This is a genomic window from Salmonella sp. 32010601201800023SM (assembly GCF_017572235.1).
GTDB lineage: Bacteria > Pseudomonadota > Gammaproteobacteria > Enterobacterales > Enterobacteriaceae > Salmonella > Salmonella enterica.
Window position 1 is genome coordinate 115,344 of record NZ_JAGEQS010000003.1, and the last position, 115,343, is coordinate 230,686.

At 51.4% G+C, this 115,343-nt stretch carries 106 protein-coding genes, 1 tRNA gene and 4 pseudogenes (2 of these 111 cut by a window edge); 58 read left to right on the top strand and 53 right to left on the bottom strand.

Features of this window, described 5'->3' with window-relative positions; all coding sequences use genetic code 11:
- On the bottom strand, window positions 1-223 hold the 5' end (the start) of the coding sequence (locus tag J4617_RS11375; protein WP_000936657.1) for a response regulator transcription factor. 503 nt of this gene lie to the left of the window's left edge; only the first 223 of its 726 coding nucleotides appear in the window; the start codon lies at window positions 221-223; its stop codon lies off the left edge, out of view.
- A gap of 712 nt (window positions 224-935) precedes the next feature.
- Between J4617_RS11375 and J4617_RS11380 the strand changes: the two genes are divergently transcribed.
- The 6 genes and pseudogenes from J4617_RS11380 (at window position 936) to opgB (ending at window position 6,641) form a co-directional block, all read left to right on the top strand.
- Window positions 936-1,712 (top strand): threonine/serine exporter ThrE family protein, encoded by a 777-nt coding sequence (locus J4617_RS11380; RefSeq protein ID WP_001727653.1) that lies wholly within the window; start codon window positions 936-938, stop codon window positions 1,710-1,712.
- Window positions 1,703-2,176, top strand: coding sequence for a threonine/serine exporter (locus tag J4617_RS11385; protein ID WP_000511329.1), 474 nt, complete (start codon window positions 1,703-1,705; stop codon window positions 2,174-2,176). The genes J4617_RS11380 and J4617_RS11385 overlap by 10 nt, the downstream gene beginning before the upstream one ends.
- Before the next feature lie 92 nt (window positions 2,177-2,268).
- A complete protein-coding gene (dnaT, locus tag J4617_RS11390; protein WP_000098578.1) occupies window positions 2,269-2,808 on the top strand; it encodes a primosomal protein DnaT in 540 nt (179 codons plus the stop codon).
- Between the two features lie 2 nt (window positions 2,809-2,810).
- Complete coding sequence (gene dnaC, locus J4617_RS11395; protein WP_000799924.1) at window positions 2,811-3,548, top strand: DNA replication protein DnaC; 738 nt, start codon at window positions 2,811-2,813, stop codon at window positions 3,546-3,548.
- Window positions 3,549-3,605: 57 nt separating this feature from the next.
- Window positions 3,606-4,067, top strand: a complete 462-nt coding sequence (locus J4617_RS11400) for a DUF2501 domain-containing protein (protein ID WP_001090314.1) — start codon at window positions 3,606-3,608, stop codon at window positions 4,065-4,067.
- Between the two features lie 282 nt (window positions 4,068-4,349).
- A pseudogene (opgB, locus tag J4617_RS11405) lies at window positions 4,350-6,641 on the top strand (phosphatidylglycerol--membrane-oligosaccharide glycerophosphotransferase).
- A 133-nt stretch (window positions 6,642-6,774) separates the two neighbouring features.
- On the opposite strand, the gene J4617_RS11410 reads toward opgB, so the two are convergent.
- From J4617_RS11410 to J4617_RS11440, 7 genes are all read right to left on the bottom strand, one after another.
- Window positions 6,775-7,785, bottom strand: coding sequence for an SIS domain-containing protein (locus J4617_RS11410; RefSeq protein WP_000900307.1), 1,011 nt, complete (start codon window positions 7,783-7,785; stop codon window positions 6,775-6,777).
- Window positions 7,786-7,802: 17 nt separating this feature from the next.
- Entirely contained in the window at window positions 7,803-8,864 is a 1,062-nt protein-coding gene (locus tag J4617_RS11415) for an SIS domain-containing protein (RefSeq protein WP_000075421.1), read from the bottom strand.
- Between the two features lie 12 nt (window positions 8,865-8,876).
- Window positions 8,877-9,725 (bottom strand): PTS system mannose/fructose/sorbose family transporter subunit IID, encoded by an 849-nt coding sequence (locus J4617_RS11420; protein ID WP_000178067.1) that lies wholly within the window; start codon window positions 9,723-9,725, stop codon window positions 8,877-8,879.
- Window positions 9,703-10,482 (bottom strand): PTS mannose/fructose/sorbose/N-acetylgalactosamine transporter subunit IIC, encoded by a 780-nt coding sequence (locus tag J4617_RS11425; protein ID WP_000228863.1) that lies wholly within the window; start codon window positions 10,480-10,482, stop codon window positions 9,703-9,705. The genes J4617_RS11420 and J4617_RS11425 overlap by 23 nt, the downstream gene beginning before the upstream one ends.
- A 25-nt stretch (window positions 10,483-10,507) precedes the next feature.
- The gene (locus J4617_RS11430) at window positions 10,508-10,969 is read right to left on the bottom strand and encodes a PTS system mannose/fructose/N-acetylgalactosamine-transporter subunit IIB (protein WP_000634727.1); all 462 of its coding nucleotides are present in this window, start codon (window positions 10,967-10,969) and stop codon (window positions 10,508-10,510) included.
- 14 nt (window positions 10,970-10,983) lie between these two features.
- Complete coding sequence (locus tag J4617_RS11435) at window positions 10,984-11,406, bottom strand: PTS sugar transporter subunit IIA (RefSeq protein ID WP_000820693.1); 423 nt, start codon at window positions 11,404-11,406, stop codon at window positions 10,984-10,986.
- Window positions 11,407-11,507: 101 nt separating this feature from the next.
- Window positions 11,508-14,273 (bottom strand): sigma-54-dependent transcriptional regulator, encoded by a 2,766-nt coding sequence (locus J4617_RS11440; RefSeq protein ID WP_001224204.1) that lies wholly within the window; start codon window positions 14,271-14,273, stop codon window positions 11,508-11,510.
- Window positions 14,274-14,409: 136 nt separating this feature from the next.
- Between J4617_RS11440 and J4617_RS22990 the strand changes: the two are divergent.
- Window positions 14,410-14,484: pseudogene (locus J4617_RS22990) on the top strand (GNAT family N-acetyltransferase); the annotation flags it as partial.
- 112 nt (window positions 14,485-14,596) lie between these two features.
- Here J4617_RS22990 and tsr read toward each other — a convergent pair.
- Window positions 14,597-16,258 carry a methyl-accepting chemotaxis protein gene (gene tsr / locus J4617_RS11445; protein WP_017465681.1) on the bottom strand — a complete coding sequence of 554 codons (1,662 nt, stop codon included), beginning with the start codon at window positions 16,256-16,258 and terminating at the stop codon, window positions 14,597-14,599.
- A 366-nt stretch (window positions 16,259-16,624) separates the two neighbouring features.
- Here tsr and btsT point away from each other — a divergent pair, with 366 nt between their 5' ends.
- From btsT to yjiA, 3 genes are all read left to right on the top strand, one after another.
- The gene (gene btsT, locus J4617_RS11450) at window positions 16,625-18,775 is read left to right on the top strand and encodes a pyruvate/proton symporter BtsT (protein ID WP_000379929.1); all 2,151 of its coding nucleotides are present in this window, start codon (window positions 16,625-16,627) and stop codon (window positions 18,773-18,775) included.
- Between the two features lie 94 nt (window positions 18,776-18,869).
- Window positions 18,870-19,073 (top strand): YbdD/YjiX family protein, encoded by a 204-nt coding sequence (locus tag J4617_RS11455; RefSeq protein WP_000460616.1) that lies wholly within the window; start codon window positions 18,870-18,872, stop codon window positions 19,071-19,073.
- A gap of 10 nt (window positions 19,074-19,083) precedes the next feature.
- A complete protein-coding gene (gene yjiA, locus J4617_RS11460) occupies window positions 19,084-20,040 on the top strand; it encodes a GTPase (protein WP_000187838.1) in 957 nt (318 codons plus the stop codon).
- A 115-nt stretch (window positions 20,041-20,155) separates the two neighbouring features.
- Here the strand turns inward: yjiA and J4617_RS11465 are convergent, their stop codons facing one another.
- Window positions 20,156-21,124 carry a hypothetical protein gene (locus tag J4617_RS11465; protein ID WP_000452025.1) on the bottom strand — a complete coding sequence of 323 codons (969 nt, stop codon included), beginning with the start codon at window positions 21,122-21,124 and terminating at the stop codon, window positions 20,156-20,158.
- A gap of 141 nt (window positions 21,125-21,265) precedes the next feature.
- On the opposite strand from J4617_RS11465, the gene J4617_RS11470 reads away from it, so the two are divergent.
- From J4617_RS11470 to symE, 4 genes are all read left to right on the top strand, one after another.
- Window positions 21,266-23,695, top strand: a complete 2,430-nt coding sequence (locus J4617_RS11470; protein WP_000774451.1) for a DEAD/DEAH box helicase family protein — start codon at window positions 21,266-21,268, stop codon at window positions 23,693-23,695.
- A gap of 70 nt (window positions 23,696-23,765) precedes the next feature.
- Window positions 23,766-25,235 (top strand): N-6 DNA methylase, encoded by a 1,470-nt coding sequence (locus J4617_RS11475; RefSeq protein WP_017465682.1) that lies wholly within the window; start codon window positions 23,766-23,768, stop codon window positions 25,233-25,235.
- A complete protein-coding gene (locus J4617_RS11480) occupies window positions 25,235-27,013 on the top strand; it encodes a restriction endonuclease subunit S (protein ID WP_017465683.1) in 1,779 nt (592 codons plus the stop codon). The genes J4617_RS11475 and J4617_RS11480 overlap by 1 nt, the downstream gene beginning before the upstream one ends.
- Window positions 27,014-27,229: 216 nt before the next feature.
- The gene (gene symE / locus J4617_RS11485) at window positions 27,230-27,550 is read left to right on the top strand and encodes an endoribonuclease SymE (protein WP_017465684.1); all 321 of its coding nucleotides are present in this window, start codon (window positions 27,230-27,232) and stop codon (window positions 27,548-27,550) included.
- A gap of 44 nt (window positions 27,551-27,594) precedes the next feature.
- Here symE and J4617_RS11490 read toward each other — a convergent pair whose 3' ends face one another.
- A complete protein-coding gene (locus tag J4617_RS11490) occupies window positions 27,595-29,448 on the bottom strand; it encodes a DUF262 domain-containing protein (RefSeq protein WP_017465685.1) in 1,854 nt (617 codons plus the stop codon).
- 135 nt (window positions 29,449-29,583) lie between these two features.
- Here J4617_RS11490 and J4617_RS11495 point away from each other — a divergent pair, with 135 nt between their 5' ends.
- Window positions 29,584-30,504 (top strand): DUF5655 domain-containing protein, encoded by a 921-nt coding sequence (locus J4617_RS11495; RefSeq protein ID WP_017465686.1) that lies wholly within the window; start codon window positions 29,584-29,586, stop codon window positions 30,502-30,504.
- 76 nt (window positions 30,505-30,580) lie between these two features.
- Here the strand turns inward: J4617_RS11495 and yjiS are convergent, their stop codons facing one another.
- Window positions 30,581-30,745, bottom strand: a complete 165-nt coding sequence (yjiS, locus tag J4617_RS11500) for a DUF1127 domain-containing protein YjiS (RefSeq protein ID WP_000397917.1) — start codon at window positions 30,743-30,745, stop codon at window positions 30,581-30,583.
- On the opposite strand from yjiS, the gene J4617_RS11505 reads away from it, so the two are divergent.
- Window positions 30,712-30,855, top strand: a complete 144-nt coding sequence (locus J4617_RS11505) for a hypothetical protein (RefSeq protein WP_001541460.1) — start codon at window positions 30,712-30,714, stop codon at window positions 30,853-30,855. The two genes, yjiS and J4617_RS11505, sit on opposite strands and share 34 nt — an antisense overlap.
- A gap of 94 nt (window positions 30,856-30,949) precedes the next feature.
- Here the strand turns inward: J4617_RS11505 and J4617_RS11510 are convergent, their stop codons facing one another.
- Both J4617_RS11510 and J4617_RS11515 read right to left on the bottom strand, forming a co-directional pair.
- A complete protein-coding gene (locus J4617_RS11510) occupies window positions 30,950-32,320 on the bottom strand; it encodes an NAD-dependent succinate-semialdehyde dehydrogenase (protein ID WP_017465687.1) in 1,371 nt (456 codons plus the stop codon).
- A gap of 180 nt (window positions 32,321-32,500) precedes the next feature.
- Window positions 32,501-33,466, bottom strand: coding sequence for an Rpn family recombination-promoting nuclease/putative transposase (locus J4617_RS11515; RefSeq protein ID WP_017465689.1), 966 nt, complete (start codon window positions 33,464-33,466; stop codon window positions 32,501-32,503).
- A gap of 478 nt (window positions 33,467-33,944) precedes the next feature.
- Between J4617_RS11515 and mdtM the strand changes: the two genes are divergently transcribed.
- From mdtM to hypT, 7 genes are all read left to right on the top strand, one after another.
- On the top strand, window positions 33,945-35,186 hold the full coding sequence (mdtM, locus tag J4617_RS11520) for a multidrug efflux MFS transporter MdtM (protein WP_001188918.1): 1,242 nt from the start codon (window positions 33,945-33,947) through the stop codon (window positions 35,184-35,186).
- Window positions 35,187-35,272: 86 nt separating this feature from the next.
- A complete protein-coding gene (locus tag J4617_RS11525; protein ID WP_001033033.1) occupies window positions 35,273-36,544 on the top strand; it encodes a DUF445 domain-containing protein in 1,272 nt (423 codons plus the stop codon).
- A 219-nt stretch (window positions 36,545-36,763) separates the two neighbouring features.
- Window positions 36,764-37,948 carry an MFS transporter gene (locus J4617_RS11530; protein ID WP_017465690.1) on the top strand — a complete coding sequence of 395 codons (1,185 nt, stop codon included), beginning with the start codon at window positions 36,764-36,766 and terminating at the stop codon, window positions 37,946-37,948.
- 872 nt (window positions 37,949-38,820) lie between these two features.
- Window positions 38,821-39,492 (top strand): nucleoside recognition domain-containing protein, encoded by a 672-nt coding sequence (locus J4617_RS11535; protein ID WP_000068750.1) that lies wholly within the window; start codon window positions 38,821-38,823, stop codon window positions 39,490-39,492.
- Window positions 39,489-39,950, top strand: a complete 462-nt coding sequence (locus tag J4617_RS11540; RefSeq protein WP_000211979.1) for a YjiG family protein — start codon at window positions 39,489-39,491, stop codon at window positions 39,948-39,950. The genes J4617_RS11535 and J4617_RS11540 overlap by 4 nt, the downstream gene beginning before the upstream one ends.
- Window positions 39,951-39,962: 12 nt before the next feature.
- Window positions 39,963-41,135: a beta-aspartyl-peptidase gene (gene iadA, locus J4617_RS11545; protein WP_001821328.1), complete on the top strand. Its 1,173-nt coding sequence runs from the start codon at window positions 39,963-39,965 to the stop codon at window positions 41,133-41,135.
- A gap of 118 nt (window positions 41,136-41,253) precedes the next feature.
- Window positions 41,254-42,162 carry a hypochlorite stress DNA-binding transcriptional regulator HypT gene (gene hypT, locus J4617_RS11550; protein ID WP_000383509.1) on the top strand — a complete coding sequence of 303 codons (909 nt, stop codon included), beginning with the start codon at window positions 41,254-41,256 and terminating at the stop codon, window positions 42,160-42,162.
- 5 nt (window positions 42,163-42,167) lie between these two features.
- Here hypT and J4617_RS11555 read toward each other — a convergent pair whose 3' ends face one another.
- On the bottom strand, window positions 42,168-42,902 hold the full coding sequence (locus J4617_RS11555) for an aspartate/glutamate racemase family protein (RefSeq protein WP_017465691.1): 735 nt from the start codon (window positions 42,900-42,902) through the stop codon (window positions 42,168-42,170).
- A gap of 238 nt (window positions 42,903-43,140) precedes the next feature.
- Window positions 43,141-43,671: an Hcp family type VI secretion system effector gene (locus J4617_RS11560; RefSeq protein ID WP_000907671.1), complete on the bottom strand. Its 531-nt coding sequence runs from the start codon at window positions 43,669-43,671 to the stop codon at window positions 43,141-43,143.
- A gap of 716 nt (window positions 43,672-44,387) precedes the next feature.
- Here J4617_RS11560 and trpS point away from each other — a divergent pair.
- Window positions 44,388-45,401 carry a tryptophan--tRNA ligase gene (trpS, locus tag J4617_RS11565; protein WP_001094611.1) on the top strand — a complete coding sequence of 338 codons (1,014 nt, stop codon included), beginning with the start codon at window positions 44,388-44,390 and terminating at the stop codon, window positions 45,399-45,401.
- On the opposite strand, the gene uxuR is transcribed toward trpS, so the two are convergent.
- A complete protein-coding gene (gene uxuR / locus J4617_RS11570) occupies window positions 45,402-46,175 on the bottom strand; it encodes a Uxu operon transcriptional regulator (RefSeq protein ID WP_000841654.1) in 774 nt (257 codons plus the stop codon).
- A 349-nt stretch (window positions 46,176-46,524) separates the two neighbouring features.
- Here uxuR and J4617_RS11575 point away from each other — a divergent pair, with 349 nt between their 5' ends.
- Window positions 46,525-47,199: a dienelactone hydrolase family protein gene (locus tag J4617_RS11575; protein ID WP_024137254.1), complete on the top strand. Its 675-nt coding sequence runs from the start codon at window positions 46,525-46,527 to the stop codon at window positions 47,197-47,199.
- On the opposite strand, the gene J4617_RS11580 is transcribed toward J4617_RS11575, so the two are convergent.
- The 3 genes from J4617_RS11580 to J4617_RS11590 form a co-directional block, all read right to left on the bottom strand.
- Window positions 47,196-47,657 carry a DUF302 domain-containing protein gene (locus J4617_RS11580; protein ID WP_001642121.1) on the bottom strand — a complete coding sequence of 154 codons (462 nt, stop codon included), beginning with the start codon at window positions 47,655-47,657 and terminating at the stop codon, window positions 47,196-47,198. The genes J4617_RS11575 and J4617_RS11580 overlap by 4 nt on opposite strands.
- A gap of 204 nt (window positions 47,658-47,861) precedes the next feature.
- Complete coding sequence (locus J4617_RS11585) at window positions 47,862-48,773, bottom strand: hypothetical protein (RefSeq protein WP_000556768.1); 912 nt, start codon at window positions 48,771-48,773, stop codon at window positions 47,862-47,864.
- A 351-nt stretch (window positions 48,774-49,124) separates the two neighbouring features.
- Window positions 49,125-49,733, bottom strand: a complete 609-nt coding sequence (locus J4617_RS11590; protein ID WP_000864858.1) for a DUF1062 domain-containing protein — start codon at window positions 49,731-49,733, stop codon at window positions 49,125-49,127.
- Window positions 49,734-50,220: 487 nt separating this feature from the next.
- Here J4617_RS11590 and J4617_RS11595 point away from each other — a divergent pair, with 487 nt between their 5' ends.
- From J4617_RS11595 to J4617_RS11605, 3 genes are all read left to right on the top strand, one after another.
- The gene (locus J4617_RS11595) at window positions 50,221-50,478 is read left to right on the top strand and encodes a YjhX family toxin (protein WP_001054381.1); all 258 of its coding nucleotides are present in this window, start codon (window positions 50,221-50,223) and stop codon (window positions 50,476-50,478) included.
- 4 nt (window positions 50,479-50,482) lie between these two features.
- A complete protein-coding gene (locus tag J4617_RS11600; protein ID WP_077951391.1) occupies window positions 50,483-52,114 on the top strand; it encodes a class I SAM-dependent methyltransferase in 1,632 nt (543 codons plus the stop codon).
- A 558-nt stretch (window positions 52,115-52,672) separates the two neighbouring features.
- A complete protein-coding gene (locus tag J4617_RS11605; RefSeq protein ID WP_000532937.1) occupies window positions 52,673-53,389 on the top strand; it encodes a YebC/PmpR family DNA-binding transcriptional regulator in 717 nt (238 codons plus the stop codon).
- A 478-nt stretch (window positions 53,390-53,867) separates the two neighbouring features.
- Here the strand turns inward: J4617_RS11605 and J4617_RS11610 are convergent, their stop codons facing one another.
- The 8 genes from J4617_RS11610 to J4617_RS11645 all read right to left on the bottom strand — a co-directional run bounded on the left by J4617_RS11610 (window position 53,868) and on the right by J4617_RS11645 (window position 61,447).
- Window positions 53,868-54,743: a phosphorothioated DNA-binding restriction endonuclease gene (locus tag J4617_RS11610; RefSeq protein ID WP_017465694.1), complete on the bottom strand. Its 876-nt coding sequence runs from the start codon at window positions 54,741-54,743 to the stop codon at window positions 53,868-53,870.
- 980 nt (window positions 54,744-55,723) lie between these two features.
- The gene (locus J4617_RS11615; RefSeq protein WP_208290692.1) at window positions 55,724-56,635 is read right to left on the bottom strand and encodes a sce7725 family protein; all 912 of its coding nucleotides are present in this window, start codon (window positions 56,633-56,635) and stop codon (window positions 55,724-55,726) included.
- Entirely contained in the window at window positions 56,617-57,504 is an 888-nt protein-coding gene (locus tag J4617_RS11620) for a sce7726 family protein (RefSeq protein ID WP_001750172.1), read from the bottom strand. Before J4617_RS11620 ends, J4617_RS11615 begins: the two co-directional genes overlap by 19 nt.
- A gap of 239 nt (window positions 57,505-57,743) precedes the next feature.
- Window positions 57,744-60,077 carry a primase-helicase zinc-binding domain-containing protein gene (locus J4617_RS11625; protein ID WP_001750171.1) on the bottom strand — a complete coding sequence of 778 codons (2,334 nt, stop codon included), beginning with the start codon at window positions 60,075-60,077 and terminating at the stop codon, window positions 57,744-57,746.
- A 14-nt stretch (window positions 60,078-60,091) separates the two neighbouring features.
- Window positions 60,092-60,412 carry a DUF5375 domain-containing protein gene (locus J4617_RS11630; RefSeq protein ID WP_000743144.1) on the bottom strand — a complete coding sequence of 107 codons (321 nt, stop codon included), beginning with the start codon at window positions 60,410-60,412 and terminating at the stop codon, window positions 60,092-60,094.
- Window positions 60,409-60,636, bottom strand: coding sequence for a hypothetical protein (locus J4617_RS11635; RefSeq protein WP_001216597.1), 228 nt, complete (start codon window positions 60,634-60,636; stop codon window positions 60,409-60,411). Before J4617_RS11635 ends, J4617_RS11630 begins: the two co-directional genes overlap by 4 nt.
- Window positions 60,633-61,184 carry a host cell division inhibitor Icd-like protein gene (locus tag J4617_RS11640; RefSeq protein ID WP_065304736.1) on the bottom strand — a complete coding sequence of 184 codons (552 nt, stop codon included), beginning with the start codon at window positions 61,182-61,184 and terminating at the stop codon, window positions 60,633-60,635. Before J4617_RS11640 ends, J4617_RS11635 begins: the two co-directional genes overlap by 4 nt.
- Entirely contained in the window at window positions 61,181-61,447 is a 267-nt protein-coding gene (locus J4617_RS11645) for an AlpA family transcriptional regulator (protein ID WP_000556587.1), read from the bottom strand. Before J4617_RS11645 ends, J4617_RS11640 begins: the two co-directional genes overlap by 4 nt.
- Window positions 61,448-61,987: 540 nt before the next feature.
- Between J4617_RS11645 and J4617_RS11650 the strand changes: the two genes are divergently transcribed.
- The 5 genes from J4617_RS11650 to J4617_RS11670 all read left to right on the top strand — a co-directional run bounded on the left by J4617_RS11650 (window position 61,988) and on the right by J4617_RS11670 (window position 65,399).
- Window positions 61,988-62,731 carry a capsid protein gene (locus tag J4617_RS11650; protein ID WP_208290693.1) on the top strand — a complete coding sequence of 248 codons (744 nt, stop codon included), beginning with the start codon at window positions 61,988-61,990 and terminating at the stop codon, window positions 62,729-62,731.
- A gap of 3 nt (window positions 62,732-62,734) precedes the next feature.
- Window positions 62,735-62,974, top strand: coding sequence for an ogr/Delta-like zinc finger family protein (locus J4617_RS11655; RefSeq protein ID WP_000468231.1), 240 nt, complete (start codon window positions 62,735-62,737; stop codon window positions 62,972-62,974).
- Between the two features lie 15 nt (window positions 62,975-62,989).
- On the top strand, window positions 62,990-63,556 hold the full coding sequence (locus J4617_RS11660) for a phage polarity suppression protein (RefSeq protein WP_000214429.1): 567 nt from the start codon (window positions 62,990-62,992) through the stop codon (window positions 63,554-63,556).
- Window positions 63,557-64,488: 932 nt separating this feature from the next.
- Window positions 64,489-64,935 (top strand): hypothetical protein, encoded by a 447-nt coding sequence (locus tag J4617_RS22995; RefSeq protein ID WP_243770867.1) that lies wholly within the window; start codon window positions 64,489-64,491, stop codon window positions 64,933-64,935.
- An 8-nt stretch (window positions 64,936-64,943) separates the two neighbouring features.
- Window positions 64,944-65,399, top strand: a complete 456-nt coding sequence (locus J4617_RS11670; RefSeq protein WP_000957221.1) for a hypothetical protein — start codon at window positions 64,944-64,946, stop codon at window positions 65,397-65,399.
- Between the two features lie 22 nt (window positions 65,400-65,421).
- Here the strand turns inward: J4617_RS11670 and J4617_RS11675 are convergent, their stop codons facing one another.
- Window positions 65,422-66,690, bottom strand: coding sequence for an integrase arm-type DNA-binding domain-containing protein (locus J4617_RS11675; protein WP_001750170.1), 1,269 nt, complete (start codon window positions 66,688-66,690; stop codon window positions 65,422-65,424).
- A gap of 163 nt (window positions 66,691-66,853) precedes the next feature.
- Window positions 66,854-66,938: transfer RNA gene (locus J4617_RS11680), tRNA-Leu, on the bottom strand.
- A 222-nt stretch (window positions 66,939-67,160) separates the two neighbouring features.
- On the opposite strand from J4617_RS11680, the gene J4617_RS11685 reads away from it, so the two are divergent.
- The gene (locus J4617_RS11685; RefSeq protein ID WP_000152566.1) at window positions 67,161-68,180 is read left to right on the top strand and encodes an NAD(P)-dependent alcohol dehydrogenase; all 1,020 of its coding nucleotides are present in this window, start codon (window positions 67,161-67,163) and stop codon (window positions 68,178-68,180) included.
- 27 nt (window positions 68,181-68,207) lie between these two features.
- Here the strand turns inward: J4617_RS11685 and idnK are convergent, their stop codons facing one another.
- A complete protein-coding gene (idnK, locus tag J4617_RS11690; protein ID WP_000896756.1) occupies window positions 68,208-68,738 on the bottom strand; it encodes a gluconokinase in 531 nt (176 codons plus the stop codon).
- Window positions 68,739-68,954: 216 nt separating this feature from the next.
- On the opposite strand from idnK, the gene idnD reads away from it, so the two are divergent.
- The 4 genes from idnD (at window position 68,955) to J4617_RS11710 (ending at window position 73,218) form a co-directional block, all read left to right on the top strand.
- A complete protein-coding gene (idnD, locus tag J4617_RS11695) occupies window positions 68,955-69,986 on the top strand; it encodes an L-idonate 5-dehydrogenase (protein WP_017465847.1) in 1,032 nt (343 codons plus the stop codon).
- 24 nt (window positions 69,987-70,010) lie between these two features.
- Window positions 70,011-70,775 (top strand): gluconate 5-dehydrogenase, encoded by a 765-nt coding sequence (gene idnO, locus J4617_RS11700; RefSeq protein ID WP_000998688.1) that lies wholly within the window; start codon window positions 70,011-70,013, stop codon window positions 70,773-70,775.
- A gap of 61 nt (window positions 70,776-70,836) precedes the next feature.
- The gene (idnT, locus tag J4617_RS11705; RefSeq protein WP_001128356.1) at window positions 70,837-72,156 is read left to right on the top strand and encodes a gnt-II system L-idonate transporter; all 1,320 of its coding nucleotides are present in this window, start codon (window positions 70,837-70,839) and stop codon (window positions 72,154-72,156) included.
- Between the two features lie 63 nt (window positions 72,157-72,219).
- Window positions 72,220-73,218, top strand: a complete 999-nt coding sequence (locus tag J4617_RS11710; protein WP_001244061.1) for a LacI family DNA-binding transcriptional regulator — start codon at window positions 72,220-72,222, stop codon at window positions 73,216-73,218.
- Window positions 73,219-73,413: 195 nt separating this feature from the next.
- Here J4617_RS11710 and lptG read toward each other — a convergent pair whose 3' ends face one another.
- The 3 genes from lptG to J4617_RS23000 form a co-directional block, all read right to left on the bottom strand.
- On the bottom strand, window positions 73,414-74,496 hold the full coding sequence (gene lptG / locus J4617_RS11715) for an LPS export ABC transporter permease LptG (RefSeq protein ID WP_001182242.1): 1,083 nt from the start codon (window positions 74,494-74,496) through the stop codon (window positions 73,414-73,416).
- Window positions 74,496-75,596 carry an LPS export ABC transporter permease LptF gene (gene lptF, locus J4617_RS11720; protein WP_000584132.1) on the bottom strand — a complete coding sequence of 367 codons (1,101 nt, stop codon included), beginning with the start codon at window positions 75,594-75,596 and terminating at the stop codon, window positions 74,496-74,498. The genes lptG and lptF overlap by 1 nt, the downstream gene beginning before the upstream one ends.
- Window positions 75,597-75,659: 63 nt before the next feature.
- On the bottom strand, window positions 75,660-75,710 hold the full coding sequence (locus J4617_RS23000) for a hypothetical protein (RefSeq protein WP_212724070.1): 51 nt from the start codon (window positions 75,708-75,710) through the stop codon (window positions 75,660-75,662).
- Between the two features lie 280 nt (window positions 75,711-75,990).
- Between J4617_RS23000 and pepA the strand changes: the two genes are divergently transcribed.
- From pepA to J4617_RS11735, 3 genes are all read left to right on the top strand, one after another.
- Window positions 75,991-77,502, top strand: a complete 1,512-nt coding sequence (gene pepA / locus J4617_RS11725) for a leucyl aminopeptidase (protein WP_000397158.1) — start codon at window positions 75,991-75,993, stop codon at window positions 77,500-77,502.
- A gap of 136 nt (window positions 77,503-77,638) precedes the next feature.
- Window positions 77,639-78,082, top strand: coding sequence for a DNA polymerase III subunit chi (holC, locus tag J4617_RS11730; RefSeq protein WP_001523689.1), 444 nt, complete (start codon window positions 77,639-77,641; stop codon window positions 78,080-78,082).
- Complete coding sequence (locus J4617_RS11735; RefSeq protein ID WP_017465845.1) at window positions 78,082-80,937, top strand: valine--tRNA ligase; 2,856 nt, start codon at window positions 78,082-78,084, stop codon at window positions 80,935-80,937. Before holC ends, J4617_RS11735 begins: the two co-directional genes overlap by 1 nt.
- Before the next feature lie 141 nt (window positions 80,938-81,078).
- Here the strand turns inward: J4617_RS11735 and J4617_RS11740 are convergent, their stop codons facing one another.
- Window positions 81,079-82,266 (bottom strand): YjgN family protein, encoded by a 1,188-nt coding sequence (locus J4617_RS11740; protein WP_001066984.1) that lies wholly within the window; start codon window positions 82,264-82,266, stop codon window positions 81,079-81,081.
- A 194-nt stretch (window positions 82,267-82,460) separates the two neighbouring features.
- Here J4617_RS11740 and J4617_RS11745 point away from each other — a divergent pair, with 194 nt between their 5' ends.
- Window positions 82,461-82,964: a GNAT family N-acetyltransferase gene (locus tag J4617_RS11745; protein WP_001519079.1), complete on the top strand. Its 504-nt coding sequence runs from the start codon at window positions 82,461-82,463 to the stop codon at window positions 82,962-82,964.
- Between the two features lie 106 nt (window positions 82,965-83,070).
- Window positions 83,071-83,559, top strand: a complete 489-nt coding sequence (locus tag J4617_RS11750) for a DUF3617 domain-containing protein (RefSeq protein WP_000826193.1) — start codon at window positions 83,071-83,073, stop codon at window positions 83,557-83,559.
- A gap of 233 nt (window positions 83,560-83,792) precedes the next feature.
- On the opposite strand, the pseudogene miaE reads toward J4617_RS11750, so the two are convergent.
- Window positions 83,793-84,604 (bottom strand): annotated as a pseudogene (gene miaE, locus J4617_RS11755) (tRNA isopentenyl-2-thiomethyl-A-37 hydroxylase MiaE).
- Between the two features lie 11 nt (window positions 84,605-84,615).
- Entirely contained in the window at window positions 84,616-85,032 is a 417-nt protein-coding gene (gene rraB / locus J4617_RS11760) for a ribonuclease E inhibitor RraB (protein WP_000002940.1), read from the bottom strand.
- A gap of 165 nt (window positions 85,033-85,197) precedes the next feature.
- Here rraB and argF (J4617_RS11765) point away from each other — a divergent pair, with 165 nt between their 5' ends.
- The gene (argF, locus tag J4617_RS11765) at window positions 85,198-86,202 is read left to right on the top strand and encodes an ornithine carbamoyltransferase (protein WP_017465844.1); all 1,005 of its coding nucleotides are present in this window, start codon (window positions 85,198-85,200) and stop codon (window positions 86,200-86,202) included.
- A 73-nt stretch (window positions 86,203-86,275) separates the two neighbouring features.
- Here the strand turns inward: argF (J4617_RS11765) and J4617_RS11770 are convergent, their stop codons facing one another.
- Complete coding sequence (locus J4617_RS11770; protein WP_000583462.1) at window positions 86,276-86,728, bottom strand: YhcH/YjgK/YiaL family protein; 453 nt, start codon at window positions 86,726-86,728, stop codon at window positions 86,276-86,278.
- A 675-nt stretch (window positions 86,729-87,403) separates the two neighbouring features.
- On the opposite strand from J4617_RS11770, the gene arcA reads away from it, so the two are divergent.
- The 5 genes from arcA (at window position 87,404) to J4617_RS11795 (ending at window position 92,817) form a co-directional block, all read left to right on the top strand.
- Window positions 87,404-88,624, top strand: coding sequence for an arginine deiminase (arcA, locus tag J4617_RS11775; RefSeq protein WP_017465843.1), 1,221 nt, complete (start codon window positions 87,404-87,406; stop codon window positions 88,622-88,624).
- Between the two features lie 10 nt (window positions 88,625-88,634).
- Entirely contained in the window at window positions 88,635-89,567 is a 933-nt protein-coding gene (arcC, locus tag J4617_RS11780; RefSeq protein WP_000428751.1) for a carbamate kinase, read from the top strand.
- A 111-nt stretch (window positions 89,568-89,678) separates the two neighbouring features.
- Complete coding sequence (gene argF / locus J4617_RS11785) at window positions 89,679-90,683, top strand: ornithine carbamoyltransferase (protein WP_017465842.1); 1,005 nt, start codon at window positions 89,679-89,681, stop codon at window positions 90,681-90,683.
- A gap of 55 nt (window positions 90,684-90,738) precedes the next feature.
- Entirely contained in the window at window positions 90,739-92,142 is a 1,404-nt protein-coding gene (locus J4617_RS11790; RefSeq protein ID WP_001523599.1) for a YfcC family protein, read from the top strand.
- Window positions 92,143-92,328: 186 nt separating this feature from the next.
- On the top strand, window positions 92,329-92,817 hold the full coding sequence (locus tag J4617_RS11795) for an arginine repressor (RefSeq protein WP_000666051.1): 489 nt from the start codon (window positions 92,329-92,331) through the stop codon (window positions 92,815-92,817).
- Here the strand turns inward: J4617_RS11795 and J4617_RS11800 are convergent.
- Window positions 92,787-92,928: pseudogene (locus tag J4617_RS11800) on the bottom strand (hypothetical protein). The gene J4617_RS11795 and the pseudogene J4617_RS11800 overlap by 31 nt on opposite strands.
- Between J4617_RS11800 and pyrL the strand changes: the two are divergent.
- The 4 genes from pyrL to ridA all read left to right on the top strand — a co-directional run bounded on the left by pyrL (window position 92,908) and on the right by ridA (window position 94,917).
- Window positions 92,908-93,009 (top strand): pyr operon leader peptide, encoded by a 102-nt coding sequence (gene pyrL, locus J4617_RS11805; RefSeq protein WP_000249504.1) that lies wholly within the window; start codon window positions 92,908-92,910, stop codon window positions 93,007-93,009. The pseudogene J4617_RS11800 and the gene pyrL sit on opposite strands and share 21 nt — an antisense overlap.
- Before the next feature lie 35 nt (window positions 93,010-93,044).
- Window positions 93,045-93,980 carry an aspartate carbamoyltransferase gene (gene pyrB, locus J4617_RS11810; protein ID WP_000013055.1) on the top strand — a complete coding sequence of 312 codons (936 nt, stop codon included), beginning with the start codon at window positions 93,045-93,047 and terminating at the stop codon, window positions 93,978-93,980.
- 12 nt (window positions 93,981-93,992) lie between these two features.
- On the top strand, window positions 93,993-94,454 hold the full coding sequence (gene pyrI, locus J4617_RS11815) for an aspartate carbamoyltransferase regulatory subunit (protein WP_017465841.1): 462 nt from the start codon (window positions 93,993-93,995) through the stop codon (window positions 94,452-94,454).
- A gap of 76 nt (window positions 94,455-94,530) precedes the next feature.
- Window positions 94,531-94,917: a 2-iminobutanoate/2-iminopropanoate deaminase gene (ridA, locus tag J4617_RS11820; RefSeq protein ID WP_000047544.1), complete on the top strand. Its 387-nt coding sequence runs from the start codon at window positions 94,531-94,533 to the stop codon at window positions 94,915-94,917.
- A gap of 88 nt (window positions 94,918-95,005) precedes the next feature.
- Here the strand turns inward: ridA and mgtA are convergent, their stop codons facing one another.
- A complete protein-coding gene (gene mgtA / locus J4617_RS11825; protein WP_000920858.1) occupies window positions 95,006-97,714 on the bottom strand; it encodes a magnesium-translocating P-type ATPase in 2,709 nt (902 codons plus the stop codon).
- 383 nt (window positions 97,715-98,097) lie between these two features.
- Here mgtA and treR point away from each other — a divergent pair, with 383 nt between their 5' ends.
- From treR to nrdG, 5 genes are all read left to right on the top strand, one after another.
- Window positions 98,098-99,045: a trehalose operon repressor TreR gene (gene treR / locus J4617_RS11835; RefSeq protein WP_001181303.1), complete on the top strand. Its 948-nt coding sequence runs from the start codon at window positions 98,098-98,100 to the stop codon at window positions 99,043-99,045.
- 137 nt (window positions 99,046-99,182) lie between these two features.
- Window positions 99,183-100,601 (top strand): PTS trehalose transporter subunit IIBC, encoded by a 1,419-nt coding sequence (gene treB / locus J4617_RS11840; RefSeq protein WP_000048840.1) that lies wholly within the window; start codon window positions 99,183-99,185, stop codon window positions 100,599-100,601.
- Window positions 100,602-100,650: 49 nt separating this feature from the next.
- Window positions 100,651-102,303 carry an alpha,alpha-phosphotrehalase gene (gene treC, locus J4617_RS11845; RefSeq protein WP_000155049.1) on the top strand — a complete coding sequence of 551 codons (1,653 nt, stop codon included), beginning with the start codon at window positions 100,651-100,653 and terminating at the stop codon, window positions 102,301-102,303.
- A 408-nt stretch (window positions 102,304-102,711) separates the two neighbouring features.
- The gene (gene nrdD, locus J4617_RS11850; protein WP_000187821.1) at window positions 102,712-104,850 is read left to right on the top strand and encodes an anaerobic ribonucleoside-triphosphate reductase; all 2,139 of its coding nucleotides are present in this window, start codon (window positions 102,712-102,714) and stop codon (window positions 104,848-104,850) included.
- A gap of 216 nt (window positions 104,851-105,066) precedes the next feature.
- Window positions 105,067-105,531: an anaerobic ribonucleoside-triphosphate reductase-activating protein gene (nrdG, locus tag J4617_RS11855; protein ID WP_017465840.1), complete on the top strand. Its 465-nt coding sequence runs from the start codon at window positions 105,067-105,069 to the stop codon at window positions 105,529-105,531.
- A gap of 3 nt (window positions 105,532-105,534) precedes the next feature.
- On the opposite strand, the gene J4617_RS11860 is transcribed toward nrdG, so the two are convergent.
- The 13 genes from J4617_RS11860 to pmbA form a co-directional block, all read right to left on the bottom strand.
- Window positions 105,535-105,819, bottom strand: a complete 285-nt coding sequence (locus tag J4617_RS11860; protein ID WP_000220578.1) for a type II toxin-antitoxin system RelE/ParE family toxin — start codon at window positions 105,817-105,819, stop codon at window positions 105,535-105,537.
- A complete protein-coding gene (locus tag J4617_RS11865) occupies window positions 105,809-106,051 on the bottom strand; it encodes a type II toxin-antitoxin system RelB/DinJ family antitoxin (protein WP_000212724.1) in 243 nt (80 codons plus the stop codon). Before J4617_RS11865 ends, J4617_RS11860 begins: the two co-directional genes overlap by 11 nt.
- Window positions 106,052-106,128: 77 nt before the next feature.
- Window positions 106,129-108,042 carry a BglG family transcription antiterminator gene (locus tag J4617_RS11870; protein ID WP_001212135.1) on the bottom strand — a complete coding sequence of 638 codons (1,914 nt, stop codon included), beginning with the start codon at window positions 108,040-108,042 and terminating at the stop codon, window positions 106,129-106,131.
- 16 nt (window positions 108,043-108,058) lie between these two features.
- Window positions 108,059-108,799 (bottom strand): KDGP aldolase family protein, encoded by a 741-nt coding sequence (locus tag J4617_RS11875; protein ID WP_023193113.1) that lies wholly within the window; start codon window positions 108,797-108,799, stop codon window positions 108,059-108,061.
- Entirely contained in the window at window positions 108,796-109,914 is a 1,119-nt protein-coding gene (locus tag J4617_RS11880; protein WP_017465839.1) for a DgaE family pyridoxal phosphate-dependent ammonia lyase, read from the bottom strand. The genes J4617_RS11875 and J4617_RS11880 overlap by 4 nt, the downstream gene beginning before the upstream one ends.
- A complete protein-coding gene (locus J4617_RS11885; protein ID WP_017465838.1) occupies window positions 109,898-111,031 on the bottom strand; it encodes an amidohydrolase/deacetylase family metallohydrolase in 1,134 nt (377 codons plus the stop codon). Before J4617_RS11885 ends, J4617_RS11880 begins: the two co-directional genes overlap by 17 nt.
- 58 nt (window positions 111,032-111,089) lie before the next feature.
- Window positions 111,090-111,734 (bottom strand): DUF4310 family protein, encoded by a 645-nt coding sequence (locus J4617_RS11890; protein ID WP_000392128.1) that lies wholly within the window; start codon window positions 111,732-111,734, stop codon window positions 111,090-111,092.
- 11 nt (window positions 111,735-111,745) lie between these two features.
- A complete protein-coding gene (locus J4617_RS11895) occupies window positions 111,746-112,522 on the bottom strand; it encodes a DUF4311 domain-containing protein (RefSeq protein WP_000478578.1) in 777 nt (258 codons plus the stop codon).
- Between the two features lie 22 nt (window positions 112,523-112,544).
- A complete protein-coding gene (locus tag J4617_RS11900; protein ID WP_000975187.1) occupies window positions 112,545-112,847 on the bottom strand; it encodes a DUF4312 family protein in 303 nt (100 codons plus the stop codon).
- The gene (locus J4617_RS11905; RefSeq protein ID WP_000435389.1) at window positions 112,847-113,209 is read right to left on the bottom strand and encodes an SFCGS family glycine-rich protein; all 363 of its coding nucleotides are present in this window, start codon (window positions 113,207-113,209) and stop codon (window positions 112,847-112,849) included. The genes J4617_RS11900 and J4617_RS11905 overlap by 1 nt, the downstream gene beginning before the upstream one ends.
- Before the next feature lie 10 nt (window positions 113,210-113,219).
- Window positions 113,220-113,558, bottom strand: a complete 339-nt coding sequence (locus J4617_RS11910; RefSeq protein ID WP_001255104.1) for a glycine dehydrogenase — start codon at window positions 113,556-113,558, stop codon at window positions 113,220-113,222.
- Window positions 113,559-113,845: 287 nt separating this feature from the next.
- Window positions 113,846-114,232 carry a cytochrome b562 gene (gene cybC, locus J4617_RS11915; protein WP_001232231.1) on the bottom strand — a complete coding sequence of 129 codons (387 nt, stop codon included), beginning with the start codon at window positions 114,230-114,232 and terminating at the stop codon, window positions 113,846-113,848.
- A gap of 98 nt (window positions 114,233-114,330) precedes the next feature.
- Window positions 114,331-115,343 carry the 3' portion of a metalloprotease PmbA gene (gene pmbA, locus J4617_RS11920; RefSeq protein ID WP_000852994.1) on the bottom strand. It continues 340 nt past the right edge of the window, so 1,013 of the gene's 1,353 nt are visible here — the last part of the coding sequence; its start codon lies off the right edge, out of view; it ends in the stop codon at window positions 114,331-114,333.

Below are 115,343 nucleotides of genomic sequence, written 5' to 3' on the forward strand. Positions count from 1 at the left end.
TATAAAAATATTCGCAGATAGCGCGGGGAGAGGCATTGTTAACTGCTAAATCAGCAATAACTAAATTACTTCGGCGTAGCTGTAGCAGCGTTAGCTCTTCTATCGTACGACAATACGCCAGTTTATAATCGGGGAAATTACCTGTTATAGCCCCTTTAAGGCCTTCCTGTATAAGAGGGGTTTTACTGATAATAAGTCCATTTTTGCAGCATCCTGGCAGCATAATTCCTCCGCACCCACGCCGCCCCCTTTCATTGCCCCATTAATAAAAACACTATTAACAATGAGCGCAAAGAAATATAGGCCGAGTGGATTAATTATCCTTGTTTTATTTTTAAATATCTAACATTGATTGCGCTACAATCCACATAGCACAAAAACATGAAATCACTATCGCATAGTTACTCATAAAACCAGAAGCAAGACAATTAAATTAACTAAATTTGCACATTAGCAATTCTAACAAAAACGCATCATATTAATAAATTTAAAATATGAGTTCGCCCTTCATTCATATTGCTGAGTCCTAAAACAAAAGCCCAACAATACTGTCTACCATCCATAAAACCCATGTAATATCTGCGAATTACACTAAGTCATGCCTATTTTTACGCCTGCTGCTCATACCATTGTTGTTAAACGATCAATGCATATCGTTGATAAAATTCACCACATCATTGATTCAAAAATGAGCGGCCAGGCTGGCATAATGCCTCTATTCTGGAAACGGACATACGAGAACCGTCGCCCATAAGGATATCCTGCCTGTGACGAAGCGCACGTCTCAGGAAGCTTATGCGTTGCGTCTGGCGGCTGACGTTTTTATCAACAAGAAATTGATCTTAACCAACGCCATCATGCCTGCGCTTCGTGTTAAAAAGAAAGCCTCTGTCATAGTGGCGGCGCATAGAATGTCTTTTCGGACAGGACGAGTCATGCAAGAAGAGCAATCAATTCAACGAGCAGTAACACGGTTATGTATTCAATGCGGGCTGCTTTTATTGCAGCACGGGGCGGAAAGCGCACTGGTTGATGAGCTTTCCACCCGCCTCGGTTTGGCGCTCGGTATGGATAGCGTCGAAAGCGCGATCTCCTCTAACGCCATTGTCCTGACGACCATTAAAGACGGACAATGTCTGACATCGACACGTAAAAACCAGGATCGCGGCATTAATATGCACGTCGTCACGGAGGTTCAGCATATCGTTATCCTCGCGGAACATCGTCTGCTGGATTACAAAGGCGTGGAAAAACGCTTTAGCCAGCTCCGCCCGCTGCGTTATCCACGCTGGCTGGTGGCGTTTATGGTCGGTCTCTCCTGCTCCTGCTTTTGTAAGCTGAATAATGGCGGCTGGGATGGCGCGGTTATCACCTTTTTCGCCAGCATGATAGCCATGTATATCCGCCAGATGCTGGCGCAGCGGCATTTACATCCGCAGATCAATTTTTGCATCACCGCCTTTGTCGCTACCACGATCTCCGGGCTGATGCTCACCCTTCCCGCCTTTAGCCAGACGCCCACTATCGCCATGGCGGCGAGCGTACTGCTACTGGTGCCGGGCTTTCCGCTGATTAATTCCGTGGCAGATATGTTTAAAGGACATATTAATACCGGGCTGGCGCGCTGGGCTATCGCCAGCCTGTTGACACTGGCCACCTGTGTGGGCGTAGTGATGTCAATGACAGTATGGGGGCTACGAGGATGGGTATAATCGACTTTTTACTGGCGCTAATGCAGGACATGATCTTGTCTGCGATCCCCGCCGTCGGGTTTGCGATGGTCTTTAATGTTCCCCACCGGGCGCTTCCGTGGTGCGCGCTACTGGGGGCGCTGGGTCATGGCTCGCGTATGCTGATGATGAGCGCTGGCTTTAATATCGAATGGTCGACGTTTATGGCTTCGCTGCTGGTCGGCAGTATTGGTATTCAGTGGTCACGCTGGTATCTCGCTCACCCTAAAGTGTTTACCGTCGCGGCCGTGATCCCGATGTTTCCGGGGATTTCCGCCTATACCGCGATGATTTCCGCAGTAAAAATTAGCCATCTGGGCTATAGCGAACCGATGATGATCACGCTGCTGACCAATTTTCTGAAAGCCTCTTCCATTGTTGGCGCACTCTCAATTGGCCTCTCTGTACCGGGATTATGGCTGTACCGCAAACGCCCCCGCGTGTGATTGGTGGAACGCCTCCTGCTGTTCTTACAGGTCTGTGTGGTACTATAAAAACAGTCGCCCTTCTCGGTTGTTGTTCCATATTGAGAAACATTATGTCTTCCAGAATTTTAACGTCGGACGTCATCGGTATTGACGTCCTTTTACACGATCATCATGCTGTGCTGGCGAAGTCAACGGGCGGCGCAGTGGCGGTATTCGCTAATAATGCGCCTGCCTTTTATGCCGTGACGCCTGCACGCATGGCTGAACTGCTGGCGCTTGAAGAAAAGTTATCACGTCCGGGAAGCGATGTGGCGTTAGACGCGCAATTTTACGAAGAACCCGAAGCCGCCCCCGTTGCGATTCCCTGCGGAAAATTCGCCATGTATCCCGCCTGGCAACCGGATGCGGATTTTCAGCGTCAGGCTGCCCTTTGGGGCGTGGCGCTTCGGGAGCCGGTCACCGCAGAAGAGCTGGCGGCGTTTATCGCCTACTGGCAGGCGGAAGGTAAGGTTTTTCACCATATCCAGTGGCAGCAAAAGCTGGCGCGCAGCGTGCAAATCAGCCGTTCCAGCAATGGCGGAATGCCGCAGCGCGACATCAATAGCGTCAGCGAACCTGACAATCATATTCCACCAGGTTTTAGGGGGTAACGATGAAAAATGTTGGCGACCTGATGCAGCGTCTACAAAAAATGATGCCTGCGCATATTACGCCGGCGTTTAAAACGGGCGAAGAATTGCTGGCGTGGCAGAAAGAGCAAGGCGAGATCCGGGCGGCAGCGCTGGCGCGGGAAAACCGGGCGATGAAAATGCAGCGCACCTTTAACCGTTCCGGCATTCGACCGCTGCATCAGAACTGTTCGTTTGATAACTATCGGGTTGAGTGCGACGGACAAATGAACGCGTTAAGCAAAGCCCGACAGTACGTTGATGAATTTGACGGCAATATCGCCAGCTTTGTCTTTTCCGGCAAGCCGGGAACCGGTAAAAACCATCTCGCCGCGGCTATTTGTAACGAGCTGCTGCTGCGCGGAAAGTCGGTACTGATTATCACCGTAGCGGATATTATGTCAGCGATGAAAGACACGTTCAGCAATCGGGAAACCAGCGAAGAGCAGTTGCTTAACGATCTGAGTAACGTTGATCTGCTGGTGATCGACGAGATCGGCGTGCAGACCGAATCCCGCTATGAAAAAGTGATCATCAATCAAATTGTCGATCGTCGTTCCTCGTCAAAACGTCCCACCGGCATGTTGACGAACAGCAATATGGAAGAGATGACGAAAATGCTTGGCGAACGCGTCATGGACCGTATGCGTCTCGGCAACAGTTTATGGGTTAATTTTACCTGGGACAGTTACCGCAGCCGGGTGACAGGTAAAGAGTATTAAATTGCAACGTGCTCCAGGGCGATACTACGCCTGGCAGGCATAACACAGGTGATTACCATGAATACAGCGAAACATGTTCTGTGCTGCGCGGCGATCGCCAGCGTACTGATTTCCACCAGCGGTATTGCCGCCAGTCAGCTAAGCGCTCAGGGCGCGAACGCACAGCAGGGCGGGATGTCGCTTTCTGCGCTAACCGGTCTGCTCAGCAGAGGTGCCCAGTCGCTCAGCGCCGATAATATGAATAATGCCGCCGGTATTTTGCAGTACTGCGCCAAACAGAAACTGGCATCCGCTACCAACGTGGAAAACGTTAAAAATCAGATTCTGAACAAGTTGGGGTTGGATACCACACAGCAGGAGCAGGACACTAACTACCTGAACGGCCTGCAAGGGTTGCTCAAGACGAAGGACGGCCAGCAGTTGAACCTCAATAATATCGGCAGTACGCCGCTGGCGGAAAAGGTGAAAACCAAAGCTTGCGATCTGGTGTTGCAGCAAGGGCTGAATTTCCTCTCCTGACTGCGTTTTTCTGACCGTGCGCCACGCCGGGACGCCCTGATAAAAGCCGTGTTTTGGCCCTTTACCCGCCAACACGGCATTAACCCGATTTTTCTCTTCGTCTTTTCCTGTTATTAACCGCTATGGCAGGAAGTGATGCCGATCAAAAAACCAACTTTCTAAACTCATTCTAAATAACAGCGCCGTGTAAAGTTATTAGAATTGCAGCAATGTGACATCGCTATTACATTGTTAGAAATTTTTTCCTGCCAGCGATAAGCCTGGTTTATTGAGGATCGTCAGTTGTCCGAGTTGCTCTCTGTCGCTCTGTTTCTCGCCTCTGTGCTGATATATGCCTAGAAGGCGGGCCGTAACACCTGGTGGTTTGCCGCCACTCTCACGGTGCTGGGACTTTTTGTCATTCTGAATATTACCCTGTATGCCAGCGACTATTTTACCGGCGACGGGATCAACGACGCAGTGCTTTATACGCTCACGAATAGTCTGACGGGAGCGGGAGTCGGCAAATATATTCTGCCGGGAATCGGCATTGCCCTGGCGTTAGTGGCGGTATTCGGCGCGCTGGGATGGGTACTACGCCGCCGCCGTCACCATCCTCATCATGTCGGTTACAGCCTGCTGGCGTTACTGCTGGCGTTGGGTTCGGTCGACGCCAGCCCGGCGTTTCGCCAGATTACCGAACTGGTAAAATCACAAATGCGCGATGGCGATCCGGATTTTGCCGTTTATTATAAAGAACCAGCAAAAACCATTCCTAATCCGAAGCTCAATCTGGTCTATATCTACGGCGAGAGCCTGGAACGGACCTATTTTGATAATGACGCGTTCCCCAATCTCACGCCAGAGTTGGGCGCGCTGAAAAATGAGGGGCTGGATTTCAGCCATACCATGCAACTGCCGGGAACGGATTACACCATCGCCGGGATGGTGGCTTCCCAGTGTGGTATTCCGCTGTTTGCGCCGTTTGAGGGCAATGCCTCAGCGTCGGTTTCCAGCTTCTTCCCGCAAAATATTTGCCTCGGCGATATTCTGAAAAACTCCGGCTACCAGAACTATTTCGTGCAGGGCGCTAACCTGCGTTTTGCCGGGAAAGACGTGTTCCTGAAATCACACGGATTTGATCATCTGTACGGCGCTGAAGAGCTAAAAACGGTGGTGGCGGACCCGTCTTATCGTAACGACTGGGGCTTCTACGACGATACGGTGCTTGATGAGGCATGGAAGAAATTTGAAGCGCTTTCCCGCTCAGGCCAGCGCTTTTCGCTGTTTACTCTGACCGTAGATACCCATCACCCGGACGGTTTTATCTCGCGGACCTGCAACCGCAAACGCTACGATTACGACGGTAAGCCCAACCAGTCCTTTAGCGCCGTAAGTTGCAGCCAGGAAAACATCGCCGAGTTTATCAACAAAATCAAAGCGTCATCGTGGTTTAAAGATACCGTTATCGTCGTCTCTTCCGACCATCTGGCGATGAATAATACGGCCTGGAAATACCTGAATAAGCAAGATCGCAACAATCTGTTTTTCATTCTGCGCGGCGATAAACCACAGCAGGAGACTCTGGCGGTCAAACGCAACACGATGGACAACGGCGCAACGGTGCTGGATATTCTCGGCGGCGATAATTTTATCGGTCTGGGACGTAGCAGCCTTTCCGGGCAGTCGCTGTCGGAAGTGTTCCTGAATGTAAAAGAGAAAGTGCTGGCGATGAAGCCGGATATCATTCGCCTGTGGAATTTCCCGAAAGAGATAAAAGATTTTACCGTCGATCGGGACAAAAACATGATCGCGTTTTCCGGGAGCCACTTCCGCCTGCCGTTACTACTGCGCGTATCGGATAAGCGCGTCGAGCCGTTACCGGAAAGTGAATACTCCGCTCCGCTACGGTTCCAGTTGGCCGACTTCGCCCCGCGCGATAATTTCGTTTGGATCGATCGCTGCTACAAAATGGCGCAGCTATGGGCGCCGGCGCTGGCGCTCTCTACCGACTGGTGCGTCTCGCAGGGGCAGCTTGGCGGGCAGCAAACCGTACAGCATGTTGATAAAGCGCAGTGGCAGGGTAAGACGGCGTTTAAAGACACGATGATCGATATGGAGCGCTACAAAGGCAACGTCGATACCTTAAAGATTGTCGATAACGATATTCGTTATAAAGCCGATAGCTTTATCTTTAATGTGGCGGGCGCGCCGGAGGAGGTGAAGCAGTTTAGCGGCATTTCCCGGCCGGAGTCCTGGGGCCGCTGGTCAAATGCGCAGTTGGGCGATGAGGTTAAAATCGAATATAAAGCGCCGCTGCCGAAAAAGTTTGATCTGGTGATCACCGCCAAAGCCTTCGGCGACAACGCGAATCGGCCGATTCCGGTACGCGTAGGCAACGAAGAACAGACGCTGGTGCTGGGTCACGATGTGTCCACTATCACGCTGCATTTCAACAACCCGACGGACGCGAATACCTTAGTCATTGCGCCGCCCGCTCCCGTCTCCACCAACGAAGGTAATATTTTGGGCCATTCGCCGCGCAAATTGGGGATTGGCATGGTGGAGATCAAAGTGGTGAATGTTGAAAGTTAAAAGAGAAGGTCATATATGCCGGGTGGCGGCTGCGCCTTACCCGGCCTACACATCATCTTTATCCATAAACTGGCGCGTAGGCCTGATAAGCGAAGCGCCATCAGGCACTGTATATGCTACACGCCCCTTTCTGTTAATAATCGAACTGACGGTAGTAACGACGAATATCCAGACTGTGGCCGGTATATTTCTCAAAGTGCGCCGCCAGTCGGTCAACTAACAATGTCGAAACAACACACGGCGCCATGATCCAGCGGAACTCATCATCAATACCGTCCAGCGCATACGCTTTCGGATCAATCACCACCAGATTATCGGTAATTTTACTGGCAAAACGCTCAACGCGTTCATCCAGCGCGCGGCATTTCCCTTCCCCTTTCACCAGAATGAGCGGAACGTCTTTTTCCAGCAGCTCCAGAGCGCCGTGGAAAAATTCCGCAGAGCTGACGGGGCGCGTGCGCTTCCACTGCATCTCTTCCAGGATACACATGGAGAACAGATAGACCTCGCCCCACATCTCCGCGCCGCCGACCCACATCATATAATCGCTGTTATGATAACGGCTGGCGATAGCGTCCGCCTGCGGATCAAATTTTTGTTTCGCTTTCAGCAGATTCGCCGGCAGAATTTCCAGTTGGCTGGCGAAGCGATCGTAACTGGCGAATTCGTTATTGCGCGACAGCACGCGGAAAAACAGCCAGTACAGCAGCATATATTCATATTCCACGCCATTTTTGTGACGCATCGGAATATGCCATGTCGCCGCCTGCGCCAGCGGAGAGTCCGCATTTTTGGTAATAGCGACTACGCGTATTCCCTGCGCTTTACACCACTCGGCGATCGCCACCGATTCTTTGGTATCGCCGGATTTAGACAGCGTAATAACCACAGAGTCTTTATTCAGCCGCTTATTTCCTTTATGAATTAATTCTGCCGCCTGCTCAACATAAACCGGCAACGTTGTTAATTCTTTGGCAAATTCATTAATTGCCATCATTGGCGCCAATGAACCGCCAACAGAGGCGAAAAATAAAGAACTGAACCCGGCCTGATAAATCTCGTCAGCAACCTGTTCTGCCTTCTGGCGCGCAGCGATGATCTCACGAGCACTCGTCAGGTACTCGTCCTGATTAAAACCCAACATATTTTTCTCCTGATTGTTCAGATTTTACTTTTTAAAACGCGATCGAAATCGTCAAAAATGCGTACCGAAAGGTCGATGCCTTTCAGTGAGGCGATATGAAACGCCATGAGTTGTACCGGCACAATCAACAGCAATGGCGAGAAATGGTGATCAACCGCTACATCCAGCGCAAGCGTCTGGTCATCCTGCGCCGCCTTCGCCAGCGTGAGAGTAAAGGTTTTGGCGACCGCAGGCGTCATATACTCCCGTAGCGCCCTGGAGCGCGCGTCGGGCCGGTCCTCAAAGAAGAACATCACGTGTTCCGCATTGGCTTCCAGATACGGGCCATGCATATAGGCTTCCAGCTCAAACCCGCTTGAGGGAACACGCACCGTCTCGGTAAATTTAGTTTCCAACTCTTTTGCCACCCCAACCAGCGCGCCGTAGCCTGTCGCCACAAAACGCGTCCCGTTTCGTAAAACGGCCTGGTGCTGGTGAATAAACGCTTCCGTACGCACGATAACCAACGGCAGGGTTGCCGCGATGCGTTGAAGCTGCGCCACATACTCCTCGACCTGCGATTCCGTCAGTCGCTGCTGCTGACGGGCAACTAACAACGCGATAAGCAACAGATTCAGTACCGTCGCGCTAAATCCACGGGTAACAAAGCCGACGGACTCAATCCCGGTCAGAATATCCAGTGGATAATCACTGGCCTTGCCAAGAGGGCTTTGCGGATCGGCGGTCAGAGCGAATACCGGACGTCCCTGCGCCTGAACTTTACGCATCGCCTCCAGGGTAGAAGCGCTTTTCCCGCTCTGGGAAATAGCAATAACCATATCGGCTTGCGGATCGCTATTCTCATACTGGCTAAAGGTGTACGGCTCTTTAATATCGATAGAGATACCGCAGCGCTCAAAGAAATAACGGGCGCAAAAGGCGGCATTCAATGACGATCCGGTGGCTAATATCAGTATTCGTCGTAACGTTTTTTGGCTGGCGAACCGCGATACTTCTTCCAGCGACTGGCGATGGCAGCGAATAATATTCGCCAGGACGTCAGACTCTTCGTTAATATAGGTCAGCATGGTTGGTGACATTGTGTATCCCTCTTAAAATAACCCTATCCAGGAACCGAAAATTCCCACCAGCGCAATACCGCCAATGATGGTTAACGGTTTCACTTTTTTCCCTAACAGCCAGTACACAATGGCGAAGCTAATTAACGGCAGCAGACAAGGCATGATGTCGTTAATAATGTCCTGAACATGGGTTTTCGCTTCTCCCGTACCAAACGTAATGGGAATGGTGATATCAATCATGGAGGCCGTCATCGCGCCAACCACCATCAGACCGATAATCGAGGCGCCATAGGTTAGGCTTTCCATCATTCCGCTTTGCTGAATACGTTGCAGTACGCCGGTTCCCAGCACATAGCCCCAGCGGGTAAAGAACCAGCGGGCCAGAATATGCGGTACGTTAAACACCAGCAGAAATAAAATCGGCCCCAGAATATTGCCTTTCAGCGCCAGGCTGGTACCGATGCCAGTGGCGATAAGGCGCAATGTTCCCCAGAAAAAAGAGTCGCCAATACCCGCCAGCGGCCCCATTAACGACGCTTTGACGTTATCGATAGAACTGGCATCCATCTCTTTCTGCTGGCTATTTTTCTCCTCCATCGCCACGGTAATACCGAGGATCAACGTCACAATGTGCGGCGTGGTATTAAAGAAAGCCAGATGGCGTTTTAGCGCTTCGGAAAGATCTTCTTTTCGGCTATACAGTTTCTTTAATACCGGAATGAGCGTATAGACGAACGCCAGGTTCATTTGTCGTTCATAGTTCCAGGAAAACTCCATCTGGAATGACCGCCAGAAGACGCGGCGTAAATCACGCGCGGTGACCAGACCAGTGGTTTCCGCCTGCTGGCGGTCTTTATCAGAAATCATCTTCATCGTCATGAGACGCTCCTTGCGCAGGTGCCGGTTGCGAGGCCGCAAATTTCGGCATATTGACCATCACGACGGCGACGATCGCGCCGAGAATCGCAATACCCGTCACCGGAATTTTTAAATACGCCATTAAAACAAAACCGAGGAAAAAATAGGGGGCGACCTTTTTATTAATTAATAAGCGCGCCAGCATGGCAAAACCCAGCGCGGGAATAATACCGGTGGCAACGCTTAATCCATGTTTAATAAATTCTGGAATGGCATCCAGAAAACCTTTAACCATATTCACGCCCGCTAAATAAGAGACCGTGACGATAATCCCCAGCGTCAGCGACAGCCCAATGCCGGAGATTAAATGCATACGCTCAATGCCCCGGGTATCCCCCATCTCAGCGTAAGCATCGGCTTTATGACAGAGCAACGGAATAAACATTCCGTTATAGATATTTTTCACAATTAACGCCAGTGTCGCGATAGGCAAACCTAATAACAGCGCGGTTTCCGCCCCAGCGCCGGAATTAATCGCAAAGGCCACACCTAAAATACCGCCAGTGACCACATCCGGCGGCAGCGACGCGCCCACCGAAAAGGAACCGATAAACGCCAACTCCAGCGTCGCGCCCATCACAATTCCGGTTTCCATGTCGCCCAGCACCAGTCCGGTTAAAAGTCCGGTCACGATAGGTCTGGAAATCAGCGACGTCCCTAATGCATATTCAGACTGGGCGATAAACGCCACCAGTCCCAGTAAAAGCGCCTCTACCATAATATGTCCTCAGGAGGGTATCCGCTCAGGCAAAAAGTTGTTTACGATCGTTAGGCACCAGCCGAATTTCTATCTCTACTCCGTCAGCCGCCAGCTCCCGAAGTTGAGTCATTTCATCCGCTAACAGATTGATGGCTTTAGCAATATTCTGACTTCCTTCACGCACCTTCGTGCCGCCTAAATTAATACTTTTAATGTCGGGTAATTCGCGCGCCAGCCGGTACGCATCCGCCACGGATTCAACAACAATAAAAAGTTTATATTTATCGGTAACGCCGCTTTTTATCGCTTCAATTGAATCGGCAATATTTTTAATAACCAGCTTCACCGCGGGCGGCTTCGCCATTTTAATGGTGGTTTTACGCAGGTCATCATTAGGTACGCTGTCGTTGGCAATTAAAATACAGTCTGCGCCAACGTACTGCGTCCAGGAAAAGGCGACCTGTCCATGTAATAAACGATGATCCACCCGTAAAAAAACAATCATGACGCTTCCTCCCCTTAAAAATCTTTATCGCTTTGCATGGCGCTGGTGATAGTTTGATTGCAGTACTGAATATTTTCTTTTGAATCCGCTAACGCCGTCATTATGGTATGCGTGGTATTGCCATCGTTTTCCGACATAAAGAGATCGATAACCAGCGGCAGGTTAATCCCGGCCAGCAGATGAAAATTTTCCCGTGATAAATAACGGACAAATTCGTTATTCACGCTGCCGGCAAAAATATCGGTCAGCGCAATAATTTCATCTTCCGGCGGGATCCGGGCAATTAGCGTATCTACCTGCTGGCTTAAATCCACGCTCTCTTCAACGTAAGCGCACAGCGTCCAGACATTTGACCGTTTGCCTAAAATCAGCTCCACGGAGTTTAAAACTCCGCTGGCCAGCGTGCCGTGGCTGGCGAAAATATAATGTCTCTTCATCCTGACCTCTAAAACACATTCCACTGTGATAAAAGAGAGCAAGCGGCGTGCCAGAAAAAGTGGCGCGCCGAAAAAAGATGAGGGTTAACAGAGGGAAATCGTTAAAACTGTTGATCTTGCTCGATAAGTTCTGTTTCGAAGGTCAGGATATTATGAATATAGCCAAGCTCGGCGGTGGGGATTTTGACACTGTAGTTACTCTCAATGACACTAAACGCTTCCCGTAGCCGATTCAGTTCCTGTTCCGGACACTGTTGCCCACTCCAGGCAGTAATGCCCGCATGGCGGATCAGACGCTCAATCAGGCAACTAATATGCACATAGAGCGCCACCTTTCTTTCATTCGAGACGGTAACGCCCGCCAGATGCTCATAGCGCAGCAGAAACTGCTCAACGTGGTTGATGACTTTGCTGGTGTCGAGGATGGTGACGGATTCGATCACTCGTCGGAGCGAGAAGTTTTTCAGCAGCAGGTTGTTGATCTCCGCCACCTGCTCCGGCGTGGTCAGCGAACCAAACAGCCGCATCAGATAGTGATTCCCCTCGCCGGAGATCAGCGAGTCGAGCGAAATCCACGGCACGCTGGCGATGTGCGGGTCCAGCGTGCCGACTATCGCCAGTACGTCGTAGCGCATAAACACCGGCTCCTGGGTTTTATTGCTCGCCAGCATCGCATAATCGCAGGCGACGACGTCAATCTCCAGCGCCTGCGGAATACTGGCGCTCAGTAATGCGCAAAGATTCGTCGCCACACCGATACCGGTCGCGCAGGTGGTCAGTATGGCGCGCGGTTTGTTGCTTTTCGGCCAGTAGAGCTGATACTCGACCGGCACATCCCGGGCGATATCGCGGGCGATCTCTTCAATAAAATGCCCCTGTAAAATACGCTCCCCTACATACAGGGCCATGCTGGTCGAGACGTTGTTGATAATCGTCACCGGCGTGGAAAGCGCGCGATCAAAATGACGATGAATGGCCTTGAGCGATCCCATATCCACCAGAATCATCAGGCCGGAGGCGAGCGGATGCTCTTCCAGATAGCGCATCACCTGCTGCGCTATCGCCTCCGGCGTGACGTCCAGCGGCATATCGAACGATTCAAAAATCGTATTTTTCAATAACCGGTTGGCGACGTTGGCGATACTGCTGGCGGTGGCATAGCCATGCGCCAGAATCACCGCATGCGTCACCTGTTTTTGGTTGTTAGCCCCCTGTTTATGCAGCCAAAGCGCCAGCAGCAGCATATCAATGCGTCTCGGCTCCAGATCCAGCTTCTGGCCCAGCGTCTCCAGAATTTGTAAACAGAAGCTGTACAGCAGCGGATATTTCTGGGCGAGGAAGGCGTCCAGTTGGCGGATCTGCTCGCTGTTGAGACGAGAAGGCGCCAGTGCGGTACGATGGATTAAATAGTGGCTAAGCGCGTAAATACAGTTGCCGTTAAGCTGCATATTGAAACGCTTCTCCAGACGATAAAACTCTTCCCGCACCTGGCTTGTAATTAACAGCAACCTCTGGGAGTGCACATTATCGTCGCCGGTAAAAATCAGGCGATCGAAGAGGGTTTCAATTTCATCGCCCATTCTTTTTTGTACCGTCTCCCACTCCTCTTTCCCGCTACGTACCAGCTCGTACAGCGCCAGCACATGACACTGCGTATCATGGATCATGCCCTGCATCTCGTCGCGGGCGCGCAGCAGCCAGGTAAGGTTCGTGTCGGGCGAGATGCTCACCGGCGTGTCGTCCGCCAGCGGTTCATTCAGTGACGGCAATGCCGACAGCATGGCATCCGGCAGATCGTGCAGCGACACGGTAACGGTTTCCTGCCCAGGCTTTTTCGCCCATGCCGTCGCCACCGCATACTTCACCACATTTTTCAGCTCGCCGACGTTGCCGCGATAAACATATTGATTGAGGATCTGCAACAAACGCGGTTTGAGGATAAGCGTGGCCGAAAGTTTTTTCGCCTCCGTCCAGAAAAACAGTAAGATCAGCGCCTCTTTTTCCTGGCGGCTACGGTGCTGGAGATCCGGCAGGTTGACCTGAATCGGGATGCGTCGCAAAAATGTCGTCAGAAAGGTACTGTGTATCTCTTCGGTCGTCGCAAATACCAGACGTACCGAAACCGGATGCCCCTGCGCGGTGTCGCCTACCCGATAAATTTCACCACGATCGAGCCAGGTAAAGAGCTTCTCCTGCCCTTCGGCGCTCAGCCGGTGGACTTCATCCAGAAATAACATGCCGCCGTCAGCCGCCTCGAACGCGCCCGGTCTGTCGCTCTGCGCGCCGGTAAACGCGCCCTTCACATAGCCAAAAAGATTCGCCGCCAGCAGTTCGGGATTGCTCGCATACTGGGCGCAATTAAAACTGATAAATGGCGCATCCGGCGACAGAAGCGCCTGGGCGATGGCATATTCGTGCATGAGCTGCGCCAGATAACTTTTCCCGGTGCCGCTTTCGCCGGTCATCAGTAGCGGCAGTCCGCCGTCGGGATAAAACAGCGCGGTTTTCAGTTGCTCAATCGGGCGCTTCAGGCTTTCGTTATGACCAATCAACAGAGAAAAGTGATCGTCCGGCGCGCACTCCTGTTCCCCGTGCGCTAACAGCTCCGCGACGCTGGCGTATTCATTACGCGAAAGGGTAAAAAACTGTTGGCTAAATGCCTGCTTATGCAGGAAATAGACGGGACGGGTATTGATTTTGCAGAGCACGCCCTGCGCCACCAGTTGGTTCAGATAATGGCTGGCGGTATTGCGCTGCATATTAAAACGCTGCGCCAGATAGCGCGCGGTAAACACCTCACTGACATTTTCCGGATCAAAAAAATCCGTTTGGTTCATCAGGAAAGCAAGCAGGGCATCTTTGCGCATCGTATCCTCTCACGATTATCACATCAGCAATTATGATGCCGCGAAACAAGGCTCTCCTGCCGTGCGTTCTCTCGCTTTATTCATTTTTTGTGGATCACCGCACACCTTCACTCAACGTTGGATTAGCGCGCGATATCAGAAAAGAGAGGAGGAAGCGGCGCACGGTCTGGCGTATGAATCACGCTGCGCCATGCGCCTGATGCTGGTTTAAAATCGGCCTGCGCGGACTGCCAGGCCTGGTAAGCGCTACGCCATCAGGCAAAAGTGTGAACATCTCATCCGGCCTACGGTCGTCTGTAGGCCGACTGTTCACCACTACGCCCTTAAAATGTTTCCCAATTATCGCTGCCGTCGGCCACTGCGGCCTTTGGTGACGACACGGCTGCCGGGGTTTTTACCGCAGCCACTTCACGCGCACGCTGCTGTTGCTGTTGAATACGGAACACCGCGACGGCCTGGGTCAGACGGCTGGCTTGCTCTTCCAGCGCCGCAGCCGCGGCGGCGGACTCTTCCACCAGCGAGGCGTTCTGCTGCGTTACGCGATCCATCTCCGCTACCGCCAGGCCCACCTGGTCGATACCACGGCTTTGCTCGTCAGACGCCGAGGCAATCTCGCCCATGATATCGGTCACGCGGGTCACTGCATTGACGATCTCATCCATGGTTTCACCGGCGCTTTCGACCAGCGTCGACCCCACATCAACACGGCTCACGGAATCCTCAATCAGACTCTTGATCTCTCGTGCCGCCTGCGCGCTACGCTGGGCCAGATTACGGACTTCACCGGCTACCACCGCGAACCCGCGTCCCTGCTCGCCTGCGCGCGCCGCTTCTACCGCCGCATTCAGCGCCAGGATATTGGTCTGGAAAGCAATACCGTCGATTACGCTGATAATATCGGCGATTTTCTGCGAACTGGAGGCGATATCGCGCATTGTTTGTACGACGTTATCCACCACTTTGCCGCCTTTTTGCGCTGTTTCAGAGGCGCTCAATGCCAGGTGACTGGCCTGACGGGCGTTTTCGGCGTTCTGTTTCACGGTGGCGGTCAGTTGTTCCATACTGGCGGCGGTCTCTTCCAGAGACGCTGCCTGCTGCTCAGTACGGGAAGAGAGATCGTTGTTGCCCATCGCAATCTCGCTGGCACCGCTGTAAATGGCATTCGCGCCGTTACGTACATCGCCAACAGTACGCATCAGCTCACTTTGCATATGACGCAGGTTTTCAGCCAACTGCCCCATTTCGTTGGAGCCTTCCACGTCGATACGCTTCACCAGATCGCCGCTGGCGATATGACGAATGCTTTCAATCAGACGATTCATCGGGGCGATAAGCGACAGTTTGATGCCGAACCAGACGGCGATAATGACCACCAGAACGGCAATCAGCACACTGACCAGTACCCACATCGCCTGGTTGTAGGAACTGTTGTTATCCTCAACAGCAATATCGTACAGACGATCGTTTTGCTGCATATAGGCCATGTACTGTTTCTCAAAAGCGTCCTGATAGCTTTGAGTCGGTTGATCAAAAAACTCGTTAATCTTACCCGCGCCAAGAAGCTGAATAAGCTCCGCCAACGCGCCGTGGTAGATATCATAGGTTCGTTTGATCTCAAGGAAAGCCGCTTCACTCTGACGTGGATCGCGCGGTAACGCCTCATACTGCTCCCAGTTTTTTTCGGTCAGCTTCAGCGTATTGGTCGCCCCCTGCATCAGTTCAGCGACAGTTGCGCCGCTGCCAATATTGCTCTGGTCCATCATCCAGCGGATACCCGCGCGATTCAGGGTATTACGCGTTTGCAACAGCTCCACCCAGGTTGCATTCAGGGCAGACTGCTGCTGACGAATGGTTTGCAATACGGTGAAGTTTTCTTTGTCATTCTTCAGCGAGTTGAAGAACAGCCCGCCGGATGTCAGTTGTAAAAGGCCAAATAGCGCCAATACCAGCAGTAAGCTGGTAACAATTTTAATTCGCTTTAACATGTTTTCTCTTTCCGCTAGACAGATACAGAATTTTCGGCCTGGAAAGGGAAAACTTTATGGGATGCGCGCCATTAATATCACGATTAGCTCAGTGAAGTCGTTATGACGCCCCGCGCAACAAGGATCGTCCCATTTTATATCGTGATCTCAATCACATAAAATAGCCCACGCCCTCCTCCGCGAAACCGCTTACCGGTACGTCCGACCGCTTAAACCGCCATACAACCACTCACTGATTTACCTAACTTTACGCGCGCGATGATCTGGCAAGATCCTCTCAGCATAGCAGTCAATCTACCTCCTCAAACACGAACTCAATGTCCACCCAGCTTCGGCTGATAATTAAACTTACAACCAGGTTTTACTATGGATACGAAAAAGATATTCAAGCACATACCCTGGGTGATTCTCGGAATCATCGGTGCTTTCTGCCTCTCGGTCGTTGCCCTACGTCGGGGTGAACACGTGAGCGCCCTGTGGATCGTGGTCGCTTCCGTTTCCGTCTATCTGGTGGCTTACCGCTACTACAGCCTGTACATCGCCCAGAAGGTCATGAAACTCGACCCGACGCGCGCGACGCCGGCGGTTATCAATAACGACGGCCTGAACTACGTGCCGACTAACCGCTACGTGCTGTTTGGTCACCACTTCGCCGCCATCGCTGGCGCAGGTCCGCTGGTCGGGCCGGTATTGGCCGCGCAGATGGGCTATCTGCCGGGGACACTGTGGTTACTGGCGGGCGTGGTGCTCGCGGGCGCAGTGCAGGACTTTATGGTGCTGTTCATCTCTTCCCGCCGTAACGGCGCCTCTCTTGGCGAGATGATCAAAGAAGAGATGGGTACCGTTCCAGGCACCATCGCGCTGTTCGGCTGCTTCTTAATCATGATCATCATCCTCGCGGTGCTGGCATTAATCGTGGTTAAAGCGCTGGCCGAAAGCCCGTGGGGCGTCTTCACCGTCTGCTCAACGGTGCCGATTGCGCTGTTTATGGGCATCTACATGCGCTTCCTGCGTCCGGGACGCGTAGGCGAAGTCTCCGTTATTGGTATCGTGCTGCTGGTGGCGTCTATTTACTTCGGCGGCGTGATTGCCCACGACCCGTACTGGGGCCCGGCGCTGACCTTTAAAGACACCACCATTACCTTCGCGCTGATCGGCTACGCCTTTGTTTCCGCGCTGCTGCCGGTATGGCTGATCCTTGCCCCGCGCGACTATCTCGCTACCTTCCTGAAAATCGGCGTGATCGTCGGTCTGGCGCTGGGGATTGTGATCCTCAACCCGGAACTGAAAATGCCGGCATTGACGCAATATGTCGACGGTACTGGCCCGCTGTGGAAAGGCGCCCTGTTCCCGTTCCTGTTCATCACCATCGCCTGTGGCGCCGTCTCTGGCTTCCACGCGCTCATCTCTTCCGGCACCACACCGAAACTGCTGGCCTGTGAGACCGATGCGCGTTTTATCGGCTACGGCGCGATGCTGATGGAGTCCTTTGTTGCGGTGATGGCGCTGGTGGCGGCCTCGATCATTGAACCGGGTCTCTACTTCGCGATGAACACCCCGCCGGCAGGTCTGGGCATTACCATGCCAAACCTGCACGAGATGGGCGGCGAGAACGCGCCGCTGATTATGGCGCAGTTGAAAGACGTTACCGCACATGCAGCGGCGACCGTCAGCTCCTGGGGCTTTGTGATTTCCCCGGAACAAATCCTGCAAACTGCGAAAGATATCGGTGAACCGTCAGTATTGAACCGCGCAGGCGGCGCGCCAACGCTGGCAGTAGGTATCGCGCATGTGTTCCACAAAGTCCTGCCGATGGCGGATATGGGCTTCTGGTATCACTTCGGTATTCTGTTCGAAGCGCTGTTTATCCTGACCGCGCTGGATGCGGGTACCCGTTCCGGCCGCTTTATGTTGCAGGATTTGCTGGGTAACTTCGTCCCGTTCCTGAAAAAAACCGATTCTCTGGTCGCGGGTATCATCGGTACCGCAGGCTGCGTCGGTTTGTGGGGCTATCTGCTGTATCAGGGCGTGGTCGACCCACTGGGCGGCGTGAAGAGCCTGTGGCCGCTGTTCGGTATCTCTAACCAGATGCTGGCCGCCGTGGCGCTGGTGTTGAGCACCGTGGTACTGATCAAAATGCAGCGCACCAAGTACATCTGGGTGACGGTGATCCCGGCGGTATGGCTGCTGATCTGCACCACCTGGGCACTGGGCCTGAAACTGTTCAGCGCCAACCCACAGATGGAAGGTTTCTTCTACATGGCAAACCTGTATAAAGAGAAGATTGCCAACGGCACCAACCTGACCGAGCAGCAGATTGCCAACATGAACCATATCGTGGTGAACAACTACACTAACGCTGGTTTGAGTATTCTGTTCCTGGTGGTGGTGTACAGTATTATCTTCTACGGTTTCACCACCTGGATGAAGGTACGCAACAGCGATAAACGTACCGACAAAGAAACCCCGTATGTGCCCGTGCCGGAAGGCGGCGTGAAGATCTCTTCACACCACTAAAACTGATGCCGGGTAGCGCACAGCGATCCCGGCTAGTGTAGGCCGGATAAGGCGCAAGCCGCCATCCGGCTTTATTCATTAACAGGACGGCAGAATGTTTGATACTTTAGGTCAGGCAAAAAAATATCTCGGCCAGGCGGCAAAAATGTTGATTGGTATTCCGGACTACGACAACTATGTCGAGCACATGAAAACCAACCATCCCGACAAGCCGTACATGACCTATGAAGAGTTCTTCCGCGAACGTCAGCAAGCACGTTACGGCGGCGATGGCAAAGGCGGTATGCGCTGTTGTTAATGGAGAGACTATGACCCCGATTGCAGTTACCCTACTTACCGGTTTTCTTGGTGCCGGCAAAACCACCCTACTACGCCATATCCTCAACGAACAACATGGTTTTAAAATCGCCGTTATCGAAAACGAATTTGGCGAAGTCTCCGTTGACGATCAACTGATTGGCGATCGCGCCACACAGATCAAAACCCTGACCAACGGCTGCATCTGCTGTACCCGCTCCAACGAGCTGGAAGATGCGCTATTAGACCTGCTCGACAGCCGCGACCGCGGCGATATTGCTTTCGACCGCCTGGTGATTGAATGCACCGGCATGGCCGACCCCGGCCCGATTATTCAGACCTTTTTCTCCCATGACGTATTATGCGAACGCTACCTGTTAGACGGCGTGATTGCGCTGGTCGACGCGGTGCACGCTAACGAGCAGATGAATCAGTTCACCATAGCCCAGTCGCAGATAGGCTACGCCGACCGCATTCTGTTGACCAAAACCGACGTGGCAGGCGACAGCGAGAAACTGCGCGAGCGGCTGGCGCGTATCAACGCCCGCGCCCCGGTTTACACCGTGGTACACGGCGATATTGACCTGAGTCAGTTGTTTAATACCAGCGGCTTTATGCTGGAAGAGAACGTGCTGGCAAGCCAACCGCGTTTCCACTTTATTGCCGATAAACAGAACGATGTGTCGTCAATTGTGGTGGAACTGGATTACCCGGTGGATATCAGCGAGGTTTCGCGGGTGATGGAAAACCTGCTGCTGGAATCAGCGGATAAACTGCTGCGTTACAAAGGGATGCTGTGGATCGACGGCGAACCCAACCGCCTGCTGTTCCAGGGTGTGCAGCGCCTCTACAGCGCCGACTGGGACAGACCGTGGGGCGACGAAACGCCGCACAGCACGCTGGTATTTATCGGGATCCAGTTGCCGGAAGACGAGATCAGAGCGGCATTTGCGGGGTTAAGGAAGTAACCCGCATCAAGGCCATCACAGAATGATGGCCTTCAGAGCAGATATGGCACTCTCTATTCACCGTTAGCATATTATATCTTCCACCAGCGCACCACTACATAATGATAAATACAAACTACCTTAACCACGAGGGGATATTATACTCCGGCAAAGGCTCCACACTATAAGTATCTCTCCTGTCGCTCCCTTTTTTGCAGGTGATCTCATAGAAACCCCACTTATCATTTTTATCCGAATAAAACACAGTATATTTATCAGTATTAAAACCAAAATATTTTTCGTTTTTATTCTTCACTTCCAATTCACCGCACTTTGCTTCATTGCGCCATTCATGGTTGATGGTCTTTTTTAGCACAAAATAAGCGACATCACCAATCAACATAGGAACAAGCAGAAACAAAAACATAGACATAATAAAAGCACCTGTTAATGTAAAGATTCGATACCCTTTTGCTTTATCACCGTAACGCAGAAATAGCCCATAGCAAATAGGTTGTGATAACCACAGGAAAAACATAAGAAATGCGGTGGCTTTCCAACAATATTCTAACCATGGAGAAGAGGATAGCTCCAGATTACTGATTTGCCAGAAAATACTGGCAGAGTAACTACTAGTAAAAACAAAAACACCTGAAAATGCGGTAACCGCCAAGCCGATTACCTTAAAGGTTTTTACTGTATTATTTCTGGCAAAATCTAAAATAGTCAAAATACTACTAATGAGGATAGAGACTGAAAATAAAATAGCTAACCAATACGTTATGGTGTTGACAAACACATTAGCAGACAACAACAAAAGCAAAAAAATTGACCATGCAGTTAGCGATAGAATACCAGCAAACCGAGTCAATAAATGATCATTGTCTGTGCGTACAAAGAAACTGATATATTCCCTAATTCGATTTTCTTGAGTGCAAGAGAATATTAGAATAGATACAAAGAGAAATGCAACCAGGTAACTTTTTAAAGGAACTTTATAGGGGATTAAATAGATTGCGATCACGCCATAGACAATCACCGCAGAATCTAATTTTTTCTGTTTAAAATGTTTAAGAAAGGATCTCCAAATCTTAATAACTTCCATATTAAAACCTTATATGTTGGGTACAGAATTCACGAATTCATCTAAAACAGAGACTTAACACCAATAATGCACACAGAGTGTAATGATTTCATCTGATTTTGTGTGTAGAATTTGCGCATCGCTATTCGATGAGAATCCCCAATGGCTGACCTGAACCTGAGTACCCTGACGGAAGCAGACATCATCACCAAACGCGTTATGCCCGCCATCCTGAAAGCTGGCTGGGATAACACAACTCAAATCCGACAGGAAGTCAAACTCCGGGACGGTAAGGTCATCGTGCGCGGCAAAGTCGCGGCGCGTAGAACGGTGAAATCTGCCGATATCGTGCTGTACCACAAATTAAACATGCCGCTGGCGGTGATCGAAGCTAAAGCCAATAAACATGAAATCGGCAAAGGTATGCAGCAGGCGCTGGGTTATGCGCACCTGCTGGACGTTCCTTTCGTCTTCGCTACCAATGGCGATGGCTTTATCTTCCATGATAAAACGGCAACCGGCGCGATTGAGCGAGAAATTACCCTCGACGAATTCCCAACGCCTGATGAATTGTGGCAAAAATACTGCCAGTGGAAAGGGTACACCGCCGCGCAAATGCCGATCGTCACCCAGGATTATTACAACGACGGCAGCGAAAAGCGGCTGCGCTACTACCAGCTTCAGGCCATCAACAAAACGCTGGAGGCTGTGTCTAACGGGCAAAACAGATTATTACTGGTCATGGCGACAGGAACCGGTAAAACGCTGACGGCGTTTCACATCATCTGGCGTTTATGGCGGTCAGGCGTTAAAAAACGCATCCTGTTCCTGGCAGACCGAAACGTCCTTGTTGACCAGACCCGACTTGATGACTTTCAGCCTTTCGGCTCCGCAATGACCAAAATCACCGGGCGCACTCTCGACCCCGCTTTCGAAATCCATCTTGCGCTCTATCAGGCGTTAACCGGCAATGAAGAGCATCAAAAAGCGTTTAAGCAGGTTTCGCCGGATTTCTTTGATCTGATTATCATCGACGAATGCCACCGAGGCAGCGCCTCTGAAGACAGCGCCTGGCGTGAAATTCTGGATTATTTCAGCTCCGCCACACAGATTGGTATGACCGCCACGCCGAAGGAAACTCACGAGGTCTCCAATAGCGACTACTTTGGCGATCCTATTTACACTTATTCGTTGAAAGAAGGGATCGAGGACGGATTCCTCGCTCCTTACAAAGTGGTTCGTGTCGATATTGATGTTGATTTACAAGGCTGGCGACCCGTGCGCGGCCAGAGCGACCTCAACGGTGAACTGATCGATGACAGAATCTATAACCAGAAAGATTTCGACCGCACGATGGTCATCGACGAGCGGACTGAACTGGTGGCGAAAACCATTACCGATTACCTCAAACGCACCAATCCGATGGATAAAACCATCGTGTTTTGCGAAGACATTCCGCATGCTGAACGTATGCGCCGGGCGCTGATCAACCTCAACCCGGAGATGGTAAAACGTAACGATAAATATGTGATGAAAATCACCGGGGATGACGAAGAAGGGAAAGGCCAGCTGCAGAATTTCAGCGACAAGAAAAAAGAATGGCCGGTGATTGTGACCACCTCAGAACTCATGACTACTGGCGTAAACGTTAAGACCTGCAAACTGATCGTGCTGGACCAAACCATCCGCTCAATGACTAAATTTAAACAGATCATTGGCCGGGGTACCCGCATCGAACAAGACTACGGCAAACTGTGGTTCACCATTCTTGATTTCAAAAAGGCCACTGAACTGTTTGCCGACGAGCGCTTTGACGGTATCCCGGAAAAAGTGATGGAAGCCACGCCAGATGACATTTCGGACCCGGACTCCGGCTTCAACGAAACGCTGGAGGAAGAAACGCCTGACGTCTTTGCCGACGAGGATATCAACGGGGCAGACGAAGATCCGGCCACCTACACCACCAGCACGATGGGCGGCTCCGGCCCGTTACCGGAAGAGGAAGACAACCGGGTCCGTAAATTTCACATTAACGGCGTCACCGTTGGTGTGGTCTCGCAACGCGTCCAGTATTACGACGCCGACGGCAGGCTGGTCACCGAATCCTTCAAAGATTACACCCGCAAAACCGTGCTCAAAGAGTGCGCCTCACTGGATGATTTTGTCCGGAAATGGCAAGATGCTGACCGCAAAGCGGCGGTGATCAAAGAGCTCGAATTACAGGGCATCCTTTGGGATGTTCTGGCGGAAGAGGTGGGCAAAGATCTTGACCCGTTCGACATGCTCTGTCATGTGGTGTATGGTCAGCCGCCGCTCACGCGCAAAGAGCGCGCAGACAATGTTCGCAAGCGTAATTATTTCACCAAATATTCCGATGCCGCGCAGACTGTACTCAGCAATTTGCTGGACAAATATGCCGATGCGGGCGTGGAAGAAATCGAGAATATTCAGGTGCTGAAGCTCAAACCGTTCGACCAGATGGGCACTCTGCAGGAGATCATCACCGACGGCTTTGGTGACAAAGGCACCTATATGCAGGCAGTGAGTGACCTGGAAAGCGAAATTTACCAGCTTCCTCCCCGCTCCGCCTGAACATCCTGATTACGCCACCTGCGGCCCGTCTGCCGCAGGTGGCTTTGTTTTTTTATAAAGGGACGACCCCATGTCAATCAGCTCGGCTATCAAATCATTACAAGACATCATGCGCAAAGATGCAGGCGTCGATGGCGACGCACAGCGTCTGGGTCAGCTCTCCTGGTTACTGTTCCTGAAGATCTTCGACGCCCAGGAACAGGCGCTGGAAATCGAGCAGGAAAAATACAGGCTGCCGATGCCGGAGCGCTACCTGTGGCGCAACTGGGCGGCCGATAACGAAGGGATCACCGGCGATAAACTGCTGGCGTTCGTCAACGACGACCTGTTTCCGACGCTAAAAGATCTGCCCGCGCAGATCGATATCAACCCGCGCGGCTATGTGGTTAAGCAGGCATTCAGCGATGCCTATAACTACATGAAAAACGGTACCCTGCTGCGTCAGGTGATCAACAAGCTGAACGAGATCGATTTTACCCGCGCCAGCGAACGTCATCTGTTCGGCGATATCTACGAACAGATCCTCCGGGATTTACAGGCCGCAGGCAACGCGGGTGAATTCTACACCCCACGCGCCGTGACCCGTTTTATGGTCGAGCGCGTCGATCCGAAACTCGGCGAATCGATTATGGATCCGGCCTGCGGCACCGGCGGCTTCCTCGCCTGCGCGTTTGATCATGTTAAAAATCATTATGCGCACACGGTCACCGACCACCAGATCCTGCAAAAACAGATCCACGGCGTGGAGAAGAAACAGCTACCGCATCTGCTTTGCACCACCAATATGCTGCTGCACGGTATCGAAGTGCCAGTACAGATCCGCCACGATAACACGCTGAACAAACCGCTCTCCTCCTGGGACGAGCAGATGGATGTGATTATCACCAACCCGCCGTTCGGCGGCACCGAAGAAGACGGCATCGAGAAGAACTTCCCTTCCGATATGCAGACCCGCGAAACGGCGGATCTGTTCCTGCAACTGATCATTGAAGTGCTGGCGAAAAACGGCCGCGCGGCGGTGGTGCTGCCGGACGGCACGCTGTTTGGCGAAGGCGTGAAAACCAAGATCAAAAAGCTGCTCACCGAGGAGTGCAACCTGCACACCATCGTGCGTCTGCCGAACGGCGTGTTTAACCCGTACACCGGGATCAAAACTAACCTGCTGTTCTTTACCAAAGGTCAGCCGACCAAAGAGATCTGGTTCTACGAGCACCCGTACCCGGCGGGCGTGAAGAACTACAGCAAAACCAAACCAATGAAGTTTGAAGAATTCCAGGCCGAGATCGACTGGTGGGGCAACGAGGCCGACGGCTTCGCCAGCCGCGTCGAGAACGAGCAGGCGTGGAAGGTCAGCATCGACGAGGTGATTGCCCGCAACTTCAATCTCGATATCAAAAACCCGCACCAGGCGGAAACCGTCAGCCACGACCCGGACGAACTGCTGGCGCAGTACGCTAAGCAGCAGGAAGCAATCCAGACCCTGCGCCACCAGCTGCGCGATATTCTCGGCACAGCGCTCTCCGGTAAGGAGGCCAACTGATGGCGGTGGAAAAACTGATTGTCGACCATATCGATACCTGGACCACGGCGCTGCAAACCCGCTCCACGGCGGGGCGCGGCAGTTCGGGTAAGATTGACCTGTACGGCATTAAGAAGCTGCGCGAGCTGATTCTGGAGCTGGCGGTGCGCGGCAAGCTGGTGCCGCAGGATCCGAACGATAAACCGGCGTCGGTGCTGCTGGAGCGTATTGCGACGGAAAAGGCCGAGCTGGTGAAGCAGGGGAAAATTAAGAAGCAGAAGCCGCTGCCGGAGATTAGCGAGGAAGAGAAACCGTTTGAGCTGCCGGCGGGGTGGGAGTGGGCAAGGTTGAATGAACTAGCCCCTATGGGAATAATCGATGGTGATTGGATCGAAAGTAAAGATCAAGATCCATCGGGAGCTTATAGATTAATTCAACTTGCTGATGTCGGTGTTGGTGATTTTAAGGATAAGTCAGATCGTTATATTAATACGAGTACATTTCATCGTTTAAATTGCCATCAGTTAATGGAGGGTGACATACTCATTGCCCGACTACCCAATCCTATTGGAAGAGCATGTATTTTTCCTAAACTATCTCAATCTGCAATAACAGTTGTAGATATTGCAACAATGAGGCCCTCTGGAAACTATTCAGCCGAATATATAATTTCCGCGATTAACAGTCTGACTTTTAGGCAACAAGTAGAATCCTTTGGTAAAGGGGCGACACGGTTCAGAATCGCGACAGGTCATCTAAAGACTTTATTATTGCCTATACCACCAGTCCAAGAACAATACTCAATATTTAAAAAAATTAAAGAACTCATGTCCCTCTGCGACCAACTGGAACAGTACTCCCTGACCAGCCTGGACGCCCATCAACAGCTGGTTGAAACCCTGCTAACCACGCTAACCGACAGCCAGAACGCCGATGAATTGGCCGAAAACTGGGCGCGTATCAGCGAGCATTTCGACACGTTGTTTACCACCGAAGTCAGCATTGACGCCTTAAAACAAACAATTCTACAACTGGCGGTAATGGGCAAACTGGTGCCGCAGGATCCGAACGACGAACCAGCCTCTGAACTGCTTAAACGTATTGCGCAGGAAAAAGCACAACTGGTGAAAGACGGGAAAATGAAAAAGCAAAAACCGTTGCCACCGATTAGTGATGAGGAAAAACCATTTGAACTGCCGAGTGGGTGGGAATGGTGCCTATTCGAAGACGTCGTTGATATTCAAAGTGGTATAACTAAAGGAAGAAATTTAGCCAACCGAAAGCTGATTTCAATCCCTTATCTACGTGTGGCTAACGTTCAGCGTGGTTATCTTGACCTTTCAGAAGTTAAAGAGATTGATATCCCTGAGGAAGAGAAGGATAAATATCATGTTATTAAAGGAGACCTTTTAATAACAGAAGGTGGTGACTGGGATACTGTTGGTAGAACAACTGTGTGGTGCCATGATTGGTATATAGCAAATCAAAACCATGTTTTCAAAGGAAGAATTATAGGACAAGACATTGATCCTTACTGGCTTGAGACATACATGAACAGTCCTTATGCAAGAGATTATTTTGCTAGTGCAAGCAAGCAAACAACCAACTTAGCATCTATTAATAAGACTCAGTTAAGAGGTTGCCCTGTAGCAATCCCTCCAAGTAGTGAAGCAGAAAAAATCATGCTCAAATTGAATGATTTTAATGAATTATGTGAAAAACTTAAATTACAAATTCAATCCGCCCAACAAACCCAGCTCCACCTGGCCGACGCTCTCACCGACGCCGCCATCAATTAACTCGCCCCCAGAAATCAATAAAGCGGCTAAATAGCCGCTTTATTCCCATCACCAGAAATAATCCATCCCCATATCCACGCCGTTATTTTCATTCATTTTCAGCTGGACTTTCCTTCTATTCCCTGATGATATATACAGGTATTTAGCGCGATGCCGTCGTGTTGGCGCACGGCGACATCGCTAACCACAACCCCTATTGGAATAGGAATAGAGATCATGACTACCCCGCATTCTATTGCAGAATTCACCGATCCAGAAGTCTCCCCAACAAATAACCGCGCCGCCACCGTCAGTTATGCGAGCCGCTACCCGGAATACACCCGTATTCCCGCCATTACCCTGAAAGGCCAGTGGCTGGAAGCCGCCGGTTTTACCACCGGCAGTAAAATGGATATTAAGGTGATGGAAGGCTGCATCGTACTGACCGTGAAACCACCAGAGCCTGAGCTGGTTGAGTCTTTACGGCAAGTAAGCAAGCTGTCAGTACGTAAACAAAAGCAAGTTCAAACGCTTATCCGCGTGATTTCTTCTAAATAGGCAGGAAACCCAGGTGCGATTTAATTCGTACCTGGGTTGCAGTATCAGACATCAATCTCGTCTGTTGCTGTCTCTAATTCAGCAACATCATCCTGACTAATATTTTTCCCCATTGCCTCTTCGATCAATTTCAGCAATTGTTTTTTTCGATCGGCAAAAAATGCCTCGAAACTATCCTGCCGTAACAGCGAAGGCTCAATAAAGTGGCTGCGTAGGATCGCATCCATCTCGGCATTCTCCAGACCTACCTGCGGATGCGTCTGGATCTGCGACAGATACTCAGCCGGAGATCTCCCACCAATCATTCGATTGGCCTTATAGGAGATTGATGTTTTATTAATGATAGAGTTATACACTGCTGGACTAATATTATTAGTTTCGCACCATATCTTTGGGAAAATATGGTGAATATCGAGTGCAATCTCACCATAATCTAACTTTTGGATCGTCGACTTCCAGAAAAAGTCTTGAGCACCATTGCGTAGGATCAACACGCTTAGCGCTTTATACGCGGCGCTCAATCGGGAGCGTAACGTCAATAAACGCCCGGGCTGGAATGATGCTTCATAAATGGTACGCGGTTCTTCACCGTCCCTCTCAATCCAGTTTAGTAACTCTTCCACATCGTTTGCGATACGTGTTTCTACCGCGCCGCCGTACAGTTCCCCCAGGACACCGCACCAGAACCAGCGCGCCAGTTTGTCATAAATTTTGGGCTCCAGCCAATTGCCTTGTAATTGCGATAATACTGCCGCCAGCGGCACAAGCTGCGTACGATAAGGAAGATCCCATGAGTGCATAAAACATTCATGATGGAGAAATTTAGCGGCAAGTAAGAAGCCTTTTTCCACATCGTCGGCCCAGCAATGATAATCTTCAAGAGAAAGCGCTAATACTGAAACTCGTTTAGCACTTACTGCAGTAACTGATTTCCCTGTCTTCCCTTCGGCCAGATCGGCACGCCGTTTTTTTAGCGTATTCAATATGCTGATAGCCTGTAAAAAGTCAGTCGGCTCTACGCCCTGTAGGATAGCTTCTTTATTCAGTACATTTCGGCGGCCAAATTTTTGACGCAAATTACTGCCAAACCAGTCATCCCGAAGATTAAACCCATCAGCCGCAAAACTGGCGGTCACCAGTTCAAATACGGATAGTGGAACACCACCGGTATTAACCTTTTCAAACACCAGGCAAACGGCCTCTTTGCTAGTTGATTTACCCAATTTAATAACAGGCAGCAAATAGTTCCTAAAGGCATTCAGAATTTTTTCACGGAACTGCATATAAGTGAAAAACTTTTCTTGTGAACACTTATATAAATGACTTTCCCATGCATCAGAGTTGATAATTTGGTTACAAGGGAAAAATAATGCTTCGCACTCTTTTTGCACGGTAGAAAAATCCATTTCAACCGTTTCTCCAAAGGAGTTAACAAAAGTTTTTATATCACGACCAAAATTCATCGTTACTTTTTTAGACTTTTCAACAGAAATAAAAGCTTCATCAAGCCTATTGTCCAGAGCGGCCTCAATATCAATATAATAAAAACGGTCTATCTGCTTTCCTTTCTCGTTAAAAGTCTTAACGGGCGTATCCAGCATCAGGACTTGAGTCAAGGACGTTAAACGTTGCTGGCCATCCAGAATCAACATCTCAGGCTCGGTTTTCTGCAATTCTACATTTTCAACTGGACGCACCTGGAAGCGAACTTCTCCCCCAGTCTCCAGCAGCATAACCGCACCAACGGGAAAAGAACGGGCAATACTGACCAGCAAAGACCGGACATGCTCATCATCCCATACCCACCCTCTCTGGAAATCTGGCAACTGTACCCGTCCATCAGTAATCTGCCCCAGGATATCTTTTAAAGCAATTTTCGTCGTGTCAAACGTACTCATTCTGGCGCTCCTGCCATTTTCTCTTTTCAAATTAATAAATTACCACAAATAACATATCCTCAGACTCAATTTTATGCTTTCTGATTCTACTCTGTGCAGTATCATACCCGGTAATATGAAATTCAGGAGGGATCCATGAGCGATATCCAGCTTTTCCGCCTCGGTGGCGGGAAAGTACAAGAACTGCCGGGCAAAGCCGCAGCCATTGAAAAAGATCTGCAAATGCTGATCGAATCCCATATGGAAACGTTCCTTGGCGTCCGCTTTCTCGAGACCGAATACCGCACGGGTAAAACCCATCGTGGGCGAATTGATTCCCTCGGCCTCGATGAAAATAACTGCCCGGTGATTATTGAATATAAGCGCCACAGCAATGAAAACGTCATTAACCAGGGGCTGTTTTATCTCGACTGGCTGCTCGATCATAAAGCGGAATTTCAGTTGCTGGTGATGGAAAAAATAAGTAAAACCGCGGCCAAAGCCATTGACTGGTCCGGCACACGGTTAATCTGTATTGCCGCCGATTTTAATAAATACGACGAACATGCCGTTCAGCAAATCAACCGCAATATCAACCTGATTCGCTACAAGCTTTTTGCCGACGACCTGTTAATGCTGGAACTGGTTAACGCCGTGGTCGAAAATAGCCCTCAGCACATCATCGCGAACGGTTCCGTCAGCAGCGGTAAACGCCATACCCGCACGCAGCGCGAACAGCTCTCTTTGGCCTCTCCCGCGCTGCTTTCATTATATGAACAGCTAAAAAACTATGTGCTCTCACTCAGTGATGAGGTTCAGTTTAAAGAGCTTAAGCTCTATGACGCCTTCCACCTCATTCGTAACTTTCTGTGCGTGGCCGTTTATCCCGTGACCGACCCACACCTACGCCTGTGGCTGAAAATTAATCCACAGCATATCCAGCTTGAAGAAGGATTTAGCCGGGACGTCACAAACATTGGCCACTGGGGAACCGGCGACGTCGAATTGATTGTGCGTAATGAACACGATCTGGATAAAGCTAAACTGCTGATCGAGAAAGCCTGGCAGGAAAATTAGCGTTCCAGGATATCCGCCTACTGGAGAGGTTAAGATAAGATTATCCAGCCTTTCCAGTTTTACTGACTCTTATCTGTTATTCCACATCCTTCCTTTCCAACCCAATATCCCTTAACTGCTCGTCACTCATTCGTCGCAGCGCCTGACAGGCCCGCTTACGCAGCCACCACCTTTTTAGCGCCCGTCTGAGCTGCACAAAGCCAATGAATGGTTGTCTGGGGCGGTTCTCGTAAAATTCCATACCGGCCTCCGCATAGAACAGAAAATGCGGGCATCATGAATGTCTGTACAAACAATATCGGGATAAAAAGCACGGTTAGTGCAACGTGGATAAATAAGGAGGGCGATTGAAGGTGTTTTGTTCGCTTATTTCGTTCTGATTTAAGATCCGCGTCCTTCGCTGCAAAAAGCCAGGCCCCTCCCGTTTTCAGAGGGGCAACAGGGATTAGCGGCGCACCACTACCAGCTTCTGGTTCACAAACTCCTTAATCCCCAGATCCGATAGCTCGCGTCCGAAGCCCGAACGCTTAACGCCGCCGAACGGCAGCTCCGCTGCGGTGTCGGTCAGCCAGTTGATATAAACCATCCCGGTTTCAATCCGGGAGGCCATGCGTTTAGCACGCTCAATATCCTGACTAAACACCGCACCGCCCAGGCCGTAGTGGGAATCGTTGGCGAGTTTTACCGCCTCGTCATCGTCTTTCACCACATACATCTGCGCCACCGGGCCGAAGAACTCTTCAAAGTACGCCGGGTTGTCACGCGTAATGTGGGTCAGAATGGTCGGCTCAAAGAAGTTGCCTTTGCTTTCCAGCGGCTTGCCGCCAATGTGCAGCGTCGCGCCATTTTTTACCGCTTCCTCGACCTGTCTGGTCAATGTTTCCAGCGCATCTTTCGACGACAGCGGCCCCAGTTCAGTAGAAGCGTCCATCTGATCCCCCACCTTCACCTTCCTGAACGCCTCGGTGAACTGGCTGAGGAATTGATCGGCGATTTTCTCATGCAGGATAAAGCGCTTCGCCGCCGTACATACCTGCCCCGCATTAGTGAGCCGTGCCTGCACGCCAATTTTCACCGCTTTCTCAAGATCGGCATCGTCCAGCACGACGAACACATCGTTCCCGCCCAGTTCCAGCGTCGATTTTTTAATGTGCTTCGCCGCCTGTGCCGCCACGGCGCTCCCCGCTTTTTCAGATCCGGTCAGCGCCGCGCCCTGCACGCGCGGGTCGGCGATGATATTCGCCACCTGATCGGAGGAAATAAACAGGTTGGTCCATGCGCCTTCCGGCGCGCCGGCTTCACGCACCAGATGGGCAAATGTCTCGGCGCAGTGCGGTACGATGCTGGCATGTTTCGCCAGCACCGGGTTACCAGCGGCCAGGTTCGGCGCCAGCACACGCATCAACTGATAGTACGGGAAGTTCCACGGCTCAACAGCCATGATGACGCCAATCGGATGATGTTCTACCCACGCGTCGCCAAACTCGGTTTTATAAGGCACCGGGGCAAGAAACTGCTTCGCGTTATCCGCATAATAGCGAGCGATCTGCGCACACAGTTTGACTTCGCCACGGCTCTGCTCGATGAGCTTGCCCATCTCCTGGCTGGCGATTTTTGCCAGTTCTTCAACACGGCTGTCGATCAAGTCAGCCAGCTTATGCAGTACCGGCAGACGTTGGTCAATCTCTCCTTTGGACCAGTCGGAGTGATAGAGCGCGTCAGCTTTTTGCAGCGCGGCTTCAATATCCGCGTCCGTGTGCGGGGGGTACTCTTTAATGAGCTGATTATTGGCAGGATTCACTGTCTGGTAAGCCATATCACATGTCTCCTTGTTATCGTCATTAAGGCAGCCGTAAATGCCGCTCAGAACAATAAGGGTAGTAGAGATGGCTGGCGCTATCGGTAAAGTTCGGTATATTCGTGAGGTTATCAGCGATAATTATAGAGCGCGTTGCCCGGCGGGCACCGGGCCTGCAACATTCAGACTGGAACCGCGTTAGTGGCTAACATCCTGAAGCTCTTCAGCCGTAAGGCCGGTGAACCGCTGGACAGTCTCGCGGTCAAGTCCGTCCGCCAGCATCTGTCTGGCGATACGCAATGCGGCAACATGCTGACCTTTTTCCAGCCCTTTTTCTAATCCTTCTGCTAATCCTTCCTCCAGACCGACCTGTCTTCCTTGCCGTTCCCCTTTTCTGCGATCCGCTGCGCGGATCCTCTCTATCAGCGTCATCAGTCTCTCCTTAGTGTGCGGGACATGCCCTACCACATCACGAATAAACGTGGTGAAACGAGGCGTATGTCCGTGCTGAATCATAAGATAATTAAACAGCGCTTTAAGCTGCCTGTCATTAGCGCAACCAGTAACTAACAGCGAAGCAATTCGTTCAACCAGTCCCAGCAGGTCGCGCTGGCGGATATGTTTTTGGATGAGCTCCAGCAGCGCAATGCGGCGGTGCTGCATAATGTCATCATCCGATACCACCGTAATGTCGACCAGCGGAAAGGCAGCGGCATAGAGTCTTCTTGCCACTTCCGGGTTCGCAAACTCATCCAGCCAGCACAGCGAAAAAGGATACGGGCTATCAACACCGTGATAAAACAGCATCGGCACCACCAGCGGAAGATGCTTATGCCCCGCATCCAGATGCTGTTGCATTGCCGCCATCGCATACCGCATCAGCCGAAACGCCATATGCGCATCCGGCGTGCTCTGATGTTCAATCACGACATAAATATAACCGTCGCCCTCGCGCGTTTTCAGCGACCAAAGCACATCGGAATAATAGGCTCGCAGATTTTTTTCAATAAAACTGCCGGGCTCCAGCTTTAGCGTCCGCAGGTCGCAAAGCTGGCGTAACGACACCGGCAGATGAATCTCCATAAAATCGCGGGCGGTTTCCGGGTGGCGCAAAAAGGTTTTAAACACCGCATCATGCGGTGTTGAGGTCGTCGATTTTTTCATGGCGCTCCGTCATCCCAAACCAGGATGCTGCGACTCTACCTCCTGAAAATTCCTTTCTCATCCGTACCTTTTCAGCATTGCGAGGCGCGACGGAAGATAAATCCTGTTATCTGTAATGCACATACATTTTCGGAACTGAACACGCAAAATACCAGCCTGCGCGCCCTGCCTTTATCTTTATTAACCAGACAAACTCTTTTGATTAACATCAAAATTTAATTACACTTAATGTGTATATTTTCCGTGCAACGTAAATTTCCCGAGGTGTGATGTGCTGATTGTTATCTGTAATCGCCACACGTTCTGACGAGATTCAGAACGCGTCTCTTCCTGTCTGTGTTTTCACCGGCAGCGTTTTTGATTACATGAAATTCAGTACATCCGCAGCCGCTGTTTCCATCGCCTGCCTGACGTCACGATGACGGTATTGAGTTTCGCTATCCCATCATGGGGTTCTCCGACATGGAGCGCATTTTTTATGCAACGGATTATTCAGTTTTTCTCCCAACGCGCCACAACGTTATTTTTCCCGATGGCGCTGATTTTGTACGATTTTGCCGCCTATCTGACGACGGATCTGATTCAGCCTGGCATCATTAACGTCGTGCGCGATTTTAATGCTGACGTCAGTCTTGCGCCGGCCTCGGTCAGTCTCTATCTGGCGGGCGGAATGGCGTTGCAATGGCTTCTGGGGCCGCTATCCGACAGGATTGGCCGCCGGCCAGTGCTGATTGCAGGGGCATTAATTTTTACTCTCGCCTGCGCGGCAACGCTGTTGACGACCTCAATGACGCAGTTTCTGGTTGCCCGTTTTGTGCAGGGCACCAGCATTTGCTTTATCGCAACGGTCGGCTACGTCACGGTACAGGAGGCCTTCGGTCAAACCAAAGCCATTAAGCTGATGGCGATTATTACCTCCATTGTGCTGGTCGCTCCGGTTATCGGCCCGCTCTCCGGCGCCGCGCTGATGCACTTCGTTCACTGGAAGGTACTGTTCGGTATTATTGCGGTGATGGGACTGTTGGCGTTGTGCGGCCTGCTGCTGGCGATGCCGGAAACGGTGCAACGCGGCGCGGTGCCGTTCAGCGCGGTGAGCGTACTGCGCGATTTTCGTAATGTGTTTCGCAACCCGATTTTTCTCACCGGGGCGGCTACGCTGTCGTTGAGCTACATCCCGATGATGAGCTGGGTGGCGGTGTCGCCGGTGATCCTGATCGATGCCGGCGGGATGAGTACTTCGCAATTCGCCTGGGCGCAGGTGCCCGTATTCGGCGCGGTGATCGTGGCCAATATGATCGTTGTGCGCCTGGTGAAAGATCCGACCCGACCGCGTTTTATCTGGCGCGCCGTACCAATCCAGTTAAGCGGGCTGGCAACATTGCTTCTCGGTAATCTTCTTCTGCCGCACGTCTGGCTTTGGTCTGTGCTGGGCACCAGCCTGTACGCGTTCGGCATTGGCATGATTTTCCCGACGCTGTTTCGCTTCACGCTTTTCTCCAACAACTTGCCAAAAGGGACGGTTTCAGCCTCGCTGAACATGGTGATTCTGACGGTGATGGCGGTGTCGGTCGAAGTTGGCCGCTGGCTGTGGTTTCACGGCGGGAGACTGCCGTTTCACCTGCTGGCAGCGGTGGCCGGGGTGATTGTGGTCTTCACTCTGGCGACACTATTACAGCGCGTGCGCCAGCATGAGGCGGCAGAACTGGCCGCTGAGAAGTAAATACTCTGCCGGATAGAGGCTTATCCGGCACAGGATAATCTGATGTTTTTTGCACGTTCCTGCCGTCTGGCTCTATCCTTAACCCTATGAATAAAATCGCCGAACTCAAACGCGCCAAACGCCTGGCGCTCTCACTGTTGCTGATAGCCGCCGCGACGTTTGTGACCACGCTTTTCCTGCCGCCCAGTTTTTGGGTGCTGGGCGTAAAAGCAATTGCCGAAGCGGCGATGGTTGGCGCGCTGGCGGACTGGTTTGCCGTGGTGGCGCTGTTTCGCCGCATTCCCATTCCGTTTATTTCACGACATACGGCGATTATTCCCCGTAATAAAGACCGAATCGGCGAAAATCTTGGGCAATTTGTGCAGGAGAAGTTCCTTGATACGCAGTCGCTGATCGCGCTAATCCGCCGCCATGAACCCGCGCTGCTTATCGGAAACTGGTTCAGCCAGCCGGACAACGCCAGCCGGGTCGGGCAGCATCTGCTGCAAATTATGAGCGGCTTTCTGGAACTAACCGATGACGCCCGTATTCAGCGGCTGCTCAAGCGAGCGGTGCATAAGGCGATTGATAAAGTGGACCTTTCCGGCACCAGCGCCCTGATGCTGGAAAGCATGACCAAAAACGATCGTCACCAGGTGTTACTCGATACGCTGATCGCCCAGCTTATCGCCCTGTTACAGCGTGACAGCTCCCGAACATTTATCGCCAGACAGATCATACGCTGGCTGGAGACCGAGCATCCGTTAAAAGCGAAGATTCTGCCGACCGAATGGCTGGGAGAACACAGCGCTGAACTGGTCTCCGACGCGGTGAATTCTCTGCTGGATGATATCAGTCACGACCGCGCGCATCAGATTCGTCATGCCTTCGATCGTGCGACGTATAAGCTGATCGATAAACTTAAACATGATCCGGAAATGGCTGCCCGGGCAGAAAACATTAAAAGTTACCTGAAGGAAGATGAGGCGTTTAACCGTTATCTCGGCGAAATCTGGGCGGATCTACGCCAGTGGTTAAAAACAGATATCAACGCCGAAGACTCAAAGGTGAAGCAGCGCATCGCTCATGCCGGACAATGGTTTGGCGAGACGCTGATCGCCGACGACGCATTACGCGCCTCGCTTAACGGTCATCTGGAACAGGCCGCGCACCGCGTCGCGCCGGAATTCGCCGCCTTCCTGACGCGCCACATCAGCGATACCGTAAAAGGCTGGGATGCGCGCGATATGTCGCAGCAGATTGAGCTTAATATCGGTAAAGATTTGCAGTTTATCCGCGTGAACGGCACGCTGGTCGGCGGCGCTATTGGTCTGGTGTTATATTTACTGTCGCAAATACCGGCACTGCTCAGTATCTAAGAAGGGGAAGGCGCAATTCTCGTTCAGATTAACTGCCAAACCCCGCACGTGGGAGGCATTAATTTAATGCCATTTCCCACCGATGCCCCTCTTCTCAATCCGTTATTCGCCTGCGCTTCACTTTCTTTTCTTGCAAATTTGAAACATTAATTTTACTTTTTATTATCATTTACAACAACAATCCGGCATTCCTGCCTTACTTTAGCAAAGAGAAAAACCATGGTTCATGCTCAGAGCGCTTCACCTCGCCATCCCATTTTTACGGCGCTTTTCGGTATGATGGTATTGACGCTGGGGATGGGAGTTGGCCGCTTTCTGTATACGCCCATGCTGCCGGTAATGCTGGCGGAAAAGCAGCTAACGTTTAACCAACTCTCCTGGATTGCCAGCGCCAATTATGCAGGGTACCTGGCGGGAAGCTTACTGTTTTCCTTTGGCCTTTTTCATCTCCCCTCTCGTCTACGCCCCATGCTGCTGGCTTCGGCGGTCGCCACCGGTATTCTTATTCTGGCCATGGCGATATTTACCCAACCCGCGGTCGTCATGTTGGTGCGCTTCCTGGCAGGCGTCGCGAGCGCGGGAATGATGATTTTTGGATCAATGATTGTGTTGCATCATACCCGCCATCCGTTTGTGATCGCCGCGCTCTTTTCCGGCGTCGGGGCCGGGATTGCACTGGGCAACGAATATGTCATTGGCGGTTTACATTATGCGCTTTCGGCCCATTCGCTATGGCTGGGGGCCGGGGCGCTCGCCGGTATATTGCTATTAATCGTGGCAATATTGATTCCCCCCCGCGCTCATGCGCTGCCGCCTGCGCCCTTAGCAAGAATCGAAAATCAGCCTATGCCCTGGTGGCAACTGGCGCTGTTGTACGGTTTCGCCGGATTCGGCTACATCATTGTCGCTACCTATTTGCCGCTGATGGCGAAAAGCGCGGGCTCTCCGCTACTCACGGCGCACCTTTGGTCGTTGGTCGGCCTGGCGATCATTCCCGGCTGCTTCGGCTGGCTGTGGGCGGCAAAACATTGGGGCGTCCTGCCATGCCTGACCGCGAACCTGTTGATCCAGAGCGCCTGCGTGCTGCTGTCTCTCGCCAGCGACTCGTTGTTGCTGTTAATACTGAGCAGTATTGGTTTTGGCGCCACGTTTATGGGCACAACCTCGCTGGTGATGCCGCTTGCCCGACAACTCAGCGCGCCGGGCAATATTAATTTGTTAGGCCTGGTGACGCTAACGTATGGTATTGGGCAAATTCTCGGTCCGCTCGCCGCCAGTCTGTCAGGCAATGGCGCGTCGGCAATTATCAACGCCACGCTTTGCGGTGCCGCGGCGCTCTTTTTTGCCGCGCTGATCAGCGCCGCGCAGCAGATAAAACAAAAACGGTTTGTGATACGTGAATAAGCGGTAGAGTAAACCCGCGCTATCTGCACCGGGTTGTATCTTTAATGCTATTCGCGGCGCAATGCGGATCTGTTTTTAATAGCACATCCTCAACACGTTATTTCAAGGTAAAGATGCCACTAAAAACTATACTTATTCTATGGTTTTTAGTGTTATCAATCTGTCTATTATTTTATATACCCTTCCTACTTCAAGTGGCTTCTGTGTTGGCTACGGATTACCCGGCCCATCCATGGGCCTCGCCCTGACGGGCCGTTGCTCACTCCAGTTACATCGTTATCTATGCTCCCGGGGACTCACTCCCTTGCCGCCTTTAAGCAACTCGAATTATTTTGGGTATATATTCCATTATGATGATTATCGCTGCCTCTCAAATCATCACAATTATAAATAAATCACATCATGAAATTAATTCGATTATTCGTTTTTTATTACCTGCCCGTAGGATTCTTAGGGCGCAAGCTGACCTATCAGCGGCTACTGACCTGACCGTGACAATTCCTCTTAAGGCGTGAAAAATTACAGTAAAAAAGTAAAATTTAGGTTAAAAAATCCTATTTTTTAACAACGATAATTAAGTGGCGTGAAATTGACTAACGTCAAATTTATTTCTCCTTTTTTCCTGCTCCCAGCTCCGGCCTGCGTCAACACCTGTTTCTTTGCTTTTTTACCTCGCGTTATACCGTCCACGGTTCCCCGCGCCTCCGGCAGTAGCGAGGATGGTGATTTTTCGCGCTGCTATGCAAGAAACGCATAGCACGATACATACTTGCATTTTGTCCTTACCCTTATGGCTGATAAGGTCTTTCTGTTTCGGGCTTTTTGGCCTGTGGCTACAACCAACACATCATCAAAAAAATTCGGGGATCGCTATGGCGCAACAAGTGGACGGGGCGGCCATGCCGCTTGATACAGAAAAGGTCGGGATAAAGGGATACCTGGCGTTTTTTCTCACCATTATTTTCTTTTCCGGCGTATTTTCCGGAAGCGAAGGCTGGTGGCGCGTTTTTGATTTTACCGTACTCAACGGGTCATTCGGTCATGTGACCGGTACGCAGACCTTTCGTGGCGCGGGCGGAACGGGCGCGAAAGATGGCTTCCTTTTTGCGCTGGAGCTGGCACCGTCGGTTATCCTTTCTCTGGGTATCATCGCGATTACGGATGGACTGGGCGGTCTGCGGGCGGCGCAGCAATTGATGACGCCCATCCTGAAACCATTGCTTGGCATTCCCGGCATTTGCTCACTGGCGCTGATCGCCAACCTGCAAAATACCGACGCGGCGGCGGGTATGACCAAAGAACTGGCGCAGGAAGGCGAAATCACCGAACGCGATAAAGTGATTTTTGCCGCCTGGCAGACCAGCGGCAGCGCTATTATCACCAACTATTTCTCCTCCGGCGTTGCGGTATTCGCCTTTCTGGGAACGTCAGTCATCATTCCGCTGGTGGTCATTCTGCTATTCAAATTTATCGGCGCAAACCTTTTGCGCATCTGGATTAACATCGAAGAACGCCGTCACCCTGCGCAAGGAGCCCAATCATGACGACTCAGGTACGTAAGAATGTCATGGATATGTTTATCGATGGCGCACGCCGCGGTTTTACCATCGCTACGACCAACCTGTTACCCAATGTGGTCATGGCATTTGTCATTATTCAGGCGCTGAAAATTACCGGTCTGCTCGACTGGGTAGGCCATATCTGCCAGCCCGTGATGGCGTTGTGGGGGCTTCCCGGCGAAGCGGCTACGGTGCTTCTGGCTTCGCTGATGAGTATGGGCGGCGCCGTTGGCGTGGCGGCCAGTCTGGCTACCGCCGGCGCGCTAAGCGGCCACGATGTTACCGTACTACTGCCAGCCATTTACCTGATGGGAAACCCGGTACAGAATGTCGGCCGCTGTCTCGGTACTGCCGAAGTCAACGCCAAATATTACCCGCATATTATCGCAGTCTGCGCCATCAATGCGCTGCTGTCGATCTGGGTCATGCAGCTTATTGTTTAATAAGGAGTTATCATGCCTGATTTATCCGCCGCGGAGTTTACCTTATTACAGGGTGCGCACCTGTTTGCGCCAGAAGACCGGGGCATCTGCGATGTTCTGCTCGCGAATGGCAAAATTATTGCCGTCGGCGCTGACATCCCCAGCGATATCGTACCGGACTGTACGGTGATTAATCTTAGCGGCCGTATGCTGTGCCCGGGCTTTATCGACCAACACGTTCATCTGATCGGCGGCGGCGGCGAAGCGGGGCCGACGACGCGGACGCCGGAAGTCTCCCTGAGCCGCCTGACGGAAGCCGGGATAACAACGGTCGTCGGCCTGCTTGGCACCGACTCCGTCAGCCGTCATCCCGCGTCGCTGTTAGCCAAAACGCGAGCGCTAAATGAGGAGGGGATCACCGCCTGGATGCTCACGGGCGCTTATCACGTTCCGTCGCCGACCATTACTGGCTCGGTAGAAAAAGACGTCGCGCTGATCGATCGCGTCATTGGCGTGAAATGCGCAGTCTCCGACCACCGTTCCGCCGCGCCCAGCGGGAATCAACTCGCCAGCATGGCCGCCGAATCACGCGTTGGCGGCCTGCTGGGCGGCAAACCCGGTGTCAGCGTTTTTCATATGGGCAGCAGCAAAAAAGGGTTACAGCCGCTGTACGACATCCTGGAAAACAGCGACGTGCCGATCGGTAAACTGCTGCCTACCCACGTCAACCGTAGCGAATCGCTTTTCGAGCAGGCGCTGGCGTTTGCGCTTAAAGGCGGCGTGATCGACATTACCACCAGTATTCCGGATCCCGTCGCGCCGGCGGAGGGCATTGCCAGAGCGGTAAAAGCCGGCGTCCCGCTTTCCCGGGTGACGCTCAGTTCAGACGGTAACGGCAGCCAGCCGCTATTTGACGCTGCCGGAAATCTGACGGGCATCGGCGTCGCGGGCTTCGAAAGTTTGCTGGAGACGTTGCAGACGCTGGTTAATCACTACGGATTCAGCCTGACCGATGCTCTGCGTCCGCTGACGACCAGCGTAGCCGCCTTCCTCAGTCTGGACGGCAAAGGCGAAATCCGTCCCGGTAACGATGCGGATCTGCTCGTCTTTAGCGCAGATTTACGTATTGAGCAGGTGTATGCGCGCGGCAAACGCATGGTCAATGAGGGGAAAGCCTGCGTAAAAGGTACCTTTGAACCGGCGTAATTCCCGCTAGTTTCAGGCTGCCCCATCACGGCATTCTGAAAGAGGACGGGATAAGCGGTTGTCAGCCGCCCGAATGGACGTAGAATGCCCCTTCGGGCGGCTGACAGGATAACGGTAAATGGATGTAACTGGAGCAGGTTTGCACAATATTGAGACAAAATGGCTATATGATTTTCTGACGCTGGAAAAGTGCCGCAATTTCTCTCAGGCCGCCATTATCCGCAACGTATCGCAACCCGCTTTTAGCCGGCGGATTCGCGCTCTGGAACATGCCGTGGGCGTTGAACTGTTTAACCGACAGGTCTCGCCGCTACAGCTTTCCGAACAGGGTAAAATCTTTCACTCTCAGGTTCGCCACCTGTTACAGCAGCTGGAAAGTAATCTGACCGAACTGCGCGGCGGCAGCGATTATACGCTGCGTAAAATCAAGATTGCCGCCGCCCATTCGCTCTCCCTCGGCCTGTTGCCGACCATCGTTAAGCAGATGCCGACGCAGTTTACCTACGCCGTTGAGGCGATAGATGTCGACCAGGCGGTGGATATGTTACGTGAGGGGCAAAGCGATTTTATCTTTTCTTATCACGATGAAAACCTGCAACAAGCGCCGTTTGATAATATCCGTCTGTTTGAGTCGAGACTGTTTCCGGTTTGCGCCAACAATGGCCGGGGCGAGCCGCGCTATACGCTTGAGCAGCCGCACTTTCCCCTGCTTAATTACAGTCAAAACTCCTATATGGGCCGGCTGATAAATCGTACTCTGACTCGCCATGCTGAACTGAGTTTCAGTACATTTTTCGTCTCTTCGATGAGTGAATTGTTAAAACAGGTTGCGATGGACGGCTGCGGAATCGCCTGGTTGCCCGAGTATGCTATCCGTCAGGAGATTACCGACGGGCGCCTGATAGTGCTTGATGCCGACGAACTGGTTATTCCGATCCAGGCTTATGCTTATCGCATGAATACCCGCATGAGTCAGGTAGCCGAAACATTTTGGCGCGACCTGCGTGGGCTTCAGGCCGCGCTGTAAACACCTCAGGCGGTAAGGCGTTGTTCCCCGGTCAAAGAGGCGCGGGTGTCTGGCCAGGACTCATACCAACGAATCGCCGCGCGCACCAGCGACGCTGTGGAATCAATCATCGGGCACGCTATCGCGCGTTCATGTCCGGCCACAATAAGCGGAATTTCGGTACACCCCATAATAATTGCCTGAGCGCCACGGGCAATAAGGCTATCGATTTGCGGCAGCAGCAGCGCTTGCGCCGCAGTTTTATCGCCACGTTTAAGCGTATAAATAGCCTGCATTACCAACGCCTGCCCCGCTTCTTCTGGCTGAATTAACGTCAGCCCCCGCGCCAGCGCTTTCTTTTGATATAACCCGGTTGCCAGCGTCGCATTGGTCGCCAGCAGACCAACGTGCCGCGCCGATGGCGGAATATCCCCCATGGTAGCGTCCAGGATGCTGATCATTCGCGCTTTCGCGACGTTCTGTAAATCATCAAACCAATAATGCGCAGTGTTGCATGGGATAACGATACACTCCGCCCCGGCGTCTTCCAGCATATGCAGATAACGCTCCAGATAACGGTATGGCGAAGGCCCGCCGGATAACAGACATGCTGTACGATCGGGAATATCAGGGATAGAGCTGACAATGAGCGGGATGTGTTGTTGATCACAACTGGCATGTCGCAATTCAACAAATTTTTCCAACATATCCGCCGTTGCCGCAGGTCCCATCCCCCCCAGTATCCCAATGGTGTGTTTCATCGCTTTTCCCGCTTATTTACGTCAAGGTCAGAAACACACTATCAACTTGATGTGTATATAAAAAATGCCGTTTTATTAGCGGCTATGCGTAAAAATCATAACGGGTGTAAGGGCCATGCGTTATCGCCTTTTCAGGCAATCGATTGGTTACATGAGCGCTCATCAGCCTTCGCAAGCCGCTAAATGCCATTTCGCTATACAGCATCGCCCACTGCGAGTCCGCAAGCTTGTTTTGTTCTCATCGCCACAGCGCCTGTCGGTGAAGGGGCCGCCGTGTTTTGCTTTTCGACGCTAATGCGGGAATATCCCAGCGAATATGGCTATAAACCAAATCCACGGTCTCCGTGGCGCTGCCTTCGGCGTCGCCATGATTGCTCATGCGTGAAATTCGCACATTGGTGAGCGTATAAATAATAAATGGCAGCATTGCGCCCTTATCACGACGGCATAATGTCAGCACGCCTTCTTTCACCGTTTTCCCGTTACAATAGTGCTCATAGAGGCCTGGTGTAGCAAGATCGACTGGCTTTGTCAGCGTCAACCCTCCAATATAAGTCCCTCTCGCTTCGCCGGACTCCCGTTTCGTCGGGTTGTGGTTGTAAGCAATAAGTTTTATTTGGTTTTCAAAACCTTTGATCCGGCTTTCGCCTTCAATACCGTCCAGTTTTAAATAGATGGCGTCCATCCCCCCTCCGTGATTATCATGCGGCAAAGCAGGCTGACAAGGACGGAACGCCAACAATGAAAGAACGTTCCATTTTCCAGCCATTTCGTTGGTGTCTCTGTATACCAGATTAAATACCGACAATCTGCTATAACTGGATTCTTGCTAAATACCTTCTGCCATCAACAATCCATTTTACAATAGCGCTACTGACCTGAAATCTATTACGCCAGGCATTCAAGCATCGTTTCCTGAATAACCATAGCCGCTATAAGAACCATATCAAAAAAGAAATATCAATATCATTTCTTATTTTTATCCGAGAAATTACTTAATTCCACCGAATCGGAATATAGACAATTCTTATTCCTTTTCACATCAATGGGTTTTTAGACTTTTGTCATATCGAAAACAACCATTCCAATAGAACATATTTACTATGTGAATATATTTAATGTTTTTATCGCGCGCAGTGTTATCACAGTAATAAATGATTTGCATCAAAAATGCGCCTTTCAGCGCCACGTATTTTTGGGCAGCAAATTATAAAATCGCGTTTCAAAGTCAGTGACATGTTCTCTGTTCAGGCGATATGACTTTATGCCCGGACGACACGCCAGCCGCTTTACCCTTACGTTTAGTCGTGATACGTTAGATCACATGAACACGAAACGATCCAACGCTACGCAACGTCATCTCCGCTGGTGGCTGCCTTCCTGAAGGCGGCACGGATCACTATCCCTCTTTAAGTAGCCGCCGAAAGGCGGCTACTGTGTTTCGGGACGTCTTTCGGCTTTACAATAAGCATAAAGGAGTCCTTAATGAACACCCTTCCTATCATTCTGACTGGCGATCGCCCCACCGGCTCGCTGCACCTCGGCCATTATGTCGGTTCACTGCGCCAGCGCGTCGCGCTACAGCAGGATCACCAACAGTATGTCCTGATTGCCGACCTGCAGGGACTCACCGATAACGGCAGTAATCCGCAAAAAATCCGCGATAATATTCCGCAAGTGTTAGCTGACTATCTGGCCGTCGGCATCGATCCCGCACTGACGACGATCTGCCTGCAATCCGCGTTACCCGCCCTCGCCGAATTAACGGTGCTGTATATGAATATTGTTACCGTCGCCCGAGTGGAGCGTAATCCTACGGTAAAAAATGAGATTGCCCAAAAAGGCTTTACCCGTTCCCTGCCGGTCGGGTTCATGGCGTATCCCATTAGCCAGGCGGCAGATATCACCGCCTTTAAGGCCGAAATGGTACCGGTTGGCGACGACCAATTGCCCATGATTGAGCAAACGAATGAGATCGTTCATAAGATGAATAGTCTTTTCTCCTCGCCAGTATTGCGACCCTGTCAGGCGCTCCTGAGCGATACGGGTCGTCTGCCCGGCATTGACGGCAGCGCCAAGATGTCGAAATCGCTCGGCAATACCCTGCTTCTTTCCGCCAGCGAAGAGACCATCCACCGTGCGGTCAGCGCGATGTACACCGATCCCAATCATTTAAAAATTAGCGATCCGGGAAAAATAGAAGGTAACGTCGTCTTTACGTGGCTGGATGCGTTCCATCCGGATAAAGCCAAAGTCGCGGCGATGAAAGCACATTATCAACAAGGCGGATTAGGCGACCGTGTCTGTAAAAATGAGCTGGAGACCTGCCTGCAAGAACTGATCGCGCCCATACGCGAACGACGGGCAACCTTTATTGCAGATAAGGGAATGCTAATGGAATTGCTGAAAAAAGGTAGCGAGCGGGCCCATGAGGTCACTCAAAAGACGTTACAGGAAGTAAAACGTGGACTGGGCCTGCCCACGCTATTCCAGGTATAATCAGGCATCAACGTTGTCCAGCGGCCATGACTCAAACAGATAGCCATCAAAGTAGATGTCATCAACATTGGAAAACTCCAGCAGACGCTGCTTCACGTTTTCCAGGTGCTGCCACATCGCCAGCTTCGCTGCGCGGGCGTCTTTCTTAATTAACGCCGCGAGGATCTGCTTATGATCGACCAGCCACTCCTTACGGTAAAGCGTATCGCCCAGATGGCTATGAAGCTGGAGCCACATCGGATTATTTTCACGCCATTGCCAGGACTGACGGAAGAGCTCTACCAACATACTGTTATGGGTCGCTTCGGCAATGGCCAGATGAAACTGCATATCGCCGCTTTCTGAGCCGCCCGGCGCGCTGGAGGCGAGCTCTCGCTCTTCCAGTTGTAACGCCTGGCGCATTTTAATGATGTCTTCGCGGGTGGCTTGCAGAGCGGCAAATTCAGCGATATTGCTTTCCAGCAACTGACGCGCCTGTAACAGTTCAAACGGCCCGGCGTCATTACAGTGATTGACGTCAGCGCCTTCCATCTCGTTATTATCCGCGCTGTCGAGCACGTAGATCCCGGCGCCGCGGCGGACTTCAACCAGACCTTTAATTTCCAGCATGATCAGCGCTTCACGCACGACGGTACGCGTCACATTGAGCCTCTCAGCGATCTCTCTTTCCGGTGGCAAGCGCTCCCCGGGGCGGTACGGCGTCTGAACAATCAGATCCCGTATCATTGCGCCCACTTCCTGGTAAGGTCTTTGCTGAGAAGTGTTTGATTTCATATTGGTCGTGCCCGTCCGATGCGATTTCCCGGTATCAGACTATAGCATTTGTAAATAGGGATAGCACGCGTAGCACACCAAAAACGCGAAACTGGTCAACCAACAAAATAATAATGCGCCCCGTTTCGCTAGTGAGGCCAGATGAAAGGAAAGGCAATAGACAATACACGACTGATGTTCCACCTTTAGCCCTGATGCCTGAATATGAACAGCATATTGGTTTACCAATATAAAATTTATCAACCAAAAATCAGGCCATAAAATGTGTCTGTACATTGACAGGAACAATGCCTCTGACATAGCATGATCGGCGAAAATCCAGCCGCTCTCTTTGTATCAAAAACGCGTTATAATAAAAGACACCGTGTTTTTCGCCCCAGGCGTATCCGGGGGAAGCAACGCCTCCAGTTTGTCGAGCCGCCATCGCCGGGCAGCGATTATTCTGCATGAAATTTATGGTATTAACGCTCATATCCAACGCGCAGGCCATGAATGGATGACGCGTGGATTCGACATCTATATTCCCGCGCTATTTCCTCACCATACCCCCTTTCGCTATGAACAGCAGGAGGAGGCTTACCGTCACTTTTCAGCAAATGTCGGCTTTGATCCCGCCGTCGTTACCACATTACTCCACGATCTCAGAACGCAGTACGAGACGCTAATCGTCGTAGGGTATAGCGTCGGCGCAACGCTCGCATGGCTAAGTGCAGCCAGTGGGTTATGCGATGGCGTCATTTGCTATTACGGTTCCCGTATACGCCAGTACCTTCATCTTGCGCCTCTCTGTCCGACACTGGTTATTATCGCGCGTTATGAGCCGGCGTTTGATCCCCTCGCCATGCGACAGACGCTGGAAAAGCGCCCCCGGGTGCAGTGTAAAATGTACGATGCGCGGCACGGGTTCTGTGATGCTGATTGCGCCACCTTCGATGCCGCCTTATCTCATCAGGTAATGGACGATGTGAGCGCATTTATTCGCGACATCACCTGTGCAAACACATCGCCCGATTTTCAGCTTTAGTGGAGACTTTTTTCAACGAGCTGTTCCAGTTTTTTCAAAGTCTGTATGGCTGCGGCATCAAGACCATAACGTTGCAGCGTTTCAGCGGGATGATAACTGACCAACGTTCGCCCATCGGCTTGCTGGCTAATGAGCACCCGAAACGGTAAATCCAGTGCCAGTTCGGGATGCGCCAGCATGAGAGGCGTTCCGCCTTTAGGATTGCCAAAGACCAGAACCGTTGTCGGCGGCATTTTCAGGTTAACATTCTGTGCCGCTCTGGCATGGTCAAATTCCCCAAATAACACCAGACCGTGATCGGCGACAGCGTGCATCAACCGCGCTCGGGTCTGCAAATAGTCATAAGCGCTGTAGGTTTTAACCATGGTTATCGCTCCATCCTCCGTTGCAAAGCCAGGCCTTATTAAGATTAACATCAGGGTTACCGCCAATAAAAAAGGCTTTAAAATAGTGCTCATTCTTCTCTCTCCCTGACCCAATACCCATGAGTAAATGCGACACAGATGATATGCAGTTTAAAAATCAGTCATCGTACTGTACCCCTTATTATTGCACTGAACAGCTCATCACTAAAAAAACAGACGGCAGAACAAAAAATTCCGACGTCTGAACAAATTTAAATAACGATGATGCAGTCTGACTGAACGACAGCGCGATCGTTATTATGGCGCGACACTATCTTCTTCAGCCCGCTGGGTAAGAAAAAATATACTCCGCTCAGTAAGATAATAAATACTACAGGCCAACTCTTCAGAGATACGGAGCATCATTGCGTAGTGATGATGCGATTTTTCTGGCGCCATCGGCAGAAATATTTCTGACTCCAGCACGTTACTTAAAAAATGAAATTTATGTGCATATTCAGCAGATATAACGCCTCTCGCCATCAGATTAGCCATTAGTGTATTTAAACTATCTTGTTCATGATATGCGATACCTTTTCTCTCATGAATTCTGAGAAGAACGCTTCTGAAGACTGCATGACATTCCTTTACGACACAGGCAAAATCATTAAGCATCAGGCGATTATACGCTTCCATAAGATCATATTCAACAAAGCCATACTCTCCAGGGGAGTACAAATAATAACATATGTTTTTAAGCCGTTTTATTCTGCGCAACCTTACAATCCTACCATTTTCATATCGATATTTTAAACCATGCTCATGAAATATATTATTTAATTCACTAATCGCCTTATCCGGTTCTAACCCAAGCGTAACTTCATAGGTCCGAAGGTAGGTATCTATATAGTTAAAAGCAAGCTCAATGGTATCAATATGCTTTCTTTTATCATCTGTTTTTAATAACAGATTACTCATTTCATCCAGATATGACGTTGAATGCGCATATAAGGTGAATAAGCCATACTCTTTGCGCAACGTTTTACATATTCTTCGATAAACTTCGTCAGAATGACTATTATGATAGCAGTATAATGTCATATCATAAAAAGAGGAGCAATTCCCTAACGTATTAATAATCAATAAGATTATTTGCTCGCGTATTTCTAACGGAATATCTTCATATAACAGATCGCTATGCCTTAGTGAGTATGGTCTAAAGGTGTGCATTCCTCCCCCTGTAACCGCAACAGAAAAAATTACGCTATGAATAGCGCCACATTACTCTAATTCAGTGGTTCAGGTATTAATATCAGCTCAACAGTGAGCCATTTTTTCTTATTTTTTAATGGTGTTGCGTGAATATTTATTTACTCTACAGATAATTGTAACCCATCGCCCTTTGTCATTCTGCTGATCATCACTGGTGCGAAAATCTGGATTATCCATGGCATTCAGTCTTCACTGAATGCCACAGACAAGGGTTATTCAACTAAAGCTCACCTGTCCCTTAATCCTTCTTTCATTCCGTTGCGTCGTTGCCATACCAGCACACTTAAACGTAAGGTGAGCTTATTATTTTTATCGACGGGTCAGAACAATCCTTCGCCGGTCATACAGTGTTTCAACAGAGAGCTGCAAATCATATTTCGCATTCTTCAGTTTTCGCGATTTAAGCATTTTCATCGTGACGCCACTTATTTGCCCTGTTTCAATCCGTCTCTTGATTTCGGCTGCGCTTAGCAGGAGTTGCTTCTTCAAAATCGACAGCAGGCTGACCTGAAAAGAACGGGAAATCCTGACGCTAACACTGACCTGCTTGTGGGAGGCGATACTGACCAGCCACCGTTCCTGAATGTGAAAATCAGGCTGCCCCGATAATTCAGCATTGTTTCGCTTCAGGATCGCGTTGTCATAAGCAAAATATTGCACCGTGGCAGCATCATTCGCCATCAGCCGGCAATAAAGATCGCGGTTAATTTTGCTGACTGGCAGGCGCGAGAACAGGGAGATATTCCAGGTGTAATCGCAGTGTGTGCATTTATAGATACTCCAGACATCGAGTACCTTCTTTTGCGAATTAACCCGAAATGCCCCAGAAGGCGTGAAGTCCCGTTTTACGCTGCATGAAGGGCAACGTTTCGCTATGCGCTGATACCCCACAGGAGTGACAGTCCATATGACTTTCATAACGTACCTTTTTTAACCCATACAAAACCGGATCCGAACTCAGCGGACCATAAATGTTTGTGTATGAAAAATATTTAAGTGATATTTTTCAGCGGGTTAAAAAAAGATTTCCAACGCTACAACCCTGTCAACGGCCAAAAGATACGTCGAGACTATCAAAGCGGTCATTATCGGGTATATGAGTTTAATCAATATTCATTATGGTAATTGCGGGAGCTATTCATCTGATACGCTAAACGTCATGAGCCTCCCTTTGAGATCACACTTTTCACTCCCGGTTATTCACTTACAGAAATCAGGTGTTATCATTCACGACGTAAATACCTTTCAACTCAACCCGAGGCTTTGATGCTGGAGAATGTCATCATCTGATAATCAGTTACCCGACCTTTTCAGGCCGGACTGATTATCAATGCGCCGAAATCGAATGCGGACACTGCAGTGTGTTTGCACGTTTAGCCTATGATGATTAAACAGGTTCTTCAGTATGAATTTATCCCGTCAGGAACAACGTACCTTACACGTTCTCGCCAAAGGCGGACGCATTACGCACATCCGCGATGCGTCAGGCCGCGTCACCGCCGTTGAGTGCTATAGCCGCGAAGGGTTGTTGCTCGCCGATTGCACGCTCGCTGTATTCAAAAAACTCAAAACCAAAAAGCTGATCAAATCCGTTAACGGTCAGCCCTACCGCATTAATACAACCGGGCTGAACAGCGTTCGCGCCCAGCCTGATAATCGCTAAGGAGATGATGATGGATATCAGCGCCGTTATTTTTGCAACGCATCACATTCGGCTATTACCCGATGAAGGCAAAATCCCCTGGGACGAGCCAGCCTTCAGCCAACGCATGCTGGAAAATCATCTGTCGCAGGACCACGACTGGGCCAGCCGCCGGCTAACCGTGATTGAGCAACAGGTAACATGGATTACCCGTCAGTTACCCGCTGGCGCCCGCATTCTGGATCTCGGCTGTGGCCCCGGTTTTTATACCCGCCTGTTAGCGGAGCGTGGGTTTCACTGCACAGGCGTAGATTTCTCTCCGGCATCCATCACATGGGCTCGCCAGCAGGCGCAAGCCGCAAACCTGAATATTGACTACATTCAGCAGGATATTCGTACATACCACCCCACGGAACCTTTTGATTTCATTATGATGACGTTTGGGGAACTGAATGTCTTTAGCGCTGCTGATGCGCAAAGCCTCATCAGTCATTGCGCTCAGTGGTTGAAACCGGATGGCAAACTGCTTGTTGAAGTGCATACCTTCGATGAAGTTAAACGCCAGGGCATGGCGCAGCCAGGCTGGCAGCATTGTCCGCACGGCCTGTTTCTTGCCGAGCCTCATCTGCTGTTAACGGAAAATGCCTGGGATGAAGAGGCCCAAACCAGCTCAACGCAGTTCTGGGCGATAGCGGAAAACGGCTGTACCACCCGTTTCGGCAGTCAAATGAAGGCCTGGCGCGATGATGAATATATCAGCCTGCTTGGTGATGCTGGCTTCACTGTGTTGCAGCGCCCGGACAGTCACACCTGGCCGGTCGGCGAGACTTTTGCAGGCAAGCTGTTTGCGCTGCTGGCTGAAAAAGCCCCTCCCGCTGAGGGAATCGCCCTCAGTAAAAGGAATAACCCAATGGATATCCCACGTATTTTTACCATTAGCGAAAGCGAACACCGTATCCATAATCCGTTTACAGCGGAAAAGTACGCCACGCTGGGCCATGCGTTACGCATGAAACCAGGCACGCGGATTCTCGATCTCGGTAGCGGTTCGGGTGAGATGCTCTGCACCTGGGCTCGCGATTACGGTGTTACAGGTACTGGCATTGATATAAGCCCGCTCTTCACCACACAGGCAAAACAACGTGCAGAAGAGCTCGGCGTCAGTGAATACGTACATTTTATTCATAACGACGCGGCCGGTTATATCGACGAGGAAAAATATGACGTGGCGGCCTGCGTAGGCGCTACCTGGATTGCGGGCGATGTCGCGGGGACAATAGATCTGCTGGCCAAAAGCCTCAAACCTGGCGGGATCATTCTCATCGGTGAACCGTACTGGCGTCAGATCCCCGCAACGGAAGAGATCGCCCACGCCTGTGGCGTCTCATCCGTCGCCGATTTTCGTCCCCTGCCCGAGCTGGTCGCCTTTTTCGACCAACTCGGCTATGACGTAGTGGAAATGGTGCTGGCGGACCCGCAAGGCTGGGACAGATATGAAGCCGCGAAGTGGATGACCATGCGCCGCTGGCTGGAGGAAAACCCTGACGATGAGTTTGCGCAAGAGGTTCGAACAGAACTGACGGTAGCCCCCAAACGTCACGTCACCTGGACGCGAGAATACTTTGGCTGGGGCGTATTTGCGTTAATCGCGCGATAACGTAAAGCAGGAGGTATAGCCTACAAGAGGTATACCTCCATTTAAAAGTATTCAACAAATTAACACGGCTCAAGGCGGGAATATATCGTCTTAGAGACTATCCCACCAGGCGTTATTGGCGCAGCCAGTTTGGACACGGACAGCGCGCAAAAACCGGAGCGTACACGTAGTACGTGAGGATTTTGAGCACTGCCCAGGTCCAAAATGGCAAGTAAAATAGCCCTAATGGGATAGGCTCTTAATTTCGCCATTAAGTTTCTGCCACAATATGTCGCAAGACGTGCAAGCGTTCCACCTCACCTGATGAGCGAAACCACCATCAATAAGACGTTATTGCTGCGATTCAATTATTAAAAATAAAAAAGAACCGGAAGAAAATTAGAAAATGACTTATCCATCATATTAGCCATTGTTAAAATCAAAGTAATCCCCCGTAAAAGCTGGATATTTTTATTTCTCATAGACGAGAATTTATATATTATGATATAATGCGGCAGAAAAACATGCAGGTTATTAACCTGCCATTAATGTAAATAATTCTTTGAGGAGATGTTTCCAGTGGGACGTAAATGGGCAAATATTGTTGCTAAAAAAACGGCTAAAGACGGTGCAACGTCCAAAGTATATGCAAAATTTGGTGTAGAAATCTATGCTGCGGCTAAACAAGGTGAACCAGACCCGGAATCAAACTCAGCTTTAAAATTCGTTATTGAACGTGCGAAACAAGCACAGGTTCCAAAACATGTTATTGATAAAGCTATTGATAAAGCCAAAGGTGGCGGAGATGAAACGTTCGTGCAAGGGCGTTATGAAGGCTTTGGACCCAATGGTTCAATGGTTATCGCTGAAACGTTGACGTCTAATGTTAACCGTACGATTGCTAATATCCGCACAATTTTTAATAAAAAAGGCGGGAATATCGGAGCGGCAGGTGCTGTCAGCTATATGTTTGACAATACTGGAGTGATTGTATTTAAAGGAACAGACCCTGACCATATTTTTGAAATTTTGCTTGATGCTGAAGTTGATGTTCGTGATGTAACCGAAGAAGAGGGAAACATCGTTATTTATACTGAAGCTACAGACCTGCACAAAGGAATTGCAGCGCTAAAAGCAGCTGGAATTTCTGAATTTTCAACAACAGAATTAGAAATGATTGCTCAATCAGAAGTTGAACTTTCACCAGAAGATTTAGAAATCTTTGAAGGACTTGTTGATGCCCTTGAAGATGATGATGATGTGCAAAAAGTATATCATAACGTTGCAAACCTCTAATTATAAATTAAACAAATCTGTCTCTATGGCAGATTTGTTTAATTTATAAAGCTGTTATAAAAAAGTCTATCTGGCCAGATATATAGATCTTTAAATTTATGTGTCTTATCACGACCTGATCTGACACATAGCTTTGAAAGATTGAGAGTTACCGGTTTTGATATAGTGTCGAATCCTTATATAAAACATGAGGTAATTTTCATGTTTCATACGACGAATCCCGTCAGCAAGCTAAGCAAAAGCCAACAATATCGGGCTACTTACAATCTCCCTGTGCTCTTTAAGGCACCGCCCTTATAAATTCCGCTTGCGCTCATGATGGCTCATCTGGCGCTCTACGCGTCGCTTGACTACAGGTGTGACTCCACCAGCGCGCTACAGACCATAGTGCGAGAACCGTGGCCGATTACTTTGATGCCTTTGATGTGGAGCTATTTTTTACAGATAACGTATACCCCACTCAAAATACTCCCCCAGATCAATGCCCTCCTCTGAACACCTCCCTCTTGTGCCATTCCACAAACCGTTCACCCGGATAATTTTCTTTCATCTGCGGCAACGCGATCTCTTTCCCCGCAAAATCCCAGAACAGCCGCTGTACCACCCCGCCACCATTCACCGCGTCGGAAACCACCACACGCATATTTTCATCCAGGCCAATCGAACCACGGTCGAACGCTTTATGATGAATTGCGCACAACGCCAGGCCATTAGGCACTTCACAAGGACCATGATGCTGCTTCCATCTGATATGGGCTGCTTCAAGGGCTATAGGGGCGTTATCGTGGCGCATATTGAAGCCGCAGACCGCACATTGATAATTGTAAGCTCGTAGCACCGCCTGGCGGAACTTCGGATCGCGTTGACGCAGAGAGGTGCGAATATCAAAACCCATCTCGTCAGCGATGTCTTCCTGAATACTGGTCGGAAAATGCGCCTCAAGGATCTGCTGCGCCAGCGCGTCGATTAGCTTACGTTTTTTTGTTACCAGCGCGAAATTGACGGCATCAAACCCACCAGCGACATTATATTCAATGAGTTCGCGCTTGGGCGGCTGGCGGCTACCACTCGTTGAGCAGAATTCCGCGTTTTGCAATTCCCAGAAACCATCGCCCTTCAGACGCCAGAACGGCATATCCGGGCGCTGTTCACGGCGCTGTGGCCCATAGCGCTCCAACAAATCCAGCAATTGCTCATGAATTTCAGAACCATAATCAAACAGGCGATCGTGACCCTGCCGATAGTGCGAGAGGACATATAACAGCAATAACGGCTTATGCGGCGCTCGCTGTTCGCCTTTGCGCCAGATAGTAATATTTGATATCGCTTGCTTTAGGTTTTTGTCAGAGGTCATTACGTTGAAGAATCCATGAGCACATAGTTGCGATGATGCTCGCAACTATATGTACATTCAAGACATTATTGCAGACATACTTTTTGTCTGTCGGCTCTGTACTGACAGTTAGCATTCTGATAACAACGGAAAAAACACAGCGCTCAACCGAGAAAGGTAGGTAACTTCTGGATTTTAGACATAAAAAAGATCTCAGTTGAGGTTCATTTATATGCTTTTGGTGCGAAGGCCGGACTCGAAACATAACTTAACTAAATGAAAAATAAAAATTAAATTTAACAAACCATGACATATGCCCCCATTTGTGCCCCCAACCATTTTTTCACCCCCGCTTCACCCTAGCTAACTGATATGACTCATTAAATAAGTGTTAAAGCTTCTTTTCGGTTAGGATCCGTCACTCGGAACCTAACCGGGACAAGAGTGTCATAAAAAAGTTTTTTTGCATTTAACTGTTCACACTGTTCACCTCGGTTATTTATCATTTTATATCATGTGGTTAGGTAGTGATGAGTTGGTGAAGAGTGAACAGTCGACTCTTCACCTTTATGATTTTTGATCGTCTGGATGTGTCCGGTCAGGTGATGCGCGTGGGGATAAAAAGTTTTTTTGGGTTTTACTGTTCACTCTGTTCACCTCTGGTTTTTTATTAATAATTTCATAATGATACAGGGTGAATATACGGTGAAGGGTGAACAATGAATTGTTCACCCCATGGTGTTGGTCAGATATAAAAAGACCGGCTGTTGCCGGTCTGAGATAGGTTGAATCGCTGTAGGTTTGTTACATTTAGGCAACCAGTCGTCGTAGATTTATTCTTTCCGCAGCAGGTTTTTCCGAAATGCCTGTTTTGTAATCAGCTTTTCATAATTCATCCCGCACTCAACAAGGATCATGATTAGCAGTTAATGTATTGAAATGATGATAAATCCTATTATGATAGTCACTATCATACACATATTTATAAATATATTACAAAACTAGACTGCGATGAAGTTACAGATCGTTTCAATATGATGTTGCATTGACAATTGTTTAACCTGACCTAATCCAGGGTAATGTCTTCGCGCATGCAATGATTTGAACCCTCTTAGGCCTGATGTATTATCAAAAAATTTAGGAAAATTTTGATCGTGCAATACAAGTTTTTCTAAAGCTTGCTGGAATTTGCCTGATGGATTCGAAGGAGTTCCATCATCTACAGAAGAAAAATGTCTAACTGACATAGCGTCAAATTCATTACTATCTAGATAGCTCACATGAATAGTCACTACGTATGCAGGGCCGCCAGACTCAGCGTAATCTGAACCCGCAATATTAAAATCACCAAAACCAATTACTGAATTATGAACTCCGGAATACCTTACATGCAAGTCCGAAAAATATGAATTAGAAGGATAGTCAGCGTTCCTTTTTTTCTTTTTAAAGGGATCATCCATTAATACTATATTGGATAACTGCTGTAAAACAATATTAGGAGAACCTTCAGGTATAATGTTAATAGAAAACACTTTTAAACGAGAAACTAGCTCTTTGGTTACCCCACTCTCAACATAGGATGCTTTCTCACCATTTATAATACCATTCAATCTATCAAATTCTTGAATATCATCAATGTATTTAATACACGGCATGAATGATATTCCTTTAATATTATATAGACTGTTAATAAAATTATTTGTATTACCTTTTAATTCACCTATTTCAGAGTTAACAATTATAATTGGTATAATTTTGTTTTTATTCAATAACTTAACTGCAACTTCGAGCTGTTTGAGATTTTTTCGTACGGGTTCAATTATCGGTTTAAAAAGATCGTTAGGAACAATAGTTGATAACTCTTTTAATGCTATCAACTCGTACTGCTTACCTCTCAGTAAAGGGAAGTACATATATCATCCTTTTCAATGTAGCTTGATAGTATTTTTGTCAGCGATCTCTGACGAGTCTGAGTAATACTATAGCTAATTGCCGATGATTTTAGTGATCTAGGTAGCGTATTAATGAAGCTAATATCATTAGCCCTATGTTTTTTCAGCGAGTTACGAAAGTGTTTTCTTAGGGTATAAGAATCTGTGTTCTCAAATATTTCTAAGCAGAAAGAATATACATCCATGTTTGGTAGGTTAATTTTATCCCCTGATATTTCCTCTGCCATAAATTTATATTCTGCAATTCTCATTGAACCAATCATTAATTTTGGATTAATTTCAGAATTGATGGTTAACGCAGGTTTAATTTCTTCCAGCTTATTTTTATCTGTGAGTTCAATGATACCAACAGCTTCTGGAACGATTAGTTTTATTTTTTCGATGTGAGTTTTTGCTGCTACAACATAAACTTTATCGAATAAGCTTATGTATGAATCTAATTGTTCTGGCAATCTCTTTAGATTATCTAACTCCGTTTTTATTTCATAGCAAGTTGATAATCCATTTATTATTACACAATCAGCTTTATTTGTTCCAACTCGAAATTCAGAAAGCATTACAGCTTCATTTTTTTTATGTTTTTTCAAAAATACTTCGTTTGCTATAATATTTTTGAAAAAATATTCTGATTTATATTCATGTGATAATTTCTTAAATGCTATATCGAATATTTCGGATACTTTAACAGGAAAAAATTTAGGAGTTAAAACATTACCTATTAACTCATGGAGTAAGGAAAAATCGCCATCTGCAACAGCATTAATAGCCTGACTTGTAAATAGCTGTCCAATATTTTTATTATTGCTCATTTCAACACCAATCTCACTCACGCACCTTTAGCCAAAAACCAATAGTATTAGACACAAATAGTAGCGTGATTTCCTTGATTCTCTCAACATTATTAAAGAATTTACGATTTTAAGGGATGCACTTACCACTAAAATCATATTAAAAACAATAATATCAATGAGATAATATTAAATCAACCGAGAAAGAGTGAGCAGCACATTGTTCAGCTTTCGGCAATGGCCATAAAAGAAAAGACCGGCTGTTGCCGGTCTGAGTGAGGTTATGTTGCTGCGGGGTCGTCGCACTTCGGCAGCCAGTCGCCGTAGCTTTCCTCTTTCAGCGACAGATTGGTTTGTATCCCCTGCTTGGTGTGCCGCTTCTCATAATTCAGGCCGTACTCTTTCAGCATCATGGGCAGCCCCAGCCCGAACATTTTCAGGCTGAGCACGTTCCTGTACCCGTTAGCCTCCATATAGGCCAGATACGCGTGATAGAGATATTTACGATAATTACGCGGGATGATGCTGGCATTCCCCATAAACATCCCGTTGGTCTGCGGGAGCATTTCCAGATAACCGCAAAAATCAAACGTCGGATCAGCATCGCGCTTAATGCTGAGCGCCTCGTCGGAGTTCTGCTGCGACTGGAGCAGTGCGCGGGCGGTCATAGGGGCGCTGAATTTCTGCATAAGCTGGCGCACAATCACGGCCAGCTCGCGCGCAATTTTATCCCTGAGCTGCGGGTCGCGTTCCTCCGGGGCAATCTGTTCCGGGAAGTGAATAATCACCCGGCGACGTGACACACCGCCGCTGCGGTCGGTGAAGCGCATGGGATTATTGTTCACGGCCAGAATCACCGCCGGAATATGCGTGGAATAGGGGTTCTGGTATTTCGGGTCAACCGAGACCGCATCGCCGCCGGTGATGGCCTTAAGCCCTGCGCCGTCACCGCTCCATTTTTCCTGGTCAGGCAGACGAATAAGCGAGAAGCCAATCAGGGAGGCACGCTTGCGCGGGTCTTCCAGCGTGTCGATATCGGCTGACGTGGCGTTATCCTCTCCGGCGAGCAGGGTCGCGATTTCAGCCAGAATACTTTTTCCACTCCCGCCGGGACCGGTCACTTCGAGAAAGAGCTGCCAGTCGTAACGGTTCGCCAGCACCATAAACAGCGCAGCCAGTATCACATCGCGTTTTTGTGGATTTTTGCCAGCCGCACGGTCGAGCCAGCGCCAGAAGTTCGGCGCGTGAGTCTCCAGCGTTTCCCCGTCCACCGGCGGGGTGAAATCCACGTCGCACAACGTGCGCAGCCAGTGTGATTTACTGTGCGGGCTGAACAGGCCGCTTTGGGTATCGAGTACCCCGTTGCGAAAGCCAATCAGACGACGCGCCGGAGTATCCTGCTGCGGAATAATCAGTTTCAGGGTCTCCACCACCGAGGCAATTTTCCCCGATGAGAACGGGGCGCGCAGACGCTGGAATAAGTCAGCCACATTCCGTGAAAAAGTGGCGGCAGGGATATTTTTCCAGATGCCGTTTTCATAGCGGGACAGGAGCTGGCCGTTCGCATCCACCGCCAACGCTTCGCCGTAATGCTCATGCACCCGCAAGGCCTTGTCGCTGGCGCTCATGGCGGTAAATTCTGCCTCGCTCATGGTATCAAACGGACTTTGCGCCGGTGGCCGGATTGCGTCATATATCGCTTTCCGCGTGGCCTCCCCGCCGTGCTGCTTAAACGTATCATTCCAGTCACCGAACACCGGAGGCAGGGCAACAACGCCCTCACAGGCGTCTGCGGCCGCAGCGGCTTTGTTCTGGCCGTCGCCGTTAAGGTCACGGTCGGCGGCGAGCACAATCTGACAGGCCGGGTGTTTCTGACGGGCAAGACTCGCCAGAGAAAGGAGGTTCACGGACGAGAGCGCCACCATGACGGTTTCGCCGGTCAGGTGATGCACGGTGAGCGCTGTCGCATAGCCCTCCGCAATCCACAGGCGTTTTCCGGCCTGTTTTTTCCCTTCGATGATATGACATGCCCCTTTGACCTGACCGCCTTTCAGGGTGCGCTTGAGACCGTCAGCATTGATAAGCTGAAGGTTAACCAGTGTGCCGGTATCCTCATACAGCGGGACAACCACATCACCGGCGCGGAACGTCACGCCGCCGGTTTTATGCATGACGGTGAGCGTCAGACATTCCCGGTCGGGGAAACCCTTGCGGGTGAGGTAGGCATTGCCGGTGGCCGGTCGGGTTTTCTCCATGAGCCTGACGGCCAGCGCGGCCGCCGCTTTGCGGTCGGCCACAGTTTCAGCCTCTGCGGCCGCAATCACTTCCGGGGCAACCGGTAACAGATTGCCGGTCACGGCGTTCACCTTCCCGGCGGCCTCTGAGGGAGTCACGCCAAACACTTTTTCTACCAGCTTAAGTCCGTCACCCGCGCCGCACTGATTGCAGAACCACGTCCCGCGCCCCTCTTTATCGTCAAAGCGAAAGCGGTCGGAGCCGCCGCATACCGGACAGGCCTGATGGCGGTTTTTAATCACCTTCACACCCAGCGCAGGGAGAATGCGCGGCCAGTGGCCGCACGCCTGTTTTACGGTTTCTGTTACGTTCATTTTCATGGTTGTTTTCTCCCTCAGTGCAGTACTGGTGCGGTGATATGACGGGCGCAAAGCTCATCCATCACGGCCAGCCCGAGAAAGGACAGCGACGGGGCGGCTTTGAGTGGTCCGGCTTCCATTAAATCTTCCAGCAGGGCACAGGCAATCTGGCGGCCTTTTTCCTCGCCGTGCTGGCGCAGGTAGAAGCCCTCCAGCTCGGCGGCAATGGCGCTTTCCAGCGCGTCGAGGGTGAGGTGCGGGTAGCGGTGCTGGCGTTCGCACAGGGTCAGCCAGGCACAGGCCACGGCACGACGATACAGCGCGGCGCGTAATGCGGGCGGTAATGGCTTTTTCATACGTTACCCTCCCCGGTCAGCCACTGCTGATTGCAGCGTTCGACCACACCGTCGAGCTGGGCGGTCATGAGGTAAATCACGGAGGTGAGCTGTAAGTGCTGCGCCGGGTCACGACGAACGGTGGCGCAGTCCTGCACCTGCATCAGGTCGCCGACGAGCTGGCCGACGTTGCGCATATGCTCCAGACATTCGAGGTCACGGGCGGTAATAGTGGTGTGTCTCATGCGCGCACCTCCGCAATCGGCAGACGGCCAGCAAACGAGAGGACGTAATCGCGAACAAGAGAAAGGCGTGCGGTGTGTTCATCACCGGCAACGGTGCGGAGCATACAGATACGGGGTTTACGGTCTGCGCGAGGAACGGCGGCAAACACAAAGACGAATTGCGGGTGTGACGGGGTGAGGGTCGTAGCCATAGGGGCAACCTCCATTGAGTAGCGGTTATCGCCACCACCGGAGCTGCAAATCTCATGGGTGGTGGCCCGGACAGGGTTTGCAGTACCGGCCTCAATGGATACCGGCCAGCCCGAAGGCTGCCCCGCCCGAACCACCATTGTCTGAAAGGAGCCACGGTGTAAACACCACAGCCCGAAAAATGGGTGTGTCTGAGCTACGACGTAAAAAAAGACGCATGGCGCGTCTGGTGTCGCCATTGAGTTACACGGGCTGCAAATCCCGACTGCCGATTTTGCGACAGCGGGAAAACTATACCTGGAAACGGCGAAAAGAAGCAAGCCAGAAAAAGGGGCTGTATGCTGAGCGGCCATCATCATGCGTCATAGCCCCGGTTGCGTTCGGCAATGCGATCCGCCATCCATGCAGTGATTTCAGACTGCGCCCACGCCACGTTTTTTCCGCCGAGGGAGATTTGTTTCGGGAAGGCTTCCCGGCTGATGAGGTCGTAAATGGTCGAGCGGGACAGGCCGCACAGATGCATCACTTCGGGCAGACGGATAAAGCGTTCGTGAACGGTATCAGAAACCGGCATCAGCGGGGCGGCAGGGGCAGAAGACGGGGAAGAAAAAGCGGTGTGCATCGGGCTACCTCACAAAGTCCATACAGTGCCGGTCGTGTCCGTCCGGCTTCGGGTAGCTCTCTATTTTGTGAATATTTTCCCTCAGGGCAACAAGTCATTTTGTACTGCTCCACCACACAACAGAGCGTTTTTTATACAGTGGCAAACGTTGGCCGTTTTTTGGCAAACGTTGGCAAACCGGTGGCCCATTGCTGATTACTTTTGTTTATATATTTATTATTTTTAATCACTAAAAAGTCTAAGTGGCTGACTGGCTGAAAAAACTGAAGGGTGAACAGTGGTGAACAGACGGTGAACAGTCAGACCTTCAACTGTTCACCCTTTAACTTACTGTATTACTTATCTTTTTATTTAAGGTGAACAGTGGTGAATAGTTATAAGTAAAAAAACAAACGGTGAGTAAGGTTTTCCTGCGACCTTTCTCTGGCCAGCCGGTTTTTAAGGTCTGTTTGTGCCAGCACTCTGACAACGGCAATGAATCGTGTTGTTGTGCAGGAGGCGTCAGAATCATTTCAGGTTGAACACACGGAGAGCCTGAACATGAAACCCGAACTCATTATCAAAGCCATGCAGACCGTTATCAGTAAACAGGATGAAGGCGCGGAACAACGTATTGCCGGTGCGCTGGCCGCACTTAACGAAGCAAAAGACGCACACACGGCCAGCATGGGTAAACTCAGCGACATTGAGGCTTCCATTCAGCGTTGTGAGCAGGAACGACAGACCGCGCTCAGTGAAAGTGCACAGGCCGAACAGGACTGGCGCAGCCGCTTTCGAACTCTGCGCGGCAACCTTACTCCTGAACTGAAAGCTGAACACAGTAAACATATCGCCAGCCGCGAACTGGCTGATGAGTTCACCGGTCTGATTACCGAGCTGAAGAAAGACAAAGGCCTCGCCATGCTCGATGCATGCTCCTCCGGTACTGCTTATATCAGCGCCCATGAAAAAGCGTTCACCACTTACGCCAACAGCGAGTGGAAGAAGGCGCTGGCCGGTATCAGCCCCGCACTGTTACGTGCCTTTCTGTTGCGTATACGGTCGCTGGAAATGAGCGGAGAAACCTCGCCGCGTGCGACCGTGACCCGTGAGCTGGGTGATGCCCTGAATATGCAGTCAGCCCTGTATCATTTTGATATGGAGCAGGAGCCGGTCCTGTCCGTAACGGGTATGAATCGCCCGGTCATAACCGGGGTTGATATGGCGCTGTTAAGAAGCCCGGCCAGACGGATGAAGCTTGCCGCTGAACTGGCCGAAAAATCCCACGAACAGGCAGAGGGCTGAATCATGTTTCACTGTCCGTTCTGCAAAAAGACCGCGCACGTCCGTACCAGCCGTTATCTGTCGGAAAACGTCAAACAGCGTTATCACCAGTGTACCAATATCGAATGTTCGGCCACTTTCCGCACCATCGAGTCGGTTGACGGTGTGATACGTGCCGCACCGGAAAAAACCGACCCCGCACCGGTGACGCCACCGCCGCCGCGTAAAGTACAGGGCTGCTACAGCTCGCCGTTCCGGCATTAATCAGGAGAGAGACACGTGACCACTGTGACATTGCAGCAGGCCTTTGAGGCCTGTCAGACGAACAAAAACACCTGGCTGAAACGTAAAGCCGAACTGGCCGACCTTGAACTTGAATACCGTGAACAGCTCCTTGCCGGTGACGAACAAATCCCGTGCAGAATGCAGGATTTGCGCGACAATATCGACGTGAAAAAGTGGGAGATTAATCAGGCCGCCGGTCGCTATATCCGCTCACATGAGGAGGTACAGCACATCAGCATCCGCAACCGGCTCCATGACTTTATGCAGCAGCACGGCGCGGAGCTGGCCGCCACGCTGGCGCCTGAGCTGATGGGGTATCACGAACAAATTCCCGCAGTAAAACAGAGCGCCATGCAGCACTCGGTTGATTATCTGCGTGAAGCCCTGTCGGTGTGGCTGGCCGCAGGTGAAAAAATTAATTATTCCGCGCAGGACAGCGACATTTTAACGGCCATCGGATTCAGGCCTGATGCGGCTTCGCGGGATGATAATCGCCAGAAATTCACCCCGGCACAGAACCTGATTTACACCCGCCGACGTGCAGAACTGGCCGCACGGTAGCACGCAAAAAAATCCCCGAAAATTCCGCTATTTTTCCTGAAAAAAGCCATGCATCCATAAGGTGCATGGTTTTGCATGCAAATCCCCGTATTTTTTATCCCACGCAACACCAGTACCGGCGCGGTCTGTGCCGGTTCATGCAACTGCATGAAAACTGCCCTATAAAGCGGGCAGGCGTGGCGGGGAGAGCATTGCGCGCTAATAGCAATGATGCACATTTATTTTCGAGCCCTGAGTACATCGTAGATGTATGCAGATAAAACGATTATGGATCTGTGGCAAATGCATAGAGTAGGTTTGATGCTCTTACGGGGCATGCAGGTGAACAATACCAATACATAATATATTGAACCTACCCCAAAAAATGAGTAGGCATACTTGTTAAAAGTATATTTCTGATCAATGATATAAAAATCAACACTCTAGGCGAAAGAGAACATGAAGTTAAATTATTTCACTTACAGAATAACCGACAATAGAAATCAACAAGTTTATTTTGATAACATTTCAGATATTATCAAAAATTTTTGCCTGCATAGAAAAAATCTCTTTTTGAGAAAAGTAAAGGATTAAAAAGACTATACCTAGCCATGCCTACCTCATTTGATGGCATATACTATTTGACCACGCCAGCAATTACTACAGCATTTAAAGCTGTAGATAGAGCAACTGGTGTAGTAAATGATTTGGCGTCTGTGCTGGGTAAAGATAGTCTAGAGAAAGTTACTTACTTTTTTATTGACCCTAAACATTCAATAATCGGAGTAACCTAGGGTAAAGGTAATGCTGACATTGATGATTTGCAATTCTTTATTAACGAAATAATTAATCAAGATTTTCAATCGCATATTTACACCTTCGAGCTTTGCACATTAAAAATAGAAATTAAATCCACATCGGCTACGAAATTCAAACTCATCACTGAAGCGCGAGTGAAGTTAAATAATGATTCCGTTGGAGATGTAATAAATGGATTGTTTGGCAAGGAACCATCAGATAATATGGAAGTGCAAATTATCGTAAAAAGAAAAGATAGAAAAGAGAATGTAAAAGATTATATACAACCATTACTCTCAAGTTTATCCTCATCCAATGACAAAGAATATGCAGAAATTTATTTCAGAGCTAAGGCAGATGAGTTTCAATCAAATGTGAAAGAGTTCATTCTAGACCAGAATCAGAATATTTTTGATATAATAAACCCTCATCTCAAGGCAAAGATTGAAGAGCAAATACTTGAAAAAAGATACAAAAACCAAGTTGTGATAAGTGAATTGAGTACATATGCACAAAAATTTACTGGACGCATACATTCAGGTATTATTGATCCAGTGTGGAATAATCTAAAAACAGAAAGTTACCACAAAGCAAAAAGTTGAGGATGACGATGCTTACTAACCAAGCAATAGTAATAATTAATTTAGCCACGTGGGGTGTAAGCATTCTTATTGCTGTTGTTTTTTCTCTCATTGCGGTGTTTTGTGAAAACCAATACATAGAGATAAAACCTGAAGGTATAATTGGCATCGCTACATTATTAGGGACTTTCAGTTTCACAATGACTGGATTCATTGCTGCAATTGGCGCTTATATCATATCGGTGTCTGATAAGACTTCTTTTCTAAGGTGGCGACAGCAAGGATATATAAATATCTTCTACCATATATATGGGCAGAGCATTGTTTTTTTATTGGTAACATTTTTATTATGCATGGTGGCTATCATAATGCCATTTAATGTTGCATTAACAGTTTTGAAATGTGGTTTATACATTCTCATTCTTAATATTGTTCACATCATATTAATAACTGTAATTACACTCGGTCAAATGCAGAAAAAATAAGTTAGCTTTTGACCGGTATTTCTCACTTTTTAACTTTAAGCGTGTTTCCAAACTCATATGGCGTGACTTGAGAATGCTTACTTATATCTAAATAATCCGCCCACCATTGAACCATAAGACGCCTCTCATCTAGATGTTCAGAAGTATGAATATAAGCTGCACGTACATTATTACGCTCTGAATGGCTCAACTGTCGTTCTATAGCATCTTCACTCCATAATCCGGACTCACCCAATGCACCACGGGCCATCGTTCTAAACCCGTGCCCGCAAACTTCGGTTTTCGTGTCATAGCCCATCGCACGCAATGCGCTATTTACCGTGTTTTCGCTCATAACCTTAGTTGCGTCATGATCACCCGGAAAAAGCAGCTCTTTATCACCACTAATCTGCTTTAACTGGTTTAGCAAAATCATCGCCTGCCGACTAAGCGGAACGATATGCTCCTCTTTCATCTTCATGCCACGGTACGAGTAACGCACACCTTTAATTTCTTCTCGTTTTGCAGGTACTCGCCAGAGAGATTTATCGAAGTCGAACTCATCCCAACGCGCGAAACGTAACTCACTGGAACGCACAAAAGTTAGTAAGGAAAGCTCAACCGCGATCCGCGTCATTACACGGCCACGATATGCAGCAAGACGAGCAAGAAACTCAGGGAACCGGCTGGAGGGCAAAGCGGGGTAATGTCGCGCTTTGGTTGTCGATAGCGCACCGGCCATATCACTGGCTGGATTTGAGTCGATGTAATCGTTCTGTACTGCATAACGCATAATAGCCGTGACTCGCTGCTGAAGGCGCTGTGCAACGTCATGCTTACCACTGGCATCAACTTTTTTAATCGGGGCTAACAGGTGGCTAGTTTTGAGCTGACGGATGTCAGACGAACCAATATGAGGAAAGATATAAAGCTCAAGATAACGTAGAACGCGTGATCGGTGATCTTCACTCCAGCGCTTATTACTAGCATGCCATTCACGAGCGATAGTTTCGAAATAATATGCCCCCGAATTCTCGGCCTGAGCTTCTTTCTGTTCGGCTTTTGGATCAATGCCCTGCGCTAACAGCTTTTTAGCTTCATCGCGCTTTGCTCTTGCCTGAGCAAGCGTCACAGTAGGCCAAACACCAAAAGCGAGGCGATCCTCTTTTTTGTCTGAGGGGCGTCTGTATTTCATGCGCCAGTATTTAGAACCCTTGGCCGAAACCTCGAGATACAAACCGCCGCCATCGGCCATTTTATAGGTTTTGTCTTTTGGCTTTGCGGTCTCGACCTGTCTGGCGTTGAGCTTCATTTGGGGGCACATTTCTAATCGAAGTTAAGATGCCCCCAATTATGCCCCCAATGACATCCGGATTTCAACGGACAACCTCGGACGACTCAGGACGTAAAAATCGCTGTACGCATTGATTTTAAAGGGATAATTGGACTTTCTCGGATGGTCTTGGAAGTACTAATGGTGCCGAAGGCCGGACTCGAACCGGCACGTATTTCTACGGTTGATTTTGAATCAACTGCGTCTACCGATTTCGCCACTTCGGCACTGAAGAGGTATGCGGAAAACGTTGTGGATTATACCTGTCATACGCCGCCATGCAAGCACGAGCATACACCTGTATCGCTAAGTGCTGAAAATTTCAGCAACGTTGAGTATTAAATAGAATAATCAGGCTACTTCCCGCCTTCTTCAGCAGATTAACGCCGGGCGTCCCTTGCCTCCATGCTCTACACTTTTCAGTTCAACACCACATTAAGGGAAGCACAATGACGATAATAAAAAGCTATGCCGCCAAAGAGGCGGGCGGCGAACTCGAACTCTATGAATATGACGCGGGAGAACTCCAACCGGAAGATGTCGAGGTACGGGTCGACTACTGCGGGATCTGCCATTCCGATCTGTCAATGATCGACAATGAATGGGGGTTCTCTCAATACCCTCTGGTTGCCGGACATGAGGTCATCGGTCGGGTAGCCGCGCTCGGCAGCGCGGCACAGGATAAGGGGCTAAAAGTCGGCCAGCGCGTTGGAATCGGCTGGACGGCGCGCAGCTGCGGACACTGCGATGCCTGTATCAGCGGCAATCAAATTAACTGCCAGGAAGGCGCAGTGCCCACTATCCTCAATCGTGGCGGTTTTGCCGAGAAGCTTCGCGCAGGCTGGCAGTGGGTAATTCCTCTTCCGGAGAATATGGATATGGCGTCCGCAGGCCCGCTGTTATGTGGCGGCATTACGGTCTTTAAACCGCTACTGATGCACCATATTACTGCTACCAGCCGCGTTGGCGTCATCGGTATCGGCGGGCTTGGGCATATCGCCATAAAGCTGTTACACGCAATGGGCTGCGAAGTCACCGCGTTCAGCTCCAATCCATCGAAAGAGCAGGAGGTGCTGGCGATGGGGGCCAATAACGTGGTGAACAGCCGCGATCCGGAAGCGTTAAAAGCACTGGCGGGTCAGTTCGATCTCATTATTAACACGGTCAACGTCGATCTCGACTGGCAGCCCTACTTCGAAGCTCTGACGTATGGCGGTAACTTCCATACCGTTGGGGCCGTATTGAAGCCGCTGCCCGTACCGGCGTTTACATTAATTGCCGGCGATCGCAGTATCTCAGGCTCGGCAACCGGAACGCCATATGAACTTCGCAAACTGATGAAATTCGCCGGACGCAGTAAAGTCGCGCCCACCACGGAACTGTTCGCAATGTCACAAATCAACGAGGCTATCCAGCACGTTCGCGACGGCAAAGCCCGCTATCGTGTAGTGCTAAAAGCTGACTTCTGACCGCCTGACTCAGCGCTTTGACAATGATCAGGAAGCGCTGAGTGCCTGACGAAAAGCCTGTACAGCCAGTCGGCACTGCTCCGTCACGTGCTCGATGTCATGATTAACATCGATACGCGCAATATCATGTTCATCGGCACACGGTCGCTCCAGCGCGTCAAACTGACTTTGCAGCAGGTCTGGCGGCATAAAATGCCCGGCACGACGCTGCATTCGCTGCAGAATGGTAGCGTAATCGCCATCCAGCCACAGGAAATGTACGTTAGGGCTGCTCTTACGTAAAATATCGCGGTACTGTTTTTTTAATGACGAGCAGACAATAAATCCCGTCTCATTTTTTTTATAAAGACTGTATGAAGCGTCATTTAATCGTTCCAGCCAGGGTAAACGGTCTTCATCAGTTAACGGTATTCCCTGAGACATTTTATCAATGTTTTTCGCCGGATGGAGATCATCACCGTCAATAAACTTCGCAGAAAATAATGTTGCAATTTTGCTGCCTATTAAAGACTTACCACTACCTGAAACACCCATTAAAATATAGCTTTCCCCGGCCATTTAAATACCTCTGAGTCATATTCCACTCCACAATATTACGCCTCTACGTTCGACAATTTCACGTTTTTTAATTTCCATAGAGAAGAACTCTAAGGCACATCACGTTATGCGTAACATTGTAGTGTAACAATTTTCCAGCGTGACATAAGTCACAAATAGTGACAAATAAAACCGCTTAAATGCGTTCAGGGTAACTACCTGACCAGTGAGGAATTTATGGAAGTAAAAACTCAATCCTGCGTTGTTGCGGGTAAGCGTGCTGTTGCCGTTACGGAACAAAATATTGAATGGAATAATAAAGGAACACTCGTACAAATTACCCGTGGCGGCATTTGTGGGTCTGACTTACATTATTATCAGGAAGGCAAAGTCGGCAATTTTACAGTAAAAGCGCCAATGATTTTAGGTCATGAAGTGATTGGCAAAATCGTTCGTAGCGACTCAGATTTATTACGTGAAGGACAACCGGTAGCGATTAATCCATCGAAGCCTTGCGGTCATTGCAAATACTGTCTGCAGCATGAAGAAAACCACTGTACTGAAATGCGTTTCTTTGGCAGCGCCATGTATTTTCCGCATGTCGATGGCGGTTTTACCCGATTTAAAGCTGTCGATACCGCTCAGTGCATTCCCTGGCCGGAACAGGCGGACGAAAAAGCCATGGCCTTTGCCGAACCGCTGGCGGTTGCCATACATGCGGCTCATGAGGCGGGCGATCTGCAGGGCAAACGCGTCTTTATCTCCGGCGTTGGCCCTATCGGCTGCCTGATTGTTAGCGCGGTAAAAACGCTGGGCGCGGCGGAAGTGGTATGTGCCGATATCAGTACCCGTTCTCTCTCGCTGGCCCGGCAGATGGGCGCGGATACGCTGGTGAACCCACAGCATGATTCTCTCGATGACTGGAAAGCAGAAAAAGGGTATTTCGATATCAGTTTTGAAGTCTCTGGGCATCCTTCCTCTATCTCAACGTGTCTGGAAGTCACACGGGCCAAAGGCGTGATGGTGCAGGTTGGCATGGGCGGCGCAGTCCCCAACTTCCCGATGATGATGGTAATAAGCAAAGAGATCTCCCTGAAAGGCTCTTTCCGCTTTACTACCGAATTTAATACTGCGGTTTCTTGGCTTGCCAACCGCGTTATCAATCCGCTGCCGTTACTGAGCGCGGAATATCCATTTACCGACCTGGAAGCGGCGCTGCTCTTTGCCGGAGACAAAACACAGGCGGCAAAAGTTCAGCTCGTTTTCTGAGAAAGTAAAATAAGGGACACTATCATGAACGATCTTTTTTCACTGGCAGGTAAAAATATCCTTATCACCGGAGCCGCTCAGGGAATTGGTTATTTGCTGGCAACCGGTCTTGGTCGCTATGGCGCGCGCATTATTGTTAACGATATTACCCCGGAGCGTGCCGAAACAGCCGTGACGAAACTTCAGCAGGAAGGGATAAAGGCTATTGCCGCTCCCTTTAATGTCACCCATAAACAGGATATTGAAGCTGCGGTTGAACATATCGAAAAAGATATCGGCGTCATTGACGTCCTGATAAATAACGCCGGTATCCAGCGCCGTCATCCGTTTACTGAGTTTCCCGAGCAGGAGTGGAATGATGTCATCGCCGTAAATCAGACCGCGGTTTTTCTCGTCTCTCAGGCCGTTACGCGCCGTATGGTGGCGCGGCAGGCAGGAAAAGTGATCAACATCTGTTCGATGCAAAGCGAGCTGGGCCGCGACACGATTACGCCATACGCCGCGTCGAAGGGTGCCGTGAAGATGCTGACTCGCGGCATGTGCGTGGAGCTGGCGCGTCATAATATCCAGGTCAACGGTATTGCGCCGGGATACTTCAAAACGGAGATGACCAAAGCGCTGGTTGAAGATGAAGCCTTCACCTCCTGGCTATGCAAACGTACGCCTGCCGCACGCTGGGGCGATCCCCAGGAGCTTATTGGCGCAGCGGTGTTTCTCTCGTCAAAAGCCTCCGACTTTGTTAACGGACATCTGCTGTTTGTCGATGGCGGTATGCTGGTTGCCGTCTGACCAGGGAAATACGACGCAGCGCGTAAGCGCTGCTATTTTGGCGCTAATAAGAGAGACGAATATGCCATTAATAATTATTGCGGCAGGCGTTGCGCTGCTGTTGGTTTTAATGATTGGCTTTAAAGTTAACGGCTTTATCGCCCTTGTTCTGGTTGCCGCCGTGGTGGGATTTGCCGAAGGGATGGGCGCGCAAGACGTCCTGCACTCCATACAAAACGGAATTGGCGGTACTCTGGGCGGACTCGCCATGATCCTCGGTTTTGGCGCGATGCTGGGAAGATTAATTTCCGATACCGGCGCCGCGCAGCGCATTGCGACGACGCTCATTAATACGTTCGGCAAAAAACGCGTGCAATGGGCGCTGGTGATCACCGGGCTTATCGTCGGCCTGGCAATGTTTTTTGAAGTCGGATTCGTACTGCTGTTGCCGCTCGTTTTTACGATTGTGGCCTCATCGGGACTGCCCTTGCTGTATGTCGGGGTTCCAATGGTCGCCGCCTTATCCGTTACGCACTGCTTCCTGCCGCCGCATCCCGGCCCTACCGCTATTGCGACAATTTTTGAGGCAAATCTCGGTACGACCCTGCTGTATGGGTTAATCATTACCATACCGACCGTGATTGTTGCCGGCCCGCTGTTTTCAAAATTGCTGGCGCGCTTTGAGAAAGCGCCGCCTGAAGGATTATTTAATCCTCACCTATTCAGTGAAGAAGAGATGCCGTCATTCTGGAACAGTATTTTTGCCGCCGTGATCCCGGTCATTCTGATGGCCATCGCAGCGGTATGTGAAATCACGCTGCCAAAAACGAATGCCGTGCGGGTTTTCTTCGAATTTATCGGTAATCCAGCAGTGGCGTTGTTTATTGCCATTATCATCGCCATTTTTACGCTGGGCCGACGCAATGGACGTACGGTTGAGCAGGTGATGGATATCGTCGGCGAGTCCATTGGCGCTATTGCGATGATTGTTTTTATCATCGCGGGCGGCGGCGCGTTTAAGCAAGTGCTGGTGGATAGCGGCGTGGGCCAATATATCTCGCAATTAATGACCGGCACCTCGCTATCTCCGTTATTAATGTGCTGGACGGTAGCCGCCGTGCTGCGTATTGCGTTAGGTTCCGCGACCGTGGCCGCGATAACCACAGCGGGCGTCGTATTGCCGATTATTAACGTAACCCACGCCGATCCGGCGTTAATGGTACTGGCGACAGGCGCTGGAAGCGTTATTGCATCACATGTTAACGATCCCGGTTTTTGGCTATTTAAAGGGTATTTTAATCTTAGCGTCGGGGAAACCCTACGCACCTGGACCGTTATGGAAACATTGATTTCTGTCATGGGATTACTGGGCGTACTGGCGCTGAATGCGGTTCTGCATTAATTCATCATCCGCAGCCCAATTAACCATGGGGGCGACGTTCCCGCCCCCGGTACTGGAGAAAACATGAGGAATCACAGAATTTCTTTGCAGGATATCGCTACGCTTGCAGGCGTGACAAAAATGACGGTGAGCCGTTACATCCGCTCGCCGAAAAAAGTCGCCAGGGAAACCGGCGAGCGTATTGCGCAGATCATGGAGGAAATTAACTACATACCAAATCGCGCGCCAGCTATGCTGTTAAACGCGCAAAGTTACACTCTGGGCGTGCTGATCCCCTCTTTCCAGAACCAGTTGTTTGCCGACATTCTTGCCGGGATTGAATCCGTAACGTCGGGTCATAACTACCAAACTCTCATTGCGAATTACAATTACAATCGCGATTCGGAAGAAGAGTCCGTTATCAATTTATTGTCCTACAATATCGACGGCATTATTCTTTCAGAAAAATATCATACCCTCAGAACCGTCAAATTCCTGCGCTCAGCTACCCTTCCGATTGTAGAACTCATGGATATCCAGGGCGATCGCTTAGATATGGAGGTGGGGTTTGATAACCGTCAGGCCGCCTTTGATATGGTCAGCACCATGCTGGATAAACGCCAGCGGCGGAAAATTCTCTATCTGGGTTCAAAAGACGATATCCGTGATGAACAGCGTTATCACGGCTACTGCGATGCGATGACGCGCCGGGGGCTGGCGCCGTTGCGCATCAATCCCCGCGCTATCTCCTCTATCCATCTGGGGATACAGCTAATGCGTGATGCGCTTGCTGCGCACCCGGACGTGGATGGCGTCTTTTGTACTAACGACGATATCGCAATGGGCGCTCTACTGTGGTGCCGAGAGCGTCAACTGGCCGTACCGGAGCAGATCTCCATCGCCGGCTTCCACGGTCTGGAGATGGGCAGGCAAATGATACCGAGCCTCGCCAGCGTAATTACCCCTCGTTTTGAGATCGGGCGCAGAGCCGCGCAGATGTTGCTCAACAAAATTAAAAATAACGATCTCAACCATAATACGATTGATTTGGGTTATCAGATTTATCACGGCAGCACGTTATAAATTTTTTGATCTACTTTTTCCCGCAGCTTGCCTGAGCTTAACGGGTAGCCAAAAGCGCCACGCGTCAGGTTACGCGCTACATCATTCGAGGAATACCAGGCTGTCTGCCGGATGGCGGCGCTAACGCCTTATCCGGCCTACGGGTCCGGAGTAGGCCTGAAAAGCACAGCGCCATCAGGCCTACGATTACTGTGATTACGACTTACGCAGCATTAGCCACAGGCTAATCAGGAAGAAAGACGCGCTCGGCAGCAGCGCGCCGACAATCGGCGGAATGCCGTATACCAGCGTCAGCGGGCCAAAAATCTGGTCGAGGACGTAGAAGACGAAGCCGAAGCTAATCCCCGTCACCACGCGCACGCCCATCGGCACACTACGCAGCGGTCCAAAGATAAACGACAGCGCCATCAGCATCATCACCGCCACGGAGAGCGGCTGGAAGATTTTACTCCACATATTGAGCTGATAACGTCCGGCGTCCTGTCCGCTCGACTTCAGATATTTAACGTAGTTATGCAGACCGCTGATGGAAAGCGCATCCGGGTCCAGCGCCACCACGCCTAACTTATCCGGCGTCAGATTCGTTTTCCAGGTGCCGCTCACCGTCTGCGAACCGGTGATCTGTTTCGGGTTTTGCAGATCGGACTCATCCACCTGCGACAAACGCCAGACCTTATGCTCCGGGTCGAATTTTGCCGAAGCGGCGTAACGCACCGACTGCAAACGACGCTGATCGTTGAAAGCGTAAATACTAATGCCGGCCAGCTCCTCGTCGCCCTTCACTCGTTCAATATAGACAAAGTTATTCCCGTCTTTCGCCCACAGACCTTGCTGGGTGGAAAGCAGCGAACCGCCATACATCGCCTGCGCACGATAGTTACGCGCCATCTGCTCGCCCTGCGGGGCGACCCATTCGCCGATCGCCATGGTTAACAGCACCAGGGGGATAGCCGTTTTCATCACCGACAGCGCCACCTGCATACGGGTGAAACCCGATGCCTGCATCACCACCAGTTCGCTACGCTGCGCCAGCATCCCCAGTCCCAGCAGCGCGCCAAGCAGCGCCGCCATAGGAAAGAAGATCTGGATATCCTTAGGTACGCTGAGCAGGGTGTACATACCCGCGCCCAGCGCGTCGTAGTTACCCTGCCCCGCTTTTTTCAGCTGATCGACAAACTTGATGATCCCGGAGAGCGACACCAGCATGAACAACGTCATCATGATGGTGGTAAAAATGGTTTTACCGATATAGCGGTCAAGTACACCAAATGGCTGCATTATACCGCTCCTTTACGCAGAAAACGGGCACGCAGGCGGCGGACCGGCACCGTATCCCACAGGTTTAAACCAATCGCCAACGCCAGATAGATCAGGTTGACCGCCCACATCCAGATAACCGGGTCCAGTTTGCCTTTACCGCCATTCGATTTAATGGAGGTCTGGATCAGGAAGAACAGCAGATAAAGCAGCATGGCGGGCAACATAGACAAGACGCGCCCCTGACGTGGATTCACCACGCTGAGCGGCACGACCATCAGCGCCATCATAAATACGGTAAAGACTAACGTGATACGCCAGTGCAGCTCGGCGCGAGCGCGATCGTTGTCGGTATTCCACAGCGTGCGCATGTCCATCTGGTCGGTATCGTTCGGGTCCAGCGCCACGGCCTGATGGCCAATAATCGCCTGATAGTTCTGGAAGTCGGTGATGCGAAAATCGCGTAGCAACGCCGTCCCTTCAAAACGCGTCCCTTTGTTTAAGGTGACAACCTGGGAACCATCGCGCAACTGAGTAAGGTGTCCGGAATCGGCCACTACCACAGAAGGACGAGCATTGCCCTTAGGACGAATTTGCGCCAGGAAAACATCGTGGAAGTCGCTGCCGTCAACGCTTTCGATAAACAGCACCGAGCTGCCGTTGGTCGCCTGCTGGAATTGCCCCTGCGCCAACGCCGCCATACCGGGGTTCGCTTTCGCCTCCGCCAGCACTTCATCCTGGTGTTTTGACGACCAGGGGCCGGCCCACATCACGTTAACCGCCGCAAGGATACCGGTAAATAACGCCAGTACCATGGCGGCCTTTACCAGCACGGCTTTGCTCAACCCACAGGCGTGCATGACCGTAATTTCACTTTCGGTATACAGTTTGCCCAGCGTCATCAGCAGCCCCAGGAACAGGCTTAAAGGCAGGATGAGCTGCGCCATTTCCGGTACGCCCAGCCCCAGAAGCGAGAGCACCAGATTTGCGGGAATATCGCCGTCAACCGCCGCGCCGAGAATCCTCACTAACTTTTGACAAAAGAAGATCAAAAGTAAGATGAAGAGTATCGCCAGCTGGCTTTTGAGCGTCTCCCGCACCAGATATCTTATGATTATCACTTTAAATACGCCCGTAAAAACCCATTTTTTTGCTGGAATTTAGCTTGTTTCATGGCTTAAACGTCATTTATTCTCTTGAGTCGTCGAAATCATCGCTAAGATCATTATACTCAGCGGATTCACCTCTCAGAACTTGTTCTGACGTGCCAATGCCGTAATAACGTTAAGATTAACACGAAGTCACCGCAACAGCGGACATGAGTTACGAAAGCTTTCAATTTCTATACTCTAATGGATTTCGAGTTGCAGGCAGGCGGCAAGACTGTGAAGCCCCGGAGCTTACATCAGGTAAGCGACAGGGGCGAGCAGGCGCAGCCAACGCATCTGCAACTTGAAAGACGACGAGTATAGCTGTAGCCACCACTGTTGTCTTTAAGATTCAGGAGCATAGTGCATGGAGTTCAGTGTAAAAAGCGGTAGCCCGGAGAAACAGCGGAGTGCCTGCATTGTCGTGGGCGTCTTTGAACCGCGTCGCCTTTCTCCGATTGCAGAACAGCTCGACAAAATTAGCGACGGATACATCAGCGCATTGCTGCGTCGCGGCGAACTGGAAGGAAAACCGGGGCAGACTCTGTTGCTGCACCATGTTCCTAACGTTCTTTCCGAGCGAATCCTCCTCATTGGTTGCGGCAAAGAGCGCGAGCTTGATGAACGTCAGTATAAGCAGGTTATTCAGAAAACGATAAATACTCTGAATGATACTGGTTCGATGGAAGCCGTCTGTTTCCTGACCGAACTGCACGTCAAAGGCCGCAACAACTACTGGAAAGTGCGTCAGGCCGTCGAAACGGCCAAAGAGACGCTTTATAGCTTTGATCAACTCAAGACCAACAAGAGCGAGCCGCGCCGCCCGCTACGTAAGATGGTCTTTAATGTGCCGACCCGCCGTGAGCTCACCAGCGGCGAACGCGCCATTCAGCACGGTCTGGCCATCGCCGCCGGGATTAAGGCTGCGAAAGATCTCGGCAACATGCCGCCCAATATCTGTAACGCCGCCTACCTGGCGTCACAGGCGCGCCAGTTGGCCGACAGCTACAGCAAAAATGTCATCACCCGCGTGATCGGCGAACAGCAAATGCGCGAACTGGGTATGAACGCTTATCTGGCGGTCGGCCACGGTTCGCAGAATGAATCGCTGATGTCGGTGATTGAGTACAAGGGCAATCCGTCCGAAGACGCGCGTCCGATCGTGCTGGTGGGTAAGGGCCTGACCTTCGACTCCGGCGGCATCTCCATCAAGCCATCTGAAGGGATGGACGAGATGAAGTACGACATGTGCGGCGCGGCGGCGGTTTACGGCGTGATGCGTATGGTCGCCGAGCTTCAGCTTCCGATTAACGTTATCGGCGTACTGGCGGGCTGTGAAAACATGCCGGGCGGACGCGCGTATCGTCCGGGCGACGTACTGACCACCATGTCTGGTCAAACGGTTGAAGTGCTGAATACCGATGCCGAAGGCCGTCTGGTTTTGTGCGACGTGCTGACCTACGTTGAGCGCTTCGAACCGGAAGCCGTCATTGACGTCGCGACGCTAACTGGCGCCTGCGTGATTGCGCTGGGCCATCACATTACCGGTCTGATGTCGAACCACAACCCGCTGGCACATGAACTGATCGGCGCGTCCGAACAAGCGGGCGACCGCGCGTGGCGTCTGCCGCTGGGCGATGAGTTCCAGGAACAACTGGAGTCCAACTTTGCGGATATGGCGAACATTGGTGGTCGTCCTGGCGGCGCTATCACCGCGGGCTGCTTCCTGTCGCGCTTTACCCGTAAGTACAACTGGGCGCACCTGGATATCGCTGGTACCGCCTGGCGTTCCGGCAAAGCGAAAGGCGCGACGGGTCGTCCGGTAGCGCTGCTGTCGCAGTTCCTGCTCAATCGTGCGGGCTTTAACGGCGAAGAGTAAGTTTGAGATTACCCCGTAGGCCTGATAAGGCGCATTAGCGCCGCCATCAGGCGTTTTGCCGGATGGCGCCACGCTTATCCGGCCTACGGGGTGCATCATGGCAACGCATTTAAATCCACCACAAGAAGCCTCATATATGAAGAATGCGACGTTCTATCTTCTGGACAATGACACCACCGTCAACGGTTTAAGCGCCGTTGAACAACTGGTGTGTGAAATTGCCGCAGAACGTTGGCGCGCGGGCAAGCGCGTGCTGATCGCCTGCGAAGATGAGAAGCAGGCCATTCGGCTGGATGAAGCGCTGTGGGCAAGACCGGCGGAAAGTTTTGTCCCGCACAATCTGGCAGGCGAAGGCCCACGCGGCGGCGCGCCGGTTGAAATCGCCTGGCCGCAAAAACGCAACAGCAGCCCGCGCGATATTTTAATCAGCCTGCGTACAAGCTTTGCAGATTTTGCCACCGCTTTCACAGAAGTGGTAGACTTCGTCCCTTACGAAGAAACTTTGAAACAACTGGCGCGCGAACGCTACAAAGCCTACCGCGTGGCTGGTTTTAACCTGAATACGGCAACCTGGAAATAATGGAAAAGACATATAACCCCCAAGATATCGAACAGCCGCTTTACGAGCACTGGGAAAAGCAGGGCTATTTCAAGCCTAACGGCGACGAAAGCAAAGAGTCCTTCTGCATCATGATCCCGCCGCCGAACGTCACCGGCAGTTTGCATATGGGACATGCTTTCCAGCAAACCATCATGGATACCATGATCCGTTACCAGCGTATGCAGGGTAAAAACACCCTGTGGCAGGTCGGCACCGACCACGCCGGGATCGCGACCCAGATGGTGGTTGAGCGTAAGATTGCCGCTGAAGAAGGTAAAACCCGTCACGACTACGGCCGCGATGCGTTTATCGACAAAATCTGGCAGTGGAAAGCGGAATCCGGCGGCACCATTACCCGTCAGATGCGCCGTCTCGGCAACTCCGTTGACTGGGAGCGCGAGCGCTTCACCATGGACGAAGGTCTTTCCAATGCCGTGAAAGAAGTCTTTGTTCGCCTGTACAAAGAAGACCTGATTTACCGTGGCAAACGCCTGGTGAACTGGGACCCGAAGCTGCGCACCGCCATCTCTGACCTGGAAGTGGAAAACCGCGAGTCCAAAGGCTCCATGTGGCACATCCGCTATCCGCTTGCCGACGGCGCGAAAACCGCAGACGGTAAAAATTACCTGGTTGTCGCCACCACCCGTCCGGAAACCGTACTGGGCGATACCGGCGTGGCCGTGAACCCGGAAGATCCGCGTTATAAAGATTTGATTGGCAAATTCGTTATTCTGCCGCTGGTTAACCGCCGCATTCCGATTGTGGGCGACGAACACGCCGATATGGAAAAAGGCACCGGCTGCGTGAAGATCACCCCGGCGCACGACTTTAACGACTATGAAGTCGGGAAACGTCACGCCCTGCCGATGATCAACATCCTGACCTTTGATGGCGACATTCGCGAAAGCGCGGAAGTGTTCGATACCAAAGGTGAAGAGTCTGACGTTTATTCCAGCGAGATTCCGGCTGAGTTCCAGAAGCTGGAACGCTTTGCTGCCCGTAAAGCAGTCGTTGCTGCGGTTGACGCGCTCGGCCTGCTGGAAGAAATTAAACCGCACGATCTGACCGTCCCTTACGGCGACCGTGGCGGTGTAGTTATCGAACCGATGCTCACCGACCAGTGGTACGTGCGTGCCGACGTGCTGGCGAAACCAGCGGTTGAAGCCGTTGAAAACGGTAGCATCCAGTTCGTACCGAAGCAGTACGAAAACATGTACTTCTCCTGGATGCGCGATATTCAGGACTGGTGTATCTCCCGTCAGCTGTGGTGGGGTCACCGTATCCCGGCATGGTACGACAACGACGGCAACGTCTACGTTGGCCGTACCGAAGACGAAGTGCGTCAGGAAAATAACCTCGGCGCCGACGTTGCGCTGCGTCAGGACGAAGACGTTCTTGATACCTGGTTCTCCTCCGCGCTGTGGACTTTCTCTACCCTCGGCTGGCCGGAAAACACCGACGCGCTGCGTCAGTTCCACCCGACCAGCGTGATGGTTTCCGGCTTCGACATCATCTTCTTCTGGATTGCCCGCATGATCATGATGACCATGCACTTCATCAAAGATGAAAACGGCAAGCCGCAGGTGCCGTTCCATACCGTCTACATGACCGGTCTGATTCGCGACGACGAAGGCCAGAAGATGTCCAAATCCAAGGGTAACGTTATCGACCCGCTGGATATGGTGGACGGCATCTCCCTGCCGGAACTGCTGGAAAAACGCACCGGCAACATGATGCAGCCGCAGATGGCGGAGAAAATCCGCAAGCGTACCGAGAAGCAGTTCCCGAACGGCATTGAGCCGCACGGCACCGACGCTCTGCGCTTTACCCTGGCGGCGCTGGCCTCGACCGGCCGCGACATCAACTGGGATATGAAGCGTCTGGAAGGTTACCGTAACTTCTGTAACAAGCTGTGGAACGCCAGCCGCTTTGTGCTGATGAACACTGAAGAGCAGGATTGCGGCTTCAATGGCGGCGAAATGACGCTGTCGCTGGCGGACCGCTGGATCCTGGCGGAATTCAACCAGACCGTTAAAGCCTACCGCGACGCTCTGGACAGCTTCCGCTTCGATATCGCCGCGGGCATTCTGTACGAGTTCACCTGGAACCAGTTCTGCGACTGGTATCTGGAGCTGACCAAACCGGTGATGACCGGAGGTTCCGAGTCTGAACTGCGTGGCACCCGCCATACGCTGGTCACCGTACTGGAAGGTTTGCTGCGTCTGGCGCACCCGATCATTCCGTTCATCACCGAAACCATCTGGCAGCGCGTGAAGGTCATTTGCGGTATTACCGCCGACACCATCATGCTGCAGCCGTTCCCGGAATATAACGCCGCACAGGTGGATGAAGCCGCGTTGGCCGATACCGAGTGGCTGAAGCAGGCGATCGTCGCAGTACGTAACATTCGTGCGGAAATGAACATCGCCCCGGGCAAACCGCTGGAACTGCTGCTGCGCGGCTGTAGTGAAGAAGCCGTTCGTCGTGTTAACGACAACCGTAGCTTCCTGCAAACCCTGGCGCGTCTGGAAAGCATCACCGTGCTGCCAGCCGATGACAAAGGCCCGGTTTCCGTGACCAAAATCATCGACGGCGCCGAACTGCTGATCCCGATGGCAGGCCTCATCAACAAAGACGATGAGCTGGCGCGTCTGGCGAAAGAAGTGGCGAAAATCGAAGGCGAGATTGCCCGTATCGAAGGCAAACTGTCCAACGAAGGTTTCGTCGCCCGTGCGCCGGAAGCGGTGATTGCCAAAGAGCGTGAGAAGCTGGAAGGTTATGCAGAAGCCAAAGCGAAGCTGATTGAGCAGCAGGCAGTTATTAGCGCGCTGTAATCTGAAAGCCTGATGGCGCTTCGCTTACCAGGCCTACACGTTCGCTTATTGACATGGCGCGATCGGTAGGCCGGATAAGGCATTCACGCCGCCATCCGACAACATGAATTATGGGCCGACGTAAACGTCGGCCTTTTTACATCAGATAAACGGGAAGTAAGGCATGATGCCACGAGAAATCCACATTAGCGGGCTGTTTTCCAGCGGCTTCTCATCATTGGTTAACTCAAGCGAATCCAGATCGCCCTGGACCTGTGTATTCTGCGCCAGCCAGCTCACCAGCCAAATTTTCAACCACGGATAAGCCAGCCCTAAGGTCACGCCGGAAATCACAAACACCACCAGTAACCGCCACAGCATACCGTGTGCAGTGACAGAGGAATGAAAACGAATCGAATCGTTCGCCAGTGACAAATTGTTTAAAAACAGGTTGCGTAACGCCACATATAAGTAACTGGTTACCACAATAATCGCGAGAAAATAGAGGAAATAACATGCCATTATCTGGCCATAATATTGCAGAATAAGCGCCCCTCCTGCCTGCGCATTCCCCATCATACTCAAAAGAATCATGTCGGTGAACACCGGCGCGATTAGATAACCAATCACGACAGCAAAAGGGAAAAGGGTCAACATTGCCAACACGCACCCTCTGATGCACGTTTTAACATTAACCTGAATCGAGAAACGATGAATGCCAAAGTTTGCGCCATTACCAAACAAGGTCATCCATTTGCTGTAGGTAATACCGTTAATGACCCCTATCCCAATAATAGCCAGCAAACCGAGAAAAACGATACTGAACACTAAACCGCCGACGGCGATGGTTACCAGTGAGATAATATAAAGAACAATATAAAGCGCCACCATCAGGAGTACAGGAAGAGCGAACATGTACCACCAGGCGCGCCGCATGGAACACTGGAATCCAAAATGTACGCCATTAAGCGAAGTCATCATCGCCTGATACTGTAATCCTTTCACCGCCATAAAAGGAATAATCGCAATTAATAAGCCGAATAGCGTAAAACCGAGACCGGGATGACCGTGTTCAATAAGAGAGAGGCTAACAATATAAATAATAAAAACTAACAACACACTAATAAATAATGCGCCGCCCGTGGCTTTGTAAGCAAAAGGCTGATTGTTTAGCGTCATATTAGTATAAATATAACGTCGACATTTCACCATCGCCCACGGCGCATAGATTCCCAACGTGATACACGTCAACAAGAAATTCACAAGGCAAATAACAAAATACTTTCCGCCCTTGCCTGTAAACACCAACGTGTGATTATGGTTATCTTTACTACTGATAACGTTATTCATGAATCATATCCCTGAATTACAATCTATTAGAATTAATAATAAAAACCAGTAAATTGTTACTGATTTGACTACGATACTATTTTTGTTTAATTTTTCCGCCTTTTATTTTGTCTGATTTAGGATCTCCTTGCGCGTAACTCAAGACGGTGGTATTAAAGTAATCTATAAATAAATTTTAAAAATTGAGCCATATTATGAATAATGTCGCCTCGCCAACGCTCACGGTGCGCCGAATCACTACCGCCGACAATGCCGCTATTGCCCGTGTCATCCGTCAGGTTTCAGCGGAATACGGACTTACCGCCGATAAAGGTTATACCGTTGCCGACCCCAATCTGGATGAACTGTATCAGGTTTATAGCCAACCGGGCGCGGCCTACTGGGTGGTAGAGCAAAACGGTTGTGTGGTGGGCGGCGGTGGCGTGGCGCCGTTATCCTGTAGCGAACCAGACATTTGTGAACTGCAAAAAATGTATTTTTTACCGGTGATTCGTGGTCAGGGGCTGGCGAAAAAGCTGGCGCTGATGGCGCTGGATCATGCCCGTGAACAGGGTTTTAAACGCTGCTATCTGGAAACAACGGCTTTTTTACGCGAGGCGATTGCGCTATACGAACGTTTAGGATTTGAACATATTAGCGAACCGCTCGGCTGCACCGGACATGTCGATTGCGAAGTGAGGATGTTAAAGGATCTCTGAAAACCAGGCGTTTATTTATCCTCGCCAGGTATTATTTTTGCTGATATAAGTAATCCCGGAAACATCCTGTTATCCGGGAATCACTTATTATTCAAGGAAGTTATAAATGAAACGCCTATTATCAGCAATTGTTTTCCCCGCTATGTTTATTAGTATATCTAATGTATATGCATTAGATATACAGCCCGGCGAATGGAAAATGGAAAATATAGAAATGCGCACCATCAATCCAGATACAAAAGAAGTATTAATGGATGAAAAAAATTCGGGCATAGCGACGCTTATGTGTTATACCCCTAAAATGTCTGAAGATTCTAAAAAAATGGTGAAGGGTTTTTCTACCAGTGCAGGCGGTTGCACGACAACATTTGTAGAAAGTACGGATACCAAACTGATCAATGAGACTGTGTGTAATAATCCTGATGTCAAATCGCACTCTATTGTAGAAACGACGAAAATAAGCGATACAGAATTTGCGATGACCATGAAATCGGATGTCGATGCAGGAGGTAATAAAACAACCTCCATCAACAAAATTAAACAAACCTTTGTTGGCAAGACCTGCTCTGAAGCGTCAAAAGGCGTGAAACAGTAAGTATTTCAACACAAGAACCCGTAGTGATGATGCAAAAAGGGCATTGTTCACGGTAACCTTTCGGGAATATAACACTGAGTGAGTTCTTTTTGCCTGCCTCAGGGCAGGCTTTACTCAGGACAGAATATCATGAAAATGACTTTTCCTGCTCGCCAGCAGTTTGATGCCGGGCGGATGACCACGCAGGTGGCGACAGCGTAAAAGATAAAAACGCTAATCTTTAATTTTACCCTTTATCCGGCGGCTGGCACGCCGCTATGAAAACGAAACTCGCGGTCTGGCGACAAGATAAGGTCAGCTTCCACCTCGCCAAAATAGCGCACGCGCGCAGAAATGTCCTCGGCGGAAATCTGCTGCGCCAGCGCCAGGTAATCCTGATAATGCCGCGCTTCGGAGCGCAGAAGCGAGAGATAAAACGTCTGTAAATCCTCATCCAGCCAAGGCGCCAGAGCGGCAAAACGTTCGCAGGAGCGGGCTTCGATATACGCCCCGCAAATCAGCTTATCAATTAAGGTGAGCGGTTCGTGCGTGCGTACCGCTTTCAACATTCCTTTCGCGTAGCGGCTGGCGGTGATTTTCACATAAGGAATGTTTCTGGCCTGCATGACCTCGCGTACCTGCCAAAAATGGTGCAACTCCTCTTTAATCAATAACACCATACGGTCGATAAGCTGACGTCCCCAGGGGTCATCAGTTTGCGGCATGGCGCTTTTGCTAATCTGTTTATGCAGGGCAACAAAATCCGGCTCCGGCCCCTGACGAAACGCGAACGCCTCGTAAGGTTGCAGCCAGGCGAGCAGCGCGTCGGCGCCCGATTTATCGGCGACATATTTACGCACCAACAGCAACGCGGTTTGCGCAGCCTTCAGTTCGCAGATCAGGTGATCGGTAAGCAGAAGAGGAAGATTTTGCGGATCGCGGGCCTGGACAATCCACGCCTGCGGCGTCGGGCAATGCAGGAAATTAAGCACCGGAGAGAGTATTTGCGGGTAATTCATACGTAACCTGTAAAAAAATACGACAGCAGACGCTGCCGTACCGTCATACTATGCAGCTTTAGTGACGCACGCCGTCGTCATCTTCATCGACATAATCGTCGTCGTCACCCTCTTCGCCATTAGGGTCTTCGAAATAGGTTCCCCAGCCGTCGTATTCGACATCATATTTTTCCGCCAGGTTCATCAGTTGCTCAACCTGAGCGTCGATGAGTTCGGCGTTCAACGCGCACTCGCTGAGGATGTCGCAACAAATAACCGTATCGCCCTCTTCCACTTCCAGCTCTTCCGGCTCCGTCACTTCATAGCCGAGTTTAAAGGCTTCTACCGCGGCTTTTTCCAACGTTTCGAAATCGTCAGCGGAAAGGTGATGCTCGATAGTGTACAGCGCATCCGGATCGCTGCCATCCTCAAGTAACTCTTCAATAATTAACCGCGTTTCTTCACGCTGCTCTTCCAGTAATTCCGGGTTTGCCATAGCTCGTTCCTCATAGATGTCCTGCCGATACTCTTATTGTCACATACCGCCGACGTTGCCTCCACCTTATCGAGAAAAGTTTTATCAAACAGGGTTGCAAATGAATAATCATCCATATAAAGTGAATTTTAATTCAATGAGAGGCCTAAGCCATGTGAGGGAAGTATGTCTACGTTTTACCAAAAACCTTTTTTAAAGTTACTTGATTTCACCGCCAGCGAGCTCACTGCTCTGTTGCAGCTTGCCGCCAAACTGAAAGCCGATAAGAAAAACGGTAAAGAAGAACAAAAGCTGGTGGGTAAGAATATTGCGCTCATCTTCGAAAAAGACTCGACCCGGACACGATGCTCTTTCGAAGTTGCCGCATACGATCAGGGGGCGCGCGTGACGTACCTGGGTTCCAGCGGGAGCCAGATCGGCCATAAAGAGTCCATCAAAGATACTGCCCGCGTCCTGGGCCGGATGTTTGACGGTATTCAGTATCGAGGATATGGCCAGGAGATCGTCGAAACGCTGGCTGAATATTCCGGTGTGCCGGTATGGAACGGTTTAACCGATGAGTATCACCCAACGCAATTACTGGCGGATCTGCTCACCATGCAGGAACATCTGCCGGGTAAAGCCTTTAACGAGATGACGTTGGTCTATGCCGGAGACGCGCGTAATAACATGGGTAACTCCATGCTGGAAGCCGCCGCGTTAACAGGATTGGATCTCCGTCTGGTCGCGCCAAAAGCCTACTGGCCGCAAGCCGCGTTAGTGGCGGAGTGCAGCGCCATGGCGAAAAAGAACGGCGGCGCCATCACCCTGACCGAAGATATCGCCTCAGGCGTAAAAGGCGCGGATTTTATCTATACCGATGTTTGGGTCTCTATGGGCGAACCCAAAGAGAAATGGGCGGAGCGTATTGCCCTGCTGCGTGATTATCAGGTCAACAGCCAGATGATGGCGTTAACCGGCAATCCGCAGGTTAAGTTCCTGCATTGTCTGCCTGCGTTCCATGATGACGAAACCACGCTCGGCAAAAAAATGGCCGAAGAGTACGGTTTACATGGCGGGATGGAGGTGACCGACGAGGTTTTTGAGTCTGCGGCCAGCATTGTCTTTGATGAAGCGGAAAACCGCATGCATACCATCAAAGCAGTAATGGTAGCGACGCTGTCTAAATAATGTCGTGATGATGCCGGATGGCGGTTGGCCTACAAGATCGCAACGTGCAGGCGCCGCCATCCGGCACAAAATATTACGCCATCAGCATTTTCACAACCGCTTTACGTACCCGCGCCGGTTCTCCCACCGCGCACAGGGGCTTATGCACTTCGCCGGGATAAAACACCACAAAGTCGCCTTCGTTCAGGACGACGGTTTTCTCGTCGACGCTCGTCGGTAAAAATGCAATGTCTTTATCCGCCAGCCAGTCCGTGTGCGGCGTTCCCGCAGGCCGGGTACTGAATGCCATCCCTTCCTGACCTTGTAGCACAATCTGAATATCAAGATAACGGGCGTGATACTCTGCGCTGCGCGATTCGCCCGGCTCCGTCATATTTTCAGAAATCATATAAAACAGCCTGTCGCCGTCAATGTCATACTTACCTGGCGCGGTCGTTGCCGTGACATGCGCATTGACGTGCTCAATCGCCTGCCGTAACGCCGTCGGCAGCCAGGCCTCCAGATATTCAATATTGCCAATAATCATCGCATCCCCTTAGTTAAAACAGCGTTTTATATTTCTCTTTATACGAGAAAAATGGCTGCCATACTACCCTTACTCTCATCGATTTTGCGCCAGCGCATGTTTATCGCCAGCGGTGTTTCTATATTGTTAATAGTTCGCCCAACTTTATGCAGTACCTATGCATAAACCCCAGCGGCGCCAAATTGCCATCACTAACAACGCTTTGATATTAAAGGCGTTAACATAAAAACGTTTTAGCGATCACAATTCGCTCTCCCTGCATAAATGACTTCTCTATCCATAGTTATTTTTAAATTATTTAAATATCCCCGATAATAAAATCCCCCTCACGCATAGTTATGCAACCATTAAAAATAATCATTTTATTTTCAATGAGTTAAGATTTAAATATCATTCAATACAACAAACAAATAATTAACAATAAAAAAATAACAAACCATATAGCTGCGTAGTAATTCATTTAATGCCTTATTGTTTTTTGAATTTCTCTGACCCGGCTCATATATTAAGTAAGAAAAATAGCACTCCTTGATTGATGTGAATCTCATCACATTAACAACCCAAATAAAATTCAATCATTGCTCCCGAATTTAACTGAAACGCCGCGACTGCAAGCACGCTAAATATTTGCAGCCACTCCTTCTTTATTCTTGAAATTATGTAAAAGGTATAATGATGGAAAAGCATTTTGTCGGTTCTGAAATCGGTCAATTACGCAGCGTAATGTTGCATCGGCCCAATCTCAGCCTAAAAAGACTTACCCCTTCAAATTGTCAGGAATTACTTTTTGACGATGTATTATCCGTAGAGCGCGCTGGCGAAGAGCATGACATTTTTGCCAACACGCTGCGCCAGCAAGGGATAGAAGTGTTGCTGTTAACCGACCTGCTCACCCAAACGCTGGATGTGGCTGACGCTAAAGCCTGGCTACTGGATACGCAAATTTCCGATTATCGCCTTGGGCCCACCTTTGCCGCAGATATTCGCGCCTGGCTGGCGGATATGCCGCACCGTGAACTGGCTCGCCATTTAAGCGGCGGTTTAACTTACGGCGAAATTCCCGCCTCCATAAAAAATATGGTGGTCGATACTCACGATATTAATGACTTTATTATGAAGCCATTACCGAATCACCTATTTACCCGTGACACGTCCTGCTGGATATATAACGGCGTCTCAATTAACCCCATGGCGAAACCTGCACGCCAACGTGAAACGAGTAATTTACGTGCTATTTATCGCTGGCATCCTCAATTCGCAGGCGGTGATTTCATTAAATATTTCGGCGACGAGGACATTAATTACGACCACGCCACTTTAGAGGGCGGCGATGTGCTGGTGATTGGCCGCGGCGCGGTGTTGATCGGTATGTCTGAACGTACTACGCCGCAGGGCGTCGAGTTCCTGGCGCAGGCATTGTTTAAACATCGTCAGGCGGAACGCGTCATTGCCGTTGAACTGCCAAAACATCGCTCCTGTATGCACCTTGACACCGTCATGACCCACATTGATATCGACACCTTCTCCGTCTATCCGGAAGTCGTTCGCCCGGACGTTCAGTGCTGGACGCTGACGCCAGACGGACGCGGAGGTCTGAAACGAACCCAGGAGAGCACGCTGGTTCATGCTCTTGAAAAAGCGCTTGGCATCGATCAGGTGCGCTTAATCACCACTGGCGGCGACGCATTTGAAGCTGAGCGCGAACAGTGGAATGACGCCAATAACGTGCTCACCCTGCGTCCCGGCGTGGTGGTGGGCTATGAGCGCAACATCTGGACCAACGAAAAATACGACAAAGCCGGCATTACCGTCCTTCCCATTCCCGGCGATGAACTGGGTCGCGGGCGCGGGGGCGCACGCTGCATGAGCTGTCCACTGGAACGCGATGGTATTTAAAGGAGACGTTATGGAAAACAAACGCACACTGGTCGTCGCGCTGGGCGGCAATGCGCTGCTCAAACGCGGCGAACCGCTGGAGGCTGATATTCAGCGTAAAAATATCGAACTGGCGGCCAGAACCATCGCCCAGCTTACGCGGCAATGGCGCGTGGTGTTAGTGCACGGCAACGGCCCACAGGTAGGACTGCTGGCGCTACAAAATAGCGCCTACGCTAACGTTACACCCTACCCGCTCGATATTCTCGGTGCGGAAAGCCAGGGCATGATTGGCTACATGCTGCAACAGGCGCTGAAGAATCATCTGCCGGAGCGTGAAATCAGCGTCCTGCTCACCCAGGTCGAAGTCGATGCCAACGACCCGGCATTCCTCAATCCAACCAAATATATCGGCCCCATTTACGACGAAGCGCAAGCCCGTGCGTTACAGGCAGAAAAGGGCTGGGTATTCAAAGCCGACGGTAACGCCTTCCGCCGCGTTGTGCCCTCCCCGCAGCCGAAACGCATTGTGGAAAACGATGCCATCCGCGCGCTGATTAGCCGCGATCACCTGGTTATCTGTAACGGCGGCGGCGGCGTACCGGTCGTGGAAAAAGCCGATGGCTACCACGGTATCGAGGCGGTGATCGACAAAGATCTGTCCGCCGCCCTACTTGCCAGCCAAATTCACGCCGACGCGCTGCTCATTCTGACCGATGCCGACGCGGTGTATCTCGACTGGGGCAAGCCCACCCAGCGCCCGCTGGCGCAGGTTACGCCGGAACTGCTTCGTGAAATGCAGTTCGACGCCGGTTCGATGGGCCCGAAAGTGACCGCCTGCGCTGAGTTTGTCAGCCATTGCCGCGGCATTGCCGGAATCGGCTCGCTGGCGGATGGGCAAGCCATTCTCGCGGGCGAGAAAGGTACTTTGATTCGGTGTGAAACCGCCGACGTTGACGCATAAGGCTTTTTACCGGATGGCGGCTTCCGCCTTATTCGGCCTACAGAGCGCGCATAACCGTGGGCCGGATAAGCGCAGCGCCATCAGGCAATTCATTTTAACAAGGATATTGTAATGGTTATTTCACTGAAAAATCGTAACTTTTTGAAGCTGCTTGACTACACCCCGGCGGAAATCCAACACCTCATCGATCTGGCTATTGAGCTGAAAGCCGCAAAAAAAGCCGGATGCGAAAAGCAAACACTGATCGGCAAAAACATCGCGCTGATTTTTGAAAAAACCTCTACCCGCACCCGATGCGCGTTTGAAGTCGCCGCGTTCGACCAGGGCGCGCAGGTGACTTATCTCGGCCCAAGCGGCTCGCAGATCGGCCATAAAGAGTCCATGAAAGATACTGCTCGCGTCCTGGGGCGGATGTATGACGGCATCGAATATCGCGGTTTTGGTCAACACATTGTGGAAGAGCTGGGGGAATACGCGGGCGTTCCCGTCTGGAACGGCCTGACTGATGAATTTCACCCCACACAGATCCTGGCCGATCTAATGACCATGCTGGAACACGCGCCGGGTAAAACGCTGCCGGAACTGAGCTTCGCCTACCTGGGCGACGCGCGCAACAACATGGGCAACTCGCTGATGGTGGGCGCGGCGAAGATGGGCATGGATATCCGCCTGATAGCGCCAAAGTCCTTCTGGCCTGATGCCGCGCTGGTCGCGCAGTGCCGGGAAATCGCCAGCGTTACCGGCGCTCGTATTACCTTAACGGAGAGCGTTGAAGATGGCGTTCACGGTGTGGATTTCCTCTATACCGACGTCTGGGTCTCGATGGGAGAGCCCAAAGAAGCCTGGGCGGAGCGCGTCAGTCTGATGACGCCATATCAGGTCAACCAGCAGGTGGTAAACGCTACCGGTAATCCTGATGTGAAGTTTATGCACTGCCTGCCCGCCTTCCATAACGAGCACACCAAAGTGGGACGCGAAATCGAAATGGCTTACGGCCTGAAAGGACTGGAGGTCACGGAAGAGGTGTTCGAGGCCGCAGGCTCGATAGTCTTCGATGAAGCGGAAAACCGGATGCACACCATCAAAGCGGTCATGGTGGCGACGCTCGGCGACTAATCCCACAGGATATGCGCCCTCGCGGCGCATATCCGTGATATCAGGAGAGAACATCATGGGTAAATTTAAATTTCCCACCGCTTATACCATCCTGTTTATTCTTATTGCCCTGGTCGCGGTGATGACCTGGATTGTGCCGGCGGGAAAATACCAAATGGCGATGAACGCCACGCTGGGAAAAGAGGTGCCGGTGGCGGGAACGTATGCCCCTGTGGACGCGCATCCGCAAGGGATTACCGCTGTTTTACTGGCGCCGATTGACGGCCTCTATAACCACGAAACCTACACCGCCGGCGCCATTGACGTCGCGCTGTTTGTCTTGATTATCGGCGGCTTTCTGGGGGTGGTGAATAAAACGGGGGCGATTGATGCCGGTATTGAACGGGTAACAGCCAAACTCAACGGCAAAGATGAGTGGATGATCCCCATTCTGATGGCGCTGTTCGCCGCAGGCGGCACTATTTATGGCATGGCGGAGGAGTCGTTGCCCTTCTACACGCTGCTGGTACCGGTCATGATGGCGGCCCGCTTCGATCCGTTAGTGGCGGCGGCAACCGTACTGCTCGGCGCAGGGATAGGCACGCTCGGTTCGACCATTAACCCTTTCGCCACGGTCATTGCCGCCAACGCCGCCGGCATCCCTTTTACTCAGGGAATGCTGATGCGCGTACTGCTGTTAATTGTCGGCTACGTACTGTGCGTGTTTTGGGTAATGCGCTATGCGCGCAAAGTCCGCGCCCATCCTGAGCTTTCTATCGTGGCGGATAAAATGGCGGAAAACCGCGCCCATTTCCTTGGCAATCGCGCCAATACTCTGCTGGAGTTTACGGCTACCCGGAAATGGGTGCTGCTGATCTTCGCCGCCTCTTTCGCGGTGATGATTTACGGCGTGGCGGTTCTCGGCTGGTGGATGGCGGAAATCTCCGGCGTCTTTCTGGCGGCGGCGATTATCGTTGGCGTGATAACGCGGATGGGCGAGGAAGCGTTCACCAGTACCTTTATTGACGGCGCGCGGGATTTACTCGGCGTGGCGCTAATTATTGGTATCGCGCGCGGCATTGTGGTGGTCATGGATAACGGTATGATTACCCACACCATTTTGCACAGCGCGGAAAGTCTGGTTTCCGGCCTCTCTACCACTATTTTCATAAACGTAACCTACTGGCTGGAAGTATTGCTTTCCTTCCTGGTGCCCTCCTCTTCCGGTCTTGCCGTATTGACGATGCCCATTATGGCGCCGTTAGCGGATTTTGCCCACGTACAGCGGGATTTGGTCGTAACCGCCTACCAGTCGGCCTCCGGGATTGTGAACCTGGTTACGCCCACCTCCGCCGTGGTCATGGGCGGTCTGGCGATCGCGCGGGTTCCCTATGTTCGCTATCTGAAATGGGTCGCGCCGCTGTTACTGATCCTGACATTGCTGAATATGGCGGTACTGAGCATCGGAGCGATGATGTAACGAGCCAGATGGCGACGCGTCTTATCCGACAGGACTGATAAGCACAGCGCCATCAGGCACGCCGTCACCTTTTTTGATCGGCTTCTCATTTTCCTGCAAAACCGCCCGATTGATCCGCAATCAATGTGACAAATGTGATGAATTTCGCCAGTCCGTTGATATTAATAATAAAGATAAGGTGCATTTATGAAGGAATACGATGATTACTCCGCCAAAGAACAACAGCAACTGGCGGTTTGTCAGCGCCTGATTAGTGAAAAAAGTTACCTGTCCCAGGAGGAGATTCGCCGCGATTTACAAAATGAGGGATTTGAAGGTATCAGTCAGTCTACGGTTTCGCGCCTGCTCAAACTGCTGGGCGCAATAAAAATCAGAAATACGAAGGGACAAAAGATTTATTCCGTAAATCCCCAGCGGCGTCCTTCGCCGGATGCCGGACGTTCAATAGCCGAAATGGTCGTTAGCGTTGAACATAATAGCGAATTTATCCTTATCCATACGGCGGCAGGTTATGGTCGCGCCGTCGCGAGAATTCTGGATTACCACGCATTGCCGGAAATTCTCGGCGTCGTTGCCGGTAGCAGTATTGTCTGGGTCGCACCGCGGGTCGTTCAGCGCACGGCGCTGGTACACAAACAAATTAATTATTTGCTTAAAATGAATTTAAATTCATAAGAACCGTTTGCGACAAGTAAATCATGCATTAATTCGCTTGATCCCAAAACAGAGCTGAGTATAATCGCGGACAATTTGCCGGGAGGAAGCATGGTTCAGTGTGTACGACATTCTGTCTTACCGCGTCTGAAAAAAGACGCAGGCCTGCCGTTTTTCTTTCCGTTGAAAACCAATACCAAGCCCCTCAATTGAGGGGCTTTTTTTTGCCCAGGCGTCAGGAGATAAACATGGCTAACCCGCTATATCAAAAACATATCATTTCCATAAACGACCTCAGCCGCGACGATCTTAATCTGGTACTGGCGACGGCGGCGAAATTAAAAGCCAACCCGCAGCCGGAGCTTTTGAAACATAAAGTGATCGCCAGCTGCTTTTTCGAAGCCTCCACGCGTACCCGCCTGTCGTTTGAAACTTCAATGCATCGCCTGGGCGCCAGCGTAGTGGGCTTCTCCGACAGCGCCAACACGTCGCTGGGGAAAAAAGGAGAAACGTTAGCCGACACGATCTCAGTGATTAGCACTTACGTGGACGCGATTGTGATGCGCCATCCGCAAGAAGGCGCGGCACGTCTGGCGACGGAGTTTTCCGGTCAGGTGCCGGTGCTCAATGCGGGCGACGGTTCGAACCAGCATCCGACACAGACCCTGTTGGATCTGTTCACCATCCAGGAAACGCAGGGCCGTCTGGATAACTTGCATATCGCGATGGTCGGCGATCTGAAATATGGCCGCACCGTGCATTCGCTAACCCAGGCGCTGGCGAAATTTAGCGGCAACCGTTTTTATTTTATCGCGCCGGACGCGCTGGCGATGCCGCAGTACATTCTGGATATGCTTGATGAAAAAGGGATGGCCTGGAGCCTGCATGGGTCTATTGAAGAGGTCATGGCCGACGTCGACATCCTCTATATGACTCGCGTACAGAAAGAGCGTCTCGACCCGTCGGAGTACGCCAATGTGAAGGCGCAGTTTGTTCTGCGCGCCAGCGACCTGAACGGCGCGCGTGAAAATATGAAAGTGCTGCACCCGCTGCCGCGGATTGATGAAATCACCACGGATGTGGATAAAACGCCACACGCCTGGTACTTCCAACAGGCAGGCAACGGTATTTTCGCTCGCCAGGCGTTACTGGCGTTAGTACTGAATAGCGAACTGAGTCTGTAAGGGAGAAAAACGATGACACACGATAACAAACTGCAGGTTGAAGCCATTAAATGCGGCACCGTGATTGACCATATCCCTGCGCAGGTAGGCTTTAAACTGCTGAGTCTGTTTAAATTGACCGAGACCGATCAGCGAATCACTATCGGTCTGAATCTCCCGTCTGGTGAGATGGGGCGTAAAGACTTAATCAAAATAGAAAACACCTTTCTCACCGAAGAGCAGGTTAACCAACTTGCTCTGTACGCGCCGCAGGCCACCGTTAACCGCATCGACAACTACGACGTAGTCGGGAAATCACGCCCCAGCCTGCCAGAGCGTATTAATAATGTGCTGGTTTGCCCGAACAGCAACTGCATCAGCCACGCGGAACCGGTATCCTCCAGCTTTGCAGTGAAAAAACGCGCCAATGATATCGCCCTCAAATGCAAATACTGTGAAAAAGAGTTTTCGCATAATGTGGTGCTGGCCAACTAATGGGGGTTGGTTATGAGATCCCGGCTCCCTATAATGAGCGGGGACATTCTATTACCGCTGTAATTCAGGAGAAATCATGAGCAAAACTATTGCGACGGAAAATGCACCAGCAGCAATCGGCCCATACGTACAGGGCGTTGACCTGGGTAGCATGGTAATCACTTCCGGTCAGATTCCGGTCGATCCGAAAACCGGTGCCGTAGCGGAAGACGTATCCGCTCAGGCACGTCAGTCGCTGGAAAACGTTAAAGCTATCGTGGAAGCCGCTGGCCTGAAAGTAGGCGACATTGTGAAAACGACCGTATTCGTGAAAGACCTGAACGATTTCGCGACCGTCAACGCCACCTACGAAGCCTTCTTCACCGAGCACAACGCCACCTTCCCGGCGCGTTCCTGCGTGGAAGTTGCCCGTCTGCCGAAAGACGTGAAAATTGAGATTGAAGCGATCGCTGTTCGTCGCTAACGCTCGTTTATAGATAGTGGCCGGATGGCGCTATCGCTTATTCGGTCTGGTATGCCATCCAGGCCGATAATTCACAATACTTCGACGCTTACTGCCAGCCATAACGTCGGCTGTAAAACCCTTTCACCAACTGGGTTAACGTCATATATCCCGCCAGAATGGCAATCAGCCACGGGAAATAGCTTAACGGCAGCGCCTGCAACTGCAGGTAAGACGCCAGGGGCGAAAACGGCAACGAAACTCCCACCACCATCACCAACAATGTCATCGCCATCAGCGGCCAGGCGGCGCGACTTTGAATAAACGGCAGACGACGGGTACGGATCATATGCACAATCAGCGTTTGCGACAGTAATCCCACCACAAACCAGCCGGACTGGAACAAAGTTTGCGTTTCTGGCGTATTCGCATGAAATACCCACCACATCAGACAAAAGGTCAAAATGTCGAAAATCGAGCTGATCGGACCGAAAAAGACCATAAAGCGCCCCAAATCCGCCGGATTCCAGCGCTGCGGCTTTTGAATTTGTTCTTCATCGACATTATCAAACGGAATCGCCACCTGGGATACATCGTACAGCAGGTTTTGAATCAGCAAGTGCAGCGGCAGCATTGGCAGGAACGGCAAAAAGGCGCTCGCTACCAGCACGCTAAACACGTTACCGAAATTTGAGCTGGCCGTCATCTTGATATATTTCAACATATTAGAAAAAGTACGACGACCTTCAATGACGCCTTCTTCCAGCACCATCAGGCTCTTTTCCAGCAGGATAATATCGGCCGCCTCACGGGCGATGTCCACCGCGCCATCTACCGAGATACCAATATCCGCCGCCCGCAACGCCGGGGCATCGTTAATCCCGTCGCCCATAAAACCGACCACATGCCCCTCGCGTTTGAGCAAAGTGACGATGCGCTCTTTATGCATCGGCGTCAGACGCGCAAACAACGTCGTACGGGCGGCCAGCGCCGCCAGCGCGTCGTCGCTTAACCCTTCAATATCACTGCCAATAACGACATCGCCCGCATCCAGCCCAACTTCATGGCAAACTTTTGCCGCTACCAGCTCGCTGTCGCCGGTGAGAATTTTCACCGTAATTCCGCTCGCCTTCAGCGCTTTCAGCGCCGGCGCGGTGGTCTCTTTCGGCGGATCGAGAAAAGCGATATACCCTTCCAGAATGAGGTCAGACTCATCGATACGCTGGTAATCGCCCTCACGCGCAGGCAGGTATTTGGTCGCGACGGCGACCACGCGTAGCCCCTGACGGTTCAGCGTGTCGGTAACGCGTTTCACCCGGCGCAGCATATTGTCGTCCAGCGGCACAATATCGCCGTTGTGGCGCACCTGAGTACACACGTTCAGGATCTCCTGTAACGCGCCTTTGCAGACCAGTTGATGCACGTTCGAATCTTCGGCGACCACTACCGACATCCGGCGACGCTCAAAATCAAACGGGATCTCATCGATTTTCTGCCAGCGTCCGGAGAGCTGACGCGCAGCGGTTTCGTCTACTCCCTCCAGGACCGCCGTATCCAGTAAATTTTTTAGACCGGTCTGATAATGGCTGTTCAGCCAGGCGCAATGCAGTACATGCTCGCTGGGCTTACCAGAAATATCCGTATGATTCTCCAGCACAATTTTATCCTGCGTCAGTGTGCCGGTTTTATCGGTGCACAGAATATCCATCGCGCCGAAGTTCTGAATCGCATCAAGGTGCTTCACGATAACTTTCTGTTTCGAGAGCTTCACCGCCCCGCGCGCGAGGGTGGAGGTGACGATCATCGGCAACATTTCCGGGGTGAGCCCTACCGCGACCGAGAGCGCAAATAGCGCCGCTTCCCACCAGTCACCTTTCGTGTAACCATTAATAATCAGTACTACCGGCGCCATGACCAGCATAAAGCGGATCAGCAACATACTGACGCGGCTAATTCCTTTCTGGAAAGCGTTCTGCTCGTTATCTTGTTCCGACACGCGCCCCGCCAATTGACCAAACCAGGTGTCGGCGCCGGTCGCCATCACCACGGCCTGCGCCGTTCCGCTCACGACGTTCGTCCCCATAAAGCACAGCGTGTCGCACTCAAGCGGGTTATTTTGCCGGGGCTCACGCGTCGCGGCGACTTTCTCGACTGGCAGAGATTCGCCGGTCAGCGACGCCTGGGCGACAAACAGATCGCGCGCCTGGATAATCCGTAAATCCGCCGGGATCATATCCCCCGCCGCCAGCTTAATAATATCGCCGGGCACCAGTTGATCGATGGGTAATTCCAGCCAGGCATTTTCGCCATTTTCATTAATAACCCGCAGTACGGTAGCGGTATTGCTCACCATCGCTTTTAGCGCGTCCGCCGCTTTTGTCGAGCGCGCTTCCTGCACAAAATTCAGCAGCGTTGAGATACCGACCATCAGGGCGATAACGCCTGCGGCAAACAGATCCTCCGTGGCATAAGAAATGCCGCCAAGAATCGTGAGTAAGATGTTGAAAGGATTGCGATAACATACCCACAGATGCACCCACCACGGCGAGGGTTTCTGTGCCGGAAGGCGGTTTTCGCCATGCTTTTCACGCGCGCGCGTCACCTCGGCAGCGTTTAATCCCTCCGGGTGCGTATCAAAAACGCGCCAGAGAGTCTCCTGCTCCATTGCCGCGACTTTCAGACAGCGCTCGCTCAGCGAAGGCGGGATAGTCGCATTTACCGCGGTCTGCGCGCCGGGCAGCGGATCGCGGTGAACCAGACGATAAGGCAAATGACGATTAAGCCGGGCAAAAAGCTGGCGGGTAATGGTTTTTAGCATAGGTAATCCCTCCGCGCCGAAGTCAGGCGCAGAAAATTCTTCAGGCGCGGCAAAGCCTTGCCCGATGAGCAATGTTTAAATAAAAACAGGGACGTTATTGTGTCACTGTCTTACACACCGGTAAGACAGCAGAGGCAGGCTTACCGGAAAAGGAAAATTCTCCATCGCGGGAGAGGGGTGGGTTCAGGGTCCATGTCGCCTCCGGTAAGTAAATAATTTGCGCCGCGGATTATACGCATAAATCCATAAGTTTTGTGGCAATTATGGCGGTATCATACCGTTACGTAATTAAACCAACGATAAACCAGACTTTGCCCATTGCCCTTCGCTTGAGTAAAGTTACTCTTTTTATCACCATCAGCGTCACGCCACGGGAAAACAGGATGCAAAACCGGCTCACTATCAAAGACATCGCCCGCCTGAGCGGCGTAGGGAAATCAACCGTTTCCCGCGTGCTTAACAATGAAAGCGGCGTAAGCGAACGTACCCGCGAGCGTGTCGAAGCGGTGATGAATCAACACGGTTTCTCTCCGTCCCGCTCCGCCCGCGCGATGCGGGGACAAAGCGATAAAGTGGTCGCTATTATCGTCACTCGCCTTGATTCGTTGTCTGAAAACCTCGCGGTTCAGACCATGCTGCCTGCGTTTTATGAACAGGGCTACGACCCTATTATGATGGAAAGCCAGTTCTCGCCGACGCTGGTAATGGAACATCTGGGCATGCTCAGACGACGTAACATTGATGGCGTGGTGCTGTTTGGCTTTACCGGCATCACAGAAGAGTTGATCTCCCCCTGGAAAGCCTCGCTGGTGCTGCTGGCAAGAGATGCGCAAGGTTTTGCCTCCGTCTGTTACGACGACGAGGGCGCGATTCATATCCTTATGCAGCGGCTGTATGAGCAGGGACACCGCAACATTAGCTTTCTGGGCGTTCCCCATAGCGATATTACCACCGGCAAACGTCGGCATGACGCATACCTGGCGTTTTGCAAAAAACATAAACTTCATCCCGTCGCCGCCCTGCCCGGTCTTGCCATGAAGCAGGGCTATGAGCATACGGCAAGCGTCATCATGCCGGATACCACCGCGTTAGTCTGCGCCACCGATACGCTGGCGTTGGGCGCCAGTAAGTATTTACAGGAGCAACGTATTGAGACGCTGCAACTGGCAAGCGTCGGGAACACGCCGCTGATAAAATTCCTGCACCCGGAGATCGTCACTGTCGATCCTGGCTATGCTGAAGCCGGACGACAGGCGGCTTCGCAGCTGATCGAACAGATCAATGGCCGCTGCGATCCGCGCCGGATCGTCATTCCTTCTACCCTCGCCTGAGTGACTGATTAAACGAAATACCACGAGTAATTTGTGATCGTCGCTGCGTTTCGGGAACGTTCCCATTTTTAAACCAACGTTGAAGAGATACTCTTGCGCCAACCCATAACATACCTCCTCTGCCATGAGGCTTTACGATGAGCAAAGTAAAACAAGCCGATATCGACCGGCTGATTGACCTGGTCGGCGGGCGCGACAACATCGCCACGGTGAGCCACTGCATTACTCGCCTGCGCTTTGTGCTCCACCAGCCCACGAACGCCCGACCAAAAGAGATCGAACAATTGCCGATGGTTAAAGGCTGTTTCACCAACGCCGGGCAGTTTCAGGTGGTGATCGGCACCGAAGTCGGCGATTACTATAACGCGCTGCTGGAGACCACCGGCAAAGCGTATGCCGATAAAGAGCAGGCCAAAAAAGCCGCTCGCCAGAACATGAAGTGGCATGAGCAGTTAATTTCCCACTTTGCGGAGATCTTCTTTCCGCTACTACCGGCGTTGATTAGCGGCGGTTTGATCTTAGGCTTTCGTAACGTGATCGGCGATGTGCCGATGAGCAACGGCCAAACGCTGGCGCAGATGCATCCGGCGCTAAAAACGCTTTATGATTTTTTATGGTTGATCGGCGAAGCGATCTTTTTCTATCTGCCGGTGGGGATCTGCTGGTCGGCGGTGAAAAAAATGGGCGGCACGCCGATTCTTGGTATCGTGCTCGGCGTGACGCTGGTGTCGCCGCAGTTGATGAATGCGTATCTGCTGGGCCAGCAAACGCCGGACGTCTGGAACTTCGGCTTATTTAGCATTGAGAAAGTGGGCTACCAGGCGCAGGTTATCCCGGCGCTACTGACAGGACTGGCGCTTGGATTTATTGAAACGCGGTTGAAACGCATCGTGCCGGATTATCTCTACCTGGTCGTCGTCCCGGTGTGTTCGTTGATACTGGCCGTCTTTCTCGCCCACACCTTTATCGGCCCCTTTGGTCGTATGATCGGCGACGGCGTGGCCTTTGCGGTACGTTATCTGATGACCGGCAGTTTCGCCCCGATAGGCGCGGCGCTGTTCGGCTTCCTGTATGCCCCGTTGGTCATTACCGGCGTCCACCAGACAACGCTCGCTATCGATATGCAGATGATCCAGAGCATGGGCGGTACGCCAGTCTGGCCGCTGATTGCGCTGTCGAATATCGCGCAGGCCTCCGCCGTGGTGGGCATCATCATCTCCAGCCGTAAACACAATGAACGCGAGATCTCCGTTCCTGCCGCCATTTCCGCTTACCTTGGGGTAACCGAACCGGCGATGTACGGTATCAACCTGAAGTATCGTTTTCCGATGCTGTGCGCGATGATCGGCTCTGGTCTGGCGGGACTGCTCTGCGGTCTGAACGGCGTCATCGCCAACGGTATCGGCGTGGGCGGCCTGCCGGGCATCCTGTCTATACCGCCGCGCTACTGGCAGGTGTACGGCATGGCGATGGTTATCGCGATCGTGATCCCGGTGATTCTGACCACCTTTATCTATCAGCGTAAGCATCGTCAGGGCACATTACAAATTGTCTAATACTTCTTCGGGGCGCAGTTGCGTCCCAACGCACTTGCAGGAAACAACAATGACTATTCCCCTCTGGTGGCAAAACGGCGTTATTTATCAGATCTACCCGAAAAGTTTTCAGGACACGACCGGCAGCGGCACTGGCGATTTACGCGGCGTCACGCAGCGCCTTGACTATCTACAGCGACTCGGCGTAGATGCCATCTGGCTCACGCCGTTTTATATCTCGCCGCAGGTGGATAACGGTTATGACGTCGCAAATTATACGGCTATCGACCCGACCTACGGCACGCTGGATGATTTTGACGAGCTGGTCGCGCAGGCGAAAGCACGCGGTATTCGTATCATCCTGGATATGGTGTTTAACCATACTTCTACCCAGCACGCCTGGTTTCGCGAAGCGCTGAACAAAGAGAGTCCATACCGTCAGTTTTATATCTGGCGCGATGGCACGCCGGATGTCTGCCCGAATAACTGGCAATCCAAATTTGGCGGCAGCGCCTGGCGCTGGCATAGCCAGAGCGAACAATATTATTTACACCTTTTCGCGCCTGAACAGGCCGACCTGAACTGGGAAAATCCCGCCGTGCGCGCCGAGCTGAAAAAGGTCTGCGAATTCTGGGCCGATCGCGGCGTGGATGGCCTGCGTCTGGACGTGGTGAACCTGATCGCCAAAGATCAGGATTTTCCTGACGATCCGACGGGCGACGGACGCCGCTTTTATACCGACGGACCGCGCGCGCATACGTTTTTACGCGAAATGAACCGTGACGTTTTTACGCCGCGTAATCTGATGACGGTAGGCGAAATGTCCTCTACCACGCTGGAAAACTGCCAGCAATATGCCGCGCTTAGCGGCGACGAACTCTCGATGACCTTCAATTTTCATCATCTGAAGGTGGATTACCCCAATGGCGAAAAGTGGACGCTGGCAAAACCTGATTATGTGGCGCTGAAAGCGTTGTTCCGCCACTGGCAACAGGGGATGCATAACGTCGCCTGGAACGCGTTATTCTGGTGTAATCACGATCAGCCGCGCATCGTTTCCCGCTTTGGCGACGAGGGTGAATACCGGGTTCCAGCCGCGAAAATGCTGGCGATGGCGCTGCACGGTATGCAAGGGACGCCTTATATCTATCAGGGCGAAGAAATCGGCATGACCAACCCACACTTTACCCGCATCACCGATTATCGCGACGTGGAAAGCCATAACATGTTTGCCGCGCTACGCGCCGCCGGACGCGACCCCGACGAACTACTGGCTATCCTGGCCAGTAAATCCCGCGACAACAGCCGCACGCCGATGCAGTGGGACAACGGTAAAAACGCCGGTTTCACCCAGGGCGAGCCGTGGATAAGCCTGTGCGATAACTATACGGAGGTTAATGTCGCGGCGGCATTACGCGATGAAAACTCGGTGTTTTACACCTATCAAAAGCTGATTGCGCTACGTAAAACCCAGCCTGTACTGATCTGGGGCGATTATCAGGATCTCCTCCCGGATAGCCCATCAGTATGGTGTTATCGCCGCCAGTGGCAGGGGCAAACCCTGCTGGTTGTCGCCAATCTGAGCGACCAGTGCCAGGAGTGGCATCCGCCGCATATCAAAGGACAGTGGCAGGCGCTACTGCACAATTATGGCGAGGTCGCCAGCCAGCCAGCCGCGATGACGCTCCGCCCATTTGAAGCCATCTGGTGGTTACAACGCTAACGCGACGTCCTTATACGGATAAACGCCACAAACCTATTGACACGGGCTGTGGCGTTGCTCCAGGTTACTGTCTGTTTTTGTTGAATAATTAATCAGATTTTTCTTGCTATCTTTTACAAACGCTACAGCGCCCGCCATCTGTACGCTCTGATTTTTACCTTGTTCTACATCAATAAAATTGCAAACATCCTTGATGCAAATCACTACATATAGACTTTAAAATGCACGCCGACCCAATATGTTGTATTAATTGACTACAATTGCTACAACACCTGTTCACTCGACACAAGGTGAATTGTGGATAACCTGGGTCAGGATTGCGGGAAGTCGTTGGAAAAGAGATGAATAAACCTGTTATGGCTTCCCCGGCCTCTGTGGATAACCTGTTCTTACAAATATGGAGTGATCATGACACCGCATGTGATGAAACGAGATGGCTGTAAAGTGCCATTCAAATCAGAGCGCATTAAGGAAGCCATTCTACGTGCAGCTAAAGCAGCGGGAGTCGATGACGCAGATTACTGTGCCACCGTCGCAGAAGTCGTTAGCAGCCAAATGAACGCACGCAGTCAGGTGGATATTAACGAGATCCAAACTGCGGTTGAAAACCAACTGATGTCCGGCCCGTACAAACAGCTTGCCCGCGCCTACATCGAATACCGTCACGATCGCGACATTCAGCGTGAAAAGCGTGGTCGTCTGAACCAGGAAATTCGCGGCCTGGTAGAGCAAACTAACTCCGCGTTGCTCAATGAAAACGCCAACAAAGACAGTAAAGTCATTCCCACCCAGCGCGATTTGCTGGCCGGGATTGTCGCCAAACACTATGCCCGCCAGCACCTGTTGCCGCGTGACGTAGTACAAGCGCATGAGCGCGGCGATATCCACTATCACGATCTCGACTATTCGCCGTTCTTCCCGATGTTCAACTGTATGCTGATCGACCTGAAAGGCATGTTGACCCAGGGCTTTAAGATGGGTAACGCCGAGATCGAACCGCCAAAATCTATCTCTACCGCCACTGCCGTTACCGCGCAGATTATCGCGCAGGTCGCCAGCCATATTTATGGCGGCACCACCATTAACCGTATTGACGAAGTGCTGGCGCCGTTTGTCACCGAAAGCTACAACAAGCACCGCAAAACCGCCGATGAGTGGCAGATCCCGGATGCCGAAGGGTATGCGCGTTCTCGCACCGAAAAAGAGTGCTACGACGCCTTCCAGTCGCTGGAATACGAAGTTAACACGCTGCACACCGCTAACGGCCAGACGCCTTTCGTGACCTTTGGTTTTGGCCTCGGCACCAGTTGGGAGTCGCGTCTGATCCAGGCGTCTATTTTGCGTAACCGTATCGCCGGTCTGGGTAAAAATCGCAAAACCGCCGTGTTCCCGAAACTGGTCTTCGCTATCCGCGATGGTTTGAACCACAAGTTTGGCGATCCGAACTACGACATTAAACAACTGGCGCTGGAGTGCGCGAGCAAGCGCATGTATCCGGACATCCTCAACTACGATCAGGTGGTCAAAGTCACCGGTTCGTTCAAAACGCCAATGGGCTGCCGCAGCTTCCTCGGCGTGTGGGAGAACGAAAACGGCGAGCAGATCCACGACGGGCGTAACAACCTGGGCGTGATTAGCCTTAACCTGCCGCGCATCGCGCTGGAAGCAAAAGGCGACGAAACCGCATTCTGGAAACTGCTGGATGAACGTCTGGCGCTGGCGCGGAAGGCGCTGATGACCCGTATCGCCCGCCTTGAAGGCGTGAAAGCCCGCGTCGCGCCTATCCTGTATATGGAAGGCGCCTGCGGCGTGCGGCTGAAAGCGGACGACGACGTGTCTGAAATCTTTAAAAATGGTCGTGCGTCCATCTCTCTGGGCTACATTGGTATCCATGAAACCATTAACGCGCTGTTCGGCGGCGAACACCTGTACGACAGCGAGCAACTTCGCGCTAAAGGCATCGCGATTGTGGAGCGTCTGCGCCAGGCCGTGGATCAGTGGAAAGAAGAGACCGGCTACGGCTTTAGCCTGTACAGCACGCCAAGTGAAAACCTCTGTGACCGCTTCTGCCGTCTGGATACCGCCGAGTTCGGCGTGGTGCCGGGCGTAACCGATAAAGGTTACTACACCAACAGCTTCCACCTCGACGTGGAGAAGAAGGTCAACCCGTACGACAAAATCGATTTCGAAGCGCCGTATCCGCCGCTGGCGAACGGGGGTTTCATTTGCTACGGCGAATACCCGAACATTCAGCACAACCTGAAAGCGCTGGAAGATGTCTGGGATTACAGCTATCAGCATGTACCCTATTACGGCACCAACACGCCGATCGATGAATGCTACGAGTGCGGCTTTACCGGCGAGTTCGAATGTACCAGTAAAGGTTTCACCTGCCCGAAATGCGGCAACCACGATGCCGCGCGCGTCTCGGTCACCCGCCGCGTGTGCGGTTATTTAGGCAGCCCGGACGCGCGTCCGTTTAACGCCGGTAAGCAGGAAGAAGTGAAGCGCCGCGTGAAGCATTTAGGCAATGGGCAGATAGGTTAATCCTCCGTTTGCAATGCGTAAATGCCGGATGGCGGTGTAAACACCTTATCCGGCCTACAACCGCTGGCTATAGTTCCAATTTCATGAGTTTCCTCTAAGCAGTTGGTGTTGTAGCAAGGCGGCAAACGAACGAATCCCAGGGAGCTTACATAAGTAAGTGACCTGGGTAAGTGAGAGCGGCCAACGCCGCTACAGCGCCAAATGCAACGAGGAAACATGAACTTTCATCAATACTACCCCGTCGACATCGTTAACGGCCCCGGCACCCGCTGCACCCTGTTTGTGTCAGGGTGCGTGCATGAATGCCCTGGCTGCTACAACAAAAGCACCTGGCGGCTCAATTCCGGCCAGCCGTTTACCAAACAGATGGAAGATAAGATCATTGCCGATCTGAACGACACGCGCATTCACCGTCAGGGGATCTCGCTGTCGGGCGGCGATCCGCTGCATCCGCAAAACGTACCGGATATCCTGGCACTGGTACAACGCATCCACGCGGAGTGCCCGGGGAAAGATATCTGGGTGTGGACCGGCTACAAGCTCGATGAACTCAACGCCGCACAGATGCAGGTAGTCGATCTCATCAACGTGCTGGTCGATGGCAAATTTGTGCAGGATCTGAAAGACCCGGCGCTTATCTGGCGCGGTAGCAGCAACCAGGTAGTGCATCATTTGCGTTGATCGCTAAAGCCGTTTGTTTGCATCGTGATAGACGGCTGAATGTTCTCGCTTACCGACCGCGACAACAAACACAATCACAACGTCATCCCGAACCTGGTACACCAGACGATAACCGGACGATTTAAGCTTAATTTTATAGCAGTCAGGAAGACCGTTTAAACGGGCAGAGTCGATTCTGGGGTTCAATAGCACATCAGCCAACTTTTTCTTAAGCTGAGCCTTCACCGTATCGCCCAGCTTATGCCACTCTTTTAAGGCCCTCGGGTCGAATTCCAGTTCATAAGTCATCCAGACTAACCTTGATTCCCTTTTGCGGACTAGACAGCCTCTCCCGAACTGTCTGAATCAATGCATCTTCACTGTCGCTAAGAGTGACGGTTTTCACTGGCATGCGCCCCGTTTCCGCGACGTACTGGAACAGTAATCGCACGGCTTCCGTTGGAGTAATGTTCAGTTTTTCCAGCACGGCATAAGCCTCATTTTTGAGTTTGTCATCCAGACGGACGTTCAGCGTGGCCATTATGCCTCCAGGAGAATCGAATGTGTAATGCAGTTTAGCATTACATTCGCATTACATCGAATTCTGGATAACGCCTCTCAAAAACGACTCACACACTCCATCGCGACCGTTTTAAATTGCGTAAAATTCTGACATGCGCAGAGGCGCGTCATGGCGCGTTCGCGCAGGAAAGTGACGAAAATATCGTAGATGGCCATCGCCTCTTCATATTCACTTTTGCTGATGGCGAGTAAAAAAATAACGTGCGCCGTTTCGTCACCCCAGGCAATCCCCTGCGGCGCGAGCACCGTATAAACCACCGTTTTCTTCGCCAGCAGCCCCAGCGCGTGTGGCAAGGCAATCCCGTCGCCTAATAACGTACTGACGATAGCTTCACGTTCAATAACCGAATCGAGAAACGCCGCATCAACAAAGCCTTCCTCGTGCAACTGATCGCACAGCGTTTTAAACAGCGTCTGTTGATCTATTTCCCCCTCCACGATGCGAAAATGCGAGGCATCGAAATATTTATCCAGCATCCACGGACGGGTTCTGTCCACCAGCACCAGCTTACCGATCTGCTCCAATTGATAGTCGGTAGGAAAGGGGGCGATCATGATGACCGGCTTATCTTTTTCGCCGATCCGCGCTGTGGAAATCACAAAATCCTCCACAATACTGTCCCGCGCCTCATAGTCGCGTAGTGTCAGAGTGCGGGCAATCTCAATCTGCGGGTATTTCCGCGCCAGTACCGCTTCAATCATCCGCACCATCGCATTACCAGCATCGCACACCAGCAGTACCTGCGGCTGCCGCTGGTAGCCAATGTTGTAACTACGTTCCAGCCCAACGCCAATATGCAGCACCAGAAAACCGATTTCGTTTTCGCTAATGGTATACGGCGTGTATTTTCCCCAACTCGATATCGCCGCCAACGTCATATCCCACGCCATCGGATAGTGCTGCTTAATATTTTCCAGTAGTGGGTTGGGGATCATGATCTGGTAGCGCACGCGGGTGATCATCGTTTTGATGTGGGTCAGCAAGTCCGCGTGAAGCTGTTTATCATTCAACAGGTTATAGTTGTACTGGGTATTAATAAAATTGAGGATATAGCGCACCAGCGCCTCTTCATCATCGGCATTAATGGCGCTGGGGGCAATTTCCTGTACCTGGCGGGCGGCAATATGCACCTTCAGCCAGCTTACTTCCGGCTCCGACAGCGGCTTATCGGCCAGCTGTTGTAGTAGCTCCGCAATCTCATGCGCCGCATGGCGCACTTTTTCATCGACCTCCTCTGCCACGCATTCCGATAACGGATACCCCTCGCGAATACGCCGTACCGCCACCGCGCAGTACAAACGCAGAAACAGCTCGCTCTCATCGGTCAGGCGGATTTGACAATGAGAGAAAATATCCGGCAAAAGAGACTGCAGCCGTTGAGACACCTCGGTGTTCAGCGTGGTACTAACAATTAACGGATGGGAGGGCTCCTGCTGCGCCAGCGTCCATAAAAGGTCGGTCAGACAGGCGCGAATCGCCATCTCTCCGCCAAACAATTTCATGCCATGACGCGGACGCGTTTCCAGCGTCAGATGATAACGCAGCAAATGCTCGCGCACGTCCGCCATGTCGTTCTGCAGCGTCGCACGGCTGACAAACCATTCATCTGCCAAATCCTCCAGCTTCAGCGAGAAGGCGGAGGTTAAAAAACGCGCCAGCAAATAGTGTATCCGCTCCTGGCTGGTGCGCGGACCGCGCGCCAGGGCGGGAGATTGCTGCGTTTGCAGGGATTGATAACGTGCCGGATCATCAATTTTGAGCTGATACCCGTTGCCGCGGCTGAGAGTAAATTGCGCGCCATGCGGCGTCAGCAACATGTTCAGCGCGGCGATATCCGCCCGAACGGTACGCGTGGAGACCGACAACCGCTGCGCCAGCTCATCCTGCGGCAGCGTCTCGTTTTGCAGCATCGCAAATAGCTGCGCTAAACGTTGGTTGGGGAATCGCACGTCTCTCTCCTCATGATTAGCCGACACGCGACCGGACGATAGCGAGTAACTGACGCACATCGTCCGCACGGGTGTTGCCGCTCACCTTATCAATAATCGAACTATAAATGTGAGGAATGATTTTGCTTACACCTGCATCAAGGGCGATGTGCAGAATCTCGGCGAAGTTTTCCAGATCGATACCGCCCGTCGGTTCCAGCCAGAAATCATGGCGGGCGCAGGCGTCAGCCACCGCTTTATACTCGTCGCGACAGGTGAGTCCTCCCATCGGAAAGTATTTAACGGAGCTGCCGCCCATGTCTTTGAGTAGCGCAATCGCCGTTTCTATGGGTACGATGCCGTCCGGCGCGCGGCTGCTTAGCGGGCCGGTGGAAATTTTCACCAGTCCCGGCGTGCCGGTCGGCGAGACAAGACCGTTCACCACCGTCTCATTTTGCCCCAGCAGCGCCCGACTGGTCCCTACGCCGGTAAACACCTGGTTGACATGCTGCGGCTGTACCTGACGCGAGATTTCGCTCACCATCGCCGACTGGTTAGGATCGCCTGCCCCCAGTCCGACGGAGAGCGCATTGTCGATAAGCGCCGCATATTCACGCATATCCGCGACTGCGCTTACCACATCCGGATAGTTTTTGGAGAGCACGCCAACCAGCACATGACCTTCCGCCGCCGCGTAGATTTCCCGGGCGTTATCTTTCGAACCGGCCAGTACGTTCAGGCAAACGCGATCGCGGTAAAAGTTAGGGGTCAGTTTCATGCTTTTTTCTCCTGATTAATCACCTCGCCAATACGACGCGCCACAATCGCTAACTGCGCGCGATCGACGCTGCGGACATCCGCTTCAATAATCCCTTCGTTGGCTTTGTATCCGCGAAAGTAAATCGCGTACTCGCCCTGTTTGAGCGCCTCCACCAGGTCGCCTGTGGCGATGCCGGTAACGGCTTCATCAAACTTAATTTCCGTGCGCGCGATATCGCGTCCGGCGCTGTCCCACACTACGCGGGCGCTGACGCCGTTAAACGTGTTCAACGTGTCGATAAAGGGCGCCATTTTTTCTACCATCTCCGCGCCGCTCTCTTTTTGCGCCCGCAGGTAGAGTTCAATGGCGCAGGTCAGGCCAACAATTCCCTCCTTGCCCACCTTCATCGCCCGGCCAATGCCCGCTGACTGACGTTTTACCCACTCAACATACTGCGTTTTGCCAATCACCAGCCCGCTGGTCGGCCCTTCAATCGCTTTTGCGCCGCTATAGATAACGAGATCTGCGCCCACGCGGTAGTAGCACTGCAAATCTTCTTCCGCCGCCGCGTCCACAATCAGCGGCAGATTATGCGTGCGCGCCACCACCGCAGCCTGCTCCACGCTGAGCATACTTTTCTGTACGCAGTGGTGAGATTTGATATAGAGAATAGCCGCCGTGCGCGGCGTAATGGCCGCCGCCAATTGCGCGGCGGAACATTCGTTGGCGTAACCGGCTTCCACCAGTTTGCCGCCGCCCAGCGCCACCATCGTTCCCACCGGCGCGCCAAAGTTGACGTTGTGGCCCTTTGGCAGGACGATTTCGTTATTTTCAATCGGTGTAACGTGCAGGTTTTCCAGCAGCCAGTCGCTGTCCTGAACCAGGACCGCAGCAACCGACTGGGCAAGGCCCGCACTGGCGCAGGAGACTACCGTCGCCCCTTCCACCTCCAGCAATTTCGCAATGTACTCACCGGTTTTATTCACCAGATCTTTCATCTCGAAATACTGATTCATTCCGGCCATCGCCGCGTCTATCACTTCCGGGCGCGGCGTAGAGACGCCGAGCGCCGTCATACGTCCGGAGACGTTAATCACCTGTTTTAATTGATACTTCTCAAAAATCGAAGGCATGTTCCGCGCTCCCTTGTTCGGTCATATAGCCCTTGCCTGCGCGTATCGCGGCAAGCGGCGTCAGCAATTCTTCAGCCTGTAAGCTGTCGTTTTCCGCGTCTACCAACACGGTGGGCTGGCGTTTAAGCGTAAAGAGGGTCAGGTCGGCATCCAGACCAGGCTGAAGACGACCTTTGGTTTTCAGATTCAGGCTATCGGCGGCATTGGCCGTCACGCACGCAATGACCTGCGGCAGCGACATGCCGATGGTGAGGAATTTCGACATCACATTAGCCAGCGAATGCACCGGGCCATTGATGCGGTTACGGCAGTAGATATCGGAACTGATGGTATGCGGTAAAATCCCCAGGCTAATGGCGCGTTTCGCCACCGCAAAGCTCAGGCTGGCGGTGCCATGCCCGACGTCCAGACGCACGCCGCGCGCCAGCGCTCGTGTCACCGAGGCGCGCAGCTCGCCTTCCGGCGTCAGGATACGGTTCGGCTTACCGTTGTAACAGTGGGTAATGATATCGCCCGCCGTCAGACGCTCCGCGATTTCGTCCAGATCCGGTGGGTTATTGCCAATATGTACCATCAGTGGCAGGTTGCCGTTTTCTTGCTGCATGGCTTTAGCGCGTTCCAGCGGCGTGATGCCGTTAACGCCTACCACGCTGCTACTCATCCGCGCCTTGAGGCCGACAATAAAATCCGGGTGGCGTTTTACCGCCTGCCGGACCGCATCGGCGTCAATATTGGCCATGTTAGCCAGCTCGTTTTGGGCAATAAGCCCGACGCGGGAAATATTCAATAGCGCATAAACGTCGGTGGTCGCCTGACGAGTCAGGGTGTAAAAATCATCAATATCATCTGCGCCAGTGCTGCCTGCATCCACCACTGTGGTAACGCCAGTGGCAATACCCACGCTGTCCGGTTCGTCGTGGTAAATCGGCGATGTCGGGTAGCAGTGAACGTGAGAATCAATCCAACCCGCGCTGACAAAACACTTACCGCGCAGGTCAATGGTTTTCAACGCCGGACCATCAACGTCACCCAACGCCGCGATTTTGCCATCTTGCAGGGCAATATTAGTCAACGTGTCATCGACCAGACGCGCATGGCGCAGGAGTAAATCAAACATCGCTCTCTCCTTTGCCGGATGGCGGCGCAACCGCCTTATCCGGCCTACAAATCAACAGTTAGCTAATCGCAACCGGGAAGATGGAACCGAGGATCATCGCGCCTAAAATCGCGCCGCCAGTAATCGGCTTCTGCCAGATATAAAACAGCAGCGCGCCCACCAGAGAGCCCAGACCAATAGGAATCGATGCCGTCATGGCGCTGAGGATAATCAACGGCCCCAGAAAACGGCCTGAAGTGTTACCGGCCCCCATCATGACGTCCGCCCCGTACGTGGAGTCGCTCTGATTAATGGTGAACTTACGCGCCAGAATAATGATGTAGCCAATCGCCAGGCCAATCACCAGACCGGTTATCAGCGAAGCGATAAAGTTCGCCACCGGGAAGACAAAGCCAGCCCCCAGCAGTAACGCCGGAACCCCTAAGCCCACGCCAGTCTGAATTGCCCCGCCGATATCCAGAATTCCGACCAGCGAACCTTCGATAATGCGGGCAAATAAAAAGCTGGCGCCGAAAGCGGCGACCGCGCCGTAGACGCCGGTATCCATCCCCGCTTTCAACATCGCCACAAAAGCGACTTCGTTAAATGCGCCGATACCGTACAGATAGTACATATGCGTCCCGGCGAAAACGCCGGAGGAGAGCAGGCCAACAAAGATCGGGAACGACCAGTCGGCATACCAAAAACCTTTATTCTCTTCCATTGTGGCCTCCGTTATTTGCCGCTGAGCGAGTTGTGGATCAGTTCAAGCCAGTTCGGTACCGTCATGTTGAAAGACTCGATCATTTTCATGTCGAAGCCGCGGAAGAAGCCGCTCAACACAAACAGCAAAACGATGGCGACCATCATCACTTTGGTGACATGGTTCCAGCCGCTCTCTTCTACGCCTTTACCGATCAAAATACCCAGTACCAGCCCCGGTACGGCGTTCCCCATGATGAGCTGCGCCGCGCCGCCGAAAACGGTGGCCCAGAAGCCCGATTTTTTACCAGCGTCGATCGCCGCTAACCAGAAGATCACAGGCATGACGATGTTGACCAGCAGGTTTGCCGCCGGTACCAGCACCTTAACCGCCGTCACCTGTAGCGCTTCTGGCACGGATGAGGCGGTCAGGTTAAGGAACGTCACGACGATCATGCCGATGACGGCGCAGGCGATCGCCATTTTTTTCGGGTCGTGCAGCGTCTCGCCGACGTTACGGTTTTTGATCATGAGCGCCGCCGCGCCCCAGTTAGGGATGATGCGGTGATCGACATCCTGGGTGAACGATCCGGCCGCCACAGACGACGCCCAGGCGTTAAAGAAGAAACCCAGCCCAAAGGAGAAGTGAGATGCCGGGTCGCCTTCACAAGAGTTGAGTTCGCCCAACGTACGGAACGCGCCCATCCCCTGCGTGGTTGGCGCGTGAAACATGCGTGCAGCCCCAGCGCCCACCCCTACGCCGACCAGCGCGCCGATAATGAGCGATTTAATTAGTATTATCAGGAACATAACTATGCCTTTTTAATAAAAATCAGCGTTTCGCGACGAAATCCACCCTGTCGAGATTGATGGCGGTCACGTTGACGGTCACATCCAGCTCCACGCTGTAAGTGCGTCGTTCCCGGCGCAAAAAGAAAAACAGAAAGGCCTCTTTACGCACCGACTCATGCGCCTGAACAATCCGCACATCCTGTGGCTCAATACGCAGTAAGATATACGGCGACTCTCTCATCACCGCCGACTGAACATGGTTCAGCGCATCGGCAAAGGCGCGTGCTTTGGCGTCGCCCTTGCCTTTTACTCTCACCGTGGTGGTGAATTGCTCTTTCATCATCAGGCGCCGTATTTCTTTTGCCACGCCTGCACCAGGCGCTCGCCGAGCTCTTCTTTATCCATAAAGCCGAAACCCAACACGTTGCAGCCTTCATTGATAGCGGTGACGCCTTCATCCACTGACCGCATTCCATATTTGGCTTTGTAGCCATGCTTGTTTTGCGCGGTGATAGCGCCCGCGCCGCCGCTGCCGCAAAATGAAATGCCGAAGGTGGCGTTTTCCGCTTTCATCACATCGCCCAGCTTCATGTCTGCCGCGACGCCCGGTACGACGACCGCGCGACCGCCCGCTTTTTCCACGCCTGCCGCTACTTTCTGGCCTTTACCCAGGCGATCGCCAATCACGACGGTAATCTGTTCCATTTTTTGCTCCTTAGAGGTTGTCTTTCGCGACTTCAAAATGTACCGATAATAGCCAGGCTTCTTCGTCAGGAAGGTTGCCAAACGCCGCCACGATTTCGCGGGCGAGCGCCATTGATTCGGCTGAGATTTCATCAAACAAGCTGGCATCGACTTCCGGTAAAGGCTCGCCGGTAATTGACCGGTGCGCCATCGCGCGAACGTGCGAGGTCAGCATTTGCGTCTGTACCGCATTGGGGACAATGTGATGCCGCCCCAGCAGGCTATCCACCTGCGTTAACACCTGTTCAGCCAGTTCGTTAATTCGCTCACCGGCATCGTGTTTTACTGCTCCGTTATCCACGCGTCTCACCCCGTTAATGGCAATGAGATAAAACTAGCGGTAAGGGTTAAAAGTTTGTAGCGAGTTATTTTCCACCTCGAAGTGGAAACGCGAGTGGGATAGGTGATCTGCGCCACAGAAAAGGCGGCATTAATGAATTATCGCCGGGAAAGTGTGAGATCTATCGCGGCATAAAGAGGAAATAGCGTGGCAGAAACAAACAATGACGTTGTCGTATAAAGTGAGAAAGTGTGATGGGTATTACATTTTGCCGGATGGCGACCTGCGGATAAAGCGAAGCCGCCATCCCACAAAAATTAACGATACTTCTTATGATACGTATTGCGGGTGGTTTTTAGCGCTTCCGCCGCCGCTTTCGCTTCTTTAACGTTACCTTCGTTCGCCAGCTTCAGCGCGCCATCAATTTGGCCGACCAGAATGTCAAAACCGTGACGAAAATCCTTCATCTCCGGGCTATCCGGCGCTTTATCTTCCAGCTTTGGCGGCGTAGCTTTTTGAGCATCCAGCGCGGCCGCGCGCATTTTGGTTAATGCCGCTTTCAGTTCAGGGGCACTATCCGTTTTCTCAACAACTTTCAGGTTATCATTGAGAATATCCATATTATCTTCAAGATCGGCAGCAAAAACAGCCGAACCGAATACCAGCGATGACACAGCAAGAATAGCTAACAGGCTTTTACGCATTGCTCACTTCCTTTTTTATTATTAACGATAAGTGTAATACCCTGAATAATCCGAGTTGCAGGCAGCCAACGCGCCTGCAGCCTGAAGTATGACGGGTATTATTGTCCGGCGATTTTCATCTCCGGTAACAATACCGAACCGCACTGTATATTACTGCGCGTTTCAATATCATCACCCACGGTGACAATATTACGCCACATCTCTTTTAAATTACCGGCAATGGTAATTTCACTTACCGGGTACTGGATTTCACCATTTTCAACCCAGAATCCCGCAGCGCCGCGGGAGTAGTCGCCGGTAATACCGCTGACGCCCTGGCCCATCAGTTCCGTCACCACCAGGCCGGTGCCCATCTCTTTCAGTAACTGCTCAAAGTTCAGCCCCTGCCCGGCGATACGCCAGTTATGAATGCCGCCAGCATGACCGGTACTTTTCAGCCCCAGTTTGCGGGCGGAATAGTTGGTCAGCAACCATTGCGTCAGTACGCCATCCTTCACAATGTCCCGGCGCTCTGTACGCACGCCTTCGCTGTCGAACGGTGAAGACGCCAGCCCTTTTAGCAGATGCGGGTGTTCTTCGATGGTTAACCATTCCGGCAGAATTTGTTTGCCCAGCGAGTCGAGCAGAAAAGTGGATTTACGGTATACCGCGCCGCCGGCAATCGCCCCGACCAGATGACCAAATAGCCCTGTCGCCACTTCATTGGCGAAAATGACCGGCGCTTTCATAGTGGAGAGCTTGCGCGGCGACAGGCGGGATAAGGTGCGGCGCGCACACTCGGCCCCGACCCATTCCGGCGCTTGCAGATCCGCCATTGCCCGACCGATGGTGTAAGCGTAATCACGCTCCATATCGCCGTTCTCTTCGGCGATGACGCAGCTTGAGAGCGAATGGCGCGTGGAGCAATATCCCTGCAACATGCCGTGGCTGTTGCCGAACACTTTAATGCCGTAATGGCTGTTAAAGCTCCCGCCTTCGGTATTGGTGATGCGTTTATCCGCCTTTAGAGAAGCCTGTTCCGCACGCGCGGCCAGTTCAATGGCTTCGTCTGGCGTAACCTCTGCCGGGTGGAACAAGTCCAGATCCGGCGCGTCAAACGCCAGCAGTTCTT

Bases quoted from the DNA above. Each gene is read 5' to 3' on its own strand.
- J4617_RS11380 (WP_001727653.1), top strand. From the start codon at position 936: ATGCAAGAAGAGCAATCAATTCAACGAGCAGTAACACGGTTATGTATT.
- J4617_RS11385 (WP_000511329.1), top strand. From the start codon at position 1,703: ATGGGTATAATCGACTTTTTACTGGCGCTAATGCAGGACATGATCTTG.
- dnaT (WP_000098578.1), top strand. From the start codon at position 2,269: ATGTCTTCCAGAATTTTAACGTCGGACGTCATCGGTATTGACGTCCTT.
- dnaC (WP_000799924.1), top strand. From the start codon at position 2,811: ATGAAAAATGTTGGCGACCTGATGCAGCGTCTACAAAAAATGATGCCT.
- J4617_RS11400 (WP_001090314.1), top strand. From the start codon at position 3,606: ATGAATACAGCGAAACATGTTCTGTGCTGCGCGGCGATCGCCAGCGTA.
- J4617_RS11410 (WP_000900307.1), bottom strand. From the start codon at position 7,785: ATGTTGGGTTTTAATCAGGACGAGTACCTGACGAGTGCTCGTGAGATC.
- J4617_RS11415 (WP_000075421.1), bottom strand. From the start codon at position 8,864: ATGTCACCAACCATGCTGACCTATATTAACGAAGAGTCTGACGTCCTG.
- J4617_RS11420 (WP_000178067.1), bottom strand. From the start codon at position 9,725: ATGACGATGAAGATGATTTCTGATAAAGACCGCCAGCAGGCGGAAACC.
- J4617_RS11425 (WP_000228863.1), bottom strand. From the start codon at position 10,482: ATGGTAGAGGCGCTTTTACTGGGACTGGTGGCGTTTATCGCCCAGTCT.
- J4617_RS11430 (WP_000634727.1), bottom strand. From the start codon at position 10,969: ATGATTGTTTTTTTACGGGTGGATCATCGTTTATTACATGGACAGGTC.
- J4617_RS11435 (WP_000820693.1), bottom strand. From the start codon at position 11,406: ATGAAGAGACATTATATTTTCGCCAGCCACGGCACGCTGGCCAGCGGA.
- J4617_RS11440 (WP_001224204.1), bottom strand. From the start codon at position 14,273: ATGCGCAAAGATGCCCTGCTTGCTTTCCTGATGAACCAAACGGATTTT.
- tsr (WP_017465681.1), bottom strand. From the start codon at position 16,258: ATGTTAAAGCGAATTAAAATTGTTACCAGCTTACTGCTGGTATTGGCG.
- btsT (WP_000379929.1), top strand. From the start codon at position 16,625: ATGGATACGAAAAAGATATTCAAGCACATACCCTGGGTGATTCTCGGA.
- J4617_RS11455 (WP_000460616.1), top strand. From the start codon at position 18,870: ATGTTTGATACTTTAGGTCAGGCAAAAAAATATCTCGGCCAGGCGGCA.
- yjiA (WP_000187838.1), top strand. From the start codon at position 19,084: ATGACCCCGATTGCAGTTACCCTACTTACCGGTTTTCTTGGTGCCGGC.
- J4617_RS11465 (WP_000452025.1), bottom strand. From the start codon at position 21,124: ATGGAAGTTATTAAGATTTGGAGATCCTTTCTTAAACATTTTAAACAG.
- J4617_RS11470 (WP_000774451.1), top strand. From the start codon at position 21,266: ATGGCTGACCTGAACCTGAGTACCCTGACGGAAGCAGACATCATCACC.
- J4617_RS11475 (WP_017465682.1), top strand. From the start codon at position 23,766: ATGTCAATCAGCTCGGCTATCAAATCATTACAAGACATCATGCGCAAA.
- J4617_RS11480 (WP_017465683.1), top strand. From the start codon at position 25,235: ATGGCGGTGGAAAAACTGATTGTCGACCATATCGATACCTGGACCACG.
- symE (WP_017465684.1), top strand. From the start codon at position 27,230: ATGACTACCCCGCATTCTATTGCAGAATTCACCGATCCAGAAGTCTCC.
- J4617_RS11490 (WP_017465685.1), bottom strand. From the start codon at position 29,448: ATGAGTACGTTTGACACGACGAAAATTGCTTTAAAAGATATCCTGGGG.
- J4617_RS11495 (WP_017465686.1), top strand. From the start codon at position 29,584: ATGAGCGATATCCAGCTTTTCCGCCTCGGTGGCGGGAAAGTACAAGAA.
- J4617_RS11505 (WP_001541460.1), top strand. From the start codon at position 30,712: ATGGTTGTCTGGGGCGGTTCTCGTAAAATTCCATACCGGCCTCCGCAT.
- yjiS (WP_000397917.1), bottom strand. From the start codon at position 30,745: ATGGAATTTTACGAGAACCGCCCCAGACAACCATTCATTGGCTTTGTG.
- J4617_RS11510 (WP_017465687.1), bottom strand. From the start codon at position 32,320: ATGGCTTACCAGACAGTGAATCCTGCCAATAATCAGCTCATTAAAGAG.
- J4617_RS11515 (WP_017465689.1), bottom strand. From the start codon at position 33,466: ATGAAAAAATCGACGACCTCAACACCGCATGATGCGGTGTTTAAAACC.
- mdtM (WP_001188918.1), top strand. From the start codon at position 33,945: ATGCAACGGATTATTCAGTTTTTCTCCCAACGCGCCACAACGTTATTT.
- J4617_RS11525 (WP_001033033.1), top strand. From the start codon at position 35,273: ATGAATAAAATCGCCGAACTCAAACGCGCCAAACGCCTGGCGCTCTCA.
- J4617_RS11530 (WP_017465690.1), top strand. From the start codon at position 36,764: ATGGTTCATGCTCAGAGCGCTTCACCTCGCCATCCCATTTTTACGGCG.
- J4617_RS11535 (WP_000068750.1), top strand. From the start codon at position 38,821: ATGGCGCAACAAGTGGACGGGGCGGCCATGCCGCTTGATACAGAAAAG.
- J4617_RS11540 (WP_000211979.1), top strand. From the start codon at position 39,489: ATGACGACTCAGGTACGTAAGAATGTCATGGATATGTTTATCGATGGC.
- iadA (WP_001821328.1), top strand. From the start codon at position 39,963: ATGCCTGATTTATCCGCCGCGGAGTTTACCTTATTACAGGGTGCGCAC.
- hypT (WP_000383509.1), top strand. From the start codon at position 41,254: ATGGATGTAACTGGAGCAGGTTTGCACAATATTGAGACAAAATGGCTA.
- J4617_RS11555 (WP_017465691.1), bottom strand. From the start codon at position 42,902: ATGAAACACACCATTGGGATACTGGGGGGGATGGGACCTGCGGCAACG.
- J4617_RS11560 (WP_000907671.1), bottom strand. From the start codon at position 43,671: ATGGCTGGAAAATGGAACGTTCTTTCATTGTTGGCGTTCCGTCCTTGT.
- trpS (WP_001094611.1), top strand. From the start codon at position 44,388: ATGAACACCCTTCCTATCATTCTGACTGGCGATCGCCCCACCGGCTCG.
- uxuR (WP_000841654.1), bottom strand. From the start codon at position 46,175: ATGAAATCAAACACTTCTCAGCAAAGACCTTACCAGGAAGTGGGCGCA.
- J4617_RS11580 (WP_001642121.1), bottom strand. From the start codon at position 47,657: ATGAGCACTATTTTAAAGCCTTTTTTATTGGCGGTAACCCTGATGTTA.
- J4617_RS11585 (WP_000556768.1), bottom strand. From the start codon at position 48,773: ATGCACACCTTTAGACCATACTCACTAAGGCATAGCGATCTGTTATAT.
- J4617_RS11590 (WP_000864858.1), bottom strand. From the start codon at position 49,733: ATGAAAGTCATATGGACTGTCACTCCTGTGGGGTATCAGCGCATAGCG.
- J4617_RS11595 (WP_001054381.1), top strand. From the start codon at position 50,221: ATGAATTTATCCCGTCAGGAACAACGTACCTTACACGTTCTCGCCAAA.
- J4617_RS11600 (WP_077951391.1), top strand. From the start codon at position 50,483: ATGATGATGGATATCAGCGCCGTTATTTTTGCAACGCATCACATTCGG.
- J4617_RS11610 (WP_017465694.1), bottom strand. From the start codon at position 54,743: ATGACCTCTGACAAAAACCTAAAGCAAGCGATATCAAATATTACTATC.
- J4617_RS11615 (WP_208290692.1), bottom strand. From the start codon at position 56,635: ATGTACTTCCCTTTACTGAGAGGTAAGCAGTACGAGTTGATAGCATTA.
- J4617_RS11625 (WP_001750171.1), bottom strand. From the start codon at position 60,077: ATGAAAATGAACGTAACAGAAACCGTAAAACAGGCGTGCGGCCACTGG.
- J4617_RS11630 (WP_000743144.1), bottom strand. From the start codon at position 60,412: ATGAAAAAGCCATTACCGCCCGCATTACGCGCCGCGCTGTATCGTCGT.
- J4617_RS11635 (WP_001216597.1), bottom strand. From the start codon at position 60,636: ATGAGACACACCACTATTACCGCCCGTGACCTCGAATGTCTGGAGCAT.
- J4617_RS11640 (WP_065304736.1), bottom strand. From the start codon at position 61,184: ATGATGATGGCCGCTCAGCATACAGCCCCTTTTTCTGGCTTGCTTCTT.
- J4617_RS11645 (WP_000556587.1), bottom strand. From the start codon at position 61,447: ATGCACACCGCTTTTTCTTCCCCGTCTTCTGCCCCTGCCGCCCCGCTG.
- J4617_RS11650 (WP_208290693.1), top strand. From the start codon at position 61,988: ATGAAACCCGAACTCATTATCAAAGCCATGCAGACCGTTATCAGTAAA.
- J4617_RS11655 (WP_000468231.1), top strand. From the start codon at position 62,735: ATGTTTCACTGTCCGTTCTGCAAAAAGACCGCGCACGTCCGTACCAGC.
- J4617_RS11670 (WP_000957221.1), top strand. From the start codon at position 64,944: ATGCTTACTAACCAAGCAATAGTAATAATTAATTTAGCCACGTGGGGT.
- J4617_RS11675 (WP_001750170.1), bottom strand. From the start codon at position 66,690: ATGAAGCTCAACGCCAGACAGGTCGAGACCGCAAAGCCAAAAGACAAA.
- J4617_RS11685 (WP_000152566.1), top strand. From the start codon at position 67,161: ATGACGATAATAAAAAGCTATGCCGCCAAAGAGGCGGGCGGCGAACTC.
- idnK (WP_000896756.1), bottom strand. From the start codon at position 68,738: ATGGCCGGGGAAAGCTATATTTTAATGGGTGTTTCAGGTAGTGGTAAG.
- idnD (WP_017465847.1), top strand. From the start codon at position 68,955: ATGGAAGTAAAAACTCAATCCTGCGTTGTTGCGGGTAAGCGTGCTGTT.
- idnO (WP_000998688.1), top strand. From the start codon at position 70,011: ATGAACGATCTTTTTTCACTGGCAGGTAAAAATATCCTTATCACCGGA.
- idnT (WP_001128356.1), top strand. From the start codon at position 70,837: ATGCCATTAATAATTATTGCGGCAGGCGTTGCGCTGCTGTTGGTTTTA.
- J4617_RS11710 (WP_001244061.1), top strand. From the start codon at position 72,220: ATGAGGAATCACAGAATTTCTTTGCAGGATATCGCTACGCTTGCAGGC.
- lptG (WP_001182242.1), bottom strand. From the start codon at position 74,496: ATGCAGCCATTTGGTGTACTTGACCGCTATATCGGTAAAACCATTTTT.
- pepA (WP_000397158.1), top strand. From the start codon at position 75,991: ATGGAGTTCAGTGTAAAAAGCGGTAGCCCGGAGAAACAGCGGAGTGCC.
- holC (WP_001523689.1), top strand. From the start codon at position 77,639: ATGAAGAATGCGACGTTCTATCTTCTGGACAATGACACCACCGTCAAC.
- J4617_RS11735 (WP_017465845.1), top strand. From the start codon at position 78,082: ATGGAAAAGACATATAACCCCCAAGATATCGAACAGCCGCTTTACGAG.
- J4617_RS11740 (WP_001066984.1), bottom strand. From the start codon at position 82,266: ATGAATAACGTTATCAGTAGTAAAGATAACCATAATCACACGTTGGTG.
- J4617_RS11745 (WP_001519079.1), top strand. From the start codon at position 82,461: ATGAATAATGTCGCCTCGCCAACGCTCACGGTGCGCCGAATCACTACC.
- J4617_RS11750 (WP_000826193.1), top strand. From the start codon at position 83,071: ATGAAACGCCTATTATCAGCAATTGTTTTCCCCGCTATGTTTATTAGT.
- rraB (WP_000002940.1), bottom strand. From the start codon at position 85,032: ATGGCAAACCCGGAATTACTGGAAGAGCAGCGTGAAGAAACGCGGTTA.
- argF (WP_017465844.1), top strand. From the start codon at position 85,198: ATGTCTACGTTTTACCAAAAACCTTTTTTAAAGTTACTTGATTTCACC.
- J4617_RS11770 (WP_000583462.1), bottom strand. From the start codon at position 86,728: ATGATTATTGGCAATATTGAATATCTGGAGGCCTGGCTGCCGACGGCG.
- arcA (WP_017465843.1), top strand. From the start codon at position 87,404: ATGGAAAAGCATTTTGTCGGTTCTGAAATCGGTCAATTACGCAGCGTA.
- arcC (WP_000428751.1), top strand. From the start codon at position 88,635: ATGGAAAACAAACGCACACTGGTCGTCGCGCTGGGCGGCAATGCGCTG.
- argF (WP_017465842.1), top strand. From the start codon at position 89,679: ATGGTTATTTCACTGAAAAATCGTAACTTTTTGAAGCTGCTTGACTAC.
- J4617_RS11790 (WP_001523599.1), top strand. From the start codon at position 90,739: ATGGGTAAATTTAAATTTCCCACCGCTTATACCATCCTGTTTATTCTT.
- J4617_RS11795 (WP_000666051.1), top strand. From the start codon at position 92,329: ATGAAGGAATACGATGATTACTCCGCCAAAGAACAACAGCAACTGGCG.
- pyrL (WP_000249504.1), top strand. From the start codon at position 92,908: ATGGTTCAGTGTGTACGACATTCTGTCTTACCGCGTCTGAAAAAAGAC.
- pyrB (WP_000013055.1), top strand. From the start codon at position 93,045: ATGGCTAACCCGCTATATCAAAAACATATCATTTCCATAAACGACCTC.
- pyrI (WP_017465841.1), top strand. From the start codon at position 93,993: ATGACACACGATAACAAACTGCAGGTTGAAGCCATTAAATGCGGCACC.
- ridA (WP_000047544.1), top strand. From the start codon at position 94,531: ATGAGCAAAACTATTGCGACGGAAAATGCACCAGCAGCAATCGGCCCA.
- mgtA (WP_000920858.1), bottom strand. From the start codon at position 97,714: ATGCTAAAAACCATTACCCGCCAGCTTTTTGCCCGGCTTAATCGTCAT.
- treR (WP_001181303.1), top strand. From the start codon at position 98,098: ATGCAAAACCGGCTCACTATCAAAGACATCGCCCGCCTGAGCGGCGTA.
- treB (WP_000048840.1), top strand. From the start codon at position 99,183: ATGAGCAAAGTAAAACAAGCCGATATCGACCGGCTGATTGACCTGGTC.
- treC (WP_000155049.1), top strand. From the start codon at position 100,651: ATGACTATTCCCCTCTGGTGGCAAAACGGCGTTATTTATCAGATCTAC.
- nrdD (WP_000187821.1), top strand. From the start codon at position 102,712: ATGACACCGCATGTGATGAAACGAGATGGCTGTAAAGTGCCATTCAAA.
- nrdG (WP_017465840.1), top strand. From the start codon at position 105,067: ATGAACTTTCATCAATACTACCCCGTCGACATCGTTAACGGCCCCGGC.
- J4617_RS11860 (WP_000220578.1), bottom strand. From the start codon at position 105,819: ATGACTTATGAACTGGAATTCGACCCGAGGGCCTTAAAAGAGTGGCAT.
- J4617_RS11865 (WP_000212724.1), bottom strand. From the start codon at position 106,051: ATGGCCACGCTGAACGTCCGTCTGGATGACAAACTCAAAAATGAGGCT.
- J4617_RS11875 (WP_023193113.1), bottom strand. From the start codon at position 108,799: ATGAAACTGACCCCTAACTTTTACCGCGATCGCGTTTGCCTGAACGTA.
- J4617_RS11880 (WP_017465839.1), bottom strand. From the start codon at position 109,914: ATGCCTTCGATTTTTGAGAAGTATCAATTAAAACAGGTGATTAACGTC.
- J4617_RS11885 (WP_017465838.1), bottom strand. From the start codon at position 111,031: ATGTTTGATTTACTCCTGCGCCATGCGCGTCTGGTCGATGACACGTTG.
- J4617_RS11890 (WP_000392128.1), bottom strand. From the start codon at position 111,734: ATGGAAGAGAATAAAGGTTTTTGGTATGCCGACTGGTCGTTCCCGATC.
- J4617_RS11895 (WP_000478578.1), bottom strand. From the start codon at position 112,522: ATGTTCCTGATAATACTAATTAAATCGCTCATTATCGGCGCGCTGGTC.
- J4617_RS11900 (WP_000975187.1), bottom strand. From the start codon at position 112,847: ATGATGAAAGAGCAATTCACCACCACGGTGAGAGTAAAAGGCAAGGGC.
- J4617_RS11905 (WP_000435389.1), bottom strand. From the start codon at position 113,209: ATGGAACAGATTACCGTCGTGATTGGCGATCGCCTGGGTAAAGGCCAG.
- cybC (WP_001232231.1), bottom strand. From the start codon at position 114,232: ATGCGTAAAAGCCTGTTAGCTATTCTTGCTGTGTCATCGCTGGTATTC.